The organism is Arthrobacter sp. cf158 (genome assembly GCF_900106835.1).
GTDB lineage: Bacteria > Actinomycetota > Actinomycetes > Actinomycetales > Micrococcaceae > Arthrobacter.
The window spans coordinates 1-114,600 of sequence record NZ_FNNR01000013.1 but is presented as its reverse complement, the minus strand read 5'-3'; the positions used below and the strand labels follow the sequence as shown (position 1 = coordinate 114,600).

The following is a 114,600-nucleotide window of genomic DNA, read 5'->3' as shown; positions in this document are numbered from 1 at the left end:
GCAGTGTCAGGCGTGGAAGTCATGGCTCCTAGTTTAGTGGGAGCGGAGCTTTGTGAAGGGCAGGGGCCGCCGTGGTGGAGCGGACCACCAGGCGGGGGCTGACAATCTGGTCCCCGGTTCCGCCGTCACCGTCAAGCTGCTGCAGCACTGCCTCCATGCACCGGCGGCCGAGCTCTTCGAAGTCCTGCCTGACGGTGGTCAGCGGTGGCATGAAGAATTCCGCTTCGGGTTGATCGTCATATCCCACCACGCTGATCTCGCCCGGCACGCGAAGTCCTGCCTCCTGGACTGCCCGGAGCACGCCGACTGCCATTTGGTCGTTCGCGACGAACACCGCCGTAACGCCGCGGTGTTTGAGGAGTTCCAGGCCTGCCCGGTAGCCCGATGCCGCGTCCCAGGCACCTTGGAGCAGGACGTCAGGTTCAAGGCCGGCGCTGCCCAGCGCTTCCTGCCATCCCTTGATGCGCTCTGCGGCATCAATCCAATGCGTCGGTCCGGAAATATGGGCAATGTGACGATGCCCCAGGGCGATCAGATGCTCCACCGCCAGGCGGGCACCCAGCCTTTGATCCAGGGAGGCACCCTTCAACTGGTTTCCCGCGCCCGCACCGACTGCCACGATCGGCACAGGAACCTCAACGTCGCGGAGCGCAGCAAGGACATCCGGATGCGGAACCAAGATCACGATGCCGTCCACGGACTGGTTCCGGAAATGCGCAATGGCATCATTGACGCTCGCGCTGGTCACCTCACGGAGATTGGCGATGCTGACAAAGTAGCCTGCCTCCCGGCCCGCCTGCTCAACGCCCAAGAGGGTGTTTGCAGGCCCGAACTGCCCGGTCTCGCACGCCAGGACACCGATGGTCCGGGACCGCCGGGTGACCAGGCTGCGGGCGGCGGTATTGCGCCGGTACCCCAGGGATGCAATGGCCTCTTCCACGCGCTCCTTGGTCTTGCCGCTGACGTTCGGATGGTTGTTCAGGACGCGCGAGACGGTTTGATGCGAGACGCCGGCCAACTTGGCCACGTCTCCCATCACCGGTGGTCTGAACGCTGTGTCAGTCCTGGCTGCTGTGTCCGACCCGGCCCCAGGCCTTTCCTGGGACCGGGCCGCTCCCCCGGGTGACATCAGCAACTATTTCGCGTCGACGCCGACGGGCTCAGCCTTGACTGCCGGAGCCGCCTCAGTGGCCGGAGGCGTGGTCTTCCACTTGAAGCGGCGTCCCATGGAAGAACCTCCACCTGCGCCCGTCCGGTTTTTGTTGAAGATGTCGAAGCCAACGGCAAGGAGGAGTACCAGGCCCTTGATGAGCTGCTGATAGTCCGTACCCAGGCCAAGGATGGACATGCCGTTGTTCAGGACGCCCATGATCAGGCCACCGATCATGGCTCCAGCCACGGTGCCAATGCCACCTTGGACCGCCGCGCCTCCGATGAAGGCCGCGGCAATGGAGTCGAGTTCAAAGCCTGTACCACCGGCGGGTTGGGCGGAGTTAAGACGAGCGGTGAACACGAGGCCGGCCAACGCGGCGAGAACGCCCATGTTGACGAAGAGCCGGAAGGTGACCTTCTTGGTCTTGATGCCGGAGAGCTCGGCCGCGTGGAGGTTGCCACCGATTGCGTACGTGTGCCGGCCGAAGATGCTGTTGTTCATCAGTGCCGAATAAACGATCACCAGGACAGCCAGCACAATCAGGACGATCGGAGTTCCGCGGTAGCTGGCCAGCAGGAAGGTGATGATGAGCATCAGGACAGCGATGAACCCGTTCTTGACGGCAAACCATGCCATCGGTTCGTTCTCCAGGTTGAACTTGCGGCGGACCCGGCGTTCCTTCAGGGCCTGGAAGAGGATGGCCGCCGTACCGCCGACGCCCAGGATGACCGTCAGCCACTCAAGGACGGAGGTGCCACCGGAAATATCCGGCAGGAAGCCGCCACCCAGGGCGCGCAGTTCGTTCGGGAACGGGGTGATCTGCTGATTCTTGAGGGTGATGAGGGTCAGCCCGCGGAAGATCAACATGCCTGCAAGGGTGACGATGAAGGCCGGGATGCCTACATAGGCGATCCAGTAGCCTTGCCACGCTCCCACCAACGCGCCAACCAGGAGGCAGGCGGGGATGGCGAGCCACCACGCCCAGCCCCAGTGCACAATCATCACGCCGGCCACCGCGCCGATGAAGCCCGCAATGGAGCCCACGGATAGGTCAATGTGTCCGGCGATGATCACCATCACCATGCCGATGGCCAGGATCAGGATGTAGCTGTTTTGGACCACCAGGTTGGTGACGTTCTGCGGCTCCAGCAGGATGCCGTCTGTCAGGACCTGGAAGAGGATGACGATCAGGATCAGGGCAACAAAGATGCCAACCTGCCGGAGGCGGCTTGTGAGGAAGCCAAGGGATTCTCGTAGGGCGGACATGGTGGTTATTCCTTCTCTTGGGTCATGAAGTGCATGAGGGTTTCCTGGGTGGCTTCGGCGATGGGAACCTCGCCGGTGATGTGGCCTGCTGACAGCGTGTAGATCCTGTCGCAAATGCCCAGGAGTTCCGGGAGCTCAGAGGAGATCACAATGACGGCTTTCCCGGCAGCAGCGAGCTCAGCGATGATCGTATAGATCTCAAACTTGGCACCGACGTCGATTCCGCGGGTGGGTTCGTCCAGGATCAGGACGTCGGGATCTGAGAACATCCATTTACTCAGCACCACCTTTTGCTGGTTTCCGCCCGAGAGCTTGCCCGTAATGGCCGCTACCGACGGTGCCTTGATATTCATGCTCTTGCGGTACTGGTTGGCTACGGTGGTCTCTTTGTTGCCGTCCACCCAGCCGCGTTTGGCCAGCTTGTTCAGAGCTGCCATGGAAATGTTCCGCTTGATGTCTTCGATCAGGTTCAGGCCGTAGTGCTTCCGGTCTTCGGTGGCATAGGCGATTCCGTGCTCGATTGCATCGGAGACAGTGGAAGTGTTGATCTCCTGGCCGTATTTGTAGACCTTGCCTGATACGGCACGGCCATACGTCCGGCCGAAGACACTCATGGCCAGTTCTGTCCGGCCAGCGCCCATCAGCCCGGCCAGGCCCACTACCTCGCCCTTGCGCACGTTGAGGCTGGCATTGTTAACCACCGTCCGTGCATGGTCCTGCGGATGCTGCACGGTCCAGTCCTCGATGCGGAGGACTTCTTCGCCGATGTTGGGTGTGCGGTCCGGGTAGAGGCTTTCAAGGTCGCGTCCCACCATGCCTCGGATGATGCGTTCCTGGGTGATCTGGCCTTGATCAAGCCGCAGGGTTTCAATGGACTTTCCGTCGCGGATGATGGTGACAGCATCGGCCACTTTACGGATCTCGTTGAGCTTGTGGCTGATGATGATGCTGGTGACGCCTTGGCCCTTGAGGTGCAGGATGAGGTCCAGCAAGTGGTCTGAATCTTCATCATTCAGCGCCGCGGTAGGTTCGTCCAGGATCAGGAGTTTCACCTCTTTGGACAGGGCCTTGGCAATCTCCACCAGCTGCTGCTTGCCAACACTGATGTGCTGGATGGGCGTAACAGGGTTTTCGCTGAGTCCCACGCGGGCCAGCAGCTTGGCAGCTTCCAGGTTGGTCTTGCGCCAGTCCACCCAACCTTTATTGGCCAGCTCGTTGCCGAGGTAGATGTTCTCAGCGATGGACAGGTACGGGCTGAGGGCCAGTTCCTGGTGGATGATCACGATGCCACGCTTCTCGCTGTCCGTGATGCTGGAGAATTCGCAGGGTTCGTTCTCGAAGAGAATGTCGCCGTCGAAGGTGTTGTGCGCGTAGACGCCGGAGAGAACCTTCATGAGGGTGGATTTGCCGGCTCCGTTCTCACCGCAAATGGCGTGGACCTCACCACGGTTGACGTCCAGGGTGACGTCCTGAAGGGCTTTAACCCCGGGGAAGGTCTTGGTGATTCCTCGCATTTGAAGAATGGGTACGTTCATCGTCAATTCCCGCTGACTGGTTGGAACTTCGCCGGACCGAGGACTCGGGGGCTATGAGGGGAGGCTGTGGGCCCACCGCACTGCGGTAAAGAACAGTGCGGTGGGGCCACAGGGGGTGCTACTTGACGTCGGATTCCTTGTAGTAACCCGAATCGATGAGTTCCTTCTGGAAGTTGTCCTTGGTGATGATGACGGACTTCAGGAGGAAGGCCGGGACAACCTTGACCTTGTTGTTGTAGGTCTTGGTGTCGTTGGTTTCGGGCTCAGTGCCCTTGAGGACGGCGTCCACCATCTTCACGGCCTGCGCGCCCAGCTGGCGGGTGTCCTTGAAGATGGTGGAGTACTGCTCGCCGGCCACGATCGACTTCACGGAGCCCTTCTCTGCGTCCTGGCCGGTGACAACGGGCAGGCTTCCGGTGGAGTAGCCGCCGGTGCTGGTCAGTGCGGAGATGATGCCGATGGAGAGGCCGTCATACGGGGAAAGTACGCCGTCCAGCTTGGTGCCGGAGCTGTAGGCCGAGGTGAGGATATCTTCCATGCGCTTCTGGGCTACAGGCGCCTGCCAGCGCAGGATGGCTGCCTGCTCAAACTTGGTCTGGCCGCTGGGGACCTTCAGGGTGCCCGCGTCCATGTACGGCTTGAGGGTGTCCATGGCGCCGGTCCAGAAGAAGTTGGCGTTGTTGTCGTCCGGGCTGCCCGCGAACAGCTCAACGTTGAAGGGGCCCTTGCCCTCAACCTTCTTGCCGCTTGCGTCCACCAGGCCCAGGCCGGTCAGCAGCGAGGTGGCCTGCTGGACGCCCACGGTGTAGTTGTCGAACGTGGTGTAGTAGTCCACGTTGGGGGTTCCGTTGATGAGGCGGTCGTAGGCGATGACCTTGACGTTTTGTTCCTTGGCTTTGGCCAGGACATCGGTCAAAGTAGTGCCATCGATAGCGGCGATGATCAGTGCCTTGGCACCCTTCGTCAGCATGTTCTCAATCTGGGAGACCTGCGTGGGGATGTCATCGTTGGCGAATTGAAGGTCTGTCTTGTAGCCAAGGTCCTTCAGGGACTTCTCAACGTTGGCGCCATCGGCGATCCAACGTTCGGAAGTCTGGGTGGGCATGGAAATGCCTACCAGTGAATCGCTGGGGTTCGCAGTGCTGCTGGATTCGGCAGCTCCACCGCGACTGCCGCAGCCTGTTGCTCCGACGGTCAAGGTTAGGACAACCGCTACGGCGCCCAGGAGTTTCTTCAATCTCACGTTGCTCTCCTTCCGCGGCAGCATTGCCGCGAACTCTGATGCAGCCGGAGCATCTGCGCGTCCGGCACGGTAACGCTTTGCGGGCCTGTGGGCTTAGGGGCGGCACATGCCAACGTCAAGGTGGTGCGAATGCCATTGTGAACGCTAACAATACCGCCGGTCAAGTGCCGTGGATCACGAAAGGGTTGCGGCTGGGAAGCGCCGCGAAACCCCTTGACTTGAAACGTTGTTAGCGTTCACAATTTGCGCCATGCCCCTCGACCCCGCGGCACGCTGCCCACGGAGCAAGAAAAACCCGGCACCGCCTTGTGGGCGATGCCGGGTTCCAGTGGTTCCTCCCTGATGGCGGGGAGGAACTCTTTCCCCGTGGGAAACGGAGAATCAGAGGCGGGTGTCGAACGAATCGCAGAACACGTTCTGGTTGAACGTCCCCTGGAATTCGGACTTGCCCTGGATCTTCTCAACGGTGGCGTGAATGGCCTCGCGCGATCCCGCGTGGGCGTGGATGGCCGTCTTGATCATGGGCACGTCGATCAGGTGGTTGGGCTGGTTCAGGGAAACGAACACGGTGGGAACTTCCGTGGCGTACCAAGGTATTTCAGCGGCCATCGGTGAGGACCATTTGATCCGGATGGCCGCTTCCTGGGCGAATCCCTTCACATTGGCGAACACCAAGGCAGCGTCGTAGCGCTCCGCGTAATCACCGGTAGCTTCCTCCGAAAGGACGCGCATGAAGTTCATGCCGGCCTCCCCCGCGGCTTCGCGTTGCTCGGCGGTTTTGAACACATCCACCACAAAGCCGGCGGCCTCGAGCTCTTCCCGCACAGTGTCCAGGTAGGCCAGCGGATCGGCACGGGTGAAGTCGGCTCCGCCGGAGATGCCGTAGAGACGGATCCGCGGATGCGTTTGAGGTGAGATGGGCAAGTTGCCAGCAGTGTCCTTCACCAGGGTGACGGTCTTGTCAGCCACCTCGGCGGCGATTGCACGGTGGGCTTCGCTGCCGATGACCGCCAAGGCCTCGGCCGCCGGAACCAACGACTCCCGGGAGGCGAGGTGCAGCCCCAGGCTTGCCTTCAGCCCCAGGATCCGGCGCAGGGCATCATGAAGCCGGGTTTCGGTGATGACGCCGGACTTGTAGCCGTCCAGCATGTACTGGAAGTCCTCCCCGGGGTTTCGGAAGAACAGGAACATGTCACAGCCGGCTGCGATGGTGGCAGGCACCAGATCGCGGCGCTTCATGGCCTGTGTCAGGCCCAACATCAAAGAAGCATCCGTAAGAACCAACCCGTTGAAGCCAAGCTCACCGCGCAACAGGTCCTGCAGCAGCTCCGGAGCCAGCGTCGCCGGGAGCACCTCGAAATCCGCCAGACCGGGACGGAAATGCCGGGACACCTCCGGCGCACCGATGTGCCCCACCATGATCGACTGCACTCCGTGCCCGATCATTTCCCGGTACACGTGCCCGTAGCTCTTGTTCCACTCGTCATACCCCAGCGTGTTGTAGGACGTGACCACATGCTGGTCGCGTTCATCAATGCCGTCTCCGGGGAAGTGCTTCATGGCGCAGACAGTGGGTGATTCGCTGATGCCGTCGAAGTACTCCTTGGCCCGTTCCACCACGATCTCCGGCGTGTTGCCGAAGGACCGCGTGGAGATGACCGTGTTCCGCCAGTTGTAGTGGATGTCCACGATCGGAGCGAAGGCCCAGTTACAGCCAAGGGCTGCGGTTTCGACGCCGGCCACCTGGCCCATCTGCCGGGCGATGTTCTTGTCGGGATGCGAGCCCGCCTGCAGGTGCGTGGACACGAACGTGCCGTCATCGCAGCTGCCGGCGCCGCCCATTTCCGGGTTGGAGGCTATGAGCAGCGGAATCCGGGTCTTGGACTGCGCGTACCGGATGTGCTCCTGAACCGCCGCGGACGGACCGGGCCGGTAGCGCATGCCACCCACGTGGAAGTTCTCCAGCACACCATCGAGGTACTCCGGCGAGTAGTCGTTGTTGTGGTTGATGAACAGCTGACCGATCTTCTCTTCGAGCGTCATGGAGCTGATGGTGGACTCAACCCATTCCACAGCAGCATCGTCCAGGGTGAACGGAGCCGCCTTCAGGTCCACCAGGAACGGCCCGGTGGCAGCCGCGGAAAGGCCCGTCAGCTCGTCATGTGCCTCGTCCACAATGTCCTCCACGGAGTGGGCAATGTCCACAACCACCCCGGCTTCGTCGGCCTGCAATGGTTCCAGTGTTGCCAGTTGCGAGTCCAGCAACGATGCCGGCATGAAGTGTCCCGGCCGCGCGTTCATGCGCTCGTTCAGCAGTTCCCGCGTACCGTGCAGGTGCACGAACACCACCGAGGAATTCCCGCTGCGGATCATGTCCCGGTAGCTGCGCTTGAGCGCGCTGCACGCGATGACAAGAGCAGTGTTCGACGCCGTGAATCGCCTGCCGATTTCGGCCAGCCACGGTGCGCGGTCGTCGTCGTTCAGCGGAGTACCCGAGGCCATCTTGTCGATGTTCGCCTGGGGGTGCAGCGAATCGCCGTCGAGAAATTCAGCGCCGAGACGCTCGGCGAGGGCGGCACCTATGGTGCTTTTGCCGCAGCCGGCCACCCCCATGACCACGATGTGGTGGCCGCTTGCAAGGGACAGAGGTTTACCAATCATGAACAGTGCCGTCCACGAGGCGGTTGTACGGCAGGTACGCCTGCTGATACGGGAACGCCGCAGCGGCTTCCTCGTTGAATTCGACGCCAATGCCGGGGTTGTCGCCGGGGTGCAGGTAGCCGTCCTTGAAGGTCATGGACTGCTGGAAGACCTCGTTGGTCTTGTCCGAGTGCTGCATGTACTCCTGGATGCCGTAGTTGTGGATCGCAAGACCCACGTGGAGCTGGGCGGCGAAGCCCACCGGGGAGATGTCCGTGGGACCGTGGAAGCCGGACTTGATCTGGTACTGGGCGGCGAAATCCATGACCTTTTTCAGCGGCGAAATGCCCCCGAAGTGGGTGGATGCAGCACGGACGTAGTCGATCAACTGCTCCTTGATGAGGGTCTGGAAGTCGAACACCGTGTTGAAGATTTCGCCGATGGCCAGCGGGGTGGTGGTGTGCTGGCGGACCAGGCGCAGGCCCTCCTGGTTCTCGGCCGGGGTGCAGTCCTCCAGCCAGAAGAGGTCGTACGGCTCCAGGGCCTTGCCGAGCTTGGCGGCCTGGATGGGCGTCATGCGGTGGTGGCCGTCGTGCAGCAGCGGGATTTCCGGGCCGAATTCGTTCCGCACGGCCTCAAACACGGTGGGCAGGTGGCGCAGGTAGGCGCGGGTGTCCCAGTCCTCTTCCTGCGGGAACGCGCCACGGCCGGCGGGTTCGTAGTCATAACGCTCGCCGGAGGCCTGTGCCTGCGCGGCCACACCGTACACGGCTTTGATGCCGGGGATGGCGGTCTGGATGCGGATGGACTTGTAGCCCAGTTCCAGGTGCTCACGGACGGAGTCGAACAAGGACGGAATGTCCGCACCCGAGGCGTGGCCGTAAGCCCGCAAACCGTTGCGCGAGGCACCGCCCAGCAGTTGGTACACCGGCATCCCGGCGATCTTGCCCTTGATGTCCCACAACGCCATGTCGACGGCGGCAATCGCGGCCATGGTCACGGGGCCGCGGCGCCAGTAGGAGCTGCGGTAAAGGAACTGCCACGTGTCCTCAATCCGGTGCGGATCCTTGCCGATGAGCAACTGGGCGACGTGTTCCTTCAGGTACGCAGCCACGGCGAGTTCACGGCCGTTGAGCGTCGCGTCACCAATACCCGTCACACCATCCTCCGTGGTGATGCGCAGGGTGACGAAGTTACGGGACGGGCTGGTCACGAAGACTTCAGCGGCAATGATTTTCACAGCTTTTCCTTTCGGGATTCTGCTGGTTGGGGCATGTGCACTCGCTTCGATGCGATGGGCACCACAAGTGGATAGATTTGATTTTAGGTTGGATTGCCATGCTTGGCAACCGGTTGCCGCAGTGTGGATACGCCGGTCGGGTTCTGTGTGCCGGAGTCCCCCGCAGAGCGGCGGGCCTTGATCTCGCCCACAATCTGCGCGTGCAAGACATCCGTGAGCTTGTACTTGGCCATCACCCCGATGGCCAGGATGGTCATGATGGCCGGCAGCGCTCCGGCGGCAAATTGAATGCCCTGCAAAGCATCGGCACTCTGGGCGACGCCGGACTTGTACCCGCCGACGGCCAGGCAATAAGCGGCCAGTGCGCCACCAACGGCCTGGCCGGTCTTCCGGGTGAAGGAGAACAACGCGTACGTGATTCCTTCGGTCCGCACGCCCGTCTTCCATTCGCCATACTCCACCGTGTCAGCCTCCAGGGCCCACACCACGATGTTCACGGCCATGACGCCCATCAGGCTGACAACAAGACCGGAGAATCCAACCCAGACCATGGAGGAAGGCGCCAGGAAAACGATGATTCCGCCCACCATGGACAGGGCTCCCGCCACGATATAGACGTTCTTTTTACCCAGCTTGCGGACCAACCGCGGCATCAGGGGCGCCAAGGCCAACGTCATGACCAGCTGGACGATTGCCAGCACGGGATAGAGATCCAAGCGGCCCAATACGTCGCGCAGGTAGTACAGCTGCACGGAGGACAATGCCATGTAGCCGGTCAGGAAGAGGAAGCTGCTCAAGCACAGCATGAGCAAAGGGCGGTTGGTTTTCAGCGTATCCATGCTCTGCTTGAAGGAAACATTGGGCACCGATCGGTGAACGCGCTCCTTCGCGGTCAGCACCGTAAAGAAGTACAGCGCCGCGCCGATCACCACAAAGGCCAAAGTGATGGTGGTGAAGGTGGACTGGAGGTCCGCACCCGGCTTGATCAGGGGAGCCACGAAGATCCCCAAGGCAGAACCAACCAGCAACGCTCCCACCATGCGGGCCGAGCCAAGCTTGGCACGGTCCCCCGGATCCTGGGTCATCGCTCCAGCCAGGGAACCATAGGGAATGTTGACCAAAGAGTAGGCCAAACCCAAGGCCGCGTAGGTCACGTAGGCGTAGAGCAGAGTCCCGGTTTCGCCCAGTTGCGGCACGGAGAACGTGGCCACGCTGAGGAGCAACAACGGGATGGAGCCGAACATGATGAAGGGCCGGAACTTGCCGAAGCGCTTGCTGTACGTGCGGTCCACCAGGCGTCCGGCAAAAACGTCGGCAAAGGCATCGAAGATCCTGACCACCAAGAGCAAGGTGCCGGCCGCGGCGGCTGAGATTCCTGCGACATCCGTGTAGTAGACCAACAGGAACATGGTGGCTGTTGTGAAGGCCAAATTGTTGGCGGCGTCGCCGGCACCATAGCCGGCGATGCTGAGTTTGCTGAGCTTTTTCAATGCGGGCTCCTTTACCCTTCGCGTCATTGCGGTCCGGTCCGGCTCGACAGTGTGTGGATCACTGGAATCCGGTACCGGCTGTGCAGCTGTTGTAATTCTAGTCACTTTGGCAAACGTTTGGCAATCGGTTGCCGAAAGATTTCCTTGAAAGTTTGTCCAAGTGTTTCCACGTTGTGAGGCCCGGTTTGCGCCCTAAAATCACGCCAGGGCACGCACACCGGGCCCCACAACGCAGGGGAACCCCGCCTTAAACGCCGGCGGCCCAGGTTGCCTGCCAATCCGGGCAGCCTGGGCCAGCAAACGGGGCGCTGAATCAGGAAGGAGCCCTACGCGGCAGTACCTGAGTTCGCCGGAACCGCGGGAACAAAGTCCGAGCTGAGCTCATGGACAAGCTCCACCGCTGCCGGCTCTCCGGCAAGTTCCGAGTCAAGCAACGCCATAAGCGCAGCAGTTCGCTCCAGCCCGGAAAGTTGGTTTGCCTCGCCCACGGCCCTGGACTGAGGATCCTGCAGGCCGGGATTCGATGCCACGAAGGCGGACCACGCCGCAATCATCCGCGCTGCCCCGTGGCCTTGCCGCCCTTCCGCACGCTCAGCCCGGAGGACAGGTATGGCCCGCATCCTCAGTTTGGTGCTGGCGTCCATGGCGATCTGGGCCAAGTGGTGTGCGATCCGTGAGTTGCCAAAACGCTCCAGCAACGCAGCCCGGTATTCGGGAATCTCCAGTTCCTTGCCCGGGAGGTGGCGGGACGCTTCATCCCAGAACTCCTCCACAGCACCCCGGCACACGGGATCCGAGAGCGCCTCCGCAACAGTTGCGTGCCCCCGCAACTGGCCGGCATAGGCCAGAATCGAGTGCGCGCCGTTCAGGAGCCACAGCTTGCGGTTCTCGTAGGGCTCGATGTGGTCCACAAAGACCGCACCTGCGTCCTCCCAGCGCGGACGGCCTGCGGGGAAATCGCCACTGAGGACCCAATTGCGGAAAGGCTCGGTGACCACCGGCGCAAGATCCCGGTATCCGCACGAGGCCGCAACGGCGTCGAGGTCAGCGTCCGTAGTGCGGGGCGTAATCCGGTCCACGGAGGTACTGACGAAACTGACGTTCGCCTCAATCCAGGCTGCAAGCCCAGCGTCGTATGCGCCGGCGATACCCAGCACGGCGTTGCGGGCGACGTTCCCGTTGTCCGAAAGATTGTCACAGGAGACGACGGCGAGTGGACCGCCGTCGGCGTCCCTGCGTGCGGCGAGTCCAAGGACCAAGCGGCCCAACGGCGTCGTGGGCGTCCCGCCGGAAGCCAGCAGCGGTACGTCGTCTGCGCCGAATCCGTAGGCCGCTTCGGTGATGGTCAGGGTAACCACAACGGTTTGGGGCGCCGCTACCAGTTCAACCAAACGCTGCACATCGGCGCCGTCCGCGGCTTCCACAATGCTGCCCACAACTTCAAAGGAGTCGCCCGCATCCGAGCGCTCCACCACAGTGAACAGACCGTCCTGCGCGGCGAGAACCACGGCGGCGTCCGGGCGACGACCGGTGAACGAGGCGATGCCCCACTCCCCCGCGTCGCCGGCGTGCTGCGTGTACCAGGCCTGATGAGAACGGTGGAAGGCGCCCAGGCCAAGGTGCACCATGCGGATGGGCGCTTTGGCCGCGGGCGCAACCGAACGGCCCAGACGCGGAAGATTCCCGGCGGTCACAGCTTGAACACCCTGCGGGGCGAGGAATCGACGACGTCGAGGATCAGCTCGTGCGCGCGGTCTTCCGTGACCCGGTGCTCGGCAACAAGACGCGCGAGGAAGGACGCTTCGATCCTTCGCGAGGCGTCGTGCCGTGCGGGGATGGAGCAGAACGCGCGGGTGTCGTCAATGAAGCCGGAGGACCGCGAGAAACCGGCGGTTTCCGTGACTGCGGAGCGGAAGCGCAGCATGGCATCCGGCGCATCGAGGAACCACCAGGGTGCGCCGATGTACACGGACGGGTAGAAGCCTGCAAGCGGCGCCAGTTCGCGGGAGAAGACTGTCTCGTCCAGCGTGAAAAGCACCAGGTGGAAGTCCTTGGCCGTACCGAAATCCTGCAGCAGCGGGCGGATGGCCTCCGTGTAGTTCACCGCGAAGGGAATGTCGTGACCAGTGTCGGCACCAAAGGACTCGAACGTGGGGCCGTGGTGGTTGCGGTAGGAGCCTGGATGGATGGTCATGACCAATCCGTCGGCCACTGACATGCGCGCCATCTGGTACATCATGTGGGCCTCGAACGCGTCGCGGTCGGCAGCTGTGGCTCTGCCTGCCCGGGCCTTTTCGAACAGCGCTGCGGCCTCCGCGCTATCCAGTTTGAGCGTGGCAGGAGTGCGAACGCCATGGTCCGCCGATACCGCACCATGCTCCACAAAATAACGACGGCGGTTCTCAAGCGCCGTAATATAGCCCGCGTAGCCTGTGGCACCGTCAGCAGCCGTCTCCACCAAGCGGTCAACATTGTTGCTCCACTGCGGATGCGCCACGTTCAGGTAGGCGTCGGGACGGAATGTTGGAAGGACACGGCCGTTGAAGCTCGGGTCTTCGGTCAGGGCCTTGTGGCTGGCCAGGTTGTCCAGAGGATCGTCCGTGGTGGCCAGAACTTCGATATTGAAGTCCTTGAAGAGCTGCCGGGGACGGAAGTCCGGCTCCACCAACTTTGCGGCGATCGCGTCATAGCTGGCATCGGAAGCCATCTCGCTGAGGTCAGCGCCAAGTTTGAAGACGTCATCAAACTGGGTGCGCAGCCAATACCCGGAGGCTGTGCCCTCGAACAGCGGCCAGGCTTCAACGAATTGCCGCCAGATCTCCCGGGATTCGGGCGCGGAGGCTGCGCCGGCCAGCAACTGGTCCATCGGAACACCATTGGCGTGGATCAGGCGGGTGACGTAGTGGTCCGGACTGACCAGGAGGGCCGCGGGATCGGGGAACGGAGTGTTCTGCTCAATGACGGCTGCGTCAACGTGACCGTGCGGAGAAATGATGGGCAGGTCCTGGACGCGCTCCAGCAAGGACCGCGCGATGCTGCGCGTCCCGGGATCTGCGGGCAGGAGCCTGTCAGGGTGTGCGGCAATGGACTGTGACATAGGTCAATCTTGCGGCCCACTTGCCACCCTTGTCAACCGGTTGCCAAAAATTGCCAACTAGTTGCTGCCAGTACTTCCTGGAGCTCCAGGCTAGGCCAGAAGCCTGCCACTGGAGCCGCGCACCACGAGTTCGGTTTCCACGCTCACGGCTTCATCCGGAGCATCGTGGCCCTGCAGCACGTCCAACAGGATGGTCACGGCGCGGGTTCCGCACTCCCCCAAGGGTGAACGCACGGTGGTCAGGGCTGGAGTGGTGAAGTCTGCCCCGAAGATGTCGTCGAAACCAACAATGCTGATCTGGTCCGGAACGCGCATCCCGCCGGCCTGCAATTCCTGCATCAAGCCGATGGCCAGGAGGTCGTTGTAGGTGATGACGGCCGTCGCCCCGCTGTCCAGGACATCGCGCGCTACCTGCCTGCCGCCGTCGACCGTTGGCTTGGACGATTCCAGCCGGACGGCGCCCAACTTGGACCACTCACAAGCAGCTTTGACACCTTCCCAACGGCGGCCTGTCATCCACGACTGCGCAGGTCCGGCGACATACGCGAGATTGGTGTGGCCGTTGGCAGCCAAGCTGCGGACAGCCTCACTGATGCCCTTGTTGACGTCGGGCACAACGCACGGCACGCCATCGATTTGCCGGTTGATGACCACCACTGGCTTGTCTGCTGAAAGAGCGCGGATATGGTCGTCATCCATACGGGGACTGGCCAGAATGAGGCCATCAACAGTGCTCAGCAGGCGTCGCGCGGCCGTGACCTCAGTCTCCGGTGACTCGGCGGATTCAGCCAGGACCAGAGTGTAGTCACGGGCTGAGCCCGTGGTTTCCGCGCCGCGGATGATGTCGAAGAAGGTGGGGTTGGTGATGTCCGCGACGATCAATCCGATGGTTTGCGTGCGTCCGGTGGGGAGCGCGCGGGCGAACGGGTTCACCTGGTAGTTCAGTTGCTCCGCCGCGTCCTCGATAATTTTCTGCGTCTTGGCGCTGACCCTGCCCGGCTTGCTCAGGGCGCGTGAAACCGTGGATGGGTTCACGCCGGCGAGCTTGGCGATGTCGTAGATGGTGGCAGAGGACTTCTCCCCCCGGCCACGCTTGCTGGGGGCGGTTGCTGCTCCGGGGCTCGTCACGTCAGTCACCGCTCCATCGTAGACCTCATGGCAACAAAACAAGCCGGTTGCCAAAGAATGGTGACAACCGGCCTGTTCCGAAAGGGCTAAGAGCGCTCGGGGAACTTCCCTTCCCCTGCGATGCGTTTGTTCAACTCCTGCAGGAATTCGTCTTCATCAAAGTCCAGGGAGACTTCCTTGCCCGTCCAGCTGGAGAGGTGGATCGCGTTGGCCAGGCGGACGCCGTTGATTCCGTCGGAGCCGGGGGCAAGCAGCGGCGTCCCATCCAGGATGTTGGCGGCAAAGTTTTCCAGGACACCCGCGTGCTGACCTCCCCAGACGGACTCGAACTCGATGACCTCGGTGGAGTAGAACTCGTCCCGGTTCAGCTGGCCCATGAAAAGCTTGCGGACATCGTCCATGTCCATGGAATCGCTGAGCTCACGCTCGGGTTTAACCAGGCGGGTGACGGTTGCAACCTTGCTGTCCTCCACCACGATCTTGCCTTGGTCGCCCAGGATTTCGAACCTGTCGGTTCCCACGATGTCGTGGGTGGCCGTCACGAAAACGCCAGTGGCGCCGTCGCCATAATCCACCACTGCCGTGACCTCATCCTCGACGGCGATATCGCGGCGGAAGCCGTAGGCCACCTTCGAATACACGGACTCGGGTGCGCCACAGATCCACTGCCACAGGTCCAACTGGTGCGGTGCCTGGTTCACCAGGACGCCGCCGCCTTCACCGCCCCACGTGGCGCGCCATTCGCTGGAATTGTAGTAACCCTGCGGACGCCACCAGTTGGTGATGATCCAGTTGGTGCGTCGGATGCTGCCAATGTCCCCGTTGTCTACGATTTCCTTGAGCTTCTTGTACAGGGGGTTGTTGCGCTGGTTGAACATGATGCCGAAGGAGAGCTCAGGCTTGGAGGCCGCAAACTCATTGAGTTCCTTGACCTGCTTGGTGTAAACGCCGGCCGGCTTCTCCACCAGCGCGTGGATGTTCCGTTTGAGGGATTCGATGCCCATTTCCGGGTGCAGGAAGTGCGGAACGCAAGTAACGATCGCGTCCACGGAGCCGCTCTCCAGCATGGCGATGTAATTGTCATGGAACGGGACACCGGGGTACAGGGAGCTGGCGAGCTCCTTCTTGGTGGGATCGACGTCGCAGATAGCTCCGATCTCCATGTTCGGGACCAGCCCGTCCTTGATGAACTTGGCATAGGCGCCGCCCTGCTGGCCCAGGCCGATGATGCCGAGGCGTACTTTGTTGCTCATGAATGTGATCTCCTGTCGAAAACTCTAGAAAAGGTCGCCGTGGCCCATGGCCATCAGGTTGTCGTATGAGGTCTGCAGCGCATCCCAAACAGTTCGGCCGTAGAGCTCGTCCTGTTCCACCAGCAGGTACTGGGCTCCGGCGGCCACAGCTGCGGGCACGATTGATGGGAAGTCCAGGTTTCCCTCGCCCACCTCGGCGAACTGGACAACATTCTTGAACTCGGCCATGAACCCCGGGAAGTCGCCCTTCTCCAGGAGCCCGAAGGATGCTTCCGGCATCTGTCCGATCCTGTAGTCCTTCAGATGCACCATGGCGGTCCTGCCCGCGTATTTTTCCAAGATGCGCACAGGATCCAGTCCGCCGCGCTGTACCCAGTGCACGTCTATTTCCATGCCCATTGCCGGGGAGTTGTCCGCGATGATGTCCAGCATGTACTTGCCATCGAACTTGGCGAACTCGATGTGGTGGTTGTGATAGTAAAGTCCAATGCCGTGCTCCTGGAGCCGCTCGGCGTAGCCGTTGGCCTGCTTGGCAAACTCCACCACGGCGTCCAGCGACTTCATGGCCGGGAACGGCAGCATACCGATGCGCAGCAGAGAAGCATCGAGGCGCTTGGCATCATCAACAATCTTGTCGAAATTGTCCGCGAGTGATTCCACGGGCATTCCCTTGCGGCCTTCCACATTGACGGAGAGAGCCGCAATATCCATGCCCAACTCGGAGCGGGAGCGATCCAGCTCGTCAACGTTTTCCGGTGTCATGGGGATCTGGGAAATCTCCACCGCGTTGTACCCGATTGCGTTGACTTTCCGCAGGGTTTCAAACGCTCCAACTTCGGCGAAGCTGTCCTTCAACATCATCGCCTGTACGCCTATTGTGGCCACTTTTTCCTCCGAAAGTTCCGGCCACAATTAAGGGGCCGCATGGGTTCTGCTGGGTGCCGCCGGCCGTCAGGCAACGGCACCCGCTTGTTCAATCTGGTTGCGTTGGTTGGCCAACAGCCGGTGCCTGTCCGCCCGGCGTTGTTCCTGCCGGTCAGGATCGGGCACGGGTGAGGCGAGAAGAAGCCGCTGCGTGTAGGGGTGCTCGGGATCGCGGGTGACGATCTCCGCAGGGCCCTGCTCCACGATTTCGCCGTGATACATGACGGCGACGCGGTGGCTGATGTGCCGCACGACGTCGAGGTCGTGGGACACGAAAAGGTAGGAAACACCGGTGTCCTTCTGGATCTGCAGGAACAGGTCCAGCACGCGCGCCTGGGTGGAAAGGTCCAGGGCGCTGACGGGTTCGTCGCACACGATCAGCTTGGGGGACAACGCCAGGGCCCGGGCAATGGCCACGCGCTGGCGTTGTCCGCCGCTGAACTCGCGGGGCAGGCGGTGGATCGCGTCCGAGGGAAGTCCAACCTGGTCCAGCAACTCCTGGACCCGCTTCTTGGCTGCAGTGGGTTCCATGCCCTGGACACCCAGCGGTTCTGCAAGGATGTCGCCGATTTCAAGGGCCGGATTCAGTGAAGTGTAGGGGTCCTGGAAGACCACTTGCAGGTCCCGGCTCAGTGTCCGCCGCTCCTTGCGGGAAGCGTTGCTGATGTCGTTGCCCTCGAAGATGACCTTCCCTGCGGTGACCGGGGCGAGTCCCAACACGGCGCGGCCCAGGGTGGTTTTGCCCGAGCCGGACTCCCCCACCAGCCCCAGGGTTTCTCCTTGGCCAATAGTGATGTTGATATCAGTCAGCGCTCGGAACGGCTTGGCCCGGAACCGCTTGCTCGGGTACTCCACCACCAGGTTCTCCACCGCCAGGAGCGGGGACTTCTGCGATGAGTCAAGAGAGACGCTCATGCCACCGGCTCTTTCTGTGCTGCTGATCCAGGCCTCGATACAAGCATGGTCATAGGAGTCTTTCCTTCAAGCATGGACCCCAGCAGGGTCTGCGTGTACTGCTCTTTCGGGTTCCGGAGAATATCCCGGACGGTGCCTTCTTCCACGAGCCTGCCGTTCTGCATGACGGCCACGCGGTCGCACAGGTCGGCAACGACGCCGAAGTTGTGGGTCACCAGGATGACGCCGATGTTCAGGCGCTGCTGGAGCTCGCGCAGCAGGTCCAGCACATCCGCTTGGACGGTGACATCCAGGGCGGTGGTAGGTTCGTCAGCGATCACCAGGTCAGGTTCGCAGCTGATGGCGCCCGCGATCAGCACGCGCTGTGCCATGCCACCGGAAACCTCGTGCGGGTAAGCCTCGAACGTGCGTTCCGGGTTGACGATTCCGACGTCGGTGAGCAGCTTGAGTGCCCGCTTCCGGGCTTCTGCCTTGGAAATTCCAAGGACACGCACCATGGGGGTCACCAGTTGGTATCCGATGGTGAAGGCCGGGTCCAGGTTGCTCATGGGTTCCTGCGGAATGTAGGAGATCCGTTTGCCGCGCAGCTTGGACAACCGCTCCTGGCTGACGCGGTCATCACCGGGGGCAACGGTGTAGTTGCCGTCGAACTGGATGGAACCGCCCACGATCCTGGCGTTGTCCGGCAGCAGGCCAAGAATGGAGAATGCGGTCTGGGACTTGCCCGAACCCGATTCGCCCACGATCCCCAGGATCTCGCCGCGGTCCACATGGAACGAGACGTCGTCCACCACCTTCTTGACGGAACCGTCAGCCTGCGGATATCCAACGCCCAGGTTGGTCACCTTGATGAGGTGGTGCTCGGTTCCAACCTCGACGGCGGCCACGGACTTCCGTGACTGACCCGCCTTGGCGGGGTCCGCCGTCGTGCTTTCCGCCGGAACGGTCTTCTTTTTACGGTGCTTGATCTTCTCGCCGTCTTCCAAGGCATCGCGGATGGCGTTGCCCAGCAGGACCAGGCCGCCGATGGTGAGCGCCATGGCCAATGCCGGCCACAGCAGCAACGTTGGCGTCATGTAGACGTTCTTGAAACCTTCGGAGAGCATGACGCCCCATGTTGCCTTGGTGGGATCGCCCAGGCCCAGGAACTCAAGCCCCGACTGGATGGCGATGGCAACTCCCGCGATGGCCGCGGTCTGGATGATGATGGGTGCGCGGACCACGGAGAAGATGTGGCGGGCGATGATGCTCAGGTCAGACAGGCCTGAGACGCGCGCTGCGTCGACGTAGAGCTCGTTGCGGACCGACTGGACGGCGGTCCGGGTCAGGCGGAAGTAGGACGGGCTGATCAGGACGCCGAAAGCAATCATCGAGATCCAGACTGAGGGCCCAAAAGCCGCGCGGATGGTGAGGAGCACGATCAGGCCGGGCAGGCTCATGAGGATGCTGACCACCCAGTTGGAGACGGCCTCGAACTTCCCGGCGTAGTATCCCGCAATCAGGCCCGCGGGAAGGCCGATTGCGATGGCAACCCCTGCACAGAGCAGGGCGGACAACAGTGTGAGCTGCGCACCGAAGAGCAGGCGGCTCCAGGTGTCGCGGCCTGCGCTGTCGGTGCCAAGGATGTTCACGGAATCTGCCGGTGCCAGGGTCTTGGTGATGTTCGCGAAGTTTTCCTCGAACGGCGCCAGGACAGGGGCGAAGATGGCCAGCAGGGCGATGGATCCCAGGATCACCAAGGAGGCGATACCCAACGGGTTCCTGAGGAGTCGACGCATCACGGTGGAACGGACCACGGTGCCGCTTTGGCCTGTAGGGACGGGGGCGGCGACAGCCGCTGTATCTATGGAGTCACTCATGAGACACGCACTTTCGGGTTGAGCCAACCATTGAGGATGTCCACCAGGAGGTTCACCACGATGACCACCACCACGGTGTACATGACCACTCCCATCACCACGGGAAGGTCGGACTGGCCGGTGGCGGTAACCGCGAGGGGTCCCATTCCCGGCAGGGCGAAGATCTGCTCGATGATCACCACGCCGCCCAGCATGCCGATCAACTGCAGGCTCAACACCGTCAAGCCTGCGGGAGCGGCGCTGCGCAACACGTGCTTGAAGAGGATTTCGCGCTCCCCAATGCCGCGGCTGCGCAGCGTCCGGACGTAGTCACGCTCCAGCTGCTTGATCACTGCGCTGCGGATCTGCTGGGCCCCGCCGGTCACGCCGTTGATGAGCAGTGCGATCACGGGGAGGGTCATGGAGTAGACCCAGGCCTCCGGCCCCACCTCGGGAGAGATGGTGCTGGTGGCCGGGAAGAGGCCCAGCTGGATGGCCAGGATGGTTACCAGGAACACGCCGATCACATACCCGGGGATGGAGTCCCCAACGATCGCGCCAATCTGGACCACCCTGTCCACCCAGCCGCGCTTGACGGCCGCGGCGACACCGATCAGTGCTGCGCAGATGGCGATCAGGATCATTGCGGTGAACACCATGGTCATGGTGACGGGGATACGGGTGGCCAGGGAGTTGGCCACCGGCTCCGAGGTGAACCAGGAAGCACCGAGGTTTCCGCTGACGGCATCGCCCAGCCAGGCGAAGTAACGGGTCACCAAGGGCTGGTCCAGGCCCAGCTCCTGTTCCTTCAACGCAACCTGCTCAGGAGTGGCCTGGTCTCCCAGGATGTTCCGGGCAATGCTGCCGCTGGAGGTGTACAGCAGGGTGAAGGTGAGCGCTGAGACGACGAACAGCACCACCAACCCGCTGCCCAGCCTTTTCGCAATGAACTTGATCATAGGTTCCTACTTGGCGGGCGAGTAGTTGTAGATGGACGGAACGGCCTGCTGTGCCTGCGGGGTGACGTTCACTTTGTCGTTGTGGTAATACATCTGGTTCACGCGGAACAACGGGGCGAACCATGCCTGTTCCACCACATATTTGTTGACTTCCTGGGCCAGGGTGCCAGCGTCCTGGCCACCGGCGCGTACGGCCGCAATCTTGGCTTCGAGCTCAGGAGTGGTGTTTTTGAACGGGTTGTACAGCGCCTTGGTTGAAACGATCTGATCGATCGCAACCGTGGGCTCACCTTGGAAGAGATTGAAGAACAGTGCGTGATACTTCTGCGCCGCAACATCGGCGGTGAAGGTGTTGGTGATCGCTGCGCCGGGCTTCAGCGTGATTCCGACGTCGGCCAGTTGCTGCTGGAGCACCGAAATGAGTGTTTCGGCTCCCGGAAGGGTGGGAACGTCAATGGTCACTTTGCCTTCGAAACCGGATTCCTTCAGGAGCTGCTTGGCCTTGGTGGGATCGTAGCTGTAGTAGTTCTCCAGCTCTTCGGTCCATGCACCGCTGTCCTTGCCGAAAGGCTGCGAAGTGGGGGTGCCTTGGCCGAGCATGACCTGTTCCAGGATGGTCTTGCGGTCGAAGGCGTAGTTGATGGCCTGGCGGACCTTGACGTTGGCCAACGCCGGGTTCTTGGCACCGTCGCGGTCCAGCAGGAGTAAACCGGACCAGTCAACCTGGTTGGTTTCAAGCTTCATCTTGGCGCCTTCGGCCTGCTTGCCATTCTTGGGATCAAGGAGCGTGGCGTCGATCTGCCCGGAAACCAAGGCGTTGGTGCGCGCTGTGGGGTCGATGAGAATCTTGAGGGTCAGCTTCTTGTACTTCTGGAGGTCCTTGTTCCAGTAGCCTTCGCGGGCGGTGAAAACCGTCTGCGAATCCTTCACTGAGGCAGCCTTATCCATGACGTACGGCCCCGAACCCACGGGTACAGTCTTGATTCCGTCTGTGCCCAAAGCTGCCGGGCTACCCATCAGGCCGGCCGCCTGGCTCAGGAAGTACTCCAGGGCAGGCTCAGCGGCGCTGAGGTTGATGTCGATAGTGTCCTCATCCACCACTGCAATGTCCGATACCGAGCTCAGCTGGGCCATCTGCGGACCGTTCGCCTTCTTGAAGTGGTCCAGGTTGGCCTTGGCCGCCGTGGCGTCGAACTTGGCGCCATCGCTGAACGTGACGTCGGTCCGGAGGTCCACCGTGAGCTTGGTGTTGGTCTCGTTGTACTTCCACGCGGTGGCCAGCATGGGGCTGAGCTTGCCATCCGGCTCCCGCAGGATCAGGGAATCATAGGCCGCCTGGTAGGGCTGGAGCGCGTGGCCGACGTGGGCTTGGGCGGGATCCCAGGACGTGATGTCCCGGAGGGTGCCCAGCGTCAGGGCCGTGACGGCTGTTCCGCCGCCGGCGTTGGAGCCTGCTCCGGCGCCGCCACCACATGCGGTGAGCGCCAGGGAGGCGCTAAGTACGATGGCGGCTGCTGCCGCCTTGGGACCTAACTTCATTGTCGGCTCCTACTGAGTCTTTTGCCTGATGCGAGTCAGAACGAAGGGGTGTGGCCTGGACCACATATTTCCGGGTGTGGGATTTACAGTACGGACTTTGGAGACGCTTGGCAACCGATTGTCAAAAGTTTCTCATGTTGTTGCCAAGTTGCCGCGTAGAGCGGGCAGATCCTGCGGACTGAACACGAAAATGGCCGGAAACACCCCCTGGTTTCCGGCCCCGTCGTCAAGCGGTTGCACAACGCGTTCAGCCCACGCGGCCCACCATGTCCGGGTAGCTCTGCGCGTAGATATCCTTGACGATGGCCAGCGACTTCCCCGCCTCGGCAGGGTTGATCCAGAACGGTCCAGGCTCGCCCAGGCTTGCATGGAAGTCCGCGATGAGCAGCTCATGGGAAACACCCCAGTAGGATCTGCCGCCAGATTCCGCCACCCGTTCCGGAACCACTTCCACAGAGCCATCGGCATAGGTGATGGTGAGGTCCCCCCGGAGGCTCAGCGTCGCCTTTTCCGTGACGATGTCCAGAGTGACGGGAGCGTTCACCGCGTTGGCCAAGGTGGCATAGAAAACGCTCCGCGCACCGCCTACATGCTCGGCCACGAACTCCGCGGTGTCCTCCACCTCAATCACGCCAGCCAGGGAACGCGTCGACGCCCGGCCCTCCACCTTGGCAACATCGCCCACCAACCACTGCAGCAGGTCCACGGTGTGGATGGCCTGGTTCATCATCAGGCCCCCGCCACCTTCAGCCCAGGTGCCGCGCCACGGCCGGCTCCGATAGTAGTCGCCGTCCCGGTGCCACATGACCGTGGCCGACGCGCCAATCACCTGGCCCAGCCCGCCGTCGTCGAGCATTTTCCGCATGGCCTGCGACGTCGCGTTGTAGCGGTTCTGGAAGCAGACGGCGATCTTGGCCGGGCTCCGCTCAGCCACCTCAATGAGCCGCTTACCCTCGGCCAGGGTGTGCGCCAGGGGCTTCTCCACAATGACGTTGACACCGCGTTCAAGGCAATCGGCGGCCACGGAGGCGTGGAGGTGGTGCGGCGTACAGACGTGCACGACGTCGGGACTCACCTCCCTGAGCATGTCCAGGTAATCCGCGTACCCCGGGACGCAGTGGGCGGCTGCTGCCGCCCCCAACCGGCCTGGGTCGGTATCGCAAACCGCCACCAGCTCGACGTCGCCCAACGTGGCGATCGCCGAAAAATGGACGGTGGAGATGTCACCGCAACCGATGATTGCCGCTCTAGTCATTCCTGCTCCTTCGAAGGATGATGCCGTCTGGTGATAGTGCTGTTCCGGTGATACTGCTGCCGTCCGGGATGCGGTTCAAGCCAGCACAGTTCAAGCCAGCACAGTTCAGGCCAGGGTGACGCCACTCTTGTGGGCCAGGCCGGCGAACGCGCGGGCAGCGATGCCGAAAGCTACCGGCCCTGAGTAGCCGCCCAGCTCGTGGGCGCTGGCCAGGTGCGGCTCGAGCGAGGCGAAGCCCGCGTATCCATCAGCCGCGAGGGCAGCGATGGTTGCTTCCAGTTCTCCATCGCCTTCGCCGGAAGGGACCACCTCACCCGTGGTGGCGATGGCATCCTTGACCTGCAGGTATTCGAGGTAGGGGCGAAGAATGGCGTATCCCTCGGTGTAGGGCTTGACGCCTACCTGGACAAAGTTGGCGTTGTCCCAGGCGACCCGAAGTGCCGGCGAGTTGACCGTCTCCATGATGTCCAGAACGCGCTCCGGGGTGTCGCCGTAGATGCCCTTCTCGTTTTCATGCAACAGGACAATGCCGTTTGCTGCGGCTTCTCCAGCCAGCGCAGCCATGCGTTCCATGACCGCCCCGCGGACTTCTTCCTGGCCCTGCCCTTCAGCCCTGTAGAAGGAGAAGATGCGGACATACTTGGTGTCCAGCGCCTTGGCAACCGACATGATCCGGCGAAGCCGGGCCACCTCGCGCTCTACCGGCAGACTGACATCCACCTTTCCGATGGGGCTGGCAACGGCGGAAACCTTGAGGCCTTTCTCCTCCAGGATGGACTTGAGCCGTTCCACTGCATCCGGCTCCAATTCGGAAACATTGGTGCCCCAGGCGCTGCGGACTTCAATGTGGCTGGCACCGAGGGCCAGCAGTACGGCAGCCTGCACGGCGGGATCCGGATCTACTTCGTCGCCGAATCCGGACAGGTTCCACACAGCATGGGGTTGAGTCACAAAATCTCCTAGGTAGTCCTGGTACGGCACCGACCGGGGCCCGGTGACGCAGTTCACAGGCACGTCTTGTTCCCCATGAGTTTAGCCAGCTTGGCACGTAATTGACAACCGATTGCCATAGTCCGCCAACGTGTGGCACTCTTGATCAACGGTGTGGCAGTGGTCACAGCCGGATGATCTGACGTTCAGAGAGGAACGCCCATGGCGACGCAGCCTGTGGCTGCAGGCAGGCCTGCAACCATCCATGACATTGCCGCCCTATGCGGCGTCGCGGCTTCCACAGTGTCCAGGGCCCTTGCCAATCCGGACCGCGTCAATATCCGCACCCGCGAGCGGATCCAGGCCGCCGCCGTCGAACTCAATTACACCCCCAACTCCCAGGCGAAGGCCCTGAGTTCGGGCCGGACCGGAGCCGTGGGCGTGCTGGTGCCGGATATCACCAACCCGTTCTACTTCGACCTCATCCGGGGTACGCAACTCCAGCTGAAAGCGGCCGGCTATACGCAGCTGCTGGTGGACACCGAAGAATCAGATGAAGTGGAAGCGAGCACTCTGGAGCAATTGCGCAAGAGTGCCGACGGCGTGATCGTCGCTGCGTCGCGACTCAACGACGACGCCCTCGCCGCTGCTGCCGCACGGATGCCCATGGTTACCGTCAACCGCGACGTCGACGGCGTCCCGGCAGTCATCATCGACACCCCCTCGGCAATGCCGCAAGCACTGGACCACCTCATTTCCCTGGGTCACACGTCCGTTGCCTATGTTTCCGGCCCTGCCGTTTCGCAGTCCAGCGCGAGACGCTGGGGCGCCTTGTCTGCGGCTGCCGAAAGCCGGGGCGTCGAGGTTTGCAGCCTGGGTCCGTTTGCGCCGAAAACCCAATCCGGCGCCGCAGCCGCTGATGCCGCAGTCCACAGTGGCGTCACCGCATGCATCGTGTTCAACGACCTCATCGCGATCGGCATGTTGCAGAGGCTCCGGGAACGGGGTCTGCGCGTGCCGGAGGACATGAGCATTGTGGGCTGCGACGACATCTTCGGCGCCGACTTCTGCAACCCACCCTTGACCACCATGAGCTCCCCCATCGAACAGGCTGGTCGCGTGGCCGTCTCCATGCTTCTGGCCCAGCTGAACCCATTGGCCGGCGGCGGAAACCGCAGCCGGTCCGTCATGCCCACCCACCTCACCGTCCGCGGCTCAACGGGACCCGCGTCCCCCAACTAACGGCGCAACATGGTTGAGGCTTTGCGACCGTGCTGACTAGTGTGGAACACATGCGCGAACTCCAGGCCAAGATCATTGAGGAAATGGGCGTACAGCCCCGGATCAACCCTGCAGAGGAGGTCCGCAAACGCGTTTCATTCCTGAAGGATTACCTGAAGGCGACGCACACCAAGGGATTCGTTCTTGGCATCTCCGGCGGCATAGATTCCTCGCTGGCCGGCCGCCTCGCCCAGTTGGCCGTTGAGGAATTGGAAGCCGAGGGCGTGGACGCGAACTTTGTTGCCGTGCGCCTCCCCTACGGCATCCAGCACGACGAAGACGATGCCCAGGCAGCCCTCGACTTCATCAAGGCCAAGACCGAGTGGACCTACAACATTTCCCAAGCCGTGGACGGCTTCGAGGACGAGTTTGAGAAGACCACCGGCGCCCCGATCTCCGACTTCCACAAGGGCAATACCAAAGCACGCGCACGCATGATCGCCCAGTACGCACTGGCCGGCGAACACAACTACCTGGTGATCGGCACGGACCACGGCGCCGAGTCCGTGACGGGCTTCTTCACGAAGTTCGGCGACGGCGGCGCGGACATCCTGCCGCTGTTCGGCCTGAACAAGCGCCAGAACCGGGCACTTCTTGGCGAACTTGGGGCCCCTTCACGGGTCTGGGAAAAGGTTCCCACCGCCGACCTCCTGGATGACAAGCCGGGCCGCACCGACGAAGACGAGCTCGGCATCACCTACGACCAGATCGACGATTACCTCGAGGGCCGCGACGTTGCCGACGACGTTGCAGAGCTCCTGGAACAGAAGTACCTGCGCACACGGCACAAGCGCACCGTTCCGGTCACCATCTTTGATACCTGGTGGAAATAGCCTGAGCTAGCGTAAAGAACCTCGACGGCGGGTGCGGACTTTTGATAAGTCCGCACCCGCCGTCGTGCTTTAACCCTCTCTCACCTAACGCCCGTTCCCCACCAACCCTCTCTCACCTAACGCCCGGTTCCCACCAACCCTCTCTCACCTCCTGCGCTGAGGTGAGAGAGCGTTCGGGAAAAGCGGCCTAAAGGTGAGAGAGTGTCGGTCTTGACGTTGCGATAGTTACCGATATAACGTTAACTATCGCCGATACTCCTTCGGCGTAACACCAGCCGAAAGGACGATGCTGTTATGAAAGGCATCAACGAACACGACAACAATTTCCCGGAACACGGCCACGAGCACCCCGAGCACGGACACGGCCGGGGACGCTTCAACCGAGGCAAGGGTCGCCGCGGCCCCGGCGGCCACGGCGGAGGCGGATTTGGCCCTGGCGGCTTCGGCCCAGGCTTTGGTCCCGGCGGCTTTGGCCCAGGCTTCGGTCCGCGCGGCTTTGGCCCCGGCGGCTCACGCCGAGCCAACCGCGGCGACGTCCGCGCAGCGATTCTCTCGCTGTTGGCCGAGGCGCCATCCAATGGCTATGGCCTGATCAAGACCATCGCAGAGAAGACCTCCGGCGCATGGCGCCCCAGCCCTGGCTCGGTGTACCCAACACTGCAGCAATTGGTCGACGAAGAGCTGATCGTCGCCGTCGGCGAAGGCCGCCGGACCGAGTTCACGCTCACTGATGATGGCAAGGCCTACATCGCCGAGCATGAAGAAGAACTGGCCAACGCCTGGAACACCGAGGCTGATGGCACTGGAGCCGCATTCCACCAAAGCGTGGGCAAGCTCATGGGCGTCATCCACCAGTTCCGCTCAGCAGCCACTGACGAACAACGTCAGGCTGCCATTGAGAAGCTCGACGAAACCCGCCGGGCGCTCTACCTCATCCTGGCTGACTAGTGGTCACCGAAGTCCCCTTGACCTTGACGTAGCGTCAACCTCTACAGTCGAAGAACAGGGCAAGGACGGAGGACGGATGGACTGGTCAATCCAGGAAATCGCCAAGATCGCAGGCACCACCAGCCGCACGCTGCGTCACTATGACGACGTCGGGCTGCTGAAACCAAGCCGGACCCGTCATAACGGCTACCGCTACTATGACGGTCCGGCGCTGGTGCAGCTCCAGCGCATCCTGCTGTTACGGGAACTTGGGCTTGGCTTGCCGGCCATCGCCGAGGTGCTCAACCGTGAGACGGACACCGTCAAAGCGTTGAGCAGCCATCTGGAATGGCTGGCCCGGGAGCAGGACAGACTGGCCCGGCAGATCGCCTCCGTTCGGCAAACCATCGACACGATGAAAGGGGATGGGAAGTACATGGCACAGGACATGTTTGACGGCTTCGACCACACTCAGTACAAGGACGAGGTGGAGGAGCGCTGGGGTAAAGACGCCTACGCCGCCAGTGATTCCTGGTGGCGCGGCATGAGCGCCGAAGAGAAACAGCAATGGAAGGACCGTTCCCAAAAATTGGGCGCGGACTGGATTACCGCCGCCGCATCCGGGGTTTCGCCCGACAGTGCCGAGGCGCAGGATCTGGCGCAACGTCACGTCGCATGGCTCCGCGGCATCCCGGGAACCCCGACGGCGGCACCTGGCGGAGACGTCAAGGGTTACGTCACGGGACTCGGCGAAATGTACGTTGCTGATCCGAGGTTCGCGGCCAACTACGGCGGCGAATCAGGGGCTACGTTCGTCCGCGATGCCCTGCGGGTTTACGCGGAGAAGCACCTGTAGCAGCCCAGGATGCGCCGATCAGGGTTAGGCAATAGTCTGGCCGGATGGGTACAAGCACCGTGAAATCCGGCGAACAGGTTGACAGGCAGAAACGTATTCTCGACGCGGCCCTGGAACTGCTGTCCCGCCACGGCATTTCAGGTATCAACATGCGGGCTGTGGCGCGTGAAGCCGGCGTCGCGCTGGGGCTTGTGAACTACTACTTCGAAGACAAATCGAGCCTGATCCGCGCGGTGCTTCACCAGATTGAAGAACACGACCTCCTGCTGGTGGAGCTGAGGGCCACGTCAACCCCGGACGAACAACTCCGGGAGTCCCTGCGGCGCGTTGCGGATCCGGGACTCCTGACCACACCATATCTATCGCTCCGCCTGCATTTGTGGGCCCTCGCCCAGGCGGACGAGGAATTTGCACAGATCAACGCCGCAGCCTTTGATCGATATCTCCAGGGGCTTGCGGCCTTGATCGGCAACGCCGTTCCCGGGCTGTCACCTGAGGAATGCCGGGATCGGGCCGCCGACGTTGTGGTGGTGCAGAACGGCATGTGGCTCACCACACTTCTGGGAATCGACAATGCGGCCATCCAGCGCGGCATCGCCCGCACGGAAGAGATCGCCTTCGCCCCTCGCTGAGCACTACACGTGGGTAGTTCACCCCATAGCGCCAAGGGCTGGATGTGGCCGAATATCAAATGACCACTCATCAGACTCGGGGGATATTCATGAAGCTCACCACCAAACTGTTCGGCGGCCTCGCCGCGTGCGCGATGGCACTCTCCGGGGCCGCACCGGCGAGCGCCGCCACGGCCTACCCCACCCCGACGCCGACGCCCGCCGACTGTTTCGGTGGCTTGCTGAGCATGGAACCGAACGGGAATCTCGGTGCCGTCTTCCTCAGCGGCGGCAAGCTCCGCTGGGAGAACAGCAGCTGGTCTTCGCCTGTACCGTTCGATGCGACGTACCTGACGCAGACCGGCGGATTAGGGGACGAGACCTTCGGCAAGTTCTCCTACTTCGGCACTTCCTCGGACGGCAAAGCGAAGTTCTACAACCAGCGGCAGGACCTCCAGGCGGACGGCACCTGGAAGCACTCCATCGACGGACCGATCACCACCATTGGTAACGGGTGGTTCCAGAAGTCCATCACCACTGCTTACAGCGGCACAGCGGACGTCCGGGGCCAGCAGTTCATCTTCCGGCTCACCAACGGCGGCGAACTCTACCGCTACACCTTGGACACCAACGCCCGGACCATCACCGGCACGGTCAAGGTGTTCGGCGGAGGCGCCTCCATTACAGCCATCGGCTCGGCGCCTTCAATCGCCATCAACGGCAAGCCTGTCGCCGTGTTGATGGCCACACTCACCACCGGCGAACTGCGCCAGTACATCATCCCGGATGCCACACCCACCCAGTGGAGCTCCAAGACCATCCGACCGGCTGCGGGGAATGGTTGGCAGAACTTCACGGCCATCACCGCCAGGAACTGCGATAGCAAAGGGCAGATAGTGCTGGGCTACATCAAGCAGCGCTTGGTCGCCGCCTACTACGACCCCACCGGATTGACCGCCAATGACAAGGACCTCGGCGGCGGAGCTTCCTCCATGCCCGCGATGCCTGAAGGCACCCGGGTGTTCGGCTAACGCCCCTCACTGACGGGATTAGAAAGCCGACGACGGCGGCAGCACCCGCCGTCGTCGGCATTCAGCCGTGGGGCGATCGGCAGCATGCCTGGCAAGATCGACTCTCCCAGAGTGACCTTGAAGTTGGCCAGCAGGCGTTCGATGCCGCGGAGCTGTCCTTAGGGGGATCCCCTTGCGGATATTCGAGCGCTTTTATCCAGGAGTGCCTGCCGAATGCTCAGGTGGCAAGGCACGGGGATGCAGGCGGTTGACTGTCCTGGAAGAAGCGGTTAGCGGTAGGGTTTCCGCAACCGAGTGCGGCAGCCACCGGATGAGGAACTAAGACACATTGGGGACGACATGTTATTGATGCAATCCGGATCCGAAAATGCCAATCCGATCATTCCGCCGGTGTGGGAAGCCACAACCCTGCTGGCGGGCCTGGCAATTGCGATACTCTTCATCGCTGCGCTAATCAGCATCATACGGAACAAACATCAGACCCCGGTCGGCACCGCGCGGTGGATCCTAGTCGTGTTGGCAGTCCCTGTTCTCGGCCCGCTTGTCTGGTTCCTTGCCGGAAACAGGTCATCCCGAACCTCACCCACCGCATCCTGACCAAGCGCCTCTCCGAATAGTCATCGGCGGTGCCCGGTAAAAGATCCCTTACCGGACGTTCCTCACCGAACTCGGTGCATGAGGTCTAACCCATGCATGAGTGAGCCATTCGGTCAGGCTTTTGCATGATTCGTCATAGCCGGGATCGTCACGGTTTTGGGGTTTTCTCCAACGTCTGAAAAAATACGCTTGACCCCGAGATTTCCGGGCGTCGGGCTGCCCTGTTCAGGGCTTGTTATTGGGGAAGCCTTGGCACGAAAGCTGTTCTGCGAAATATCGCCTTTGACCTACCGTCTCTCGGTTCAGCGCATGATCATCACGCGCAAGGCCAAGGACTTCTTCTCTTCCACCGCCTTTGCCAGGCAACGCCCTCACGAGGTGTTGCCGGAGGTGGTTTATCGCCACAATTCACTGATCAGACGGAAGCTGGGCAATGTCGACCTGCACCTGCAGGAAAACAAAGCCGTCAGCCTTGGGATCGCGGCACCTCTGGTCAACTCCGTGGTCATCCGGCCGGGAGAGACTTTTTCATTCTGGAAACTGGTGGGCAGCTGCACGGAAGCCAAGGGCTACCGTGAGGGACTGGTCATCAACCACGGCCGGGCGGACTCGGGCATCGGCGGAGGGCTGTGCCAGTTCACCAACCTGCTGCATTGGATGGTCCTACATAGCGAACTGACAGTGGTCGAACACCACCACCACGGGGATCTGGACTTGTTCCCGGACTTCAACCGACAGATCCCGTTCGGGTCGGGGACCTCGATCATTTACAACTACCTGGACTACAGGGTGCGCAACGATACGGACCAGGCCTACCAATTCCTTGTCACCACCACCGAAGAGCACTTGTGTGGTGAACTGCGCGCCGAACGCGTTCCCACAGTGAAGTTTCACATCCGCGAAGAAGACGCCTACTTCCACGAAGCAGACGGCAACGTCTACCGCCACAACAAGGTGGTTCGCCATACTCGCGACAAGCGGACGGGACTCGTAACGTCCAAAGCGCAAATCATCGAGAACAACGCCCTCGTTGTCTACGACCGGTCCCTGATCAACGCCCCCATCCTCCCAGAGCGTCCGAGTCCGGAAACGGACGAACTCCTCACAGCGGCAACCGTCTAAAGACAAACGCCAATGCCTCACCCCGATTGAAGGATGGTGGGCATGACAGATGAGCTGTGGGCGTGAACTGAATTGTTGGGCAGGCCGTTGGTTGCGGCCACCGCGTCCATTCTTGTCATCACAGCCCTGGGAGGCTGCGCCACCGGCGCAGCAGCCCCTGCCGGGAATCCCGGCACGGCCGCTACAAGCTCCACGCCCCCACCTCAGGCTGAGTCAACCGCCGGAACTGCCGGCGCCGGAAAGCTCGACCCCGCCACTGAATCTCTCACGTGGGAGAACGGCAACAGAATCCTGGGTGATGAAAATGGTGGACACACCCCTGACATTGCCAGCTCTTTAACAGATCCCAGCGCCGGATGGCAGGCCGACTACAGCCGCATGGCGACGGACGGGATGATGACCTTCAGCTCGGATACCACGCAATGCAAGGTCCGAACCATCCAGGTGCGCAACCAACCCTCCGAGTTGGTGGCCGGTGACGACCACGCATCAACGTTGAAGGTCCTCGCCATCCTCATCCCCGGCAAGCCGGACCTCGCCGCCAACGTCAAGGAGACAACCCTGGGCTACGGCATGGCCGGTAATCGCGGAGTGGACATGTTGTCTCTCACCTACACATCGGGCGACTCCTACGGGTACACCGCGGTGAGAACCTTCAGCAAGCCGGCAGTCACAGTCAAGGTGGAGGCGCTCTGCCCTAATGTCGAGACACTCAAAACCACCATCGCGGAGATGCGCGACAACATCAGTATTAACGCACACTAAGGTTATTTGAACATCTGTTCATAATTTTCCTTGAACGGATGTTCAAGATGCACTAGCCTGCTTCGTATGACCCAAGCCACATTTTCCGATTCTGCCTCCACGCTTTTCATCAACGGCTCGTGGGAGCCGGCTGCGTCCGGTGCTGTAAGAAAAATCCACAACCCGGCCGACGGCGAGCCTGTCGCCACGGTGTCCGAAGCCGGCCGCGAGGACGCCGAGCGAGCCATTTCCGCAGCCCGCGCAGCCTTCGATTCCGGCGTTTGGGCAAACGTCCCCGCTCCCGAGCGCGGCGCCTTCCTGCTCAAGGTCGCGGCGGAACTGCGCGAACGCCGGGAAAAGTTCGCCCGCGCCGAATCCCTGGACACCGGCAAAAGAATCATCGAAAGCCGCATCGACATCGATGACATCGCCGCCTGCTTCGAATACTTCGGAAGGCTCGCCGGACAGTCGGCGGGCCGCGTAGTGGACGCCGGGGACCCCGCCGTCGTGAGCAAAATCGTCTACGAGCCCGTGGGCGTCTGCGGCTTGATCACGCCGTGGAACTACCCGCTGCTGCAGGCTGCGTGGAAGATCGCGCCGGCGCTTGCCGCCGGTTGCACCTTCGTCCTCAAGCCGGCCGAACTGACCCCGTCCACCGCAATCCTCACCACGCAGTTGCTGAAGGACCTGGGTCTGCCGGACGGCGTCGCCAACCTGGTCACCGGTCCCGGAGTCAAAGCGGGCGCACCACTTTCGGAGCACCCCGACGTGGACCTGGTTTCCTTCACTGGGGGCTTGGAAACCGGCAAGCGCATTGCCGCAGCCGCAGCCGGCACCGTGAAAAAGGTGGCGCTGGAGCTGGGCGGCAAGAACCCCAATGTCGTGTTCGCTGACGCTGACTTTGACGCCGCCGTCGACAATGCGCTGAACGGCGCCTTTGTGCACTCAGGTCAGGTCTGCTCAGCCGGTGCGCGGCTGGTGGTGGAGGAATCCATCGCCGAACGCTTTGTGGACGAGTTGGTCCGGAAGGCAAAGAACATCCGCATCGGCGGCCCGTTCGACGAGGACGCCGAAACCGGCCCGCTCATCTCCGCCGAACACCGCAACAAGGTGGACGCTTACGTTCAGCGTGGCGTGGCCGAAGGCGCGCGGCTGCGGTGTGGCGGCGCGGCCCCTGAAGGTGAAAAGTTCGACGCCGGCTTCTACTACCAGCCCACCGTCCTGGACCGCGTGACCCGGGGAATGTCGGTAGTGATCGACGAAGCCTTTGGCCCGGTAGTAACAGTGGAAACGTTCCGCACGGAGGACGAAGCCGTAGCCACTGCCAACGACACCATCTACGGACTCGCGGGCGCGGTCTGGACGCAGGATGCCGGCAAGGCCCAGCGGGTTGCGGGCCGTTTGCGCCACGGCACGGTATGGATCAACGACTACCACCCCTATCTTCCGCAGGCCGAGTGGGGCGGCTTTGGCCAGTCCGGCGTCGGCCGCGAGCTCGGCCCCACCGGCCTCGGGGAATACCAGGAAGCCAAGCACATCTACCAGAACACCAGCCCCCAGGTGACAGGCTGGTTCGCAGACCACGGCAAGGAGAACTAGATGCACGTCGACAATATTGAGAACCTCAGCGAACGCGGGTTCGATTACGTCGTCATTGGCGGCGGGTCTGCCGGCGCTGCCGTCGCCGCCAGGCTAAGCGAGGACCCTGACGTCACGGTGGCGCTGGTGGAAGCCGGCCCGGATGACCGCAACCTGCCCGAAATCCTGCAGTTGGACCGCTGGATGGAACTGCTGGAATCCGGCTACGACTGGGACTACCCGGTGGAACCGCAGGAAAACGGGAACTCGTTCATGCGCCACGCCCGTGCCAAAGTCATGGGTGGCTGCTCCAGCCACAACTCCTGTATCGCGTTCTGGGCTCCCCGCGAAGACCTGGACGAGTGGGAGTCAAAGTACGGCGCCACCGGCTGGAACGCTGCCGCCGCCTGGCCCTTGTATCAGCGGCTGGAAAGCAACGAGGACGCCGGAGCGGACGCTCCGCATCACGGCCATGATGGTCCGGTGCACCTGATGAACGTACCCCCGAACGATCCCGCCGGGGTTGCACTCCTTGATGCCTGTGAGCAGACCGGGATCCCCCGGGCAAAGTTCAATGACGGCACCACCGTGATCAACGGCGCCAACTTTTTCCAGATCAACCGCCGCTCGGACGGGACGCGTTCGTCCAGTTCGGTCTCCTATATCCACCCCATCATCGACCGTGAAAACTTCACGCTGCTGACCGGCCTGCGGGCCCGCCAACTGGTGTTCGACGCGGACAAGCGCTGCACCGGCGTCGACGTTGTTGACTCGGCTTTCGGCCGGACGCACAGGTTGAACGCGCATCGTGAGGTCATCCTGTCCACGGGCGCCATCGATTCCCCCAAGCTGCTCATGCTCTCCGGCATCGGCCCGGCGGCGCACCTTGAGCAGCACGGCATCGACGTTCTGGTGGACTCCCCCGGCGTCGGAGAGCACCTGCAGGACCACCCGGAAGGCGTGGTGCAGTTCGAAGCCAAGCAGCCCATGGTGCAGACGTCCACCCAGTGGTGGGAAATCGGCATCTTCACTCCCACCGAGGAGAGCCTGGACCGCCCGGATCTGATGATGCACTACGGCTCTGTGCCCTTCGACATGAACACCCTGCGCTACGGGTACCCCACCACGGAGAACGGCTTTAGCCTGACTCCGAACGTCACGCACGCGCGCTCCCGCGGGACTGTTCGACTGCGTAGCCGGGACTTCCGCGACAAGCCCATGGTGGACCCCCGCTATTTCACCGATCCGGAGGGGCACGACATGCGCGTCATGGTGGCCGGTATCCGCAAGGCCCGGGAAATCGCTGCGCAGCCGGCCATGGCCGAATGGACCGGGCGGGAACTCTCCCCCGGCATCGAGGCACAAAGCGACGAGGAGCTGCAGGACTACATCCGTAAAACACACAACACCGTCTACCACCCCGTCGGCACAGTCCGGATGGGACCCGTGGAGGACCCCATGTCACCCCTGGATCCTGAGCTAAGGGTCAAGGGCGTTACCGGGCTGCGCGTGGCCGATGCCTCCGTCATGCCGGAACACGTCACGGTGAACCCCAACATCACCGTCATGATGATCGGCGAGCGCTGTGCCGATCTCATCAAGGCCAACCTGGCTGCCGGCCGGACGGACGATACAACGACGGCGGAGGCCGACTTCAGCCTGTCTCTCGCCTGATCAGGAAACTTACTTTAGACCAACGCAACACCAATGGGGGAACAGCCCGAGGCACACCGTGGTGCCCGGACTTTGATATCCACTGCGTCCAAAGGCGGCCGCAGGTTATCACCAACCGTGCATGTCTGAATGAGGAGTTCGAATGTCAGAACCCAGCAAATTAGGACCCTGCAAGAGCGATGCAAGCGGAATGGACGAGTTTGGCTATGCCCAAACCCTTGACCGCAGCATCGGTAAGTTCGCCAGCTTCGCCGCCGGCGTCAGCTACATCTCCATCCTCACCGGCGTTTTTCAACTGTTTTACTTCGGATTTTCGACGGCGGGACCGGCCTATGCGTGGTCGTGGCCCATCGTCTTCGTCGGCCAACTTATGGTCGCTCTGTGCTTTGCAGAACTCGCCGGCCGCTACCCGGTGGCCGGCTCGGTCTATAACTGGGCCAAGAGGCTTTCAACCGGAACGTGGGCCTGGCTGGCCGGCTGGTTGTTGCTGCTCTCTTCCATCATGGCCCTGGGTTCCGTTGCCTTGGCTCTCCAAATCACCCTGCCGCAGATCTGGAGTGGTTTCCAGCTGGTGGGCGATGGAACCGGCCCTTACGACTTTGCGGTCAACGGGGTCATCCTGGCCAGCATCATGATCGGCATTTCCACCCTCATTAACGCGTTCGGCGTGAAACTCATGACCATGATCAATAGCGTTGGCGTGTTCGTGGAACTGGTTGCTGCTGTCCTGCTCATTGCTGCGCTCATTTGGCATTCCGTGCGCGGACCCGAAGTCCTCCTGGATACCGCTGGCTTCGGCGAAGAGCATCCGCTGGGCTTCTTTGGAGTGTTCCTCATTGCCGCCATGGCTTCCGGTTACGTCATGTACGGATTCGATACCGCCAGTTCCTTGGGTGAAGAAACCAAGGACCCCAAGAAAACGGCTCCCAGGGCAATCCTGCGCGCTGTCACGGCATCCTTCCTTCTGGGAGGGCTGCTCCTGCTGGGCGGAATCCTGGCCGCACCCGACCTTTCCGATCCCAAGCTCGGAGCCGCTGATGGCGGGCTGCAGTACATTGTGCTGTCGGTGTTGGGTGGCCCGTTCGGCAAAGCGTTCCTGGCCTGCATCGTCGTGGCCGTTGTGGTCTGTACTCTGGCCGTCCACGCAGCAGCCATCCGGATGATGTTCGCCATGGCCAGGGACAACAACCTTCCCTTCAGCCGTCAGCTCAGCAAAGTGCACCCCACCCGCAAAACCCCCACGGTTGCTGCGATCGTCATCGGTGTTGTGGCTGTGATTCCGTTGATCGTCAACATCTCCCAGCCGGCCATCTTCACCATCCTCTCCAGCATCAGCATCGTCCTGATCTACCTGTCCTACCTGCTGGTGACCGTGCCCATGCTGCGGCGCCGGTTCCTGAAGAAGTGGCCCCTGAAGGACGATGGATCAGAACCCGGATTCAGCCTCGGCAAGTGGGGGCTGCCCGTCAACATCGTGGCAGTGCTCTGGGGCGGAGCCATGACATTGAACCTTGTGTGGCCTCGACCGGAGATTTACAACTCAGTACCGCCCTTCGAGTGGTACCTGCAATGGGGCGGCGTCATGTTCGTTGCGGCAGTAGTCGTTGGCGGAACGCTCCTCTACCGTCTCCGCATCAGGCACCGCACAGGAGTCCTGGCCGAGCACGCGGCCCTTGCACCGTCACCGGACCCTGCCCAAGAAGACCCCGCCCTAACAGTCAAGGCCTAAACAAACGCGGATTTCCGTGTCACCGCACGGGCCACGATCATGGAGTTGATCTCGTAGCTGCCCTCGTAGGTGTAGAGGATCTCAGCATCCCCAAAGAGCTTGCCCATCTCGTAGTCCGTGGTGATTCCGTTCCCGCCCAACAAGGAACGGCCCATCGCCACGGACGAACGGGCGAGCCGGGTGGTGGTGGCTTTGCACATGGCAGCCTGGACCATTTCGAGTTTCCCGGCCTGCTGGATGCGGGCAAGCTCCACCATCATGGACAGTGAAGCGTTGGCATTGCCCAGAATATCCGCGAGCTGCTGCTGGACGAGCTGGAAGCGTGCCAGTTCCTTGCCAAACTGCTTGCGTTCCAAGGCGTAGGCCCGGGCAATATCGAAGGCCGCCAACTGAATCCCCGCGGCCTGCCACCCCACCCAGGCCCGGGAATCGCGCAGCAGGTCATTGGCACGGGAAAACTCCGTGGCACCGGGCAGCAGGTTCTCAAGGGGAATGCGGACCTCGTCCAAGACGATGTCCGCATTCTGCATGATGCGGAGGCCGATCTTGTTGGCAATTTTTGTCGCCGAGTACCCGGGGCGGTCCGTCTCCACAATGAAGCCCTTGATCTGACCGTCTGACTCATCGCGGGCCCATACCAGGGCGAAATCGGCAATCGTGCCGGCCCCGATCCACCGCTTGGCACCGTTGATGACCCATTCGCCGCCGTCGCGTCGCGCCGTCGTCGAGAGTCCTCCGGCGATGTCGGAACCGTGGTCCGGTTCGGTGAGCGCAAAGGCTCCCAGCTGGGTAAAAGCCTCCAACCCGGGCAGCCATGTGCGCTTCTGCTCCGGGGAGCCGAGCTCATCAATCATGCCCACGATGAGCTCGTTATGGATGCCCACCAAGGCAGAAAGCGATACGTCTGCCCGGGCGATCTCCGTGTACATCAGGCCCTTGAAGAGCTTGGTGGACCCGTCAGTCTGAAGGCCGCCAAGCCCGAATTTGGCCATGTCTGCCAGCAGCCCGAACGGGAATTCCTCCCGGTTCCAATACTCGATGCTGGCGGCCCGGATGCGTGTCTGCAGGAATTCCCGGATCTCCAGGTACCGGGCACGCTCTCCGTCGGGCAGCAGGTCAATGACGTGCATCAGGTCCGCCTCCGGATAAGGAGGGAGGACGCGTTCTGGTGCCGAACCGTTGGTAACGGTGCCGGCAGCTTTTTCGTCGAGCATTAGACCCCTTCGTCATGTCCCGCGCGGGCTCTTCCAAACCCTTGGATGTCCTAGTATATTGCAAGGTGATGTGGATCACTAGGCGGGATGTTGCGGCGATGACGCCCGGCAACCCAACGAAAGGCGGACTATGACAGTCACAGAAGACTTCCGTGCGGCCCGCGACCGGCTGCTGGAACTGCGCGAAGACTACAAACTGGCGCACGCCGAATTCGAGTGGCCTCGCTTTGAGCACTTCAACTTCGCCTTGGACTGGTTCGACCAGATCGCGGCGGATGAGGACAGGGGCGCCAAGCCCGCGCTGGTGATCGTGGAACAGGACGGCAGCTCAACCCGCCGCAGCTACAGGGACTTGTCGGAGCGTTCGTCGCAGGTGGCCAATTGGCTCCGCAACCAGGGCGTCAAACGCGGCGACCATATGATCATCATGCTCGGCAACCAAGTGGAGCTGTGGGAGCTCATGTTGGCCGGCATCAAACTCGGCATTGTCATGATCCCCACCACCACGCTGATGGGCGCCCGCGATCTTCAGGACAGAGTGGAGCGGGGCGGGGCAGGCTGGGTGGCCGTAGGAAGTGCCAACATCGGCAAGTTCGCGGCGGTGGAGGGCGACTACACGCTGGTTGAGGTAGGCGCGGAACGCACCGACGCGGAGGCAAAACAGTACGCAGATTCTTACGACGCCGGCGCAGACTTCACGCCGGACGCCGCCACCACAGCGGACGAAACTCTTCTGCTGTACTTCACGTCCGGCACCACCTCGCGAGCCAAGCTGGTGGAGCACACCCATACCTCGTACCCGGTGGGCCACTTGTCCACCATGTATTGGATCGGACTGGAACCCGGCGATGTCCACCTCAACGTCGCCTCCCCGGGCTGGGCCAAGCATGCGTGGTCCAACGTTTTCACTCCCTGGATCGCCGAGGCCTGCGTCTTCATCTACAACTACGAACGCTTCGACGCCTCCGCGCTGATGGACCAGATGGGCCGCGAAGGCGTCACGAGTTTCTGTGCTCCCCCAACGGTATGGAGGATGCTCATCCAGGCTGATCTCACGCAGCTCAGCAGCCCACCCCGCAAGGTGGTCTCGGCCGGTGAACCCCTGAACGCGGAGGTGATCGGCCAGGTGGAGAAAGCCTGGGGCGTCACCATCCGCGATGGTTTCGGCCAGACCGAATCTACGGTCCAGATCGCCAACACACCTACCCAGGCAGTGAAGATCGGCTCCATGGGACGGCCGCTGCCCGGGTACGACGTCGTTCTGGTGGATCCCGTCACCGGGCAGGAAGCCGACGACGGCGAACTCTGCCTGCGCTTGGACCCCCGGCCCGTGGGGCTCATGAAGAGCTACTTCGGCGACGAAGCCAAGACGGCCGAGGCTTTCCGCGATGGCTACTATCACACCGGCGACATGGCGAGCCGGGACTCCGACGGTGTCATCACCTATGTTGGCCGGGACGACGACGTCTTCAAATCCTCCGACTACCGGTTGTCTCCCTTCGAGCTTGAAAGCGTGCTGATCGAACACCCCGCAGTGGCGGAGGCCGCCGTCGTTCCTTCGCCTGATGCCGTGAAGCTGTCGGTACCCAAGGCGTTCGTGGTGTTGGCTGCGGGCTATGAAGCCGGACCGGCGGTGGCCGAGGACATCCTTCGCTACTGCCGGGAGCACCTCGCGCCGTTCAAGCGCATCCGCCGGCTCGAATTTGGCGAACTCCCCAAGACGATTTCCGGCAAGATCCGGCGCGTCGAACTGCGCGGGACAGAAGTCGCCCGGCATGGCGACGGTCCGTTGCCAGCAGGATTAGGCGTCGAATACACCGAGGAAGAGTTCCCGAATCTGAAAGACTAGCCAACCAAGGCAACAGGCCAACCACGGAACCAAAGGAGGCTCATGGGCACCCCACTCCCCCGAGACCCCATTGCCGACGCCCAGCGCAACTGGGAACGGCATGGCTGGGGTGATGTCGCCGCGCCCATGGCTGCCATCACCGCGATCATGCGCACCCAGCAGATCCTGTTGGCGCGCATCGAAACCGTCCTCAAACCTTTCGGGCTGACTTTCGCACGCTACGAACTGCTGGCATTGCTGAGTTTCGCCCGCAGCGGCGCACTTCCCATGAACAAAGCCAGCGCGCTCCTGCAGGTGCATCCAACATCGGTGACCAACGCCGTCGACCGTCTTGAAAAGGCCGCGTTGGTGGTCCGTTCACCGCACCCGACGGATGGCCGCACCACCCTGATCGAGCTCACCGCCGATGGCCGCACCTTGGCCAAGAAGGCGACGGCGGCGCTCAACGCCGAGGTATTCGGCAAGTCCGGTTTCGGAGACGACGACGTCGATCACCTCATCCGCGTACTGGGAACCTTCCGCAGGGATGCCGGAGACTTCACGGAGGAATAAGCTCCCTACGTTCTGGAGGGGCTGTGTCCTGGCAGGGGTGGGGCTTTGGATTGGTAGGTGTGCCCTGTGGGAGTGCTGATTTCCAGGGTGTGCACGTCGCGCGTGCCGCCGTGCAGGGCCCGGGTGGTCCAGCCGGGGTGTTCTTTGGTGTGGTTGCAGGCTTCGCACAGTCCTGCGCCGTTGGTGAGGTTCGTTTTTCCGCCGGACTGCCAGGAAACCACGTGGTCGATATGCCGGATGGCGCGTCGCAATACGGCGTGCGGCAAGTGTCGTCACGGGTCTCAATGAAACGCCGCAGCCGGCCGCTAAAAAGCCGGGCCTTGGAGTCCGTGCCGAGGAGTTCTCCCGTGCCCGGCGCTGTGTAGAGCCGGCGAAGCCAGACGGTGAGCTCCGGATCCGGGTTCATTGGCCCTGAGCCCCTGGAGTGCCCCAACCCCAGGAGTTCCCTTCCCCATTCGGCTGGGACGATTCCGTAACCCGTTCCACCAAAGTGTCGGCCATGATCTGGCCACGCGTCGGGACAACACCACCAGAACCGGAAGCATCACCTGAACCGGCGTCACCGCTGGAGCGGGCCGAGTCAGCGGCAATAGCGTGGTCAGGTACGTCATGGTGTCTGGCGCCGGTCGCAGGCTCACGGTCCGTTCCGCGGCAGCACGGCTGGCACGACCCGCCACCGAGCGTGGATCACGACGATACGCAGCAGCCTTCACCGCAGCAACAATCGCCCTATCGCCCTTCCCCTCAAACGTCCCGGCATCGGGTGCGAGTTCCTCGTCCACCGCAGCACGGTCCTCAACGGACAAGCACGCGGTCTCCTTCACCAGCAGCGTGGCGCGCCACTCATTCAAAAGCCCTGACTGCAACGCAGCCAACGTCCGCGGCATCTCCATCACAAGAGCCTTCGCCAAGCCCAGCAATCTGGACCCACGGTTCGGGGACTCCCGACGGGCCAACGCCACCTGAGCACCCACCCCCTGGCCGCGCTCGGACGCAGGAACACCGGCTTCGGCCTGCTCAGCGCGCTGGGCAAGATCGAAAGCCACAGCAACCCGCGCCTGCAACGCAGTGATAGCCGATTTCATCTCCTCCAACACCCGCAGCTGCTCGATCAACTCACCACTGACGGTGCTGGACGGAGCAGCGAGCAGAACGTTTGCAGGGGAGACCGGAACAAGGACACGAGACATCCCTGCCGCCACTCGATTTTCCCCAATCTGCTCCATGAACCAACCATGTCAGCAGGCACCGACAATATAAGGTCAGTGCTCCTTAAGGTCAGTGCTCCTTGAGGTCAGTGGTCAAGTGAGCCCTACGCCACCTCGGTTGTGACGCGGCGGCGTGAGACCAGCACAGGACTGTGGGCGTGGTGAAGGACGGCGTGCGCGGTGGAGCCAATGGTGCCCTTGATGACTCCGTGCCCTTTGGTCCCCACCACCGTGATGCGCGCACCCTGGGAGGCTCTGACCACGGCCTTGGAAAAGGAAGCATCGAACAGCAGCTCCCCGGCAACTGTTACCCCGGGCGCTTTGTGGCGCGCTTGGCTCAGAACTGAATCAAGGAGGGCTTCGGCATCCGGATAGGCTTCCACGGGCTCACGCAACAAGCGGTACCCCGCTGGTTCGTGCAGCACGTGGACGATCATGAGGTCCGCACCCGTTGCCGCAGCAAAGCGGCACGCATCGTCAAGGGCTGCCGGTGATCCCGAGTCATCAACGGCCAGCAGCACCGGCCCCTCCGGATGGTCATCTGAGCGGATCACTGCAACAGGGCATTCTGCGGTGGCGGCCATCTCCAGGCTCACAGAGCCAACCAGCAGGCCCATGAACCCTCCCAGGCCCCGGCTTCCCAGCACCAGCATCTCCGCTCCAAGGGACACCCGGGCAAGGTGGTCGCGGGGCGTCCCATGCAGCAACGTGGTGCGGACTTCCAGATCGGGGACGGTCTCCTGGGCGAGCGCCAAACCTTCCTCCAGTACTTTCTGGGCGGCACGTTCCAAGCCGCTATCGGCAACACCAGGCACAGGACCCCTGTTGTTGGACAGCAGGACCCACAGGGAACAGTGGACTACGTGGAGCGAACACTCCCTGACCACGGCATATTTGGCAGCCCATTGGACGGCGCGCTTTGCTTCCTCTGATCCGTCAAAGCCAACCACGATGGTGCGCTGGTTCGTCATGGCCAGAGCCTACGCCGGCGCCCGGGGCGGCACCAGAGCGTCATCCCCGGGCTTCCTGCGCAACACACTGCTAGGCTCCGAAGCTGATACCTCAGGAGGAAATACCGTGGGCTTTGCCGAAGAACTCAGGAATAACTGCGCCCAGGATTGGGATGCCGCCGTCAACCATCCGTTCGTGGACCAACTCCTGGACGGCTCCCTGGGCGATGACCACCTGCGCGGCTACCTCGTGCAGGACTACCAATTCTGCGATGCTTTCACAGCCCTCCTGGGCCAGGCCGTTGCCTCCGCACCGACGCTGCCTTCCCGCTTGGTGTTCGCCAGGGTACTCGGGGCTTTCGCGTCTGATGAGAATACATACTTCCAGGATTGCTTCGAGGAACTGGGGGTGCCGGAAGCAGACAGGACAGCGCCCGCTCTCGGCGCAGCCACGAGCGATTTCGACGCCCTCATGCGGTCTGCCCTCGCCACCCGTTCCTACCCGGAGGTGCTGGCAGTTCTCCTGGTTGCCGAGTGGCTGTACGGCGACTGGGCTGCCCGTGCCGGCGATCCTGCCGCATGGCCGGCCCAGGCGAAGCATGCCGAGTGGATCCGTCTCCACAACAACCCCGAGTACAACGGGTGGGTGGCATGGCTGCGCGACGAGTTTGACGCCGTCGAGCCTTCCTCGCCGCAGCAGCGGCAACGGGTGGCTGTTACGTTCGCCGACGCCGTGCGGCTGGAACGCGCCTTCTTCGACGCTGCGCTTGTCCCGGCCGCGGCCGTTTAGCGCTATGACCTATTGGGTAGCCGAGGTGATGGCGAAGATCAGCGCCGAGCCGAGGGACAGGATGCCGATTCCGTAGCCAACCGCCAAGGCTGCGATGGCAAAACCGCGTCCGCGTTCGCCGCGCTGCTGTATCTGGTTCAAGGCAACGTGTCCTGCACCGACCACGAAAACCGCGATGACAGCCATGCCGGCAAAGAAGAGGCCAACCACCGCCAGAACCGCCATCGCGGCGGCCACGATGGCTTGACGGTTGACCGGCTGCAAAGACGTATCAGTTTGCCCGGTGTGAACGATCTCCGTTGACATGTTCTCTCCCCATTCGTCAGTGCCCCGAGTCTATCTACGCAGCACTCAAAACCCCGGCTGCCCCGCCTGTGGCGTCCTTCCTGCGAATTACCGGTGTTTGAACTCGGGTTGGCGCTTCTCGCTGAACGCGGCCATGCCTTCCTTCTGGTCCTCGGTGGCGAAGAGCGAGTGGAACACCCGCCGCTCGAACAGCACTCCCTGCGCCAGGCCCATCTCGAAGGCGGCGTTGACGGCTTCCTTGGCCACCATGGCTGTGGGTTTGGACTTGGAGGCGATGACTTCGGCGGCCTTGACAGCCTCCTCGATCACCTCGGCCGCAGGAACCACGCGGGACACCAGTCCCGAGCGCTCGGCTTCCTCAGCATCCATGAAACGGCCCGTCAGCACCATGTCCATCGCCTTGGCCTTGCCCACGGCGCGCGTGAGCCGTTGGGAACCGCCCATACCGGGGATCACTCCCAGGTTGATCTCGGGCTGGCCAAACTTGGCGTTGTCCCCCGCGATGATGAAGTCCGCCATCATGGCCAGCTCGCAGCCACCGCCCAGAGCGAACCCGGACACGGCAGCAACAACAGGGATGCGCAGGCGCGTGAGGTCCTCCCAGCGCCGGAACCAATCCGCGGCGTACATCTCCATATAGCTGTTGGATGACATTTCCTTGATGTCAGCGCCGGCAGCAAACGCCTTGGCCGATCCCGTGATCACTACCGCTCCAACGTCCGGGTCAGTGTCCATCGCAGAAACAGCGTCCACGAGTTCATTCATGAGTGCAGTGTTGAGCGCATTCAAGGCAGCGGGCCGGTTCAATGTCACCAGGCCAACGCGGCCCCGACGTTCAACCACAATGTTCTGGTACTGCTCCGTCATGCTCTCCCTCTCGTCAAAAACCCTCATGTACACAGCTCAAACTCTCACACAGACTTATCGCGGATCTCCGTGATGATCCCCGAGAAGTCCCTTCCGGCCCCATCCCCGGCGGCAAAGGCGTCGTAGATACGTGAAGCCAGGGGACCCATTTCCGCAGCAACCCCCGTGCTTTCCAGCGCGTTCAGGGCCAGACGCAGATCCTTGGCCATCAACGCACCAGCAAAGCCCGGCTGATAGTCGCGGTTAGCGGGGCTGGTGGGCACCGGTCCCGGTACCGGACAGTTGGTGGTCAGCGCCCAGCACTGGCCGGAGGCATTGGAGGCGACATCGAACAGGGCCTGGTGCGTGAGGCCCAGTTTCTCGCCGAGCACAAAGGCTTCGGCAACGGCAATCATGGACACACCCAGGATCATGTTGTTGCAGACCTTCGCGGCTTGCCCTGCACCGTGGTCACCGCAGTGGACAATCCTTTTGCCCATGAGCTCCAGAACAGGCTTCACCGTCTCGAAGTCCTCCGGCAAAGCACCCACCATGAAGGTCAAGGTGCCCGCTTCAGCTCCCACCACGCCACCGGACACAGGAGCGTCCACGGATCGGTGACCCGCCGCCACAGCCAGAGCTGCAGCCTCACGGGCCTCGTCCACGTTGATGGTGGAACAGTCCAGGAACAGCGTGTCCGGATTGGCAATGGACAGCAGGCCCGGCCCATCCACACCCCGGTAAGCGTCCAGAACATGCTTGCCGCTGGGCAGCATGGTCAACACCACGGCCGCCTCCGCTGCCGCCTCGTGAGCAGTGGAAGCCATGGGAATACCGTGGGCCAGCGCTGCCTCAACAGCCGCTGGAACGGGGTCATATCCAATAACGTCGTGGCCGGCCTTGATCAGGTTGGCCGCCATCGGCCCACCCATATGGCCCAGGCCAAGGAAAGCGATGAGGCCGGTTGCCGCTGCGTTCTCTGTCATGATCGTCTCCTTTAGTTCGACTGGACTGGAGTGGCTGAAAGTCCCAGCTCGCGTTCGCCGAGCGGCGCAAAGTAGCCCTCGACGTCGGACTCCCGGACTTCGGCGAGGCTCGGCGGCTTCCATTGCGGGTTGCGGTCCTTGTCCACCACTTGCGCGCGGATGCCCTCACGGAAATCGGGGCCGGCCAGGCATCGCAGGCCCACGCGGTACTCCTGGTCCAGCGCCTCCTCCAAGGAGAGACCGCGGACGCGTCGCAGCGATTCCAACGTGACCTTGACCGACGTCGGTGATTTGGCCTCGATGGTGTCAGCAGCAGCTGCTGCCTCGTCGCCCAAGGTGCGAAGGCTCCGGACGATCTCCTCCGCGTCCTCCCGCGCATACGCGGCATCGATCCACTCGAGTTGCGCCGCCAGGGCCGAGTCCGGCGCGGTGTGGACGAAGCGTTCGACGGCGGCCTCCGCCGTCGAACTTTCCAGCGCTTCCGCCAGCGCGGGGAGGCTTGCGGACGGAACGAAGTGGTCCGCGAGCCCCAGGAACAGGGCGTCCGCGCCGGATAAGTGCGCCCCGGTCAGGGCTGCGTGCGTGCCTGCCTCCCCCGGTGAGCGTGAAAGAAGGAGCGTGCCACCGACGTCGGGCACGAAGCCGATGGTGGTTTCCGGCATGCCGGTCCGCGTCCGCTCAGTCACTATGCGGACGGAACCGTGCGCCGAAACGCCCACGCCACCACCCAGGACCAGTCCGTCCATGAATGCGACGTAGGGCTTGGGATAGTGCGAGATCAGCGCGTTGAGCCGGTATTCGTCAGCCCAGAACTCGGCTGTCTCAGTGCCACCGTGAAGCATGTCTTTGTAGATGGCCACGATGTCGCCACCGGCACACAGCCCACGGTCGCCCGCACCGCGCACCAACACGGTGGCAACGGCGTCGTCGTCGGCCCAAGCCGTCAGCTGCCGGAGCATGGCTTTCACCATCCCCGCGTTCAGCGCGTTGACTGCTTTCGGCCGGTTGAGCGTCACGATTCCGAGGTGGCCTCGACGCTCAAAGAGAACTTCGTCTTCTGTCTCAGGAGCCCCCATCAGCTGCCTGCCGGCATGATGAAGCTGGCGCCCTGGCGAATACCGGAGGGCCACCGCGACGTCACGGTCTTGGTCTTGGTGTAGAAGCGGAAGGCGTCGGCGCCGTGCTGGTTGAGGTCGCCAAAGCCGGAGGCCTTCCAGCCGCCGAAGGTGTAGTACGCGATCGGCACGGGAATGGGCACGTTGATGCCCACCATGCCCACTTCGACGCGGCTGGCGAAGTCGCGTGCGGAGTCGCCGTCGCGGGTGAAAATTGCGACGCCGTTGCCGAACTCGTGCTCGCTGCAGAGCCTGAGCGCTTCGTCATAGTCAGCCGCGCGCAGCACGCTGAGGACCGGCCCGAAGATCTCTTCCTTATAGATCTTCATGTCCTTGGTGACGTTGTCGAAGAGCGTGGGGCCAACCCAGAAGCCGCCGTCGTACCCGTCCACGGTGAGGCCACGGCCATCCGTGACCAGGGTTGCGCCCTCGTCCACGCCGGACTGGATGTAACCCTCGATCCTCTCCTTGGCAGAAGCGGCCACCACGGGGCCGAAGTCCGAGTCCTTGTCCAGGCTGTGGCCTACTTTGAGGTCCTTGACGCGTTCGGTCAGTTTGGCCACCAGGGCGTCAGCAGTTTCCTGTCCCACCGGCACGGCAACGGAAATCGCCATGCAGCGTTCGCCGGCGGAACCGTACCCGGCACCCATCAGGGCGTCGGCTGCCATGTCCAGATCGGCGTCGGGCATGATCACCATGTGGTTCTTCGCGCCGCCGAAGCACTGCGCGCGCTTGCCGTGCGCCGCGGCCGTTGCGTAGATGTACTGGGCGATGGGCGTGGAGCCCACAAAGCCGATGGCCTTCACCCGCGGATCTTCGAGCAGCGCATCCACGGCTTCCTTGTCCCCGTTGATCACGTTGAACACGCCGTTGGGCACGCCGGCTTCGCTGTACAGCTCCGCCAGGCGCAGCGGAACGGAAGGATCCCGCTCCGAGGGCTTCAGGATGAACGCGTTACCTGCCGCGAGGGCCGGTCCGGACTTCCACAGCGGGATCATGGCCGGGAAGTTGAACGGCGTGATTCCTGCGACGACGCCCAGTGGCTGGCGCAGCGAGTGGACATCGATGCCCTGGCCGGCGTTGTCCGAGAACTCGCCCTTGAGCAGGTGCGGTGCCCCTGCGGAGAACTCGACAACCTCGATGCCGCGCTGGATGTCGCCTTTGGCGTCGGCGAAGGTCTTGCCATGCTCGGAGGACAGGAGCGTGGCGAGTTCATCCATGTTCTCGTTGACCAGATCCACGAACTTCAGGAGGATGCGTCCCCGGCGCTGCGGGTTCATGGCCGCCCATTCGAGCTGGCCCTTTTCTGCATTTGCGACGGCGTTGCGGACCTCGTCCGCGCTGGCCAGCGGAAGCCGGGCCTGCACTTCGCCCGTGCAGGGATCGTAGACATCGCTGAACCGGCCGGAGGTGCCGTCGATCCTCTGGCCGTCTACGTAGTGGGAAAGCTCGCGCACCATGGTGGAATGCTCCTTTGCATCGTGAATGACTGCCGTGCCGCCGGGTGCTGGGACCGCTGCGGGGACACGTGACCAACTGTGATCCAGGTCATCTCTGAACCCGAATATACTCGGACTTCCTACTAATTTCCAGAGGCTGTTTCCGCGGACGTGGCCGGAGCTAGTGGACTTCCTTCATTCCCTTGTACGCCTCCAGCGCCTCGGCCCGGGTGGTCTTGAGGTCCACAATCTCTTCCGGGTAGTCGGGAGTCCCAAACTCAGGTATCCAGTGGGCAATGTACTTCCCCTGGGGATCAAACTTCACCCGCTGGGCCTCCGGGTTGAAGATCCGGAAGAACGGCGAAGCATCCGCCCCGGAGCCTGCCACCCACTGCCAGTTGGCCGGGTTGGACGCAGGATCGGCATCAACCAGGGTGTCCCAGAACCACTGTTCACCCAGCTGCCAATGGATCCCGAGGTTCTTCACCAGGAAGCTGGCGGCAACCATGCGGACGCGGTTGTGCATCCACCCCGTGTGCCAGAGCTGCCGCTGCCCGGCGTCAACCATCGGGAAGCCGGTGCGCCCCTTCTGCCAGGCGCGGAACTCCTCAGGGGCGCTCTCGTGGCCAGGGTGCCGGCCATTACTGCCGTCACTGCCTGGCCAAGCCCACGGGAAGCGGTCAAATTCCGCGCGCAGGTTAGCGGTGGCCAAATGCGGGTTGTGGAAGTACTGGTGCCAGCAGAACTCACGCCATCCCAGCTCGGAGGCGTAAATGCTGGCGCTTTCGGAGCGTTTGGACCCCAGGGCGTGCCACACCTCGAACGGGCTCAGCTCACCCCAGCGCAGATAAGGCGACAGGCAACTGCTGCCATCGGTATCAGGACGGTTGCGGCCCTCGCTGTACTGGGAGAGCCCGTTGTTCACGAACCCGGTGAGGCGCTGATGTCCGGCCGCTGACCCCGGCGTCCACATCTCCGCCAATCCCCCGGACCAGTCAGGCTTGCTCGGCAGGAGCTTCCAGGAATCCAGGCGGTCATAGGCCGGCAACTCACCCGTGTAACCATGGCCTGTTGCGGGCACAGCCAAAGGCTCGCGGAAGTCCTGCGCGGATACCGTCCGCCAGAACGGTGTGAAGACCTTGTACTGGCCGCCCGTTTTGGTGGTAACTTCCCACGGCTCATGGAGGAGCGACGCCTGAAAGCTGGCCACGTGCATTCCGGCCCCGCCCGCCCACGCCTTGATTCCGGCGTCGACCGTTCGCTCGGCCGAACCGTACCGTCGGTTCCAGTACAGCGCGCCGGCACCTAACGCCGTCGCAGTCTTCTGGACGATGTCCGAGGCGGGACCGCGGCGAAGCAACAACGCGATGCCGAGCTTTTTCAGATCATCACGGAGCGCCGTCAGCGAATGATGGAGCCACCACTTGGCGGCGCCGCCGTGCGGACGGATGCCCGGTGACTCTTCGTCGAGGACGTAGAGGGCCACCGCCGCACCGTCGTCCACCGCGGCACGCAGGGCCGGATTGTCAGCGACCCGCAGGTCATCACGGAACCACACGATGGACGGTTTCACTTATTTCCTCTCGACGGCCAGCAGGAAATGGGAACAGCCCATGCCCCATAAGAAATCCTAGGGGCATGGGCTGCACGAATGCTGTCCGTGGGGTCAGGCGATGGACGGAACAGCTTCCTGGCGTATCTCCACCACGGGGATGTCCGTAGCAGTCTCGGTCCAGATGGGAACGCTGTTCATGACGTAGTCCCTGGCGGCCGGTCCCACCATGCCCATGCCGGGATAGATACGCCGGCCCTTGTCTTTGATGGGCTTGAGGCCTTCAACGGCGAGTGCCGTCTTGAAAGCGGAGTCGGGGATAGGGATTTTGCGGCCGAGAACGCACCAACTGATGTACAGGCCGTAGAAGGTGTCAAAATCCAGGCCCTTTTCAGTGTCGTCCTCGAACACCACGCACTCGCGTAGAAAGCTGCTGATTTGGGTGTCGGTCATTACGGGGCCTCCGGCGTCGGAAGAGAAAAGCGGGCCGCCGGGCTGCATCAGCGAATGTCCTATCTCCTCACTATAGACCCCTGCCGGGCTGACCGTACCCGGAAGTAGGTTAACTTTGGGTTGCTGAACCGTGATGCCGCCCGTGCCAAGGCGGGCAGACGGACTCCGCGCGGAACCGCCCCGAGGCTCTGGTGACATCCCACAGTTGGGCGTAGCTTCAGATAAAGCCACACACCCCGGAACCCCGAGCGGGACGAACAGTTCCGGCGTGATGATTGGAGGCACCAAGTGGCTGGATGGAACGCAGACACCGCCGCGGGACCACTCGGCTCCGGCACTGTAACCCTCGTGGAAGGCTCCACGTTCTGCATTTCTGCGGCCAATGGGGACATCAGGCCGGACCTTCCGCAAGGGGTATTCCACCTGGATACCCGCATCCTGTCCCGTTGGGAATTGACCGTCAACGGCCAGCCGGTGGAACCGCTGGCGGCAGAGACCCGGGAACCGTACCGGGCCTTGTTCGCAGGCCGCGTGCCGGGCTCCAGCGGTTATGCCGACAGCCCGCTTCTGGTGGAGCGGCTCCGCGAGGTCGGAGCCGGCATCCTTGAGGACATCACCATCCGGAATTACTCCAAACAGCCGGTCGAGTGCAGTATCACGCTGGCCGCGGAGGCTGACTTTGCCGATCTTTTTGAAGTGAAGGACGCCCGGATCACCAGGGAGTGGATGGAAACGCGTCGCTTGGAAGGTGACTCGTTGGAAATCCGCGGCCAGTGGGAAGGGCTGAAGAAGGGCGTGGTGATCCGGGCAGAAGGAGCCGGCGCAGGAGCCAAGGCCCTGGGATTCAGGACGAGTATTCCTGCTTTCGGGCAGTGGAGTACGCGTATCAGCGTGATGCCCTCCCTCGGCGGGACGACTGCTCCTTTCACGCATCCCGGGCGGGGAGAAATGTCACCCAGCGACAGGCGGAGGCAGGAGTGGGTGGCCAAGATCCCGGTTCTGCAAATCGCCAATCGGGCCATTGAAAAGACACTGCGCCGGAGCTATGAGGACTTGGGCGCACTCCGCATCCAGGACCCGGACCACCCGGAGCGCGTGGTTGTGGCCGCCGGAGCGCCGTGGTTCATGACCCTGTTCGGCCGCGACTCCTTGTGGGCCTCAGAGATGGCGCTTCCCGTTGATCCCTCCTTGGCGTTGGGCACGCTGCGCACCCTGGCCGAACGCCAGGGCAGCGTGGTGAACACAGCTACGGAGGAAGAACCCGGAAAAATCCTGCACGAGGTGAGGCTCGATGTCGGCTCCGGCCAGGCTTTGGGCGGCAAGTCCGCCTACTACGGCAGTGTGGATGCCACGCCGTTGTTTGTTGTGGTCCTCGGCTCGGTGAGTCGCTGGGGTTTCGGCAAGGACACCATTGCAGCGCTCCTGCCCAATGCCGACCGCGCGCTTGCCTGGATCCGCGACTACGGAGACCGTGACGGAGACGGCTTCGTGGAATACGGCCGCCCCAACCAGCACGGGCTCATCAACCAAGGGTGGAAAGACTCGTGGGACGGCATCAATTTTGCCGATGGCACCCTCGCGCAACCGCCGTTGGCGCTGTGCGAAGTCCAGGCCTACGTGCATGGCGCCTACGTGGCACGGGCGTGGATGGCTTACGACGACGGCGACCTCGCCTTGGCGTCCGAGCTCCGGGAGCGCGCGGATCGCCTCAAGCAAAAGTTCAACGAAGAGTTTTGGCTCCCGGACAAGGGCTACTACGCCATCGCTTTGGACCGCGACAAACGGCCCGTGGATGCCTGCGCGTCCAATATGGGCCACTGCCTATGGTTCGGCCTGATTGATGAAGATAAAGCCCCGTCCGTGGTGGAGCACCTCATGTCTCCGGAAATGTTCAGCGGCTGGGGAGTCAGGACGCTGGCCAGCACCATGGGCGCCTACAACCCGGCCAGCTACCACAACGGATCGGTGTGGCCACATGACAACGCCCTGATCATGTCAGGGCTCCTGCGCTATGGATTTGTTGAAGAAGCCCAGCGCATTGGCACGGCGCTGCTCGAGGCGGCCGAGCACTCCGGCGGACGGCTCCCCGAACTCTTCTGCGGCTTCGACCGCGAACAGTTCAGGGAGCCCGTTCCCTACCCCACTGCCTGCTCCCCGCAAGCGTGGGCTGCCACTACTCCCATCCACGTGGTCACCAGCCTGATGCGCTACGACACACACATCTCCCTGGGCGGAATCTGGCTGGACCCGGTGCTCCCGGCATCCTTCGGTGCCCTGCACATCAGCAACGCCCCCATGGGCGACGCCCGGATCACCATCGACGCGTCCGGAGGGGAATCCAGTGTCCGTGGCATACCCGAAGGCCTCACTGTCCATCGCGGGCAACGGCCATGGATGTCCGAGCTTGTAGAACGCGCGCACCACCAAACGCCCGAGGACTACGGCCGTTATTGGACGACGGCTGTTAGTTCCTAAGCGTCGATCACCATGTCGGTCTTCGCCGTAGAGCAGCAGGGAAGGAACTTGCCTGCATCGATTTCACGGGCCCGGATGCCGCCCTGATGGTTCATGTCCACCTCCCCTGCAAGTTTGACCACCTTGCAGGAACCGCACATGCCTTCCTTGCAGTTGGCGCCGATCCGGACGCCCGCACGCTGCGCTGGCCCGAGGATATGTTCGTCGGGGTCGATGCGCACATTGATGCCGGTACGCAGGAAGGACAGGGTGAGGCTTCCCGTTCCCACTGTTTCGAAGCTTGACGCGTCAGGTGTGGCAGCTTCCTGTTCCACGTCCGCACCTGCACCGGACGCTTCGGGATCCGACACGTCCGGCTCGGCGGATTCCAGCTCCAGACCGGTCGCCTTCAGGGTTCCCTCGGCGTCGTAACCGGGCTCGTAGAGCCCGAACGCCGCGGGCTGGCTTTCGTAGTAGTCCTCGGCTGACTCCGCTATTTCCTCGGCGATCTCCTCCGCGATGTCCGCTGCATGCGCAAGCTCCGCCTGATATTCAAGGATCGTCTGGCGGTCGCCCGTAAAGAACTCCATGTGGATGGAGGTGTCATCGACGCCCACCTTCCCCAAGAGCTCGGTGGCGGTATTCAGATAGCCTTCGGGGCCACAGGCATAGACCTGCCGGCCGTTGGCATCAGGGGCCACTTCCTCCAACATGGCCGCCGTCAGCCTCCCACTGAGACCTTCCCAGTCCTCAGGTTTGCCGCGGTCACCCAGGGAATAGAACACCTTGATCCGCGAGTCCACGGAAGCTATGTAGGCGAGCTCTTTGTTAAAGGCAAAGCCCGCGTCCGCCGCTCCGTGGTACAGCACCACCACATCGGCCTGTCCGGGCAGGGAGTGGATGGTCCGCACCATTGACATGATGGGGGTGATCCCTGCACCGGCGGCCAGCAGGAGGTACCGTGCCCGGCGGTCGGCATCGGGCAGGTGGAATGCCCCCACCGGCCCGAGCATCTCCAAAACGGTGCCGGGCTTGATGTTCTCATGCACCCACGGTGACACCAGGCCCGTCGGATCGCGCTTAACAGTGATGTCGAAGGTCCACGGTTTGGTGGGTGCGCTGGACAGCGAATAACTGCGGTCGGCCGGATCCTGGTCCTCGCCGTTCACAGGGAAGGCAACATTCACGTACTGGCCGGCACGGAACGCCAGCGGCGCGCCATCGGAGCGACGGAACACGAAGGTCATCATGCCGCCCACTTCGGGAACGATCTCCACACATTCGGCCATGAACTCCTGCGGATGCCACGGACCCAAGGCACGGGCTGCACTGGCTGGCCCTTCGGTGCTGCCCATCACCCTGTTCCACGGCATTTCAAGGCCGCGGATGCGATGTGGTTCCTGGACTACCGTCTCAATGAGGAGTTCCGTCATGCCAAGTGCTCCTGCACCCGCTGCACGTACCAGTTGATGAACGCCTCCACCTGGTATTCACTCTTCATGTAGGGGCCGGGCTCGTAAGCGGGGCTGCCGGCGCCCTTCTGGCACAGCTCCACAAACGCCTTGTCCTGCAGGTTGGTCTGCTCCCAGGTGTAGGTGAGTTTGGCGAGATCGTAATCCACGCCTTCCACGGCGTCGTCAGCAACCAACCACGTGGTGCGTACCAATGTCTGGTGTTCGTTGATGGGGAAGACGCCAAACGTGATGACGTGGTCGCTCTGGAAATGGAACCAGCTGTTGGGCTGCAGGTGCATCGAGCAGCGGCCCAAGCGGAAGTCGCGCAGATCGCCCAGCAACTTCTTGGAAAGCCTGCGACCATCGGCCGAGAACGACTCGCCCTCGCCGTCGAGCGATTCACGTGAGATGCGAATCCCCGCAATGCGGGTATCAAGCTCTTCCACCACCTCATAGGGAAGGCCGTAGCGGCGGCAGCGCTCCTCCAGCGAGGCCTGTGCTTCCTTGTTGCGGTCCCACACTTCTTCCAGGTGCGCCGGAATCAGGCCCTCCGTCAGTCCCCAGGTGGGGAAAAGAGAACAGGCAAGCTCAGGGTGGCCGTCGCAGTGGTAGCACTCACGGTTGTTCTCCATGACGAGCTTCCAGTTGCCCTCCTCCACGATGTTCTGCTGGTACGCGATCTTCGTCTTCGCCAGATCGTGGGGCGCGAGGTACGGCTCGAAGATCTTGGCGGTTTCGTCGAAATCCGCCGGCGGTTCGTCAGCAATGCAGACAAAGATGAGTCCAGCCACTTCACGGCTGTGCGCCCGCTTGAGGCCGAAGCAGCCCTTGTCGAACTTTGTCTCTCCCGGTGCCGAGGCGTGGATCAGGTTGCCTTCCGGGGAGTAGGTCCAGGAGTGGTAGCCGCACACCAGGTTTCCGGTTGACCCCGTGGATTCGGTCAGGACCCGGGCGCCGCGGTGGCGGCAGACGTTGTGCAGGACGTTCACGCCGCCGTCGTCGTTGCGCAGCACGATCAGGGAGTAAGGACCGTAATCGACGGTGATGTAGTCCCCCGGCTCCGGCAGCTCGGCGATGCTGCCGGCAAAGATCCAGTGCTGGCCAAAGATGGCCTGCATGTCGACGCTGAAGATTGTGGCGTCGGTGTAAAAGGGCGCATCGAGGGAGTATCCCTTGCGCCGGAACTCGAACAAGCTGCTGATTTCTTCCAGCTGCTCTGCAGGCAAGGATGAAGCGAGTTTTCCGCGTGAGTTGAGGGGCAAGACCGGAACAGACATGTATTTCCTCCCAGGAGGCGTGGGTGTAAGTGTGTGGTTCATTGGGGAGCGCGGTGCATCATCGCAACCGGCGTTATCGAAGTCTTCGTAGTACGAGATTAGGGATCAATGCCCTGCAACAAAAGCGCAATATTTTGGAGATAACCGTGCACATTCGGTGCATGATGGGTGCATGATCGATCCAAGGCTCATTACGCTTCGGGTATTTGCCCGCTGCGGCACCGTCGGAGCAACCGCCGAGCTAACGGGCTACTCCCCTTCCGCCGTCTCCGCTCAGCTGCGCGAACTCCAGCGCATGCTGGGAATGCAGCTGCTGACCAAGGACGGGCGGGGCGTCCGGCTCACCGCCACCGGGAGGTTTCTGGTGTCCGGCTCAGACGCACTGATTGCCGAATGGGAGCGACTGCGCGCGGCTGCCATGGAGGCCGGCGACCAGGTGCAATCGCGTTTTGGTCTCGGCGGATTCTCGACGGCGGCCGCCCAGTTGCTCGCGCCGCTTGCCGCCGCCCTGCGGTCAACCCGACCCCTGCTGGAGGTGCAGGTACTGGAGGCCAACCCGGCCCGCTGCTTTGACCTGCTGGTTGCCGAGCGCATCGACCTTGCGGTGATTGTTGCCATGCAGTCCGATACCTACGTTGAGGACGATCCCCGCTTTGAACAGATGGTTCTGCTGGACGATCCCCTGGATGTGATCATTCCCGGTGACCATCCGCTGGCATCCCGGGAATCGGTGACACTCGAAGAGCTCGCTGGAGAACCATGGATCACGGAGGCGGCCGGCTCCACTTACCACTCGCTCTTCACTGCGGCATTCACGGCGGTGGGTGTGACCCCGCGCATTGCGCACGAGGCCGTGGAATGGGAGACCCAAATCGCCTTTGTGGGCGCTGGGCTTGGCGTGGGCCTGCTGCCGCGACTGGCGCCCCTGCATAGTGCCGAAAACGTGGTTCGGCTCCGCATTACGGGCAAAGGGAGGCCTTCGCGCCGCATTGTTGCTGCGGTGCGGAGGGGCAGCATCGCTTCACCGTTGGTCCAGGAGTCGCTTGGCATCCTTCAGAGCAGCGCCCAGAGGATCCTTACGGCCCGGCCCGAGGACGAGCGCTGAGCAGGCGTCGCTCACGCCCAGATCTGGTAGCCCGTGGACCTGTCAAAAAGCCTTCGCGTGAAGGGGCCTGAGGCCGCAATCCACAACACGGAGTTATCGTCGGCGGCCTGCTCCACCACTCCGGTGGTGACGTGTGCGCCCAAGTGCCACACTTCTACCGTGCGCCCGATCAGCTGGGCCCAATCGTTCCGCAGGCCACGGCCGTTAACGGTTTTGACGAGAGCGAGATCCGTCATTGGCTGATGCCCACCATGGCTTCGCCGAGGCCGCGGGAGACCTTGGCGATCACATCGGGATCGTCATAGTAAGCAGTAGCGTTCACGACGGCGGCCGCGCGCTGGGCGGGGTTGCCGGACTTGAAGATACCGGAGCCAACGAACACGCCGTCGGCGCCGAGCTGCATCATCATCGCAGCATCAGCCGGGGTAGCAATACCGCCGGCGGTGAACAGGACCACGGGGAGCTTGCCCGTGGCGGCAACTTCCTTGACCAGCTCGTACGGGGCCTGCAGTTCCTTGGCCGCAACATACAGCTCGTCCTCGGGCAGGGCAGACAGCTTGGCGATCTCGGCACGGATCTGGCGCATGTGACCGGTGGCGTTGGAAACATCACCGGTGCCGGCCTCGCCCTTGGAACGGATCATCGCCGCGCCCTCGTTGATGCGGCGCAGCGCCTCACCAAGGTTGGTGGCACCACACACGAACGGAACGGTGAAGTTCCACTTGTCGATGTGGTTGATGTAGTCGGCCGGGGTCAGGACCTCGGACTCGTCGATGTAGTCAACACCGAGGGACTGCAGAACCTGGGCCTCGACGAAGTGGCCGATGCGGGCCTTGGCCATCACCGGGATGGACACGGCGGCAATGATCGCATCGATCATGTCGGGATCTGACATGCGGGACACGCCACCCTGGGCGCGGATATCAGCCGGGACACGCTCGAGCGCCATGACGGCGACGGCACCGGCGTCCTCAGCGATGCGGGCCTGCTCGACGTTAACGACGTCCATGATGACGCCGCCCTTGAGCATCTCCGCCATGCCCCGCTTAACGCGGCTGCTGCCCGTCAGTGGGATGTGTTCAAAAAGGAGGGGTCTTTTAGGCACGTGATACTCCAAGGGCTGAAGGCTGTGATGGCATCCCAACCTCCCGGATGCAGAGGCGTCCGCGGAAGGAGCCATGCCTGATATCCGGGTGATATATTAGATGGAATCATCAGTATGCAGCCGCCGAAGCATCCAGTCAACGGCGCAGTGCACTACGCCGCGAACAGTGCCTGCCGGACAGCGTGCTCAAAGCCACTGACATGTGTGCGCGCAAGATCGGCAGCCTTTTCTTCGTCTCCGTCAATGACGGCCCGCAGCAAGTCGAGGTGCTCGCGCACGTGGTGCTCAAGATCGGGCAGCCGGTCCAGGACCATGCACCAGATGCGTGTCGCCAGGTTGTCGTAGCGGATCAGGACGTCTTCGAGGTGCGGGTTCGCCGCCGCTGCATAGATGCCCTGATGAACACTGGCGTCGAGCCGCAAGGTTTCAACCACAGAGGCCGCGCTGACATCAAAGTCCTCCACCGCGCGCATCACTTCCCGCAGGTGTTCCTTGGTAGAGGCGGAAGCAACCCGCGCCGCGCGTGCGGCAGCCAGGGGTTCCAGCTGGGCGCGAATCTCTGAAATAAACGCCAGATCCGTAACTTCAACCCGCGTGGCAAACGTCCCGCGCCGCGGGTAGGTGATCACCAGGCGGTCCAGCTCAAGCCTCTTCAGGGCTTCCCGCACCGGGGTTCGCCCGATCTCCAGCTCCTTGGCCAGCTGATCGTCATTGAGAAGATCGCCGGGCTTGATCTCCAGCATCAGCAGCCGGTCGCGAAGGCGCTCATAGGCAATGTCAGCCAGGGATTTCTTCGCGGCATCGCCGATGGTTGCCAGAGTTCCAAAAGCCACAGTGCCAGCCCCTTCTTCACATCCAAAAAATCTATTGACCTGCCTCAGCCACCAGTATACGCTGAATTCAATCCTAATATATCAGTTCAGGACCCAGGAATATATCTAAAGGAGGCGACATGACCCTCATGGCGACAGACTCACCGGTAAGCACACTGCCCAAGCCGGAAACGCTCAATGACGAGCAAGCACAGAAGTTCGTACTCACATTGTCGTGCGTCGAACGGGCCGGAATTGTTCAGGCAGTCACCACCTTCCTGTTCGAGCGCGGTTTCAACATCGAAGAACACCAGCAGTTCGACGACGGCCTCCGCCAGACGCTGCACCTGCGGACCGCTTTCTCCGGGCCGCTGTCCTACTCACCGGAGCGGCTCGAAGAGGAGTTCAGCGCAATCGCAGACCGCTTCGAGATGAAATTCAGCTTTCACGACCAAACCAAGAAGCGGGTCCTGGTGATGGTGTCCAAGTTCGGGCACTGCCTCAACGACCTCATCTTCCGCTGGCGGGGCGGCAGCCTGGGCGGCGACCTCGTGGTGGTTGCCTCCAATCACGAAACACACCGCGCCATGGCGGAAGCCGCCGGCCTCCCCTTCGTCTACATTCCTGTCACCCCTGACACCAAGGCAGAGGCTGAGCAGCGTTTGTTGGATCTGGTGGAGGAATACAACGTGGACCTCGTAGTGCTCGCTCGCTACATGCAGGTGCTCTCGGACGACCTCTGCCGTTCCCTTGAAGGACGCGCCATCAACATCCACCACTCCTTCCTCCCGGGGTTCAAGGGCGCCCGCCCCTACCACCAGGCCTATGACCGCGGTGTGAAGCTGGTTGGCGCAACCGCCCATTACGTCACCGCGGACCTGGACGAGGGCCCGATCATTGAGCAGGAAGTCATCCGCGTGGATCACAGCTACGGCCCCACCACCCTCTCAACCGTGGGCCAGGATGCCGAAGCCCTGGCGTTGTCCCGCGCTGTCAGGTGGCACTGCGAGCACCGTGTGCTGCTGGACCAGACCAGCACAGTGGTTTTCCGCTAAAAGCAGCACCAGAACACCAGCAGACTCACCCCCTAACTTCAGCAGGAGAATTCCCCATGGCATCCACGCCTCGCATTGTCATCATCGGAGCTGGGATTGTTGGCACTAACCTCGCCGACGAACTGGTCACCCGCGGTTGGAACAACATCACCGTCCTGGACCAAGGACCCCTGAACATGCCCGGTGGCTCAACGTCCCACGCGCCGGGCCTGGTTTTCCAAACCAACCCTTCCAAGTCCATGGCGCTCTTCGCCAAGTACACCGTGGAAAAGCTGCTGTCCCTGACAGAGGACGGCCAGAGCTGCTTCAACCAGGTGGGCGGACTGGAAGTTGCCACCACGGAAACCCGACTGGCTGACTTGAAGCGCAAGCTCGGCTACGCGCAGGCCTGGGGCATCGACGGCAAGATCCTCTCCCGCGAGGAATGCAAGGAGCTCTACCCCCTGATCAATGAGGAAGACATCCTGGGTGGCCTGCACGTCCCCACCGATGGCCTGGCGCTTGCAGCCCGTGCCGTCCAGCTGTTGATCAAGCGGACCGAAGCCGCCGGAGTGAAGTACATCGGCAACACCGAAGTGACCGGAATTGAGCAGTCAAACCGCCGCGTGACCGGCGTCGAAACCGCCGACGGCGTGATCCCCGCGGACATCGTGGTTTCCTGCGCCGGATTCTGGGGTGCAAAGGTAGGCGAGTTGATCGGAATGTCCGTTCCGCTGCTCCCGCTGGCCCACCAGTACGTCAAGACCACTCCCGTGCCGGCACAGAAAGGCAAGAACGAGCTTCCCAACGGCGCCCAGCTGCCCATCCTGCGCCACCAGGACCAGGACCTCTACTACCGCGAACATGGCGAGCGCTACGGCATTGGTTCCTACGCGCACCGCCCCATGCCCGTGGACCTTGATGAGCTGGGGAGCTACGAGCCCAGCAGCATCACCGAACACAATATGCCCTCGCGCCTGGACTTCACGTTGGAAGATTTCCTTCCCGCATGGGAAGCGACCAAGCAGATCCTGCCGGCACTCCGCGAAAGCGAAATCGAGGATGGCTTCAACGGCATCTTCTCCTTCACCCCGGACGGCGGCTCGCTGGTGGGCGAATCCAAGGAAGTGGACGGCTTCTTCGTGGCCGAGGCCGTGTGGGTCACCCACTCCGCCGGCATTGCCCGCGCCGTTGCCGAGCTGCTGACCACCGGCAAGTCACAGATCGATCTTGGCGACTGCGACATCCACCGCTTCGAAGAGGTCCAGCTGACCCCCGAATATGTCAGCGAAACCTCCCAGCAGAACTTCGTGGAAATCTACGATGTGATGCACCCGCTCCAGCCCAAGCTCTCTCCCCGCAACCTCCGCGTCAGCCCCTTCCACGCACGTCACAAGCAGTTGGGCGGCTACTTTCTGGAAGGCGCCGGCTGGGAACGCCCGTACTGGTTTGAAGCCAACGCTGAACTCCTCAAGGAAATGCCGGACGACTGGCAGCCGCCGGCCCGTGATGCCTGGTCCGGAATGTTCAGCTCCCCCATCGCGGCAGCCGAGGCGTGGAAGACCCGCACAGCTGTTGCGATGTACGACATGACTCCGCTGAAGCGCCTGGAGGTTTCCGGCCCGGGGGCACTGAAGTTGCTGCAGGAACTGACCACCGGTGATATGTCCAAGAAGCCCGGCGCTGTGACCTACACGCTCCTCCTGGACGAGGCCGGTGGCATCCGAAGCGACATCACCGTGGCCCGCCTCAGCGAAGACACCTTCCAGCTCGGAGCCAACGGCAACATTGATACTGCCTACTTTGAACGTGCCGCCCGGCAGCAAACCGCCAATGGCGACGCCGGCGACTGGGTGCAGGTCCGTGACACCACCGGCGGCACCTGCTGCATCGGTTTGTGGGGTCCCCTGGCCCGCGACCTCATCAGCACGGTCAGCAGCGATGACTTCAGCAATGACGGCCTGAAGTACTTCCGTTCCAAGAAGGTCACCATCGGCGGCGTTACCGTCACGGCCATGCGCCTGTCCTACGTGGGCGAACTCGGCTGGGAGCTCTACACCAGCGCTGACAACGGGCAGCGACTCTGGGACGCCCTGTGGAAGGCCGGCCAGCCGTTCGGCGTCATCGCCGCAGGCCGCGCTGCGTTCAGCTCGCTGCGTCTGGAGAAGGGCTACCGTTCCTGGGGCACGGACATGACCACCGAGCACGATCCGTACGAAGCCGGCGTCGGGTTTGCCGTGAAGATGACCAAGGAGAACTTCGTCGGTAAGGCCGCTTTGGAAGGCCGCACCGAAGAAGGCTCCGCGCGTCGCCTGCGCTGCTTGACGGTGGACGACGGCAGGAGCCTCGTGCTGGGCAAGGAACCGGTGTTCTACAAGGACCAGGCGGTTGGTTATGTCACCAGCGCCGCCTACGGCTACTCGGTCCGCAAACCGATCGCCTACGCTTACCTGCCCTCCGCAGTATCACTGGGCGACTCCGTGGAAATCGAGTACTTCGGACGCCGCATCCAGGCGACCGTCACCGAAGATCCGCTGTACGACCCCACCATGAGCCGACTCCGGGGCTAACCCATGATCAGTTCAGAAACCATCAGTGATTACCTCTCCAGGCTTGCTTCACGTCAGCCCACCCCCGGCGGTGGCGCGGCAGCGGCACTGCATGCCGCCCAAGGTGCTGCCTTGGTCGGCATGGTGGCCAGGTACACCACCGGCGCAAAATACGAGGAGCACGCCGCCCTGGTCACCCGGATCACCAGCGCCGCCGACCACTTGATCGTCGAGGCACTGCGTCTCGCGGATGCCGACGAACACGCCTTCCAGTCCGTCATCGATTCCTACAAGCTCCCCTCGGAAACCGACGAACTCAAAGCCGCAAAAACAGCAGCCATCCAGGAAGCCCTGGTCCAGGCGGCCCATACTCCAGCGCAGCTGATCAAGGTTGCCGGTGAGGTGGTGGACCTTGCCACCGAACTTTTTGATGTGGCCAACCCCAACGTCATCAGCGACGTCGCAGCTGCCGCCGACGCCGCGCGGGCAGCAGCAACCACGGCGCGGGTCAACATCGACATCAACGTGGTCGCCATTAAACACGGCGAAGCCCGTACCCGTCTGGCGGAACAGACGGACGGCCTTGAGCACAAGGTGGTCCTGGCGGCTGATTCCCTGGTGAAACTCGTCCGCGAAAGGATCCTCGCATGACCGCTGCAGTGCGCGTGAACACCGAAGTCCTTTCCGGCAAGCCGCTCGCTGCCATCATCCAGCAGCGCGCCCACGAGGAAACGGCTCTCTTGGATGATGAGGGCGTCCGGCCGGTCCTGGCTGTTGTTGTGGCAACGGACGATGAATCCACTCACTGGTATGTCCGGTCCATTGAGCGTGCCGCCGGGCGCGCAGGCATCGGCTGCAGGATCATCGATCTTGGCCACGACGCCACCGAACAAGTGCTGGCCAATGTCCTGGAAGACCTCAGTGCGGAGCCATCCGTCCACGGCATCATCCTCCAGACTCCCCTGCCCGCCGCCGTTGCCGCTGACAGGTTGGTGGGCCTCATCGCTCCGGAAAAGGACATCGACGGCGCAAATCCCCTCAGCCTGGGCCGCTTGGCTGTGGGGCAGCCCGCCTTCGCCCCCGCCACTGCGCAGGCTGTGGTGGAACTGTTGGACCACTTCCAGGTCCCGGTCGCAGGACGCAACGTGGCCGTCGTCGGGCGTTCCGCTGTGGTGGGCAAGCCGCTGTCCCTGCTGCTCCTCGCGAGGGATGCCACTGTTACTGTCTGCCATTCCAAATCCGGACGGCTGGAACGCTACACCCGGCCGGCCGACGTCGTGGTTGTCGCAGCCGGGCGGACCGGGCTGCTGAAAGGCAGCCACGTCTCACCGGAGGCGGTAGTGATCGACGTCGGAACGAACGTGCTGCCCGACGGCACCTTGGTGGGGGACGTTGACGACGCCAGCGTCACGGGCGTTGCGGCCGGGTTGAGTCCTGTCCCGGGAGGCGTAGGATCAGTCACCACTGCGCTCCTGCTGCTGCACACCGTGGAAGCCGCCCGGCAGCAATCCCGAACCACGCTGATCACAGCTTCCACGTCCCGGATCTGAAGGGGTTCCCATGCATTCCAAAGCTCCACGCGAGAACATTGACGAGTCAAAGCTGACCGTCACCAAACCCAAAACCAAGGCCGTAGGCATCCCCGCTGTTGCCAACGCCCTGAAAATTTCGCTGGAACAGATGGGACCGCTGCGAAGCGTCCAAACCCTTTTGGCCGTGAATCAGCTGGACGGGTTCGACTGCATGGGATGCGCCTGGCCCGAGCATGAAAAGCGCAACGCGGCAGAGTTCTGCGAGAACGGCGCCAAGGCAGTGGCCGAGGAGGCTACCCGCCGCCGCGTCACGCCGGAATTCTTCGCCCAGCATTCCATTGACGAGCTCAAAACCCGCGATGACTTCTGGCTCGGCCAGCAAGGCCGGCTCACCCACCCGATGTTCCTGGACGAAGGCGCTTCCCACTACAGGGCTATTGACTGGGACGAGGCCTATGACCTTATGGCCGAGGAACTGCGGGGCCTGGAAAACCCCGATCAAGCAGTTTTCTACACTTCCGGCCGGACCTCCAATGAAGCAGCGTTCGTCTACCAGCTGTTGGTTCGCGGCCTGGGTACCAACAACCTCCCGGACTGTTCCAACATGTGCCACGAGTCCTCCGGCTCAGCCCTGGTGGAAAGCATCGGCATCGGCAAAGGGTCCGTTAGCCTGACCGACCTGGAAACGGCATCGCTGATTTTCGTGGCCGGCCAGAACCCCGGCACCAACCACCCGCGCATGCTCAGCGCCTTGGAAAAGGCGAAGAAGAACGGCGCGATCATCGTGTCCGTCAATCCTCTTCCTGAAGCCGGGCTCCTGCACTTTGAAAACCCACAGCATGTGGCGGGCATGATCCAGGGGACCCAACTGACGGACGACTTCCTGCAGATCCGTGCCGGCGGGGACCAGGCTCTCTTCCAAGGCCTGGGCAAGTACCTTCTTGAGGCCGAAGCTGATGGCCGGAACACGCCAGGCCTGAAAACTGTCTTGGACCATGACTTCATCAACAACCACACGGTAGGTATTGATGACTACCTGCGCTACCTGGAGAAGGTGGAGTGGGATGACATCGTGGAGGCAACCGGCCTGACCCTGGAGCAGCTCCACTCGACGGGTGAGCGTCTGCTCGCCTCCAGTGCCACCATCGTGTGCTGGGCCATGGGACTGACCCAGCACAAGCATTCCGTACCCACCCTCCGCGATGTGGTCAATGTTCTGCTGCTACAAGGCAACATCGGCAAGCCCGGCGCCGGCGTCTGCCCTGTGCGCGGTCACTCCAATGTCCAGGGCGACCGCACCATGGGCATCTTCGAAAAGATGCCGGAGACGTTCCATGACCGGTTGGACCAGGAATTCGAGTTCCGCTCTCCCCGTGAGCACGGCTTTGACACCGTGGCGGCCATCCGCGCCATGCGGGACGGGAAAGTCCGTTTCTTCATGGGCATGGGCGGCAACTTCGTCCGGGCCGCTCCTGACTCCGACGTGACCGAACTGGCCCTGGCCAACACCCGGTTGAGCGTCCAGATCTCCACCAAACTGAACCACTCTCACCTGTCCACGGGTCGCCGGGCGCTGATCCTGCCCACCCTCGGACGCACCGAGAAGGACACCCAGCGCACAGGCGATCAGCGGGTCACCGTGGAAGACTCCATGAGCGCCGTCCACGCATCACGGGGACGCCTCAAACCCGCAAGCGAACACCTCCACTCCGAAGTGGCGATCGTCTGCAACCTTGCACACCGCCTGTTCACCGATGGCCACAGCCGCCTGCCCAACACGCCCCAGGCTGCCTGGCTGGCCATGAGGGACGACTACACCCTGATCCGGAAGCATATTGAGGCCGTCTTCGATGGTTTTGAGGACTTTGAAGCACGCATCCAGCATCCGGGCGGCTTTGTGCTGCCCCACCCGCCGCGCGACGCCAGGAAGTTCCACACCGCCTCCGGGAAAGCACACTTCACGGGCAACGAACTGGAATTCATCAAGATCCCGCCGGGCCGCTTGGTCCTGCAAACCCTGCGCTCACATGACCAGTACAACACCACCATCTACGGCAAAGACGACCGCTACCGCGGCATCCATGGTGGCCGGCGCGTGGTGCTCATCAACGCTGACGACATCACCGAGCTGGGATTTTCCGACGGCGACATGGTCCACCTGATTTCCGAGTTCCACGGCGTTGATCGCAAGGCTGAGGACTTCCGCATCGTCTCGTACTCGACGCCCAAGGGGTGCGCCGCCGCGTACTACCCGGAAACCAACGTCCTGGTGCCGTTGGACTCCGTGGCCGATACCAGTGGAACGCCTACCTCGAAGTCGGTGATCATCCGGCTGGAGAAAGCCTAGGCCAAACAACAGAATTCCATTTGTCCCGTTTTTCCACCCGTCAGTTATTTACCCGTCAGTTTTTTACCCGTCCAGTGGGCCGTAATTGGTGCTTCGGTGCCTGAAACCTGGGGAGGTATTTCCTCATCGAAGCACCGCTTTCGGATCATTGGGCAGCATTTTCAGTAACAGCCAAAGAATAGGGAGTGACCATGTCAGGAAACAGAGCAGTCGCCTACAAGGAACCCGGTGTCGTTGAGATCATCGACACTGACTACCCAACGTTTGAGCTCAAAGACGGACCGGGCGTCAACCCTGCCAATGTCGGACGGAAGGTGCCGCATGGCGCGATCCTCCGCACAGTGACCACCAACATCTGCGGTTCGGACCAGCACATGGTCCGCGGCCGCACCACAGCTCCGAAGGACCTGGTCCTCGGCCACGAAATCACTGGCGAAGTGGTGGAGGTGGGACCCGACGTCGAGTTCATCAAGGTAGGTGACATTGTCTCGGTCCCCTTCAACATCTCCTGTGGCCGCTGCCGGAACTGTAAAGAGCAGAAGACGGGCATTTGCCTCAACGTCAACCCTGACCGCCCCGGCAGCGCCTACGGTTACGTTGACATGGGAGGCTGGGTGGGCGGCCAGGCCGAGTTCGTGCTGGTCCCCTATGCCGACTGGAACCTGCTGCGCTTCCCGGACCGCGATCAGGCACTGGAAAAGATCATGGACTTGACCATGCTCTCGGACATTTTCCCCACCGGTTTCCACGGCGCCGTCACTGCCGGCGTGGGCGTGGGCTCCACGGTTTACGTCGCAGGTGCCGGGCCCGTGGGTCTCGCTGCCGCCGTGGGCGCACAGCTGCTTGGCGCCGCCGTCGTGATTGTGGGCGACATGAACGAGGACCGGCTGGCGCAGGCGCGTTCCTTCGGCTGCGAAACCGTCAACGTGTCCAACGGTGATCCCAAGGAGCAGATCGCACAGATCCTGGGGGTTCCGGAAGTGGATTGCGGCGTGGACGCTGTTGGCTTCGAAGCCCGCGGTCATGGCAAGGATGCCTCCCACGAAGCACCTGCCACCGTGCTGAACTCCCTCATGGACATCACTGCCGCCGGCGGGTCCCTGGGCATCCCGGGTCTCTACGTCACCGGCGATCCGGGTGGAATCGACGAGGCAGCCAAGCACGGCTCCCTCTCGCTGTCCCTCGGCACCGGTTGGGCCAAGTCCCTGTCCTTCACCACGGGGCAGTGCCCTGTGATGAAGTACAACCGTCAGCTAATGATGGCCATACTCCACGACAAGGTACAGATCGCCAAGGCCGTCAACGCCAAGGCCATCCCCCTCGAGGACGCTCCGCGCGGCTACGCCGAATTCGACGCCGGCGCCGCAACAAAGTTCGTACTGAACCCCAACGGCTACGTGAAGGCCTAGTTCATTACACATAACTGATACCGGGGACTGCGCGGCAAGAATTACGGGAAGGCCGTGCAGTTCCCGGTATCTGCATCACACCTCACTTCAGGAAGCGGGCATCAATGCTTGCACAAGCAACGTGCACCGAGGCTCTCACCTGGGCCGATGCGCGGCAATTGGCTTACCGCTGTGCCACGCCGCTCCCGTCCTTGTCGGTTAGCCTCCGCGACGCGATCGGGCGCACCTTGACCGGCCCGGTCACCGCCCATCAGGACCTGCCGCATTACGCATCCTCAGCCATGGACGGCTGGGCTGTTAACGGTACTGGCAACAGCACCGGACCCTGGATCCTGGCGGCATCCGGCATGCCGCTCGCTGCGGGTCAAGCGAGCGTGATCGCCACCGGAGGGCTCGTCCCACGTGGCGCCACGGCAGTCCTGCGCAAGGAAAGTGGGTTCGTCTCCGGGGACGGGTATCTTTCGCTTGGGCCCGATTCAAGGCCCGGCGAGTTGTCCCCTGGCCGGCATATCCGCCCCGCCGGAGAGGAAGCATCCGCCGGCGAACTGCTGGTTCCCGCCGGAACGGTCCTCAATCCTGCCCATATTGCGCTCGCCGCCGTGGCGGGGCACGACCACCTGCTGGTACAGCGCAAGCCACGTGTCGGCGTCGTACTGACCGGATCGGAAGTGGTGACCTCCGGCGAGCCTGCGGCGGGAAAGGTCCGCGACGCGTTCGGGCCGCAATTGGACGCCGTCATTTCGCAATTGGGCGGCGAACCCGCCGGCCAGCTCCGGATTGGCGATTCATACACTGAGTGGCTGTCCGCGCTCACACATGTCGATCACGGCCAACGCCCCGACGTCACCATCACCACTGGTGGGACAGGTAAATCCGGGACCGACCACTTCCGCGACGCCGTTGCCGCACTCGGCGGCCGGCTCCTGGTGGACGGGATCGCCATGCGTCCGGGCCACCCCGCTGTCCTGGCCGAACTCCCGGACGGACACTTCATCATCGGACTGCCGGGAAATCCACTGGCCGCCATGATGGCCCTCATGACCCTGGGCGAACCACTGCTGACGGCATTGGGAAACCGGCCGCTCCGGAAAGCCGGCATGATGACCTGCGGGGCGGACATTGATCCGGACCCAGGCCGCACACGGCTTGTGCCCTGCGTGGTCATCCACCACCTGGCCCTCCCTGCCACCCGCACGGGTCCGGGGATGATGCGGGGTCTTGCCGGGGCAGACGGGTACATGGCTGTTCCCCCGGAAGGTGTAGCAGCCGGCGCGTCTGTGGCTGTGCTGCCGCTGCCGTGGACAGCAGGAGGAGCCGCCATCAGCGCCTGAATCAGGTGGTTTCCCATGGTGTGAAAGGGTCCGTGCAAAACTCCGTCTAGGATGTGGAAAGACGAAGGTGCAGGCCGGGCAGGGCTACCAGCCCGGGGCCGCCTGCCTGGACAACGGACACGAGGCACCATGGCCGCACGCAACAACCCCGACATCGACAAGGACGCAGACGCCCAAGGCGGAGGCGTCCAGTCAGTGGACCGTGCCCTCCAGATCCTGGAAATCCTGGCCCGGGAAGGCGATGCCGGCGTGAGCGACATCGCCGAGGAGATGGGCGTCCACAAATCCACCGTGTCCCGGTTGGTGGGATCCTTGGTCAACCGTGAACTGGTCCGGCAGAACAGTGAACGGGGCAAGTACCAGCTGGGCTTTGGGATCCTCCGCTTGGCCTCATCCATCCCCGGCAGGTTGAGCGTTGTCCATGAGGCACGGGAAGTCCTGGAGGCGCTGGCCGCCGAGTACAAGGAAACAGTGAACCTTGCCGTGCTGCGGTCCAACTATGCAGTCAACGTGGACCAGGCCATGGGACCTTCAACACTGGCCACTTACGACTGGGTGGGTAGCCTGACGCCGCTGCATGCAACCTCCAGCGGCAAGGTTCTTCTTGCAGCACTGACCGCTGACGAAAGAAGCCAGGTCTTCAAGGCAGTGGGCCTGCCCGCGCGAACGCCACGGACCGTGACCAACCGCGGAGAATTGGAAAAGCAGTTGTTGGACGTTGCCCGCAACGGGTACGCCACAGTCCACGAAGAGTTTGAAATCGGGCTCACCGCCGTTGCCGTGCCCATCTTCAACCACGAGGGAAGCGTCATTGCCGCCGTGAGTATTTCCGGCCCCGCGTTCCGCTTTGCGCCCGAGGACCAGCCAAAACTCATCGACGGCCTCCGCGAGGCCGGCCTGACCATCAGTGCGAGGATGGGCTACAGGCGCCGGTAGCGTCACCGCGCGTCAGCCATACCTCATCACTTGCCGGGCGACACTCGCCAGTGTGACCTCGCTGCCTCTAGGCAGCCAAATTGATGCGCCATTCGCAACGTACGCCATGATACGCAACATTTCTCTTCCAGCCAATTGATATATCAATCTGCTGTTAAAGAGCGCAAATCCCTTGACTTTGGGTGTGACGGAGAGCACTCTGTTGCATAGCGCGGATGTTGTTGATTCCTGCGGAACACGCCTTGAGAGCATGGACCGTCGATCCAACCGCCCCCGTCCAACGAACCAGAAGAGGTACATCATCGCTATCGCCTGCCCGTTCCGTGACCGCGTACTCGGGGAGGCACCACGGCCCGCCATGACCATCGGATCGGAGGAAGACCCAACCTTCCCACCCAATCCATTCACCAAAGCCTCGTAGAAATGCAGGCTCATGACACGCCGAGCAAAGGACCCGCTCATGGCTATAAACAGTGAAACAAAACCGCTGACACCTGAGGAGTTACCTGCCAACGATCACGTGGCAGATTCCCCGGCTGCAGCCAGCCCCGCCCGCAGGGAAACGTCTGAAGAAGTCATCAGCGTCTCCCCCGACGAAGTCAATCTGGCAGCCCTCAACGCTGAGGATGGAGGCGCCGAGACCCTTCCCGATTCTGAAGAATATGCAGAGATCATGGAAGAGTTGCGCCACGCCAAGACCGAGCAGGCCGTTTCGGCCCGCCGGAACCGCAAACTTACCCTGGACAAAGTTACCTTCGGGATCACAGGCGCCATCGCCGTCGCCTTTGTGGTCTGGGGCTTCGTCGGAAGGGACAGCCTTTCTGAAACGTCCAAGGGCGCCCTGAACTGGGTCATGGAATACACAGGCTGGCTGTTCATGGTCCTCGCCTCATTGTTCGTGGTCTTTGTTCTGTGGCTTGCCCTTGGCAAGTTCGGCAACATCCCGCTGGGCAAGGACGGCGAGAAGCCCGAGTTCCGCACCGTCTCCTGGGTGGCCATGATGTTCGCCGCGGGCATGGGCATCGGGCTCATGTTCTACGGCGTCGCCGAACCGCTGTATCACTACATCTCGCCTCCCCCGGGCACGGTGGACGGCCGCACCCCCGCTGCCATCCAGACGGCCATGGCCACCTCCATCTTCCACTGGACCCTTCACCCCTGGGCCATGTACGCAGTGGTGGGCATTGCCATGGCGTATGGCACCTACCGCCTGGGCCGCAAGCAGCTGGTTTCCGCGGCCTTCACCTCGCTCTTTGGCATCCGCATGGTGGAAGGGCCGCTGGGTAAGTTCATCAATATCCTGGCCATCTTCGCCACGCTCTTCGGAACTGCCGCCTCGTTGGGCCTCGGCGCCCTCCAGATCGGCAGCGGCATGACGTCCAACGGCTGGCTGGGTGAGATCGGCACCCCCGTGCTGGTGGTCATCGTAGCGATCCTGACCTTCTGCTTCGTGGCATCAGCTGTTTCCGGCATCAGCCGCGGCATCCAGTGGCTGTCCAACATCAACATGGTGTTGGCCGTTGTCCTGGCCCTCATTGTGTTCGTAGCCGGGCCCACCCTGTTCATCCTCAATCTGATCCCCTCGGCTGTGGGTGACTACGCCCGTGACTTGGCTGAAATGTCCTCACGGACCGAAGCCGTGGGAGATGACTCACTGCGCAGCTGGATGACCAGCTGGACCATCTTCTACTGGGCCTGGTGGATCTCCTGGACGCCCTTCGTAGGAATGTTCATCGCCCGTATCAGCCGTGGCCGCACCATCCGCCAGTTCGTCACCGGCGTCCTGCTGGTGCCCAGCGTGGTCAGTGTCATCTGGTTCGGCATCTTCGGCGGAGCCGCCTTCCACGTTCAGCAAGAAGCAGACAAGGCCGGAACTCCAGGACTCGTGACCATGGTGGACGGTGCACCCTCCATCAACTTCGATGGCGCCCTCTTCGACCTGATCAAGAACCTGGGCATGCCTGGCTGGGCTACAGCGGCCGTCATTGTGCTTGCCATGGTCCTGGTGGCGATCTTCTTCGTCACCGGTGCCGACGCAGCCTCCATCGTGATGGGATCCCTCAGCTCCAACGGTGCCGAGCACCCGCGTCGAGGTGTGGTCATTTTCTGGGGAAGCCTCACCGGCGCAGTAGCAGCTGTCATGCTGCTTGCCGGCGGCGATAAACCTTCGGAAGCCTTGTCCGGCCTGCAACGAGTGACAATCGTGGCTGCCCTGCCCTTTGTGATCGTCATGCTGTTGCTCTGTTTCGCCTTGGTCAAGGACCTTCGCCGCGATCCCCTGCAATTGCATAAACGACTGGCCACCTCAGTGGTGGAACGGGCCATTCGCACAGGCGTCGAGCAACACGGCGGCGTTCAGTTCGATCTGGTCACCAAGCACGACTGCGCTGAGAAATGCCAGGACTCGGACTGTCCTGGCGGTACACACACCGGGACCATTCCGTTGGTGGGAAACCCCCAGCCGGAGTCCCGGGACAAGTAACCCGGCTGTCGGCCGATTCCCCCACACAGAAAGTTTCACCATGCCCAACTTCTCTGACCAGGACACGCTCCGTGTCACCACCCAAGCCACCGAGGACGCCACGCTCACCTTGGAAGCATCCAAGCCCGTGACTCTCCGGATCGAAGTGGACCGTTGCCCCTGCGGCTCTGACCACCGGACTGGTTCCTACGTCGACAGCGACTTCAGCCGCTAACGGGAGCACCCACAACACAACAAAGCAGGCGCCGGATTCCGGTGCCTGCTTTGTTATTGCTGCTTTGTTGTTGGTACCGCTGAAGGCTAAGGCCTATTTGGGCATCAGCACCGAGTCGATCAGGTAAACCGTGGCGTTGGCGGTCTTGACGCCACCGCAGATCACGTTGGAAGCTCCGTCAACCGTGAGGGCATCCTTGGTGCCACCAACGGTCACTTCGCCACCCTGAACAGTCTTGTGGGTGCCGACGATCTGGTCCGGGGTCAGCTGGCCGGGGACTACGTGGTAGGTGAGAATCTTGCTCAGCAGGGCATCGTCCGTCTTGAGCGTCTCGATTGTTGCGGGGTCGATCTTGGCGAAGGCATCGTCAACCGGTGCGAACACCGTGAATTCGCTGCCGTTCAGGGTGGAAACAAGGTCAACCTTGGGGTTGAGCTTTCCCGAAACAGCGGCGGTCAGGGTCTTGAGCAGCGGGTTGTTCGATGCTGCTACGGCTACCGGATCCAGGGCCATGCCGGCTACCGAACCGGCACCGTCCGGAACCTGTGCGGCGTAACCGGCGCAGCCGGGGCCCACGAGGTTGGCGGCCGGATCCATGGCGGCGCTGCTCATGGCGGAGGAGGACGGCGACGGTGCCGCAGACGACGGTGCCGCGGAGGAGGGTGCGGCAGACGAAGATGAGGGTGTGCTTGAGCCACCACAAGCCGTGAGTCCGAGAAGGGCGGCTGCAGTGAGGCCAACGAAGGCGAGGGCGGGGCGCTTTGTGGACAACATGTCATTCTCCTTGTTTTTGGAACCAGGGCGTTGGATCCATTGGGTGGTGGGACACGGTCTGCAAGTGCGGCTTTTGCTTCACCAGCGGTTTGTGTCTCACCAGCTATTCGGAGGATGGGACGGGGTGGATGGGTGCGGATTGAAAAAGTTTTTTTAAACCTTCGACGCCGGCACTCACCAGACGCTCATAGGCGCGGTCAAAGTGATGTTCGTCAACCAGGAACGCGTAATGCTGCATCTGGATGGGTAGCCGATCCGTGCGGGGCCGAAGCCCGACCCGGTCATCACGTCCGCAGGTCTGGCGGACTGGTGGAGGCCGATGGCAGGATGGGCGGATGGCTATCGAGGTTCGCCCCGCGACGGTGTTCGATGATGTGAAAACCATGGTGGGCCCCAAGAACCCGGACTCGAATGTGTGCTGGTGCCTGAGTTACCGGATTCCGTCCAAGTTGAACCAGGAACTCCAGAAGCAGGAACGCGGAAAGTTCGTGAAGAAGCTGGTGGCAGAGGACCCTCCGCCAGGTGTTGTGGCCTACGACGGCGATGAAGTGGTGGGCTGGGCGGCGGTCCACCCGCGCGCGGACACCACTTTTGCGAAGAATCGTAAGATCCCGCACGTGGATGAAGTCAATGTTTGGTCCGTGTGGTGCATTCGGGTGCGACCGGGGCATCGGGGCAAGGGCATTTCCCATGAACTGCTGCGGGGGGCCATCGACTTCGCCAAGAGCAATGGAGCACCGGCCATTGAGGGTTACCCGGTGGACAACAAGGGCGGCAAAGTGGACCTGACCATGGCCTACGTCGGGACGCGAAGGCTCTTTGAGAAGGCCGGTTTCAAGAAAGTGGCCCAAACGACGTCCGTCCTCAACGGCTTCCCAAGGGTGCTGATGCGTCTGGACCTCAGCTAGCTCCCTGCAGCCTCGCCGTCATCCGGTGCGCTTCCTCCAGCAACAGCCTGCCCAGGAATTCCTGACGGTCCGGGCGGAATCTGGGTTCAATTCCTGTCAGGGAGAGAGCCCACGCGGGCCGTCCCTGCTGGTCGAAGACGGCGGCGCCCATCCCCCAGCTTCCCTCAAGGATCAGCCCGGGATTGACGGAGTAACCAGTGAGCCGGGTCTGCTCCAGATTTCCCCGCACCACCTCTGCAGGATGTCCCACGGCGAACTCTCCGGCATGCGCAGGCCAGTCCCCCAACAGGAATTCCTGTTCTTCGGGAGGCAGGAAAGCCATGATGGCTGTTCCTGCCGAAGCCACGCCCAGCGGGAAGCGCACACCCTCGTGCAGCACGAAGGACCGCACCGGGAATGAGCCTTCTTCGCGCAGGACACACACGGTTTCATTTCCCCGCCGGATCGAGAAGAACGCGCTCTCCCCTGTCTCGGCGGCCAGCCGCCGCAGGGACGGGCGGGCAATGTCTTCCATGGGAAAGCGGGCCGCCGCCACCGATCCCAGCAGGAAAATCTCCGGGCCCAGCACCCATTTGCCGGAGCCCGAGTCATGTTCCAGCAGTCCTTCAGCAGCCAACGATGTCAGCAGTCGGTGCACGGTGGGCCTGGTCAGTCCGGATTCACGCACCAACCCCGCCAGAGACGTCCCTTCGGGCTTCCGACCCACCAGCCGCAACAGCAGGGCAACACGGCCCACCACCTGGGCTCCCTGTACCGCCACCATGCCTCCCTGGAAATTTCATCCACAATATGGACAGCATTCAGCCTATCGTCCACACAGTGAGTCGCCAAGAGGTACGGGCATTGACCACTCCCCGCCAGAATCCTAGGCTCCAACACAGAGTTAAAAAGTCCACAAAGTGGATACACGGCAAACTCAAAGAGGAGTCCAGAATGTCCATCATCCACGCGAGCGCAACCCAAGCGCTCCACGGCCTCATGGCAGACGGCTTGACCATCGCCGTCGGGGGCTTTGGCCTCAGCGGCATCCCCGCAGATCTGATCGACGCAGTCCGGGATTCGGGCGCCAAGGACCTCACCATCGTCTCGAACAACATGGGCGTGGACGGCAAGGGCCTGGGCGTGCTGATCGAGGCAGGCCAGGTCCGGAAGGTCATCGCGTCCTACGTTGGCGAGAACAAGCTCTTCGCCGAGCAGTACCTGGCCGGTCTGCTGGAGGTGGAGTTCACTCCGCAGGGCACGCTGGCCGAACGCCTCCGCGCAGGCGGCGCCGGCATCCCTGCCTTCTACACGCGGACGGGTGTGGGCACTTTGGTTGCCGAAGGCAAGCCGCTGGAAGAGTTCGACGGCGTGACGTACGTCCGCGAGCGCGCCATCACCGCCGACGTCGCCCTGGTCCATGCCCACACCGCCGATACCGACGGCAACCTGATCTACCGCTACACCGCACGGAACTTCAACCCCGTGGTGGCTACTGCAGGCGCAGTGACCATCGCCGAGGCCGAGGTCATTGTGCAGCCGGGCGAGCTGGACCCCAACCACATCGTCACCCCGGGCGTGTACGTGCAGCGGCTGGTGCAGGCGACCGCCCGGGTCAAGGACATTGAACAGCGCACCGTCCGGCAGCGCACTGAAGCACTCACGGTCTGAAGCAAAGGAGCACATCACCATGGCATGGACACGTGACACCATGGCCGCCATCGCGGCCGAAGAACTCAACGACGGCGACTACGTCAACCTCGGCATCGGCATCCCCACGCTGGTGGCCAACAACCTGCCCGACGGCGTGCGGGTGGTCCTCCAGAGCGAGAACGGCCTGCTCGGAATGGGGCCCTTCCCTTATGAGGGCGAAGAAGACGCGGACCTTATCAACGCGGGCAAGCAGACCGTTACCATCACTCCCGGCGGGAGCATTTTCGACTCCGCTACCTCGTTCGGCATGATCCGCGGCGGGCACGTGAAGGTGGCCATCCTGGGTGCCATGCAGGTGTCCGGCTCCGGGGACCTGGCCAACTGGACCATCCCCGGCAAGATGGTCAAAGGCATGGGCGGGGCCATGGATTTGGTGGCCGGGACACCGCGGGTGGTGGTCCTCACCGAGCACAACGCCAAGGATGGTTCGGCCAAGATCGTCACCGAATGCACGCTCCCGCTCACGGGGCTCAAGTGCGTTGACCGGATCATCACTGACCTGGCCGTTTTCGACATCGTTCCGGAAACGGAAGACCACGACGACGGCACCCGCCTGGTGCTGACCCGTCTCGCCCCGGACGTCACGCTGGAAGAGATCCGCGAAAAGACGGAGGCGGAGTTCACGGTCGCGCTCGACGCCCGCTCACCGGAAGCCGATGTACACACCCTCGAAGGAGCACACGCATGAGCCTGAAAGACCAGTTCGGCAAAGACATCCTGCTCACTGGATGGGGCCACAGCAAGTTCGGCAAACTGACCGATGACACACTGGAGTCCTTGATCGTCCAGGTTGCCGGGGAGGCCATCAGCAACTCCGGGCTGGACCCCAAGGACATCGACGAGATCTACCTGGGCCAGTTCAACTCCGGCATGCAGCCTCTGGGCTTCACGTCGTCCTTGGCCCTCCAGCTCTCGGCAGATTTGGCCAACGTTCCTGCCACCCGCACGGAGAACGCCTGCGCCTCGGGTTCAGCCGCGTTTCAACAGGGAGTCAAAGCAGTGCTCGCCGGCACGGCCCGGAACGTCTTGGTGATCGGCGCTGAGAAGATGACCGACGCCGGTGCTGACGTTGTGGGGGCAGCCCTGCTCGGCGCTTCCTACGAGATGGCCGGCAAGGCGTCTTCCACCGGATTCACGGGCCTGTTCGCAGAGGTGGCAAAGCATTACGGCAAGCGTTACGGCGCCCACATCGCCGGGCCAGGCTTCGAGGCCGGCCTGGGTGACGTCCTCGGTTCCATCGCCGCCAAGAACCACCGCAACGGCATGGACAATCCGTACGCCCAGATGCACCGGGACTTCGGTGTTGAGTTCTGCCGGACCATTTCGGACAAGAACCCCATGGTGGCCGAACCCCTGCGCCGCACAGACTGTTCGCCGGTCTCGGACGGTGCGGCCGCCGTCGTGCTCTCAACCTCGGCTACCGGGGGCGCAACAGCACCAGTGCGTCTCGCCGGCTTTGGCCACGCCAACGATTTCTTCCCGGCAGAGAAGCGCGATCCCACCGAGTTCGCCGCCACCAGAGCGTCCTGGGAGCGCGCCTTCGCCATGGCGGGCGTCGGCATTGAAAGCTTGGACTTCGCCGAGGTGCACGACTGCTTCACCATCGCAGAACTCATCATGTATGAGGCCATGGGCCTGACACCCCGCGGCGAAGGCTCGCGCGCCATCCAGGAAGGGTGGGTCTTCAAGGATGGCAAGCTGCCCATCAATGTCTCCGGCGGCCTGAAGGCGAAGGGCCATCCGGTGGGCGCCACGGGTGTGTCGCAGCACGTCATCGCCGCGATGCAGCTCAGCGGCACGGCCGGGGACATGCAGTTGCCCCATGCCCGCCGCGGCGCCGTCCAAAACATGGGCGGCGTGGGCATCGCCAACTACGTGAGCGTGCTGGAAGCGCTGTAGCTAACGGGACCGGATCAGGGCCGCGATCTCCGTAAACCCGAGCCGCTCTGCGTTCTGCAGGGCGGTTCGGCCTTGGGGGTCGCGGATATCCGGGTTGGCTCCCGCTGCGAGAAGCTGCCGGACCACGTCCTGCTGATTCGGCCCGCCATTGTTGAGCAGGATGGCTTCCTGCATGGCGGTCCAGCCCAGGTTGTTCACATGGTCCACGGGCACACCCGCGGAAATCAGGATCCGCACGGTGTCTGTGTGCCCGTGTTCGCTCGCCGGGATCAGGGCCGTGCCGCCGTACCGGTTGATGCTGCGTACGTCCGCCCCGGCGTCCAGGGTCAATTGAAGAACCTCGTTGAAGCCCTCAGCCCCCGCGTACAGGAAAGCGGAGTCCTGGATATCGTCCTTGGCGTTGACGTTGCCGCCGGCCACGATCAGTTCGCGCACCTTCGCAACATCGTTGGCTTTGGCGGCGAGGATCAGGAGTCGGTCGGTTTCCATCTGGGCCTCCGGTGAGAGTTTGGGCGGCGCTGAGACTTGGGACGGCGCTGAGATTTGGGGCGGCACAGCGGACGACGACGGGACGGGACTTACGCTCGACGGCGCAGCCGGGCTGGAAAGTGGGGAAGCCGCCGTCGTGCCGTTCTGCCTTGGAGCCGCGGCCGGCGCGCAGCCGGCCACGAACCCGGCGACCAGAATCGCCGCTCCCAAGGCCAAGCCGCGCGCGTTCCGCATGTTCACAGGCTACTTCGCAGCCGCAGCCAAGGCATCCGCGCCGGCGGTGGCGCAGGCCTCGTCCAGGGCACCGTCTGGAGCGCCGCCGACGCCGATGCCCGCCACCGATACACCGTTGACCTTCAGCGGGACACCGCCAGCCAGGAAGAGGGTGCCGGGGAGGTCGGCGATGGACGGGCCGTTGCCGTTGATGCGCTTGGCGAGCTCGCTGGTGGGGGCGCCGAATGCAGCTGCCGTATAGGCCTTCTGCTTGGCGGCCTCGATGGTGTGCTCGGCGGCGTTGTCACCACGGAGGAGGGCCTGGACAGTGCCGAAACGATCCACCAGGGCAACGGTGACAAACGGCAGCTTGTCAGCCTGGCACTTTGCGAGCGCAGCGTTGACGGCCTTGCTGGAAGCACCCACGGTGATGCGGTTCTGTGCCACCACGTTTTCCGGGGCGGGCTGGACGTCTGCGGGAGCCTTGGCGGGGGCGGCAACCGGTGCTGCAGGTGCCACGGCGTTGGCCACGGCCGTGATTCCGCCGGTGAGCAACAGTGCTCCGGTAGCGGCGGCGGCAATCATTTTGTTGGACTTCTTCACGGAGTTCTCCTCGTAGTAAGCATCGGGTACATCTCCATGCTTCCGAAAAGCCGCCCATGGCCACATCGGCCTGAAGCAGACCACGGCCTCATCCCTTCCGCCGGCTGTATCAGCCAAAAGGTGGAGAGACCAGCAACCGTGCGGCATCTAGCATGGAGAGATGCCCCTTGCCCTTCCACGGACTGCGCCCAGCGGCCGGATCGATGGCCGGATCGACGCCGTGGTGCACCTTGGTTTCGCCGTGCTCATGGTGGCATCGGCCGTCCGGTACGTCATGCGCCACTCCCCCGCAGACAACCTGTGGACGGTGGCCCTGGCAGCCGCAGTGTGTGCGCTGTACGCCGTCACCGCTGTCTTGGCGCATCGACGCGCAGCCCAACGGCGTCCCCTGTGGATCCCCTGGATGGCCGCCCTGGTGGTTGCGTGGGCCGCACTGGTGATCGTCGCCCCGAGCTTCGCGTGGTGTTCCTTCGCCATTTTCTTCCTGACGCGCACAGCCTTCCGCGGATGGGCCGGCTACGTTGCCGGGGGCGCGACGGCGGCCGCAACCGCCGTCGGGCTCTTCCGCATGAGTGACTGGACGGACGTGGCCATGCTGCTCGGACCGCTTGCGGCGGGCGCCCTGCTTACCCTCATCTACGACAAAATCGAGCGCGACCAGGAGCGGCTCGCCGCCAGCGAACGGGCGGCCGGGATCGCCACGGAACGCGAGCGCGTTTCCCGTGAAATCCACGACACCGTCACGCAAGGCCTCGCCAGCAGCCTGCTCCTCCTGGAAGCCGCCCAGCGATCCTGGCCCGCCAAGGCCGCGCAGGACGATGTTCGGCATGCCACCCACCTCTTGCGTCGAAACCTGGCCGACACCCGCAGCCTGGTGCATGAGCTCTCGGCACCAGGGCTCGAGTCCGGACCCCTTCCTGAAGCCTTGGAACACGCAGCACGCCAGCACGTGGACAGCATCCGTGTCCAGGTCACTGGCGAGGCACGCCAACTCCCGCCCGAGGTCCGGCACACCCTGCTCCGCGTCACCCAGAGCGCCGCGGCCAACATCAACCTCCACGCCCACGCAGACCATGCCAGCGTGACCTTGGGGTACCTTCCGGACGCCGTCACCTTGGACGTGTTCGACGACGGCCGCGGCTTTGATCCCGGAGCGGTACCTCCGCCGTCGGAGGCCGGGGGTTACGGGCTGCGGGCCATGCGGCAGCGCGTGGAGCAGTTAGGCGGAGAATTGTCGGTAGAGAGCTCACCCGGCGAGGGCACCATCATCGCGGCCCAGCTCCCGCTGCCCGTGGATCCATCCAAGGAGGGCCTGTGACCACCATTTCCGTGCTGCTCGTCGATGACCACACTGTGGTGCGGAGCGGACTCAAGGCGCTGCTGGGCACCCAAGCCGATATCGCCGTCGTCGGTGAAGCCGCATCCGGCGAGGAAGCGCTGGAGGCGGCCCAAGAGCATCAGCCAGCGGTCATCCTGATGGACTTGGCGATGGGCGCGGGGATGGATGGCATCGAGGCGATCCAGAAGCTGCGCCAGCGCACCCCCCAGCAAGCAATCATCGTGTTCACCACGTATGACTCCGATGCGGACATCGTCCGCGCCGTGGACGCCGGTGCGATGGGCTATTTGCTCAAGGACGCCGCCCCAGGGGAGATCTTCGCGGCCGTCCGCGGGGCAGTGCAGGGGAAGAGCGTGATGAGCGCACCGGTGGCCTCGCGGTTGTTCCAACAATTGCGGAACCCGGAGGAGATCCTCACCCCGCGCGAAGCCGAGTTGCTCAGCCTGCTGACGCAAGGCCTCAGCAACCGTGACCTCGGGAAACGCCTGTTCATTTCGGAGGCAACCGTCAAAACCCACCTCGCCCACATCTACGCCAAGCTCGGGGTGGAAACACGTGCGGCGGCCATTGCAACAGCCATCCGGCGCGAGGGGATGCGGTAAGGACGGGTGGTTGGTTACGCTGACCCTATGTCGGACGCAGCGGATCGCAAAATGTTCAAAACCCCCGGAACTGCTTTGCTGGTCCGGGGAGTCCTCGCCATCGTTTTTGGCCTGTTAATCGTTGCTTTGCCAAGCGCCACGGTATTCGTGGTGGTGGTCATGTTCGGAGTTTTCGCGATCATTGACGGCATCACCAGCGTGGCCCACTACTTCTATGATCCGGCGGGCCGTTCCCGTTGGACTGTGGCGGGCGGTTTTATCTCCATCGCCGCCGGCATCCTCGCCATTGCCTGGCCCGGGATCACGGCCGCAGCAATCGGCGTCCTCATCGGTTTGTGGGCTTTGGTGCTGGGTCTCTCTCAGATCATCCTGTCCCTCGCTGCCCGGGAGTTTGTCCGGGGCTGGGGCATCTGGTTCCTGACGGGCCTCCTCACCACCGTGTTCGGCATTATTGTCCTGGTCAATCCTGGCCTGGGATTCCTGGGCCTGGTGGGAATGCTGGCGGCCTTTGCCATCGTGACGGGCTTGTTGCTGATCGCCTCGGGCATCGGCCTGCGCAAACTTGCCCATTCGCAGCCCCTTTACGGTCACTGATCTTTGGACTCCGCCCGGCAGTAATCCTCCGTTGGGGGGATGCGCTCAGCGCCAAGTTCGGTAAGTTAGTGGCTGTGAAGATAGCTACCTGGAATGTGAACTCCCTCCGTGCCCGTGCCGACCGCGTTGAAGCGTGGCTTGAGCGCAGCGACTGCGATGTCCTGGCCATCCAGGAGACCAAGTGCAAGGACGAGAACTTCCCGTGGGAGCTCTTTGAGCGCATGGGCTACGAGGTTGCGCACTTCGGTGTGAACCAGTGGAACGGTGTTGCCATTGCCTCCCGCGTTGGTTTGGACGACGTGGAGCGTACCTTCCTGGACCAGCCGGCGTTCGGCAAGGCCGGCAAGGACCCTGCCCAGGAAGCCCGCGCCATTGCCGCCACCTGCGGCGGCATCCGGATCTGGAGCCTCTATGTTCCCAACGGCCGTTCCCTGGACGACGAACACATGCCGTACAAGATCAAGTGGCTGGACGTCCTTCAGGGCCACGCCGCCGAATGGGTAAAGTCGGATCCCAAGGCCCAGATCGCCCTCATGGGTGACTGGAACATCGCCCCGTTCGACGACGACGTCTGGGACATCGAGCTCTTCCGCACCAATAACTACACGCACGTCAGCGAACCCGAACGCGCGGCCTTCCATGCGTTCGAGGCTGCCGGTTTCACCGACGTCGTCCGTCCCTACACACCTGGCCCCGGCGTCTACACCTACTGGGACTACACGCAGCTGCGCTTCCCCAAGAAAGAAGGCATGCGCATCGACTTCTGCCTGGCATCCCCGGAGCTGGCCGCACGGGTCACGGGTGCCTCGATTGACCGCGAGGAGCGCAAGGGCAAGGGCGCCTCGGACCATGCTCCCGTCATTGTGGAGCTCGCAGACTAAGTAAACGCTCACCGACGAAAGGGGCCGGCTGGACATGACTGGAAACCTGTACCGGGGCCAGGCGGGACTGCCGTTCTCTTCGTCGCTGCGCATATACGAGCCCCTTGAAGCCTTTCCGCCTGAGCAGCAGCGCCAGCTCGTGGCGGAGAGCGGCAGGATTGGTTCCCGGGCCGCCGTCGAAAATGCGGAGCTGCAAGCGTCGCTGGGTCGCATCACCCGCTCAGGCGGCGACCCCTTCCCCACCGGCCGCACTGACCTGGTGCGCATGACGCGGGTTCCTCCCGGACGGCACGCTGCGCCCGGCAACGCCGCCAGCGGAGCCGCCGGCGGCAAAGAAGCGGACGACGCCGGGCGGCTGCTTTACTGCCCCAGCCAACTGGTGATTCGGGCCGGTTTGGCAGCCAACGCGCTCATGGATGGCGTGCACAGTCCCCTGGCCGACCTCCTCATCCCCGTTTCGCAACGGGATAAGCATCAGGTCCGGATTGACCGCATCAATGCCGGGGAAGGCGCCAAGCGTGTGCATACCCGTGCCTCCACATGGGGAATCCCGTTCAGTTGGTTCTCGCTCTTCGCCGAGTCGGACCGCAAGGACGTTGTGGAATCCGAGGGTCGCATTCTGACCGTGCGGGTGTGGACGCCTTTAACAGAGGCACTGGACCGGGCGCGCTTCGCGGTGGCCCATTTGGCGCTGGCAGCACCAGACCTGGACATGCTCGACGACCTGACGCAGCTTACGGAGTGGCTGGAATTGTTCCATGTCCAGTCCATGGTGGAGCTGGACTACGGGGCTGTGGCTGACAAGGTCTACCCGGACGAGTCCCCCATGGATGTGCGCCTTGGCATCGAGTGCCTGGCCGAGGGCGACATGACCGGCGCGGCAGCGGCGTACCGACGCCTTGCCTCGCGCTGGATCCCCATCCGGCAACTGGCCCGCGCTTCCTAGACTGGGGTGCGGTTCCTAGACTGCATTGTTCCGGCACCCGCATCGGTGCGCGCTAGCTGAGGGCACGGTGTCGGGCACGGCTGAGCGCTAACAATTAATCGGCGCGACGGCGGCTTACCGCCGGGATGGCGGCGCCGTTGTCTCGCGAACTATCAGCTTGTGGGGTGCAACCTGTGAGCGGACAGCCCCGGAGATCCCATCCAGCTCGTCCAGCAGCATCTTGGTGCCCAGCTCGGCCTGGTCATCAGGCCGTTGACCCACAGTCGTCAGACCCAGCGATGCGGAGAAGTCATGATCATCGATACCGATCACTGACAGGTCCTCCGGCACCCTGACGCCGTTGCGTCCGGCCTCGAAAATCACGCCCATGGCCATCTCGTCAGACGAGCAGAAAATCGCAGTGGGTTTGCGGCCGGGCTGGCTCCAGAGCCGGTTGAACGCCTGCTGACCGCTGGGAACAGTGAAATCGCCCCACTGGTCCCATTCCGGGCGGACTTCCAGGCCGGCGTCGGTCATTACCTCCTGGAAAGCCCGGATCCGCACGCGGGGAACGTCGAAGTTAAGGTCCGTTTCGTCGTCGCCGTGGAGCAACGCAATATCCGTGTGCCCCAAGTCCAATAGGTGCCGCACCGCCGTGGACGCGGCGTCGTAGTCGTTGATGCCAATGTAGGCGCAATCCTCAACGTGGCCGCCCACCACCACCAGCGGAATGTCGATCTTGTGGAGATGCTCGAGTTCCTCCTCGGTCAAGGACATGCAGAGCACCAGCAGGGCATCGATCTGCTTGTAGACCATGGTGGAACTGAAGAGCCGCTCACGGTTGCTGCCGTGGCCGCCGAGGTTGAACAGCGAAAGGTTGTACTTCCTGGAATGCAGTTCCCGGTCCGCGCCCTCAATAGCCTTGGAGAAGAACCACCGGCTGACGAACGGCGCCAGGACGCCGATGGTCCGCGTGCGGCCCGTCGCCAGGCCGGAAGCCGACGACGACGCTACATACCCCAGGGAGCTGGCTACCTCGAGGATCTTCTCGCGGGTTGCCGGGGAAACCCTGGGCAATCCCCTGACTGCTCGGGAGACGGTCGCCGTCGAGACGCCCGCCGCTGCGGCAACATCTTCAATGCTGACGCCAGCGTGGCCGCCGCGTTGGGACCGTTCGTTTGTTCTTGCCACTCAAGCCCCCTCAATAATGCATGCCGAAGCCGAGGGCTCGTTCCCGGACGGCACGTCCCAGCCTAATCCGCGTGTGTCCCCTTCGCCGACTTCGCGCAGGTTATTGCGTCACCCAACTCCCCTGTGGTTCAACTGAGGCGCCGTGAAGTCCTCCTGGGCAGCTTTTTACGCAGACGCAGCATTCCCCAGAGCGCCAGGACAATGGCCAGAAGACCCAAAGCCCATCCGACGGCCGGTTGGCCCGTGACTTCCATGACGATGGTTGTCACCAACAGGACCAGCGCCCAGAAACCCAGGAAACCGATGATGATGTCGAAGTCCTCGGCGGACCGGACACGCTTGGTGTCCGGATCCGCTTTCCTGGTGGAGGCGTCCCGTCTTCCGCCAGCCGAACCACTCACTTGACAGCACCCGCCGTCAGGCCGGCAACGATCTTCCGTTGGAACACAAGAACCAGGATCACCAAGGGAATGGTGACCACCGTACCTGCAGCCATGACAGCTGTGTAGGGTTCCTGGTGCGGTTGGGCACCGGCGAAGTACGCGATGGCCACCGTGACGGTCTTCGTCGCGTCGTTGGACAGCTGGCTTGCGATCAAGAACTCGTTCCATGATGCGATGAACGCGAGAATTGCTGTGGTGAAGGTGGCGGGAGCTGCCAGGGGCAGGATGACCTTGCGGAATGCCTGCCCTTGCGTGCAGCCGTCGATGCGAGCCGCTTCTTCAAGTTCCCACGGCATTTCGCGGAAGAACGAGGTCAACGTATACACAGTCAGCGGAAGCACGAAGGAGATATTCGGGATGATCAGGGCCTGATAAGTACCGAACCAGCCGATGTTGGTAAACAACTGGAACAGCGGGGTTACCAAGGCAACGCCGGGGAACATGGAAGCTCCCAGGATGAAGCCCAGGACAACGAACTTGAACCGGAAGTTCAGCCTGGCCAGTGCGTAGGCGGCGAACACGCCCACTACCAACGCGACAACAGTAGTCACCGCGCCCACGATCAGGCTGTTCAACAGGTTCTTGCCGAAGTGGTTGCCCAGGCTCTCATCGAACACGGTGGTGAAATTATCCCAGGTCACGTGGGTGAAGAACGGGGTGGTGTCGAAGGTGTACCCGACTTCCCTGAAGGCCGTGACAACCATCCAGTAGAACGGGGCCAAGCACCAGACCAGGATGATGACTGCGCTGATGTAGGTGCGGAATGATCCCCAGTTGAACGGGCGTTTCGGACGCTCCGTCCGTTCGGTTGAAGTCCTCGAAGCTGTGGCTGTGCTCATCTCACTTGGCCTTTCCGGACGTTGTGGCGGCATCGACTGCATTTGCCCCGAGGAACCGGACAAAGATGAAGGCCACCAGGAAGATCACTATGAACGTAATAGTGGATAGCGCCGCAGCGGTATTGAATCCTTGCCGGATCTGCTGCACCACCAAAATGGAGAGCGTGGTGGTGCCGTTGGCACCCTGGGTCATGATGGCCGGGAGGTCGTACATGCGCAGGGCGTCCAGCACGCGGAACAGGATAGCCACCATAAGGGCCGGCTTTACCAAAGGCAGCGTGATCAGACGGAATCGCTGCCACGTGGAAGCGCCGTCCACCTTTGCTGCCTCATAGACTTCGTCCGGAATCAGCTGCAGGCCTGCAAGGATCAGCAAGGCCATGAAAGGAGTGGTCTTCCAGACATCGGCAATGATGATGGCCCACTTGGCGGGCCATTCAGAACCCGTCCAGAGAATCTGCGTGCCAAAGAGTTTGTTGGCAATGCCTTCGAAAGCGAAGATGAAGAACCAGAGCTTGGCGGTGACAGCCGTCGGGATGGCCCATGGCACCAGGACGGCCGCGCGGATCAGGCTACGTCCGCGGAAAGCGCGCGCCATGATGATCGCCATCCAGAAGCCCAGGACAGTCTCAAATGCCACCGTGACCACGGTGAAGAAGAACGTTGTACCCATGGAGTCCCAGAACTGGGCTCCCAAGGTACCGGGAGGACAGGCCACCGTGCCGCCGCCCGGCGCCGTGCACTGCTGCAAAAGCCAGTGGATGTAGTTATCAAAGCCGGCCGGTCCGCCTTCGGAGAAAAAGCCCGTGGCCGGATCCAGGCCGGAGTCCTTTTGGAAGGACATGACGATCGCGTTGATCACCGGGTAGATGATCACGATCGCCAACAGGATCAGTGACGGCGCCAGAAGCGTGTACGCCCACCGCCCTTGGGTGACTTGCTTCCGGTCGGCACTTTCGCGACCGGGCAGCCTGTGCCCGGCAGCCGCCGTCGTGGTCTGCGGTTTTTCAAGTTCTGTTGACATGTCAAGACTCCTGTCAGGGAGAAGGCCGTCGCCGACAGTCCGGCCGCCCGTCAGCTACGGGCGACCGGACCACGGCACGGATGGTTACTTTGCTCCGGCCGACTCAATTGCCTTCTGCATGTCGGAGATTGCCGTATCTACGGTCTTCTCTCCCTTGAGGGCTGCATAGGCGTTGTCCTGGACAGCCTTGGTCACTGCCGGGTAGAACGGCGTCACGGGACGCGGAACCGCGTTCTCGATGGACGTCTTCAGGACCGGCAGGTACGGCAGCTTGGCTACGAGTTCCTGATCGTCATACAGCTTGGTCAGCACCGGAGCCAGCGAACCTTGGGTTGCGTAGAACCGCTGGGTCTCTTCACTGGCGATGTACTTGATGAAGTCCGTCACCGTGGCCTTGTTCTTGGAGTAGACGCTCATGGCGATGTTGTGACCGCCCAGCGAGGAGGCGCCGGGGCCGTCCTTGCCCGGAAGCGGGGCCATCTTGAACGTGTCCTTCACTGTGGAGGAGCCGTCAGTCTTGGCCAGGTTGTAGACGTAGGGCCAGTTGCGGTGGAACAGCAGTTTGCCGGCTTCAAACGCCTGGCGGCCTTGTTCCTCCTGGAAGGTGATGGCCTCCGTGGGGATGTTGCCGTCCTTGTAAGCGTTGACCAGGTTGGTCAGGCCGGCCTTCGCCTCATCGGAATTCACGGCCGCCTTGCCGGAGTCGTCAACAATCTTGCCGCCGGCTGAGTTGATGGCCTCCGCAGCGTTAACAGTCAGGCCCTCGTACTTCTGGAACTGGCCTGCGTAGCAGCCGATGTTGTTCTGCTTGGCGATCTCGCACATGCCCATCATCTCGTCCCAGGTCTTGGGCGGGTTGGGCACGAGGTCACCACGGTAGTAGAGGATGCCGCCGTCAGAGCTCTGCGGTGCGGCGTACAGCGTGTTGTTGTACGTGGCGCTCTTCACGGTGGACTCAAGCATGCCATCCGTGGAAATTGCGGTCTTGTCCTTGAGGGGCTGGAGCCATCCCTTGGCTGCGAACTCCGCAACCCAAATGAGGTCCACGCTCATGACGTCGTAGTTGGTGTTCTTGGCCTGGAAGTTCTGAACAAGGTCATCGTGCTGCTGGTCAGCTTGGTCCGACTGCTCCTTGAACGTCACCTTCTCATCCGGGTGCGCGGCGTTCCACTTCTCGATGAGCGGCCTGACAACGTTGCTGTTGTCCTTGCCTTGGACATAGGTGATCGGCCCGCGGCCGTCAAGGTTGTTGGCTGCGTCGCCGGAGGCACCGCCGGAGCTGGTGCTTCCACCTCCCCCGCCGCCACCACAGGCAGTCAGGGACATAGCCAGGACTCCGGCAATGGCCGCCGGAAGCAGGAATTTTTTGGATTTCATGCTGGGAACTCCTCGGTGAGTGGACCAGGTTTTTCCGCGGTGCGGTTATGTGGTGAGCCTCACATTAGTCACGGGGAGGGCAGAAATGCAAGCGCTTACACGCACCGTGACCACAACGATACCAAGTAGCCTGTCTGTTTTCATGAAGGGTCGTCCGCTCGACTGCACGGGCGACATTTTGCCCCGGCCATTCAGTGCGGATCAGCGCTTCCCGATTTGTTTACCCAGTGTTGCCTATGGAAAAGTAGGAAGCGTGGATGAACTTGAAGCACTACAGACCATCGGCCGCCTGATCAAAGAGGAACGCTTGGCCCAAGGTCTGAGCCAGGTGCAGTTGGCCAAGCAGGCAGGGACCGCCATCAAGACAGTCCGGACGCTGGAATCAGGGACGCGGCGCACGCAGGAAATCAACCAGCGCAAACTTGAGCACGCCCTGGGCTGGCGGTCCGGTTCGGTCTCTGAAGTCCTTAAGGGCAAGTCCACCTTCGCGCCGGACATGATCACCCCCGATGACATGCGCTCCAGCGACGAAGCGCGGCAAGGGCCGCCCCGTGTCACCGTTCCCGCTGCGCCCATTGCCCGGGCATCGCACCTCTCCGACGAAGAACTCCTCGCCGAGCTCACGTACCGGATGATGCACCGCAACCGGGGCTAGGCCGCGCTGGGAGTCAGCCCTTGCGTCGCACCATCTCGTTGATCCAGCTTGGCGCGAAAGGCGACGTGCAGTTGGGCGGCGTGGGGTAATCCTTAAGGACTTCCAACCGCTCGCCAATGTCCAGTGCCCTGGCCCGATGCTCCGGGAATTCGATCCCAATCTGCGCCAGGCAATGGTTCATGGCCCATTGGAGGCGTTCCGGAGCGTCTTTCATGCTGGCTTCGATGATGTCCAGCAGCTGATCCAGGTGCAAACCTTCAGGCTTCTTGACCACACGCTCAGACGTCAGGGCCCAGCCTGCGCTTGCCACCACCGGATCAGGATCAGTGAACCACGCCACCCGGAGTTCCTCCGAGTGGGGACTCTTCTTCACTACATAGTTCACCAGCCAGTCATGCACTTTGGGAGTTCGTGCTTCCCGCAGCATGGTGTCCAATTCGTCGCGTTCAAACTCCTTGGGACGGCAGATCAGGAGTGACAGCAACTTGGCGGCGGTGTCACCCGTGTCCCAGAGCTCGCGTGAAAGATCCTGCTGGATCTTCAGCCTCTTGGCGACAGCACGGACTTTGCTGAGATTCACTCCATGGTCGTCACCGTGCTTTTCGTTCACTTCGCGTGCCCGGGGTTCCTCCAAGGTGGCCAGTTCCGCCATGATGTCGGCCACCGTTGTTTCGAGCACCGTTGTTCCAGCCACTGGGGTCTCCTGTCCATCGCCTGTTCTGAAGTCAGGCTACCCGCTCAGGGCAACAGAACGGCAGCCCGCTGCTGCGAACTGCCGCCCCTCTGTCTGCTCTTTCAGTGGTGCGTGAAAACTACTTCTCACCCTTGAACAGACCGGCGATCTTCGATCCCAAGCCCTTGACGTTTTCGGCCACGTCGCCGGCAATTTCCTTTGACTTTTCCGCAACGTCACCGGCCAATTCCTTGGCATTCTCTCCAACATCGCCGGAGAAGAATTCCTTGACGTTCTCAGCGGCGTCACCGGCAAACTCTTTGACATTCTCTGCAGCATCGCCCGCAAATTCCTTGACGTTTTCCACTGCGTCGCCAGCAAATTCCTTGACGTTCTCCAAGGCTTCGCCAGCGGCATCTTTGGCATTTTCCGCCGCGCCGTTGACCGCTTCGGCTCCCGTGGTCTCTTCGCTCATGGTGCTCTCCTTTGTGACGGTTGGATCTGTGACAGTTCGTGCCAAAGGAAGTTATCCCCCTTTGGATTCAACTTATGGTCTTGGGTTCGGATTCTGCAATATCACCGGACACGTTCCGCCTTAGTGAAGCGGGACCGTGCCCCGGAAACCATGTGCACCAGCACTGGCGTCTTCTGACCAATCACTAAATCCATGGCTTCAACAAGCTGTGACACCTCGGCCGCAAGAAGGTGTGGAGCTACACCCTGCCTCGGCTGAATGCGTATACGCAGGCCCGGCCTTCCTTTGACTTCATACGTTGCCACGGAGGCGCCGGCGAGGTCGGTGCGCTCGGCCAGGGCTGCCCGGAGCGCCTGTTCTGCGACGCCACCGCCGATGCGCACCTCGCCATCAATGTCACTGTCGTCATCGCTGGCCACCAGGAGGTTGGCGCGGCCCTTGCCCTGCTGCGACAGCCACGCGATCATCGCGATGATGATGGCCACCAGGATCAATCCGGCCACAATCCACAGCCAACTCTCTTCGCGGCCGGGGAAACGGGTTTGTCGGAAGGCATTTTCCGCCCCCGCCCAGACGGCTGCGGACCAGCCATGCCACCACGCCGCCACTGCAGGCACAGTGGCCAACAGCACCAGCAGGAGACCAACAGCCAGAAGCTTCACACCAATAATGAACAGCAGCACACGGTTGACGGCACGCGGTGTTCCGTTCATGCCCCGATCACCCCTGACGACGCCAGATTGACCCGAACAGCAGGCATCGGAACCGGGGACATTTCCTCCAGTTCAGCCTGAACCGCAGCCAGCACGGCTTCTTCGCTGACGCGGCTGCCGGACGTGGGCCGCACGTTGACCACCACAAGTTGCCGCGAAACAACCACCATCACCTGTTCCTGAGTAACGTTCGCGGCAGTTCGCGCACGACGCGCCAGTGCGGAGGCAAGTACCTCGTCATCAACCACGACGGCGGTTCGTGCGTCCCGGAGCAGGTGGCGGGCACGCCTGCCCGGAAGCACGGCGTGGAGGAGGAAAAACAGTCCCACCATGGCAATGACCGCGCCGCTCGCGCCCAGCAGCAGAGGAGAAATCCCCTCCGGCAGGGCAATGATGCGCGGAGCGGCGGTGGTGGGATCGATGAGCCAGGGTGGCTGTCCAATAGCCCGCACGCCCGCCTCCAGCAGAGCGTAAACGCATAGAACAATCACCAGGACGGCGGCGATCACGGCAGCACCGGCCCGGGACGAATGCGTCTCACGGCGGAGAATGCGGCTCATTCCAGGGTCTTCACCGGCCACCGGGCTGTCGCCTGAGGTGGTGTCCGGAACATCCATTTGTTGCGTTTCCTGATCTTGTGTCACTGAACGCGGCCTCCCTCCGTGACGTGCGCTCCGCTGATCCTGATGTCCACCCGGCTGAGTTGCGATCCGCTGAGCCGGGTGACCGTCTCCAGCACGGTGGCCTTGGCAGCTACTGCGCGATCCCAGATCGATCCACCGAAGCCCTGGACCCGTTGCGGATCGCGGAGGACTTCCGTCAAAGCCGGGATGCTGATGGGTGCCACGATCGACAAAGCCAGCAGGCCGTCGTCGTCCGCCCAATCAGCGCGGATGTCGCTGGCCGCAACGCCGAGAGCTTCGGCGGCAGCCGCGCGGGCCAACGATGTCAAAGCCTGGGTACTGATCCGGTTGTGGCCGGCCAGGCTGGTGGTGGATTCCACAGCCTCAGCCACGCTCATGACGAAGAGCGCCGGCCCGTAATGGCGTCCAGGACGCTGCGGAGGTCCAGTTTTCCATCAGCCGCCCGGCCCAGCAGCGCACCTATGCCCATGAACAGCAGCGAAATAAGGAAACCCCACAGCCCGAACGAGAAGGACATGAACGCCACAAAGGCGCCAATCGCGATTCCCACCACGGTCATGCTCACTGGAGAGCCTCCCTTTCTACGAGGACAGACTTGCTGCCCACCGGTTTGGCGGGCGGGGCAACATAGACGTCGTTGATCTCGATGTTGACTTCGATAACCTGCAGCCCTACGAGCTCTTCAACCGCCCGGTAAACAGCCGCGCGGACCTGGTTGGCAACGTGATGCAAGGGATGTCCGTAGAGGGCAACCAGGTTGATGTCCACAGCCACTTGGGTTTCGCCGACTTCGGCGCGGACACCTGCCGCGTGGTCCGAGCTGCCGACGGCGTCGCGAATCGCGCCCAGCGCACGGGACGGACCCGACCCCAAGGAATAGACACCCGGCACGGTGCGCGCAGCGATCCCCGCTACTTTGGCCACGGCCGCCTCGGAGATGATGGTGCGTCCAGTACCCAGGATCTCGTCCCCAGGCACGGGATCAAGCTGCACGTTCTGGTCTTCCATGGAGCACTCCCCTTCTCTTGAGTACCACCCTAGCGTCTAGCTCCGACGCTTTGGGAGAAGCGTCCGGCCAGAGGGGAGTGCGCGCGGCGGCTACTTGCAGTTCTTATCCATCCAGTCCTGGATGGGCTTCATGAGCTCCTCGAACTTTCCATCGCCGTACTTACTGAAGTCCGAGCCCGCGGACTCCGTAAACGCCCGCAGCTTCTCGAACGCAGGCTTCAATTCGTCAGGTACTTTGCCCTGCATTTGGGACAATTCCTGCTTGGCTTTTTCGATGTCATCAGGATTGCCGCCCACCAGTCCCGCCAACGGGAGGATAGTGAGGCTCAGCATGGTGGCGCTCACGGACAAGCAGGCTTCCGACATCGACGTGAATTCGCCGTAGACTCCCCCGGTTCCCGTGGTTGCCTCCGGGCTTGCTGCACTGGGAGTAGTTGAGCTTGTCCCCACTTCCGCCGCGGGCGCCTCCGCCGACGCACTGGGCGTGGACTGGGCGACGGGCGTCGGAAGGGAACAGGCGCTCAGCGTGAGGGCAGCGACCAGAAGGGCCAGGGGCAGGAGCCGCCCGGGCGTGCGAGTTCGTGTTTTCGTGATCATGGTTCCCCCGATGGATGCGTACGATGACGAGCCGGCGAGGCAAGAATACGCCCAGCCCCGTGCCCTGAACAGAGGTGGGTTATCCACAAGGCCCAATTCCTGACTGGGTTGCCCTCCTTTGCCCCACCTAGACTGGCCGACACACCGCCACAACAGCTGCTGGGGAGCCTGTCATGCCAAGCGCCACTTTTGCCCTCTACCCACGTGCCCGCGCCCGTACTGCAGCGGCTTTCGCCGGCGCAGCCTTGCTGCTGGCAGGTTGCCAGGGCGGCTCCGCTCCAGGCGGATCACCCTCCGCCACGAACTCGACGACGACGTCACCCACCTCAAGCGTTTCGGTCCCTGCTGCTGCTCCCAGCCCCAGCGCGTCGCCCGCATACAAACCCGCGGACGCGACCGGGAAAGCCCAGAACGTGCCCGTTCCCGTGATGCCCGAGCTGGCGAAGGAGAACTCGAAGGCGGGGCTGGAGGAATTTATTGGGTATTGGTACGCGCAGCTCTCTTACGTTGGCGAGACAGGCGACATGTCAGCTTGGACCGCCATGATCGCCCAGGAATGCCAACTCTGCCTCAGCCTGAAGGAGTCCGGCGAGGATGGTTACGTTAACGGGCGGTGGCTCTCTGGTGGCAGGATTTCTGTCCCCACCATGGACGTGCAATGGACACGCGAGGCTGTTCAGTCGGCGAAAGTACAGGTAGTCCAAGAGCAAATCGACTATTTCAACGCCGACGGCAGCGTCGGGCGTCCGAAATCAGAGGCTTCGAATGACGCCTTCGCGTTTTTCGCCAAGTACGTTGACGGTGCATGGATCGTGGTGGACCTTGGCATCGTTGCTTAGAATCCGCAGACTTTCCTTGATGACCATTGGCGTCGTGAGTTGGTTGTTCGCCTCCTTAGCTGCGACGTCGCCCTCCGTGGCGGCCGATGAAGCGTGGGCTGCTAACAATGCCGGAGATCAAGGAATCGAGATCGGTGCGCGATTCCGCATCGACGCTATAAGTGGCCAGCTAACCTCTAGCGTCGGCGGATCAACAGATTCGCCCACCGTCGTTGACCCGAATCAGTACAAGGCAGACACGCACTGCCGCGCGGACGGACCCGATACCAAGGACCCTGGCTGTGACGCCCTCCAGTGTCCCCCGAACACAGCCGGCGGTGAAGAAGGTACCCCGGTGATCTGGAAAGAGGCACCCAAAGCGATCACCAACCCCGGCTGGACCGATTGGATCCCCGTCAGCGGACCTACCTGCCTCTACGACCCCGAACCCGGGAACGTCCTGGCCGACATCGCCGCCCGGATCCTCAACGACTTCCGCCAACTACCCGTCAACCCCGGCACGTTGGAAGCCCAACCCTTCCCCCACACCCTCAAAGGCGGACCCACCAACTTCTACACCACCGCCACCGAACAAGCCTTCAACCTCACCATCCTCGGCCAAACCGTCCACCTCACCGCAACACCCACCAGCCACAGCTACGCTTTCGGCGACGGCGCTACCCTTGGCCCCACACCAATAACCGGGTACCCCCTCCCCGAAGCCGAATGGCTCACCAACGCGACCCGCACCAGCCACAGCTACACAGAAACCGGCAACTACCAAGCCGCCGTCACCACAAGCTTCACCGGCACTTACTCGGTCAACAACGGCCCACCACTACCCATCAACGGCACCCTGGACATCACCACACCCGCCAAAACCATCCACGTCTGGAAAACAGAAAAAGCACTCGTCGCCGACACCTGCGAACAAAACCCCAACTCCTGGGGCTGCCCGGGAGCCGAGACCAGATAGACAGAAGGCGCCACGTACCGCCACCACCCACTTCGATCACCACATCCCATCGACACACCCAAACAGGCGGCGCGTCGAGACCACCCACGACGCAAAGTAGGTGGCAACGGCCCATCCACCACGTGCGCAAGACCGCAGGAGAACCGGAAAAGACAGAAGCGGTAGGGACCTGTACCGTCGACACACCAAAAGAGGCGGCGCGTCCAGGGGATTCGTGAACGCAAAATAGCTCGTGAGCGCGGCACCGACGGGAATCCGCCAGACAACCGCGGCGGCCAACAACCCGCCAAAGAGCTCGGGTTGGAGAAGAGCCAGGAAGCACGGGTTAAAGAAGAAAAGCACCAGTTCCGAAGAACTGATGCTTCCCAGTGGTGGCTCCGACCGGCGTCGATCCGGTGACCTTTCGATTTTCAGTCGAACGCTCTACCAACTGAGCTACAGAGCCTAGGTGACATGTCACCTTGAGAACCGAATTTCTTCGGCGCTCAGAGCGACCCTGACGGGACTTGAACCCGCGACCTCCGCCGTGACAGGGCGGCGCGCTAACCAACTGCGCTACAGGGCCTTGCGTTTGCAGTATCTCTACCGCGTTTTTTTCAAGGCTTCTAGCTTACCAGACTTTTTTCATCCGATTTACCACTTCCTTGCGTACCCCCAACGGGATTCGAACCCGTGCCGCCGCCGTGAAAGGGCGGTGTCCTAGGCCGCTAGACGATGGGGGCCTGAACTCAATTCGGATTTTGCAAGGAAAAGCGACGCTTTACGCGTTCTTTCCGTGTCTCGCTCGTCCGAACTGGACTCTAAAACTTTAGAGCATAGATGGCGATATTCCCAAATCGAGGTCTATGAGCCCTTCCACACCCCGCCCAACGCGCACCGAGGGGCGACATCCCACCCCGGCATCCCACTCCAAAAAGGGTCCGGAAACGGCGGCCCGCTCAACATTGGCAGGATCTTGCCCTGACGCGTCCGAAAACCGCCAGCCGCGCCTGCACCGCCACGGCTAGATTGTGTCTATGACAACCACCACCCCGGCCGAACCCGGCCAGCCTTCCCCGGACCTGCCTCCGCGCATCACCCCCGCGCCGGCGGCAGCCATCAGCAAACTCGGCATCGCCGCCGTCATTGTCACCGTCGTGCTTTGGGCTTCGGCGTTTGTGGGCATCCGCGCGGTGGGACCCAGTTTCTCCCCCGGCTCCTTGACGCTCGGGCGGCTGGCGGTGGCCGCCGTCGTGCTTGGCATCGTAGTGCTGCCGACCCTGAAGGTCTGGCCGAAGGGCCGGGAATGGCTACCGATCGTGGCCTACGGGGTGATGTGGTTCGGCGGTTACAACGTTGCGTTGAACGCCGCGGAGCACATGCTCGACGCGGGTACCAGCGCCATGCTGATCAACGTCTCGCCCATCTTGATCGCGATTCTGGCCGGAATCTTCCTCAAGGAGGGCTTCCCTAAGTGGCTGCTGATTGGCAGTGCGGTGGCGTTCTGCGGCGTAGCGATGATCGCCCTGGGTTCCGGGCAGCGCTCGACGGCGGATGTCGCCGGGGTGCTGCTGTGCTTGCTTGCCGCTGTGCTCGCCTCAGTGAGCGCGATCCTGCAGAAACCCGTGCTGCGGAAGTTCACGGCCGGGCAGGCGACGTGGTTCGGCATCATGGTTGGCGCGGTCTGCTGCCTGCCGTGGACAGGCCAGCTGGTCTCCGAAGTCCAGGCAGCACCGCTCCCCGCAACGCTGGGCTTGGTCTATCTGGGCATCTTCCCCACCGCCATCGCCTTCACCACATGGGCATACGCACTGTCCCTGATTTCGGCTGGCAAGCTGGCCGCCACGACGTACCTGGTGCCCGGCACCACCATCCTGATTTCCTGGGCTGTCCTCCAGGAGGTCCCCACCATTTGGGGACTGATCGGTGGCGTGGTGTGCCTGATCGGTGTCGGCTTGACCCGGCGCCGCAGCCGCTAGCGGGCCATTCCCGCCAGGAGTTCGCGGTGCGTGGGCGGGTTGGCGCCCGGGCGGCCAACAGTGATGGAAGCGGCCATGGAGGCAATGGTGCCGATCCGTTCCAATACTGTGGGCGCCAGGCCATCGCTGCCACGGAGCAGCAGCCCCATGATCAGCGCCGACATGTAGGAATCACCTGCGCCGATGGTGTCCGCAACGGTCGACGGGACGGCGGGAACCCTGAGCTGTATGTGGCGAGTGGCCATCAAGGAGCCCATGGCACCCTGGGTCATTACGGCCAGAGTGGTACCAAGCGACAAAAGGTGGCTTGAGATATCCTCCAGCGCCTTGCCCGGGTACAGCCAGTGGGCGTCCGAGGCACTCATCCTGACGACGTCGGTGAGTGGCACTATCTCTTCGAACAGCGAGAGCGCCTCGTGGTGGCTGCCCAGCAGATCGGTGCGGATATTGGGATCGTAGGTGACCATGCACCCACCCTGCGCCTGTTCCAACAGGCTCCTGACAACCCCGGCCCCTGGCTCCAGGAACGTGGCGATGGATCCCGTATGCAGGATCCGCGGCGCATAGGGCAGGACCAGCGGGGCCAGCGCCCACTCGATGTCAAAGGTGTAGTCGGCCGAACCGTCGGCAGCGATCCTGGCTGTCGCCGTCGCCGTCTTTCCCATCGACTTCGATCCCGGCAGCAGCACTACACCCGCGCTGTGAAGGTGCGCTGCGATGGCGTCGCCCCGCTGGTCCTTTCCGATGGCCGTCAACAGGCCGGCTTTGACGTCCAGGCGGCCAAGGCCGTAGGCAACATTGGCGGGCGATCCGCCCGGATATTCGGCCTGGCCGGCGGGCGACTGCACAATGTCGATCAGCGCCTCACCCACCACGACGACGTCGAGCGGCTCAGGCATCAGGGAAGGGGAGGAAGTCATGCGGTTCCTGTGTCTGTCGAAAAGGGATTGTGTTCAGTATCCCTCATCACACACAGAGCCAATACTGCCGCCGCAGACTAAAGTCGAGTCATGCCCGCGAATCTTCCTCCCGGCCTCCCCATCGTTCCCGACGGCGACCTTCCTTCGTCCCCGCTCCGGGAACGGAATGCGGTGCACAGCCCCGTTGAGCAGGCTCCGGGTGACCCCGTTGAAACGGCCGGCTTTGCGGGCCCTTTCGAGATGTCCCCCGAGGACTTTGAGGAAGCGGTCAGTGACGCCCTGCAGCTGATCCCGCCCAAGGCCGCCGGCGCCATGGACAACGTGGCGATCTTCATCGAGGACGACTACACGCCGCAACCCGGCGAGGACCCGGGCACAGTGCTTTTGGGACTTTACGAGGGCGTTCCCCTGACGGAGCGCGATTCGTGGTGGGACGCCGGATCCCTGCCGGACCGGATCACCATCTTCCGCCAGCCCATCCTGAACATCTGCAGTACCCGCCAGGAAGTGATCGATGAGGTGGCCATCACCGTGGTCCATGAGATAGCTCACCATTTTGGGATAGACGACGACCGCCTGCACGAGCTCGGCTGGGGCTAGCCTTGTAACCATGGGGCACGACCACAACCACTCCCACGGAGTTACAGCAACCGGCAAGCATCGGAAGAGGCTCATTGCCGTCCTGGCCATCACTTTAGGGGTGGTTGGCATCCAGGTGATCGGCGCCGTCGTGTCCGGATCGCTGGCCCTGCTGGCTGATGCCGGCCACATGCTCTCCGACGCCGCAGGCGTGTTCATTGCCCTCATGGCGGCGTGGATTGCCACCCGCCCCGCGAGTGACCAGCGGACCTATGGATACCAGCGGGCCGAAGTCCTGGCTGCCTTGGCCAACGCCCTGATCCTCATTGTCATCGCCGTGGTGATCATGATCGAAGCCATCCGCCGCTTCGGAGAAACCACCGAAATCCATACGGACGTCATGCTGTGGGCCGCCATCCTGGGTGCCGTGGCAAACCTGGTCTCACTCCTGATCCTGCAGGGGGCGCAGAAGGAAAGCCTCAATGTCCGGGGCGCCTACCTTGAGGTCCTCGGCGACCTCCTGGGTTCCATCGCGGTCATCGTCGCGGCAATCGTCATCATGACCACAGGCTTCAGCGCCGCAGACCCCATCGCCTCGGTACTGATTGCGCTGATGATCATTCCCAGGGCCTGGCATCTGCTCCGCGATGTGGTGGATGTTCTGCTGGAAGCTACTCCCAAGGGCGTGGACGTGAACATGATCCGTGAGCACATCATCGCCGTGGACGGGGTGGTGGAGGCCCACGACATCCACATTTGGACCATAACCTCCGGCGTCCCCGTGTTCTCAGCGCACGTTGTGGTGGAAGACGAAGTCCTCAACGCCAGCGGCGCGGACAGCATCCTGGATCAGTTGGGGTCCTGCCTGGGCCGGCATTTCGATACCGAACACTGCACTTTCCAGTTGGAGCCTGTGAGCCACTCCGAGCACGAATCACACCAGCACGCCTAGGATTCCCCGCCTCCGCCCTCGGTGCTGACGGTCCCGGCGGCGCCGTCAACCGTGATGTGTTGGCCGGTACTGATGCGCGTTGTGGCATCGGGGACGCCGACAACAGCGGGGATACCGTACTCACGGGCCACCACGGCCCCGTGCGAGTTGGGTCCGCCCATCTCCATGACCAGCCCACCAGCTGTGAGGAACAGCGGCGTCCAGCCAGGATCCGTTGACGGTGCCACAAGGATTTCGCCTGGTTCCAGGTGCGCACCAACCGGGTCCAGAATGACCCGGGCCGGCGCCGTTACCTGACCGGCCGACGCCGGGCTGCCGGACAGAGTGCCAGGGCGCAGATTTTCGCCGGACGCAGCTGCAGTGGACGCAGCTGCAGTGGCCTCGGGTTCAGTCCCGTCAGACAACAACACCCGGGGGATGTGCCTGCGCCGGAGTTCCTGCTGGTACGCTGCACGGCGTTCCGCCACCAGGTGGTGGAGATCATCGCCGGCCAATGCCACCTCCACGTCATCCAGGTCCAGGAAGAAGATGTCCTCCGGACGTTCGATCCGCTGGGATGCGGCCAGTTGGTTTCCGACCAGGAGCAGTTGCTCCCTGACGGACGCCAACCCCAGGACAAGGTTGTACTTGGGCAACTCGCGCAGGCCCGCAAACCTCCTTGTCCGGTCCAAAGCCATTTTCACGATGGCCGCGTGCAGTGGGCTCTTGGCCCGGGCACGCGCTATGAAACGCGCCACCTGATCGTCGGCTTCCCGGACTGCCTTCCCGAACTGCTGATCCGGAGCGTCTGCGCCGTCCCCAAGCCTCAAATAGTTGGCAACGACTCCCAGGATGTGGGTGGGATCATCCGACCAGCGAGGCATGCCCAGATCAATTTCAGCCACGGCACGATGCCCGAAGGTGCGCAAAAACGACGCCAACCCGGATTGCGCGACGGGTGGAAGCGTTCCGTCCCGATACCGGTCCGCCAGCTCTGCCGCCGTTTTACCGCCCATGGAGGCTGCGGCGTCGGGGTGTTTTCTGATCTCCGAGACAAGCCGCCAGAGGGCCAGGTCCATCTCCGTGGTGACGTTGTTGGGAAGCCCGCGGATGACGGTCTGGAGCTCTTCGTACGGAGCCTGCGCGCCCAGCAACCGCCTCACGAGCGCCACCATCCCGAAACCCAGCGCAGGAAGGGGAAGCACCTGCGGCACGGTGGCAAACACATCCTGGCCCAGGATTCTCTGCACGTGAGCCAAACGCTGGTGGGCTGTGGCTTCCGATGGAACGGTGAACAGGGTGCGCAGCTCAGCATTGAGGCGCTCCACCTTCTGCATGGCCGCAGCGGGCCGGAACAGTCCTCGGAGAAGGGTTTCAGGAACGCGATACTTGGCCGCGACCGGAGCGACGTGGCGAATCAGCTTCAAGGGGGTCTTGTTTGTCACCGAAAAGCGTGGGTCGTCAAAGAGTCCACGCATCACTGTTGCTGAGCGCGCCTCCATGACGTCGAACACCCGTGGCACGATGGCCAGGCCCACCCGGCTCCGCAGGACGGCCGTGAAGTCAAAGAAGATCCGCTGGCCTGCCTCGTAGTACGGCGGAGGTCCGGACCGTGGATCCGGAACATCGAATGCCGCCGTTCTTGCCACACAGGAGGCAAGGAGACGGATACCGGCCAAGCCCATGGGAGTCAAAGGTCGAGTGAGGCCCTGGGCAAGGCTGAAGTTCAGGAAGGCGTGCTGGCCGGGGCCAGGAGGGGTTCGAGTCGGCTGCGGGTAGAGGGTGGTGATGGGCCGCGCTTGGGTGAGCCACAGCTTTCCCGCGTCATCGATGGCCCACTCGGTGTCCTGCGGCGCACCGTAATGCTTCTCCACACTGCGTCCCAACTCAGCCAGTGCGCGTACTTGTTGGTCGCTGAGGCACTGTTGGGGAACTCCGCCGCCGCCGGGCTGGGAACCAGGGACGCGTTCCGTGCCACCGCCCGGTACGGAGCGGATCTCCACTTGCCTGTCCCCCACTGTCCGCTGCACGATGGTGCCGCTGGGAACCTCCACAACATATTGGTCCGGATTCACGGCCCCGGAGACCACGGCCTCCCCCAAGCCGGGGCTGGCGTCAATCACCGTCTGGTGCCGTTTTCCCGTCACCGGGTTGGCGGTGAACATGACGCCGGCGGTAGCGGAATCCACCATTTCCTGCACGACGACGGCCAGGGCCACTGACGCATGGTCGATCCCATTGATGGTCCGGTAGCTCACCGCACGATCCGTCCACAGCGATGCCCAGCAACGGCTCACGGCGTCCAAAACGGCGTCGATGCCAACCACATTCAGGAAGGTGTCCTGTTGCCCGGCAAAACTGGCGAAGGGCAGGTCCTCCGCGGTGGCCGACGACCTGACGGCGACGGGAACGTTCTCCCCCAGCTCACCATAGGCAACGCGGATGGCCTGCGAGATGTCATCCGGCACGCCGACGTCCAGCACCAAGGAACGGGCGTGTTCGGCAAGCCCGATCAGCTCGTCCAGATCAGCCGCCCCGACATTCTGCAGGGCCGCGAACACGCTCTCCATGCCGATCGCGGAGAGAGCGTGCACGTACGCGGCCGTGGTGAGGCAGAAGCCAGGCGGCACCGGCAACCCGGCGCCGGCGAGCTCACCCAGATTGGCAGCCTTGCCGCCCACCTCCGGGAGCATCGGTCCGCGGATGTCAGCGATGTCCAGGATGAGCACGGCGCAGGCCCCGGCTTAGGCTGCGCCGAGCATCGGGCCGAATTTGGAACGGTCTGCCAACCGCGGGTCCTCACGGTCCGGAACAACCAGCACGGGTCCCTTGGCGTGGTGGAGCACGCCGTCGGAGGTGGAGCCGAGAAGCATTCCTGCGAAACCGCCACGGCCACGCGTGCCCAGGACCACCAGCTCAACGCCCCGGCTTGCTTCCACCAGCACGTCCACCGGCGAGCCGTCCCGGAGGTCCGTCTCAATGGCCAGCTGGGGGAAGTGGCTCTTGAGCCAGGCTACGCCTGCGTCCAGCTGGACCCTGATATCCGCAAAGAGAGCGTCGCGGTCCAAAGGGGCCGGCACCCACGCAAGGGATCCGCTGTATTGCGGTACCGCGCAGATGACGCGGAGCTTTGCGCCCATGCGTTGGGCTTGCTCGGCAGCTTCGAGCACGGCGATCCGGGCTTGCTCGGAACCATCCACGCCTACTGCCACCACGTTCTCCACTGTGCGCGGACCAGCTTTGGCATGCTCGGCCTTGATGTGTTTGTCCTCAGTGTTCTCCCCGAGCCGGTCCGCGCAGTACAGCGGGACCGTGACGGTGGGGCACTTGGCGTGGGCGGGCAAGGCGCTGCTGACCGAGCCCAGAAGACGTCCAACGAAGCCGCCGCGACCCCGGCTGCCGAACACCAGAAGGGCTGCGTCCTCCGAGAGGTCCAGCAGGACACCCGCGGCGTCGCCGTTCTCCACCGAAGCATCGACGTCGATGGCATAACCGGAGATCTTGTCCATGGCCTGCTTGACGATGGCGTCAGCGCCCTCGCGGATGACCGAATCGTCCACCGTTGCATAGCCGCCGTCCAGCCCGGAAGCGGCAAAAATGGGCACTGAGTATGCCGTAACGATGTGTAAGGGTAGCTGCCGGCGTTCGGCTTCCCGCGCTGCCCACACCAACGCACATTGACCGTGCTCTGAACCGTCCACTCCCACGACAATGCCGCCGGGTGCAACAGCCTGGTCCTCGCCTTGCTGTGGCTCTTCACTGTGCCTGCCGTGCTGGTCCATGGGGCCCGCCTCTCCACCTACTGCTTGATGTTCCGGCTATTCTGCCAGAGGTTTTCCGCATCGGATTCCCTCATGGCTCCCTTGTCAATGGCCGGGGCCGGGGAAACCTGGAATCTCCCCTTCCAATGCCAACTATTCTCGGTCGGCAATGACGAATCAAGGCGACTCCGGGCTATGTGTGTAACGGTCCGGGCTCGGTTCCAAGGCACCCTTTTTGCGCTGCGGATGAACACGACAAACACGCGGATGCGGGAGGCTATCCATGGCCGAAAAAGTTCGGTAGTGTTCGAGTCACCGAATGGCCGGCAAACGTGTTTCACCACACACTCCGGCCATTTATTTGCGGCCGCTTGGGGAACTCGGACGCGATCCCACGCGCTGCCGAAGGGCACACACGTCAAGGAGGAACCAAGCAGTGTCACTCACGCCTGATTCCGCCACGGAACGCACCACTACCGTGGTCATCGGAGCCGGTCTGTCCGGTTTGGCAGTTGCCAGTGAGCTCAGCCGCTATGGCGTGGGCTCCATCGTCGTGGACGGCTTTGGCGCCTTGTCTGCCACAGGCCCCTCAGTCCACACTGGAATGCTCCAACGCTGCGATGCAGCCGATCCCGCAGCCATGCAGGAACGCAACGAGATCCTCCGTCATCTGCGGAACTACGCCGCGAGCCATCACCTGGACGTCCGCAGCACCACCCGCGCCGTCCGCCTGGACTTCCTGGGCTCGGATCCCTCACAGCAGCTTGGCTACGGACAGGTTGCCAGCATGACCACGAGCGGGCTCAGGACCGGGCTCCACGTCTCCGGACCGCTCGAATCCATTCCACGCCAGTGGGCCGTCCACACCGCCAACGGAGTCTTGCTGGCCGACCACATCGTGGTGACACGCTGCGCACAGAGCCAGTTGCGGAGGATGCTGGCCGAACTGGGAATTGCCATCGGACAGAACCTTGCCGCCGCGATGCGGGCAGTCGGGATGCACCTGGTGGGCGTTGGCGAACTCATCACGCCCACGCCCAAGGAGGTCCTGCGGCAAGCCAAGGCAGTGGGCCAGGCGATCTCCGCCAAGGTAGCCCTGCCGGCAGGACCGGGCGTCGCTACCGCGTAGGCGCCCTGACTTTACGCACAGATTCACTTTTCCGCACAGAACTTAACGCCAAAGGCCGGTGCCTCCGAAGATCAAGTCTTCGGAGGCACCGGCCTTTGAACTGAAGCGTGAGGCTTATGCGCCAGCGCGTACGTACGTGATGGGGCCCGTTGCGGTCAACCAGCTGATCGGGTGGATGCCCGTCTGGTTGCCGTTGATGCCACCACTGATGGCCTGGCCGTTGCCGATGAAGATGGCGACGTGGCCGGACTGGACGATCATGTCACCGGGCTGGGGGTCGCTGACCACTTTGCCGTAGTTCATGAACTGCATGGGGGCGAGGTCACCAACGGGGATGCCTGCGGAGCCGAGGGCCTTTTCCACCATGGCGGTGCAGTCCTGCATGATGCCGATCTGGGCGTAGGCCGAGGCAACCATGGCAGCGTTGACGCCACCGACGGCGGGCGCAGCGGCTGCGGGAGCAGCAGCAACCGGAGCAGCAGCAGCCGCAGCCTTGGCAGGAGCCGCAGCAGCGGCAGTGGTGACTGCTGCCTTCTTGGCGACAGGAGCCTCAACAACCGGAGCCGGCTTCTCGATGACCGGAGCTGCTACCGAAGCAACAGCAGGGCGCTCGAAGTTGATGGTAGCCGTGGATGCGGCGGTAACAACCTGGGTGGGGGCTTCGGAAGTGGTCTCTGCGACCGTGGCGGGGCTTGAGTCCCGCTGAACCGGAGCTTCGGCTGCGTGGGCAGCAATGGAACCAGTCAGGACAAGGCCCGAGGCTGCTGCGATGACAGCTGCCTGGCGGCCAGCGCCGGAAGCGTTGCTGGCCACTGCCTTGGAGATGGAGATGAACGGATTAGGACGTACGCTGTCCGCCTTACGACGGCCGCGAAGAATGCGTGAAGACATGAAAGAGCCTCTCCCGATGCCTGCGAGGTTAGCTGTCGGATTCGGATGGGAGTCACCCGGCCACTATCTCCCGCTGTTCGGCGGAAGCTTCGTGACTTCACCCCAAGGCACGCTCGAAAGCGACCTAAAATGGGTTCCCCGTCTCTGCCGTAAGGTTTGTCTGCGAACGGATTCCGGACTGCGGCAGAGCTAGGCAATCAGGCCGGAAGTGCCCGCTACGTGGAACAGGCACAGGTACCACCGTACGCGATGATCACCCGGAAGTCACATTTAAGTAACGAGAACTCCCGTTTTGGCGTGTCGCGGTGATCGTTTCGAGATCTTCGCAGGTACGTAGAAAACCCTGCTATTCCGCGGGAGTTTCGCCCTCAGAGTCGTTGGAAGCGGCAAGTTTCTTCCGCGCGGTAACGGCAAGGTAAATAACAAGGCCAATGGCAACGACTGCCAGGCCCACGATGCTCCATGGGAAGGGCTGCGAAGCATCTGCAGCAGGCTCACTGGTGCCAGTCCCCGGAGCCGCTGTGCCGGCGGACGGTACCGCGGCTGACGAAGCCGAAGCCGACGGTGAGGCAGCCGCGGAACCACTGGCCGTCGTCGTACTTCCAGCGGCGGCCGTGAACGTGAAGGTGCCCTCAATGGGGTGCGAATCTGAGCTGACCACACGCCAAACCACCGTGTATTCGCCGGCAGGCGCGCCTTCGCGCAGCTTCTGAACCGCCTGGTTGTCGATGATTTCAACGGGGCCGTCGGCCCAGTTCTCGCCGCCAGCCGTCACGGTGACGCCGGATCCGATGGCCAGGGGCCGGTTGTTGAAGGTGATGGAGACCGACGCCGGGACCACAGCCACGCTGGCACCGTTGGCTGGCGCTGTGGACTCGGCGACGTCATGGGCGGACGCCGGAGCCGCTGAAAACAGCAGGGCGGACGCGAAGGCAAGAGCAGCGACGACGGCGGCCAGAAGCGGGCGGATGGTGCGCATGGGGCGGTTTCTCCTAGTGTTGGCTTAGTTACAGACTAGGCGAATCGTCCGGGCCGCCCATATCCGACGGCTTAGGATTTGAGAGCACACTCCCCTCGATCCCCGGAGTCCTTCATGCTTAAACAAGGTTCTGCAGTCGACCGCTACTTCAAGATCTCCGAACGTGGATCCACGTACTCACGGGAAATCCGTGGCGGCTTCGCGACATTCTTCGCCATGAGCTACATCGTGGTGCTGAACCCGCTGATCCTCTCCGGACCCGATTCGAGCGGAGCGTCCCTCGGCTTCACGGCCGTCGCGGCAACCACCGCCTTCGTGGCGGGCATCCTGACCATCCTCATGGGTGCGTGGGCTAAACACCCCTTCGCGGTGGCAACGGGCCTGGGCGTCAACGCCTTCGTAGCCGTCACCGTAGCCTCGCATCCCGGGCTGACCTGGCCGGACATGATGGGCCTCGTGGTGCTCTCCGGCGTCACCATGCTCATCCTGGTGCTCACCGGTTTCCGCACCGCCGTCTTCAAGGCCGTCCCCGAAGCCCTCAAGACGGCGATTGTGGTGGGCATTGGCCTCTTCATCGCACTGATTGGCTTGGTCAACGCAGGATTCGTCCGCCGCATCCCTGATGCCGCCGGCACCACAGTTCCCCTGGGACTGGGCGTGGATGGCAAGCTCATGGGCTGGCCCACGCTGGTTTTCGCGGTCGGCCTGATCCTGACGATCGCCCTGGTGGTCCGCAAGGTCCGTGGCGCCATCCTGATCGGCATCGTGGTCTCCACCGCACTGGCCGCTATCCTCGAGTTCACCCTCCACATCGGCCCCAGCTTTGACGGCAAGAACGTCAACCCCCGCGGCTGGTCGCTGGTGGCACCCACCCTCTCGGAATGGGGCGCTCCGGACCTGTCCCTGATCGGCAAGGCGAACCCGTTCGGCGCGTTTGAGCACCTCGGTTTCATCGCAGCCGCCTTGCTGGCCTTCGTCATCCTCCTCAGCATCTTCTTCGACGCCATGGGCACCATGGTGGGCCTGGCCAACGAGGCCGGAACGGTGGATAAAGACGGCAACATCCCCAACGTGGACCGTGTTCTGCAGGTGGACGCCCTCGGCGCAATCGTGGGTGGCGGCGCGTCCGTTTCGTCCAACCAGATCTTCGTGGAGTCCGGCGCGGGCATCGGCGAAGGTGCCCGAACGGGCCTTGCCTCGATCGTTACCGGCGTGCTGTTCCTGGTGGCCATGTTCTTCACGCCACTGATCAACCTCGTCCCGTTCGAAGCCGTTGCCCCCGCCCTGGTGGTGGTGGGCTTCATGATGGTCTCCCAGGTGGGCAAGATCGACTGGCAGGACTGGGGCGTGGGCATCCCTGCGTTCCTGACCATCGCCCTGATGCCGTTCACCTACTCCATCGCCAACGGCCTCGGCGCAGGTTTCATCTCCTTCGTCCTGATCCGCACCTTCCAGGGCCGCGCCCGCGAGGTCCACCCGCTCATGTGGGCAGTGGCTGGCGCGTTCCTGCTGTTCTTCGGCATCGGAACGGTGGAAGAGCTGCTGGGCGTCAAGTAACTCACCTGGCGGGGTATGTCCGGGGTTTCAGACACTCTCCTGGCGGGATCGCTGGTTTTCGTGTGCCTGTTCGGGTGTGCTTGAAGCATGGAAACCAGCGTCCCCACAGTAGATGTCAGCCCCACCCCGTGGACCGGCCGCTTTGACGGCGACGGCGCCGGGCACCGCCGCTGGTGGCAGGCCATCACCCCGCACACGTCCGCAGCGGCGGCAGCGGCCTCGCGTCCCGCCGTCGTGCTGGGTTTCTGCAGCGACGCCGGCGTCCTCCGCAACAAGGGTCGCGTAGGCGCGGCCAAAGCTCCGGCCGCAATCCGATCGGCGCTGGGTCCGCTGGCGTTCCACCTTGACCGTGACGTGTTCGACGCCGGTGATGTGGTGGTGGAGGACGACTCACTTGAGGCGGGCCAAGAGCGAGCCGGCCGCGCCATTTCGGGACTGCTCGACGCCGGAAACCTCACCGTGGTGCTGGGCGGCGGCCACGAGACTGCGTTTGCCAGCTACCTTGGCGTCGCCGGTTCTGAAACCCTTCGTGGCAAGCGGCTGGGTGTGCTGAACCTGGACGCCCACTTTGACCTCCGTGACGAGCCAACGCCGAGCTCGGGTACGCCGTTCCTTCAGATGGCCCGCGCGGAAGCTGCCGCCGGGCGCGAACTGCAGTACGCCGTCGTCGGCATTTCGGAGCCGAACAACACGCGGGCGCTCTTCGACACCGCCAACCGGCTGGGCGTGAAGTACCTCCTTGATGAGCAGTGCTCGCCCGAGGCCGCAGAGGTATTCGTTGCCGACTTCCTGGCGGGCATGGATGTGCTGTATCTGACGATCGATCTTGACGTGATGCCGGCCTCGGTGGCTCCCGGGGTGAGCGCGCCCGCCGCCTATGGCGTGCCCTTGCCGGTGATCAGCGCGATCTGCCGCCAAGTGGCTGCTAGCGGGAAGCTCCTCCACGTGGACGTAGCCGAGCTGAACCCGGAGTTCGACATTGACTCGCGGACCGCCAAGGTTGCGGCACGCTTGGTGAATACGCTCCTCGCCTAGATTTCCCGAGCCTCTTTTCCAGTCCCCCACTTCCACTTAGCCTGTGGGGAGGGAAGGACGGCGATGAGCGCAACTCCTGTGCAGGACAAGTGGGCCTGGGTGGCCGGGCCGGTGGCTGTGATTCTGGGACTGGCAGCGCACATGGTGGCTGGCGGCAGCACTCCGGCCGTCCCTGTCCTTTTAGCCTTCGCCGCCTTCGGCGCATTGGCGGCCCAGGTGATCGCCCGCTGGATCCACGGGCCTCTGCTCCTGCTGCTGGTGTCCGGGGTGGCGCAGCAGTTGCTGCACCTCGGCTTGGCCGCATTCGGGGGCTACTTTCCGGGCAATGGCTTGCTGGACCACTTGCACGGGGACCAGGCCCTGGGAGAGTTGCCCGCCGGGACGTCATCCAGCGGCGGCGACATACACCTCCTGCTGTACACCCACATGGCTGCCGCCATCCTGACGCTGCTGCTTGCTGCGGGAGTTTCAAAGGTGTCGGCACCGGGCCGTGAAGAGTCGCGTCGACGGGCAAAGCAAAGTCTCTGAATACGCAACGTTGTTGGGCTGGATACGGCAGCAAGGCAGGAATGTTTTCAGTCAATGGCATGCGGCCTCGGCCCGGGGAGCCGTCCTTTGTACTGTTTGGCTCACCCCGCTGTTGCCAACGAAGGACACTGCCATGAACACCCTCCCGCTGAAGAAACTCTCAGATATCAGGATCCGGGACCCGTTCATCCTTGAGCCCACCAGCGGCAGCTATGTGTTGTTCGGTACCACCGACCACAATGTGTGGGGTGGCCCGGCAACTGGATTCGACTGCTACACCAGTGACGATCTGGAGAGCTGGAACGGCCCGATTGCCGCGTTCCGGCCGCCGGAGGGCTTCTGGTCCACCTCGCAGTTCTGGGCGCCCGAAGTCCACGCGTACCAAGGGCGTTTCTACCTGTTTGCGACCTTCCTTTCGGACCGCACCCACGTCCGCGGTGTCGCGATCCTCGCGGCCGAAGCGCCCACCGGACCATTCCGACCATGGAGCGACGGCCCCATCACGCCTGCAGGAATCCCGTGCCTGGACGGCACCTTCTTCGTGGACGACGACTCGACGCCGTGGCTGGTCTACAGTCGCGGCGCGGAGGGCACGGCAGCGGGTAAACCACCGCTGGCAGACGGAGAAATGTACGCGATGCGGCTCTCCGACGACCTGAAAAGCGCCGTGGGAGAGCCGCAGCTCCTTTTCCGCGCCTCCTCTGCCCCGTGGAGCAGGCCGCTCCGGTTCCCCGAAGGTGTTGCCCCACCAGCTGAACTAAGGCTCGCCAAGGATCCCCTCTTCACGGACGGGCCATTCCTGCGCCGGAGGTCCACAGGCGGCCTTGACATGCTGTGGTCCAGCTTCGGTGACGAAGGCTACGCCATGGGGATAGCACGCTCCGCGTCCGGCACCATCCTTGGACCGTGGACCCAGGAAAGCGAGCCGCTCTGGGCGCGCAACGGTGGCCATGGCATGATCCTCAATGCGTCCAACGGCAACGATTTCCTCGTGTTTCACTCCCCCAACGACACCCCCAACGAGCGCACCACCCTGCTTCGCATTGAGTCGCATTAGGGCTTCGTCCAGGTCATGGACAGCAACCTGCGGCAACGCTTCGTAGCCCTGCGAAAGAGGGGGCAATGAACGTTGAACCTGTCCGTGCCGGGCCCCTACTGTCGTTAAAGCGTGGTGTACCCGAGAGGCCAGGGAGCTGCCTGCAAAGCAGCGCACGCGGGTTCGAATCCCGCCACCACGTCCAAGGAACCCGGTATTGAGCTGCGTCTATTGAGCGGCGTCGAAGCCTGCCAGCAAGCGCCGTGATGCAGTGGCCATATGCGAGCGCATGCTCTGCGCGACGGCGGATGCGTCCCGGGCCACGAGGGCCTGGTAAATAGCGGTGTGTTCACGCAAGGCGGCTTCTGCGTGGCCTTCATCGGTCAACGCACGGTCCACCCAAATCCGCAACAGCGAGCGGATGCTCTGGAGAAGTTCCTCCAGCACCATGTTGCCTGAAGCAGCCGCGATCTCACGGTGGAAGGCTGCATCGGCTTCCACGAAGGCTGCGAGGTCGTCGAGGTTCTTCTCCATGACATCCAAGTCGGCCCTCATTCGCTCCAGGGCCTCGTCCGTGACCCTGAGCGCGGCCAACTCCACAGCCTGAACTTCCAGCCCGCTGCGCAGTTCAACCAGTTCGCGGGTCCGCGGCTCCCCCAGCATGAGTCCCCAGCTGAGTGTTCGAGGCAAGAGTTCGGAGACGCCGTCGCGCAGGTATGTTCCCGAACCCGGCCGAACAATAACGATGCCCAGGATTTCCAAGGCGGCCAGAGCCTCGCGGATGGCTGAGCGCCCAACACCGAGAGAAGCCGCCAGCTGCCGCTCTGCCGGAAGACGGGTGCCGGGGGCAATGTCGCCGCTGGTGAAGTAGGCAAGGAGACGCTCGGCTACTTCGGACACAACAGAGCCTTGCTCCATGGGAACAAGCGCTGCCGTCATGTGGGCCGCTGCTGCGGCTGAGTTCGCTGACACCCTCACAGCGTAGCAACCGGATGACCAATCTCAGCTGCCTCCAGTTGCAGGGGCAAAACTTAAACTAGTCAACCGGTTGACCAATTTAGAATCCAGTCCTATGGTTTAAATCACAAGCTTCGCCATCGCCGGATCCCCGCCGGCAATGCCACGAACCAGCCCGGCGCATCCAGTGCAGGATCCGCAGGGACACCAACATCTAGGAGTCAATGTGGACACCACACAATCGGTGGTCGAAAAATCCGCAATTAAGAAGGTGGCAATCCGGCTGGTGCCGTTCGTCGCCCTGATGTTCTTCATCAACTATCTGGACCGCACCGCCATCTCGTTCGCCGGTCCCAACGGCATGAACAACGATCTCGCCCTGTCCGCAGCGCAGTTCGGCTTCGCCTCCGGCGTCTTTTTCATCGGCTACATCCTGCTCGAAATCCCCAGCAACCTGGCGCTCCACAAGTTCGGCGCCCGCCGCTGGCTGGCCCGCATCATGGTCAGCTGGGGCATCGTGTCCTTGCTCTTCACCTGGGTGGGCAACGTTGAGCAGCTCTACATCCTCCGCTTCATCCTGGGTGTGGCAGAGGCCGGCTTCTTCCCCGGCGCCATCCTCTTCCTGAGCCTGTGGGTGCCGTCCAAGCACCGCAGCAAGATCCTGGCCCTCTTCTACTTGGCACAGCCCCTCACCACGGTGATCGGTGCTCCCCTCGCCGGCGCTTTGATCCAGCAGCACGGCGTATTCTTCGGGCTTGAAGGCTGGCGGTTCATGTTCTTCGGCGTCGCCATCCCCGCGATCATCGTGGGCATCGTCGCCTGGTTCTACCTGGCGGACAGCCCCTCCAAGGCCAAGTGGCTCACCACCGAGGAAAAGACCTGGCTGACCGGCGCCCTGGAGAAGGAAAAGAAGGAAACAGCCGCCAGCAACAAGCACGTCAGCGTTCGCACTGTCTTCGGCAACGGCCGCGTCTGGATGCTCTCCATGATCTACTTCGGCTTCATCTACGGCCTCTACGCACTGGGTTTCTTCCTGCCGACCATCATCGCGGGCTTTGAAGGCCTCTACGGCACCAAGTTCGATGTGTTCCAGAAGGGCCTCATCACGGCCATTCCGTACCTTCCGGCAGCATTTGCCCTGTACTTCTGGTCCAAGGACGCCACCAAGCGCGGCGTGAAGACCTGGCACATCGCCCTCCCGGCCCTCATCGGCGGCATCAGCATCCCGCTGGCACTGTTCGCCGGATCTCCCGCAGCAACCATCGCTGTCATCACCATCACGGCCATGTCCATCTTCGCGGCCCTGCCGAACTTCTGGACCGTCCCTACCCAGTTCCTCACCGGCGCAGCCGCAGCAGCAGGCATCGCACTGATCAACACGGTGGGCAACCTGGCCGGCTTCAGCGCCGGCTACATCACCGGTTGGCTCAAGGACCTGACGGGCGGCTACACGGTCCCCATGTTCGTGGTGGGCGGCTTCATGTTGCTCTCCTCGATCCTCATGGTGACTCTCAGCAAGCAGGGCAAGTCATCTGCTGGTACGCCTGCCGAGGCGTTGGACCCCCAAGGGGCCGGGCAGCACGCGGAGCCGTAACACCACAAGCAGGTTGTGCCCTTCCAGCAGGGAGGGCACAACCACCACTTCACACTTTTCAGTACAGCCCAGGAGATACCCCATGACCCGCCTCTACAACGAGCCCTCAGCCTTCGCTGATGAAATGATCGAAGGCTTCGTCGCATCGCACGGCCGGTGGGTCCGGCGCGTCTCCGGCGGTGTTGCCCGCAGCACGCGTTCGACGCCGGACTCGGTCGCCTTGGTGATCGGTGGCGGCTCCGGCCACTACCCCGCCTTCGCCGGTCTGGTGGGCCAGGGCCTGGCGCACGGCGCAGCGATGGGCAATCTGTTCGCTTCACCCTCGGCACAGCAGGTCTATAACGTGGCCAAAGCTGCGGACAACGGCGGCGGTGTGCTCCTGGGTTACGGTAACTACGCCGGCGACGTCCTGCACTTCACCCAGGCACAGGACAAGCTCCGCGCCGAGGGCATCGACTGCCGCAGCATCGCCGTCACGGACGACATCTCCTCCGCTCCCTTGGCCGAGAAGCACAAGCGCCGCGGCATCGCCGGGGACCTGACCGTCTTCAAAGTTGCCGCTGCTGCCGCCGAGGCCGGCTACCCCATGGATACCGTGGTGGAGATCGCCGAACGCGCCAACGAGCGTACGCGTTCCTTCGGAGTGGCGTTCACCGGCTGCACCCTGCCGGGCGCGGACCACCCACTCTTCTCCGTTCCCGAGGGGCGCATGGCCGTGGGCATGGGCATCCATGGCGAACCCGGCATTGGCGAAACTGACATTCCGACCGCGGATGAACTCGCCGAGCTGCTGGTCAAGGACCTCCTCGCCGAGGTCCCGGACGGCCTGTCCGCCCACGGCGCACGGGTGGTCCCGATCCTCAACGGTCTGGGCAGCGTCAAGTACGAGGAACTGTTTGTGGTCTACCGCCGCGTGGCCCAACTCCTGGCCGAAGCCGGCATCGAGGCCGTTGACCCACAAGTCGGCGAGCTCGTGACCAGCTTCGACATGGCCGGCACCTCCCTGACGCTGTTCTGGCTGGACTCCGAGCTCGAAGAATTCTGGCTTGCCCCCGCGGACGCCCCGGCTTTCCGACGCGGCGCGGTAAGCGCCCAAGCGCTCGACGCCGGGCAACTCACCATGGGCGCCGAACAGCAATCCGTGATCCCGGACGCCAGCGAAGAATCCAAAACCGCAGCGCCCACCATCCTCGCGGCCCTCGACGCCGCCAAAGCCGTGGTGGATGCCAACGTGGAAGAACTGGGCCGGATCGACGCGATCGCCGGCGACGGTGACCACGGGATCGGCATGGAACGCGGAATCCACGCCGCCGTCGCTGCTGCGGCAGACGCCGTCGAACGCGGTGCCGGAGCTGGGACCGTCCTTAATCTTGCTGCCGATGCCTGGGCGGACAAAGCAGGTGGCACTTCGGGTGCGCTGTGGGGCATGGCCCTTCGCGCCGTCGGCCAATCCATGGGTGACAGTGAACGCCCGAACGCGGCAGCCGTTGCCGCAGGGGTGGCCGAGGCGAAGCGTTCCATCATGGACTTCGGCAAGGCCAAGGTAGGCGACAAAACCCTGGTGGACGTGCTGGCCCCGTTCAGCGAAGCCCTCACCGCCGCTGTTCAGGGCGGAGCAAGCCTCAGGGAGGCGTGGGGTGCCGCCACCACCATCGCCGAACAGTCCGCCGAGGCAACCGCCAATCTGCTGCCCCTCATGGGCCG

At 62.9% G+C, this 114,600-nt stretch carries 105 protein-coding genes, 4 tRNA genes, 1 pseudogene and 1 riboswitch (1 of these 111 only partly in view); of the genes and pseudogenes, 50 read left to right on the top strand and 60 right to left on the bottom strand.

The features are described 5' to 3' along the window. The 19 genes from pyrE to BLW08_RS21435 form a co-directional block, all read right to left on the bottom strand. Positions 1 to 23, bottom strand: partial view of an orotate phosphoribosyltransferase gene (pyrE, locus tag BLW08_RS21525; protein ID WP_090826087.1) — the 5' portion only. The gene continues 550 nt to the left of window position 1, outside the view; the window shows 23 of its 573 coding nt (coding positions 1-23); it begins with the start codon at positions 21 to 23; its stop codon lies off the left edge, out of view. Between the two features lie 5 nt (positions 24 to 28). After that, complete coding sequence (locus BLW08_RS21520; protein ID WP_091328009.1) at positions 29 to 1,036, bottom strand: LacI family DNA-binding transcriptional regulator; 1,008 nt, start codon at positions 1,034 to 1,036, stop codon at positions 29 to 31. A gap of 99 nt (positions 1,037 to 1,135) precedes the next feature. Further along, positions 1,136 to 2,419, bottom strand: coding sequence for a multiple monosaccharide ABC transporter permease (mmsB, locus tag BLW08_RS21515; protein ID WP_090826093.1), 1,284 nt, complete (start codon positions 2,417 to 2,419; stop codon positions 1,136 to 1,138). A 5-nt stretch (positions 2,420 to 2,424) separates the two neighbouring features. Continuing rightward, on the bottom strand, positions 2,425 to 3,954 hold the full coding sequence (gene mmsA / locus BLW08_RS21510; protein WP_091328007.1) for a multiple monosaccharide ABC transporter ATP-binding protein: 1,530 nt from the start codon (positions 3,952 to 3,954) through the stop codon (positions 2,425 to 2,427). Between the two features lie 118 nt (positions 3,955 to 4,072). Next, the gene (gene chvE, locus BLW08_RS21505; protein ID WP_368086906.1) at positions 4,073 to 5,197 is read right to left on the bottom strand and encodes a multiple monosaccharide ABC transporter substrate-binding protein; all 1,125 of its coding nucleotides are present in this window, start codon (positions 5,195 to 5,197) and stop codon (positions 4,073 to 4,075) included. Positions 5,198 to 5,578: 381 nt separating this feature from the next. Further along, the gene (locus BLW08_RS21500; RefSeq protein WP_091328004.1) at positions 5,579 to 7,858 is read right to left on the bottom strand and encodes a gluconokinase, GntK/IdnK-type; all 2,280 of its coding nucleotides are present in this window, start codon (positions 7,856 to 7,858) and stop codon (positions 5,579 to 5,581) included. Next, the gene (gene manD, locus BLW08_RS21495) at positions 7,848 to 9,077 is read right to left on the bottom strand and encodes a D-mannonate dehydratase ManD (protein ID WP_091328003.1); all 1,230 of its coding nucleotides are present in this window, start codon (positions 9,075 to 9,077) and stop codon (positions 7,848 to 7,850) included. Before manD ends, BLW08_RS21500 begins: the two co-directional genes overlap by 11 nt. Positions 9,078 to 9,160: 83 nt before the next feature. Next, positions 9,161 to 10,567, bottom strand: coding sequence for a glucuronide transporter (gene uidB, locus BLW08_RS21490; RefSeq protein WP_091328000.1), 1,407 nt, complete (start codon positions 10,565 to 10,567; stop codon positions 9,161 to 9,163). A 326-nt stretch (positions 10,568 to 10,893) separates the two neighbouring features. Beyond that, on the bottom strand, positions 10,894 to 12,195 hold the full coding sequence (locus tag BLW08_RS21485) for a mannitol dehydrogenase family protein (RefSeq protein ID WP_091328033.1): 1,302 nt from the start codon (positions 12,193 to 12,195) through the stop codon (positions 10,894 to 10,896). A 62-nt stretch (positions 12,196 to 12,257) separates the two neighbouring features. Next, positions 12,258 to 13,664, bottom strand: coding sequence for a glucuronate isomerase (gene uxaC, locus BLW08_RS21480; protein WP_091327998.1), 1,407 nt, complete (start codon positions 13,662 to 13,664; stop codon positions 12,258 to 12,260). Between the two features lie 90 nt (positions 13,665 to 13,754). Beyond that, the gene (locus tag BLW08_RS21475) at positions 13,755 to 14,801 is read right to left on the bottom strand and encodes a LacI family DNA-binding transcriptional regulator (RefSeq protein WP_091327996.1); all 1,047 of its coding nucleotides are present in this window, start codon (positions 14,799 to 14,801) and stop codon (positions 13,755 to 13,757) included. 77 nt (positions 14,802 to 14,878) lie between these two features. Next, on the bottom strand, positions 14,879 to 16,045 hold the full coding sequence (locus tag BLW08_RS21470) for a Gfo/Idh/MocA family protein (protein ID WP_091327994.1): 1,167 nt from the start codon (positions 16,043 to 16,045) through the stop codon (positions 14,879 to 14,881). A gap of 24 nt (positions 16,046 to 16,069) precedes the next feature. Beyond that, on the bottom strand, positions 16,070 to 16,930 hold the full coding sequence (locus tag BLW08_RS21465) for a sugar phosphate isomerase/epimerase family protein (protein WP_254780007.1): 861 nt from the start codon (positions 16,928 to 16,930) through the stop codon (positions 16,070 to 16,072). 66 nt (positions 16,931 to 16,996) lie between these two features. Continuing rightward, positions 16,997 to 17,884 (bottom strand): ATP-binding cassette domain-containing protein, encoded by an 888-nt coding sequence (locus tag BLW08_RS21460; protein WP_091327989.1) that lies wholly within the window; start codon positions 17,882 to 17,884, stop codon positions 16,997 to 16,999. Next, positions 17,881 to 19,743 (bottom strand): dipeptide/oligopeptide/nickel ABC transporter permease/ATP-binding protein, encoded by a 1,863-nt coding sequence (locus tag BLW08_RS21455; protein WP_091327987.1) that lies wholly within the window; start codon positions 19,741 to 19,743, stop codon positions 17,881 to 17,883. Before BLW08_RS21455 ends, BLW08_RS21460 begins: the two co-directional genes overlap by 4 nt. Next, a complete protein-coding gene (locus BLW08_RS21450) occupies positions 19,740 to 20,681 on the bottom strand; it encodes an ABC transporter permease (protein WP_091327984.1) in 942 nt (313 codons plus the stop codon). The genes BLW08_RS21455 and BLW08_RS21450 overlap by 4 nt, the downstream gene beginning before the upstream one ends. A 6-nt stretch (positions 20,682 to 20,687) precedes the next feature. Then, positions 20,688 to 22,220 carry an ABC transporter substrate-binding protein gene (locus BLW08_RS21445; protein ID WP_091327981.1) on the bottom strand — a complete coding sequence of 511 codons (1,533 nt, stop codon included), beginning with the start codon at positions 22,218 to 22,220 and terminating at the stop codon, positions 20,688 to 20,690. Positions 22,221 to 22,467: 247 nt separating this feature from the next. After that, positions 22,468 to 23,475, bottom strand: coding sequence for a Gfo/Idh/MocA family protein (locus BLW08_RS21440; protein WP_091327979.1), 1,008 nt, complete (start codon positions 23,473 to 23,475; stop codon positions 22,468 to 22,470). A 105-nt stretch (positions 23,476 to 23,580) separates the two neighbouring features. Further along, entirely contained in the window at positions 23,581 to 24,426 is an 846-nt protein-coding gene (locus BLW08_RS21435; RefSeq protein WP_091327976.1) for a sugar phosphate isomerase/epimerase family protein, read from the bottom strand. 201 nt (positions 24,427 to 24,627) lie between these two features. On the opposite strand from BLW08_RS21435, the gene BLW08_RS21430 reads away from it, so the two are divergent. The 12 genes from BLW08_RS21430 to BLW08_RS21375 all read left to right on the top strand — a co-directional run bounded on the left by BLW08_RS21430 (position 24,628) and on the right by BLW08_RS21375 (position 37,388). Beyond that, a complete protein-coding gene (locus tag BLW08_RS21430; protein ID WP_091327973.1) occupies positions 24,628 to 25,647 on the top strand; it encodes a LacI family DNA-binding transcriptional regulator in 1,020 nt (339 codons plus the stop codon). Positions 25,648 to 25,697: 50 nt separating this feature from the next. After that, on the top strand, positions 25,698 to 26,519 hold the full coding sequence (gene nadE / locus BLW08_RS21425) for an ammonia-dependent NAD(+) synthetase (protein WP_090826143.1): 822 nt from the start codon (positions 25,698 to 25,700) through the stop codon (positions 26,517 to 26,519). 294 nt (positions 26,520 to 26,813) lie between these two features. After that, on the top strand, positions 26,814 to 27,467 hold the full coding sequence (locus tag BLW08_RS21420) for a PadR family transcriptional regulator (RefSeq protein WP_091327968.1): 654 nt from the start codon (positions 26,814 to 26,816) through the stop codon (positions 27,465 to 27,467). Positions 27,468 to 27,543: 76 nt separating this feature from the next. After that, complete coding sequence (locus BLW08_RS21415) at positions 27,544 to 28,302, top strand: MerR family transcriptional regulator (protein ID WP_091327965.1); 759 nt, start codon at positions 27,544 to 27,546, stop codon at positions 28,300 to 28,302. A gap of 44 nt (positions 28,303 to 28,346) precedes the next feature. Next, positions 28,347 to 28,934, top strand: coding sequence for a TetR/AcrR family transcriptional regulator (locus BLW08_RS21410; protein ID WP_091327962.1), 588 nt, complete (start codon positions 28,347 to 28,349; stop codon positions 28,932 to 28,934). Between the two features lie 89 nt (positions 28,935 to 29,023). After that, entirely contained in the window at positions 29,024 to 29,944 is a 921-nt protein-coding gene (locus BLW08_RS21405; protein ID WP_091327959.1) for a hypothetical protein, read from the top strand. A 339-nt stretch (positions 29,945 to 30,283) separates the two neighbouring features. Next, positions 30,284 to 30,541 carry a PLD nuclease N-terminal domain-containing protein gene (locus BLW08_RS24375; protein ID WP_091327956.1) on the top strand — a complete coding sequence of 86 codons (258 nt, stop codon included), beginning with the start codon at positions 30,284 to 30,286 and terminating at the stop codon, positions 30,539 to 30,541. Between the two features lie 309 nt (positions 30,542 to 30,850). After that, the gene (locus BLW08_RS21395; RefSeq protein WP_254780006.1) at positions 30,851 to 31,663 is read left to right on the top strand and encodes a VanW family protein; all 813 of its coding nucleotides are present in this window, start codon (positions 30,851 to 30,853) and stop codon (positions 31,661 to 31,663) included. 75 nt (positions 31,664 to 31,738) lie between these two features. Next, entirely contained in the window at positions 31,739 to 32,428 is a 690-nt protein-coding gene (locus tag BLW08_RS21390; RefSeq protein ID WP_254780005.1) for a hypothetical protein, read from the top strand. A 66-nt stretch (positions 32,429 to 32,494) separates the two neighbouring features. Next, a complete protein-coding gene (locus tag BLW08_RS21385) occupies positions 32,495 to 34,006 on the top strand; it encodes an aldehyde dehydrogenase family protein (protein ID WP_091327951.1) in 1,512 nt (503 codons plus the stop codon). Beyond that, the gene (locus BLW08_RS21380; protein WP_091327949.1) at positions 34,007 to 35,659 is read left to right on the top strand and encodes a GMC family oxidoreductase; all 1,653 of its coding nucleotides are present in this window, start codon (positions 34,007 to 34,009) and stop codon (positions 35,657 to 35,659) included. 142 nt (positions 35,660 to 35,801) lie between these two features. After that, positions 35,802 to 37,388: an APC family permease gene (locus BLW08_RS21375; protein ID WP_091327946.1), complete on the top strand. Its 1,587-nt coding sequence runs from the start codon at positions 35,802 to 35,804 to the stop codon at positions 37,386 to 37,388. Here the strand turns inward: BLW08_RS21375 and BLW08_RS21370 are convergent. Beyond that, a complete protein-coding gene (locus BLW08_RS21370) occupies positions 37,385 to 38,602 on the bottom strand; it encodes an acyl-CoA dehydrogenase family protein (RefSeq protein WP_091327944.1) in 1,218 nt (405 codons plus the stop codon). The two genes, BLW08_RS21375 and BLW08_RS21370, sit on opposite strands and share 4 nt — an antisense overlap. A gap of 130 nt (positions 38,603 to 38,732) precedes the next feature. Here BLW08_RS21370 and BLW08_RS21365 point away from each other — a divergent pair, with 130 nt between their 5' ends. Together BLW08_RS21365 and BLW08_RS21360 are read left to right on the top strand one after the other, a co-directional pair. Continuing rightward, on the top strand, positions 38,733 to 40,451 hold the full coding sequence (locus BLW08_RS21365) for an AMP-binding protein (RefSeq protein WP_091327941.1): 1,719 nt from the start codon (positions 38,733 to 38,735) through the stop codon (positions 40,449 to 40,451). A 42-nt stretch (positions 40,452 to 40,493) separates the two neighbouring features. Next, a complete protein-coding gene (locus BLW08_RS21360; protein WP_090826181.1) occupies positions 40,494 to 41,003 on the top strand; it encodes a MarR family winged helix-turn-helix transcriptional regulator in 510 nt (169 codons plus the stop codon). Between the two features lie 5 nt (positions 41,004 to 41,008). Here the strand turns inward: BLW08_RS21360 and BLW08_RS21355 are convergent. Both BLW08_RS21355 and BLW08_RS21350 read right to left on the bottom strand, forming a co-directional pair. Next, a pseudogene (locus BLW08_RS21355) lies at positions 41,009 to 42,193 on the bottom strand (DUF222 domain-containing protein). 122 nt (positions 42,194 to 42,315) lie between these two features. Next, positions 42,316 to 43,182, bottom strand: coding sequence for a universal stress protein (locus BLW08_RS21350; protein ID WP_091327938.1), 867 nt, complete (start codon positions 43,180 to 43,182; stop codon positions 42,316 to 42,318). Between BLW08_RS21350 and BLW08_RS21345 the strand changes: the two genes are divergently transcribed. Continuing rightward, positions 43,181 to 43,951, top strand: a complete 771-nt coding sequence (locus tag BLW08_RS21345) for a TenA family protein (RefSeq protein WP_254780004.1) — start codon at positions 43,181 to 43,183, stop codon at positions 43,949 to 43,951. The genes BLW08_RS21350 and BLW08_RS21345 overlap by 2 nt on opposite strands. Positions 43,952 to 43,960: 9 nt before the next feature. Here the strand turns inward: BLW08_RS21345 and BLW08_RS21340 are convergent, their stop codons facing one another. From BLW08_RS21340 to BLW08_RS21310, 7 genes are all read right to left on the bottom strand, one after another. After that, positions 43,961 to 44,257, bottom strand: a complete 297-nt coding sequence (locus tag BLW08_RS21340; protein ID WP_091327933.1) for a DUF4190 domain-containing protein — start codon at positions 44,255 to 44,257, stop codon at positions 43,961 to 43,963. 87 nt (positions 44,258 to 44,344) lie between these two features. Then, the gene (locus tag BLW08_RS21335; RefSeq protein ID WP_091327930.1) at positions 44,345 to 45,124 is read right to left on the bottom strand and encodes an enoyl-CoA hydratase; all 780 of its coding nucleotides are present in this window, start codon (positions 45,122 to 45,124) and stop codon (positions 44,345 to 44,347) included. 44 nt (positions 45,125 to 45,168) lie between these two features. Further along, entirely contained in the window at positions 45,169 to 46,089 is a 921-nt protein-coding gene (gene mmsB, locus BLW08_RS21330; RefSeq protein WP_091327927.1) for a 3-hydroxyisobutyrate dehydrogenase, read from the bottom strand. Between the two features lie 11 nt (positions 46,090 to 46,100). Continuing rightward, positions 46,101 to 47,165 (bottom strand): enoyl-CoA hydratase/isomerase family protein, encoded by a 1,065-nt coding sequence (locus BLW08_RS21325; protein ID WP_091327924.1) that lies wholly within the window; start codon positions 47,163 to 47,165, stop codon positions 46,101 to 46,103. Further along, positions 47,165 to 48,664, bottom strand: a complete 1,500-nt coding sequence (locus BLW08_RS21320; protein ID WP_090826233.1) for a CoA-acylating methylmalonate-semialdehyde dehydrogenase — start codon at positions 48,662 to 48,664, stop codon at positions 47,165 to 47,167. The genes BLW08_RS21325 and BLW08_RS21320 overlap by 1 nt, the downstream gene beginning before the upstream one ends. A gap of 160 nt (positions 48,665 to 48,824) precedes the next feature. Next, positions 48,825 to 50,216, bottom strand: a complete 1,392-nt coding sequence (locus BLW08_RS21315; protein ID WP_091327921.1) for a cryptochrome/photolyase family protein — start codon at positions 50,214 to 50,216, stop codon at positions 48,825 to 48,827. 93 nt (positions 50,217 to 50,309) lie between these two features. Then, positions 50,310 to 50,648 (bottom strand): hypothetical protein, encoded by a 339-nt coding sequence (locus tag BLW08_RS21310; RefSeq protein WP_091328032.1) that lies wholly within the window; start codon positions 50,646 to 50,648, stop codon positions 50,310 to 50,312. A 288-nt stretch (positions 50,649 to 50,936) separates the two neighbouring features. Between BLW08_RS21310 and BLW08_RS21305 the strand changes: the two genes are divergently transcribed. Beyond that, positions 50,937 to 53,123 carry an amylo-alpha-1,6-glucosidase gene (locus BLW08_RS21305; protein WP_091327919.1) on the top strand — a complete coding sequence of 729 codons (2,187 nt, stop codon included), beginning with the start codon at positions 50,937 to 50,939 and terminating at the stop codon, positions 53,121 to 53,123. Here the strand turns inward: BLW08_RS21305 and BLW08_RS21300 are convergent. Then, positions 53,120 to 54,535, bottom strand: a complete 1,416-nt coding sequence (locus tag BLW08_RS21300) for a ferredoxin reductase (protein WP_090826206.1) — start codon at positions 54,533 to 54,535, stop codon at positions 53,120 to 53,122. The genes BLW08_RS21305 and BLW08_RS21300 overlap by 4 nt on opposite strands. Next, positions 54,532 to 55,833: an aromatic ring-hydroxylating oxygenase subunit alpha gene (locus tag BLW08_RS21295; RefSeq protein ID WP_090826209.1), complete on the bottom strand. Its 1,302-nt coding sequence runs from the start codon at positions 55,831 to 55,833 to the stop codon at positions 54,532 to 54,534. The genes BLW08_RS21300 and BLW08_RS21295 overlap by 4 nt, the downstream gene beginning before the upstream one ends. Before the next feature lie 172 nt (positions 55,834 to 56,005). Between BLW08_RS21295 and BLW08_RS21290 the strand changes: the two genes are divergently transcribed. Further along, positions 56,006 to 56,938 carry a LysR family transcriptional regulator gene (locus BLW08_RS21290; protein WP_090826212.1) on the top strand — a complete coding sequence of 311 codons (933 nt, stop codon included), beginning with the start codon at positions 56,006 to 56,008 and terminating at the stop codon, positions 56,936 to 56,938. Positions 56,939 to 56,949: 11 nt separating this feature from the next. Here BLW08_RS21290 and BLW08_RS21285 read toward each other — a convergent pair whose 3' ends face one another. From BLW08_RS21285 to BLW08_RS21275, 3 genes are all read right to left on the bottom strand, one after another. Continuing rightward, the gene (locus BLW08_RS21285) at positions 56,950 to 57,174 is read right to left on the bottom strand and encodes a hypothetical protein (RefSeq protein ID WP_091327914.1); all 225 of its coding nucleotides are present in this window, start codon (positions 57,172 to 57,174) and stop codon (positions 56,950 to 56,952) included. After that, complete coding sequence (pdxS, locus tag BLW08_RS21280) at positions 57,171 to 58,043, bottom strand: pyridoxal 5'-phosphate synthase lyase subunit PdxS (RefSeq protein WP_091327913.1); 873 nt, start codon at positions 58,041 to 58,043, stop codon at positions 57,171 to 57,173. Before pdxS ends, BLW08_RS21285 begins: the two co-directional genes overlap by 4 nt. A gap of 152 nt (positions 58,044 to 58,195) precedes the next feature. Next, complete coding sequence (locus tag BLW08_RS21275) at positions 58,196 to 58,876, bottom strand: GntR family transcriptional regulator (protein WP_090823526.1); 681 nt, start codon at positions 58,874 to 58,876, stop codon at positions 58,196 to 58,198. Between the two features lie 119 nt (positions 58,877 to 58,995). Here BLW08_RS21275 and purU point away from each other — a divergent pair, with 119 nt between their 5' ends. The 10 genes from purU to BLW08_RS23985 all read left to right on the top strand — a co-directional run bounded on the left by purU (position 58,996) and on the right by BLW08_RS23985 (position 72,689). Beyond that, positions 58,996 to 59,910: a formyltetrahydrofolate deformylase gene (purU, locus tag BLW08_RS21270; RefSeq protein ID WP_091327910.1), complete on the top strand. Its 915-nt coding sequence runs from the start codon at positions 58,996 to 58,998 to the stop codon at positions 59,908 to 59,910. Positions 59,911 to 59,966: 56 nt separating this feature from the next. Then, a complete protein-coding gene (locus tag BLW08_RS21265; protein WP_090823530.1) occupies positions 59,967 to 62,459 on the top strand; it encodes a GcvT family protein in 2,493 nt (830 codons plus the stop codon). A gap of 3 nt (positions 62,460 to 62,462) precedes the next feature. After that, positions 62,463 to 63,089, top strand: a complete 627-nt coding sequence (locus BLW08_RS21260; protein ID WP_091327909.1) for a cyclodeaminase/cyclohydrolase family protein — start codon at positions 62,463 to 62,465, stop codon at positions 63,087 to 63,089. Between the two features lie 14 nt (positions 63,090 to 63,103). Further along, positions 63,104 to 63,988, top strand: coding sequence for a bifunctional 5,10-methylenetetrahydrofolate dehydrogenase/5,10-methenyltetrahydrofolate cyclohydrolase (locus BLW08_RS21255; RefSeq protein ID WP_091328030.1), 885 nt, complete (start codon positions 63,104 to 63,106; stop codon positions 63,986 to 63,988). Between the two features lie 10 nt (positions 63,989 to 63,998). After that, a complete protein-coding gene (locus BLW08_RS21250; RefSeq protein ID WP_091327906.1) occupies positions 63,999 to 66,317 on the top strand; it encodes an FdhF/YdeP family oxidoreductase in 2,319 nt (772 codons plus the stop codon). A 191-nt stretch (positions 66,318 to 66,508) separates the two neighbouring features. Then, positions 66,509 to 67,726 carry a formaldehyde dehydrogenase, glutathione-independent gene (gene fdhA, locus BLW08_RS21245; RefSeq protein WP_090824051.1) on the top strand — a complete coding sequence of 406 codons (1,218 nt, stop codon included), beginning with the start codon at positions 66,509 to 66,511 and terminating at the stop codon, positions 67,724 to 67,726. Between the two features lie 104 nt (positions 67,727 to 67,830). Further along, the gene (locus BLW08_RS21240) at positions 67,831 to 69,057 is read left to right on the top strand and encodes a molybdopterin molybdotransferase MoeA (RefSeq protein WP_091327905.1); all 1,227 of its coding nucleotides are present in this window, start codon (positions 67,831 to 67,833) and stop codon (positions 69,055 to 69,057) included. A 129-nt stretch (positions 69,058 to 69,186) separates the two neighbouring features. After that, the gene (locus BLW08_RS21235) at positions 69,187 to 69,993 is read left to right on the top strand and encodes an IclR family transcriptional regulator (protein ID WP_091327902.1); all 807 of its coding nucleotides are present in this window, start codon (positions 69,187 to 69,189) and stop codon (positions 69,991 to 69,993) included. Between the two features lie 460 nt (positions 69,994 to 70,453). Then, on the top strand, positions 70,454 to 72,475 hold the full coding sequence (locus BLW08_RS21225; RefSeq protein WP_254780003.1) for a BCCT family transporter: 2,022 nt from the start codon (positions 70,454 to 70,456) through the stop codon (positions 72,473 to 72,475). A gap of 40 nt (positions 72,476 to 72,515) precedes the next feature. After that, complete coding sequence (locus BLW08_RS23985) at positions 72,516 to 72,689, top strand: hypothetical protein (protein WP_175538792.1); 174 nt, start codon at positions 72,516 to 72,518, stop codon at positions 72,687 to 72,689. A gap of 93 nt (positions 72,690 to 72,782) precedes the next feature. Here BLW08_RS23985 and BLW08_RS21220 read toward each other — a convergent pair whose 3' ends face one another. Next, positions 72,783 to 73,463, bottom strand: a complete 681-nt coding sequence (locus BLW08_RS21220; protein ID WP_090823545.1) for a fasciclin domain-containing protein — start codon at positions 73,461 to 73,463, stop codon at positions 72,783 to 72,785. A 335-nt stretch (positions 73,464 to 73,798) separates the two neighbouring features. Between BLW08_RS21220 and BLW08_RS21210 the strand changes: the two genes are divergently transcribed. Then, on the top strand, positions 73,799 to 74,371 hold the full coding sequence (locus tag BLW08_RS21210; RefSeq protein WP_091327898.1) for a GNAT family N-acetyltransferase: 573 nt from the start codon (positions 73,799 to 73,801) through the stop codon (positions 74,369 to 74,371). On the opposite strand, the gene BLW08_RS21205 is transcribed toward BLW08_RS21210, so the two are convergent. Next, positions 74,364 to 75,134, bottom strand: a complete 771-nt coding sequence (locus BLW08_RS21205) for an IclR family transcriptional regulator (RefSeq protein WP_090823549.1) — start codon at positions 75,132 to 75,134, stop codon at positions 74,364 to 74,366. The genes BLW08_RS21210 and BLW08_RS21205 overlap by 8 nt on opposite strands. 170 nt (positions 75,135 to 75,304) lie before the next feature. On the opposite strand from BLW08_RS21205, the gene BLW08_RS21200 reads away from it, so the two are divergent. The 3 genes from BLW08_RS21200 to BLW08_RS21190 are packed head-to-tail and all read left to right on the top strand — an operon-like array spanning position 75,305 to position 77,962. After that, complete coding sequence (locus BLW08_RS21200) at positions 75,305 to 76,021, top strand: CoA transferase subunit A (RefSeq protein ID WP_091327895.1); 717 nt, start codon at positions 75,305 to 75,307, stop codon at positions 76,019 to 76,021. Positions 76,022 to 76,040: 19 nt separating this feature from the next. Continuing rightward, positions 76,041 to 76,751 (top strand): CoA transferase subunit B, encoded by a 711-nt coding sequence (locus BLW08_RS21195; protein WP_091327893.1) that lies wholly within the window; start codon positions 76,041 to 76,043, stop codon positions 76,749 to 76,751. Then, the gene (locus BLW08_RS21190; protein WP_091327890.1) at positions 76,748 to 77,962 is read left to right on the top strand and encodes an acetyl-CoA acetyltransferase; all 1,215 of its coding nucleotides are present in this window, start codon (positions 76,748 to 76,750) and stop codon (positions 77,960 to 77,962) included. The genes BLW08_RS21195 and BLW08_RS21190 overlap by 4 nt, the downstream gene beginning before the upstream one ends. On the opposite strand, the gene BLW08_RS21185 is transcribed toward BLW08_RS21190, so the two are convergent. Then, positions 77,963 to 78,685: an ankyrin repeat domain-containing protein gene (locus tag BLW08_RS21185; protein ID WP_091327888.1), complete on the bottom strand. Its 723-nt coding sequence runs from the start codon at positions 78,683 to 78,685 to the stop codon at positions 77,963 to 77,965. It lies immediately after the preceding gene. 9 nt (positions 78,686 to 78,694) lie between these two features. Beyond that, positions 78,695 to 79,267 carry a GlcG/HbpS family heme-binding protein gene (locus tag BLW08_RS21180; protein ID WP_175538791.1) on the bottom strand — a complete coding sequence of 191 codons (573 nt, stop codon included), beginning with the start codon at positions 79,265 to 79,267 and terminating at the stop codon, positions 78,695 to 78,697. A gap of 160 nt (positions 79,268 to 79,427) precedes the next feature. On the opposite strand from BLW08_RS21180, the gene BLW08_RS21175 reads away from it, so the two are divergent. The 5 genes from BLW08_RS21175 to BLW08_RS21155 all read left to right on the top strand — a co-directional run bounded on the left by BLW08_RS21175 (position 79,428) and on the right by BLW08_RS21155 (position 83,629). Continuing rightward, on the top strand, positions 79,428 to 80,585 hold the full coding sequence (locus BLW08_RS21175; protein ID WP_091327886.1) for a sensor histidine kinase: 1,158 nt from the start codon (positions 79,428 to 79,430) through the stop codon (positions 80,583 to 80,585). Further along, positions 80,582 to 81,208 (top strand): response regulator, encoded by a 627-nt coding sequence (locus BLW08_RS21170; RefSeq protein WP_091327884.1) that lies wholly within the window; start codon positions 80,582 to 80,584, stop codon positions 81,206 to 81,208. Before BLW08_RS21175 ends, BLW08_RS21170 begins: the two co-directional genes overlap by 4 nt. A 27-nt stretch (positions 81,209 to 81,235) precedes the next feature. Beyond that, a complete protein-coding gene (locus tag BLW08_RS21165) occupies positions 81,236 to 81,802 on the top strand; it encodes an HdeD family acid-resistance protein (RefSeq protein WP_090823560.1) in 567 nt (188 codons plus the stop codon). Between the two features lie 74 nt (positions 81,803 to 81,876). Next, a complete protein-coding gene (locus tag BLW08_RS21160) occupies positions 81,877 to 82,683 on the top strand; it encodes an exodeoxyribonuclease III (RefSeq protein WP_090824055.1) in 807 nt (268 codons plus the stop codon). Positions 82,684 to 82,717: 34 nt separating this feature from the next. Next, entirely contained in the window at positions 82,718 to 83,629 is a 912-nt protein-coding gene (locus BLW08_RS21155; protein ID WP_091327882.1) for a DUF8083 family protein, read from the top strand. Positions 83,630 to 83,743: 114 nt separating this feature from the next. Here BLW08_RS21155 and BLW08_RS21150 read toward each other — a convergent pair whose 3' ends face one another. The 5 genes from BLW08_RS21150 to BLW08_RS21130 form a co-directional block, all read right to left on the bottom strand. Beyond that, the gene (locus tag BLW08_RS21150; RefSeq protein ID WP_090823563.1) at positions 83,744 to 84,799 is read right to left on the bottom strand and encodes a LacI family DNA-binding transcriptional regulator; all 1,056 of its coding nucleotides are present in this window, start codon (positions 84,797 to 84,799) and stop codon (positions 83,744 to 83,746) included. Positions 84,800 to 84,927: 128 nt separating this feature from the next. Beyond that, a complete protein-coding gene (locus BLW08_RS21145; RefSeq protein WP_090823565.1) occupies positions 84,928 to 85,200 on the bottom strand; it encodes a hypothetical protein in 273 nt (90 codons plus the stop codon). After that, positions 85,197 to 86,081: a carbohydrate ABC transporter permease gene (locus BLW08_RS21140; RefSeq protein WP_090823568.1), complete on the bottom strand. Its 885-nt coding sequence runs from the start codon at positions 86,079 to 86,081 to the stop codon at positions 85,197 to 85,199. Before BLW08_RS21140 ends, BLW08_RS21145 begins: the two co-directional genes overlap by 4 nt. A 1-nt stretch (position 86,082) precedes the next feature. Continuing rightward, complete coding sequence (locus tag BLW08_RS21135) at positions 86,083 to 87,105, bottom strand: carbohydrate ABC transporter permease (protein ID WP_090823570.1); 1,023 nt, start codon at positions 87,103 to 87,105, stop codon at positions 86,083 to 86,085. An 84-nt stretch (positions 87,106 to 87,189) separates the two neighbouring features. Further along, complete coding sequence (locus BLW08_RS21130; RefSeq protein WP_090823573.1) at positions 87,190 to 88,482, bottom strand: ABC transporter substrate-binding protein; 1,293 nt, start codon at positions 88,480 to 88,482, stop codon at positions 87,190 to 87,192. Between the two features lie 253 nt (positions 88,483 to 88,735). Between BLW08_RS21130 and BLW08_RS21125 the strand changes: the two genes are divergently transcribed. Continuing rightward, positions 88,736 to 89,137 carry a helix-turn-helix domain-containing protein gene (locus tag BLW08_RS21125; RefSeq protein WP_090823575.1) on the top strand — a complete coding sequence of 134 codons (402 nt, stop codon included), beginning with the start codon at positions 88,736 to 88,738 and terminating at the stop codon, positions 89,135 to 89,137. Positions 89,138 to 89,150: 13 nt separating this feature from the next. Here the strand turns inward: BLW08_RS21125 and BLW08_RS21120 are convergent, their stop codons facing one another. The 8 genes from BLW08_RS21120 to BLW08_RS21085 form a co-directional block, all read right to left on the bottom strand. Then, positions 89,151 to 89,789 (bottom strand): DNA alkylation repair protein, encoded by a 639-nt coding sequence (locus BLW08_RS21120; RefSeq protein ID WP_254780008.1) that lies wholly within the window; start codon positions 89,787 to 89,789, stop codon positions 89,151 to 89,153. Positions 89,790 to 89,949: 160 nt separating this feature from the next. Continuing rightward, positions 89,950 to 90,285 carry a hypothetical protein gene (locus BLW08_RS21115; protein WP_090823579.1) on the bottom strand — a complete coding sequence of 112 codons (336 nt, stop codon included), beginning with the start codon at positions 90,283 to 90,285 and terminating at the stop codon, positions 89,950 to 89,952. 101 nt (positions 90,286 to 90,386) lie between these two features. After that, on the bottom strand, positions 90,387 to 90,998 hold the full coding sequence (locus BLW08_RS21110; protein ID WP_090823581.1) for a hypothetical protein: 612 nt from the start codon (positions 90,996 to 90,998) through the stop codon (positions 90,387 to 90,389). Next, a complete protein-coding gene (locus BLW08_RS21105; protein WP_091327875.1) occupies positions 90,995 to 91,642 on the bottom strand; it encodes a DUF6286 domain-containing protein in 648 nt (215 codons plus the stop codon). The genes BLW08_RS21110 and BLW08_RS21105 overlap by 4 nt, the downstream gene beginning before the upstream one ends. Next, a complete protein-coding gene (locus BLW08_RS21100) occupies positions 91,639 to 92,019 on the bottom strand; it encodes a hypothetical protein (RefSeq protein WP_090823585.1) in 381 nt (126 codons plus the stop codon). The genes BLW08_RS21105 and BLW08_RS21100 overlap by 4 nt, the downstream gene beginning before the upstream one ends. After that, entirely contained in the window at positions 92,016 to 92,207 is a 192-nt protein-coding gene (locus tag BLW08_RS21095; RefSeq protein ID WP_026542624.1) for a DUF2273 domain-containing protein, read from the bottom strand. Before BLW08_RS21095 ends, BLW08_RS21100 begins: the two co-directional genes overlap by 4 nt. Further along, positions 92,204 to 92,650 (bottom strand): Asp23/Gls24 family envelope stress response protein, encoded by a 447-nt coding sequence (locus BLW08_RS21090; protein ID WP_090823587.1) that lies wholly within the window; start codon positions 92,648 to 92,650, stop codon positions 92,204 to 92,206. Before BLW08_RS21090 ends, BLW08_RS21095 begins: the two co-directional genes overlap by 4 nt. 90 nt (positions 92,651 to 92,740) lie before the next feature. Continuing rightward, positions 92,741 to 93,247 carry a hypothetical protein gene (locus BLW08_RS21085; RefSeq protein ID WP_091328027.1) on the bottom strand — a complete coding sequence of 169 codons (507 nt, stop codon included), beginning with the start codon at positions 93,245 to 93,247 and terminating at the stop codon, positions 92,741 to 92,743. A 173-nt stretch (positions 93,248 to 93,420) separates the two neighbouring features. Between BLW08_RS21085 and BLW08_RS24210 the strand changes: the two genes are divergently transcribed. Then, on the top strand, positions 93,421 to 94,086 hold the full coding sequence (locus BLW08_RS24210; RefSeq protein WP_254780002.1) for a DUF6318 family protein: 666 nt from the start codon (positions 93,421 to 93,423) through the stop codon (positions 94,084 to 94,086). A gap of 19 nt (positions 94,087 to 94,105) precedes the next feature. Beyond that, positions 94,106 to 95,041, top strand: a complete 936-nt coding sequence (locus tag BLW08_RS21075) for a hypothetical protein (RefSeq protein ID WP_254780001.1) — start codon at positions 94,106 to 94,108, stop codon at positions 95,039 to 95,041. Between the two features lie 369 nt (positions 95,042 to 95,410). Here BLW08_RS21075 and BLW08_RS21070 read toward each other — a convergent pair. The 3 genes from BLW08_RS21070 to BLW08_RS21060 all read right to left on the bottom strand — a co-directional run bounded on the left by BLW08_RS21070 (position 95,411) and on the right by BLW08_RS21060 (position 95,763). Next, a tRNA-Phe gene (locus tag BLW08_RS21070) sits at positions 95,411 to 95,486 on the bottom strand. Positions 95,487 to 95,532: 46 nt separating this feature from the next. Then, positions 95,533 to 95,606: transfer RNA gene (locus BLW08_RS21065), tRNA-Asp, on the bottom strand. An 84-nt stretch (positions 95,607 to 95,690) separates the two neighbouring features. Continuing rightward, positions 95,691 to 95,763: transfer RNA gene (locus BLW08_RS21060), tRNA-Glu, on the bottom strand. 294 nt (positions 95,764 to 96,057) lie between these two features. Here BLW08_RS21060 and BLW08_RS21055 point away from each other — a divergent pair. Beyond that, on the top strand, positions 96,058 to 96,999 hold the full coding sequence (locus BLW08_RS21055) for a DMT family transporter (protein WP_090823594.1): 942 nt from the start codon (positions 96,058 to 96,060) through the stop codon (positions 96,997 to 96,999). Here the strand turns inward: BLW08_RS21055 and BLW08_RS21050 are convergent. Further along, complete coding sequence (locus BLW08_RS21050; RefSeq protein ID WP_090823596.1) at positions 96,996 to 97,919, bottom strand: carbohydrate kinase family protein; 924 nt, start codon at positions 97,917 to 97,919, stop codon at positions 96,996 to 96,998. The two genes, BLW08_RS21055 and BLW08_RS21050, sit on opposite strands and share 4 nt — an antisense overlap. 90 nt (positions 97,920 to 98,009) lie before the next feature. On the opposite strand from BLW08_RS21050, the gene BLW08_RS21045 reads away from it, so the two are divergent. Continuing rightward, a complete protein-coding gene (locus BLW08_RS21045; RefSeq protein WP_090823598.1) occupies positions 98,010 to 98,519 on the top strand; it encodes a metallopeptidase family protein in 510 nt (169 codons plus the stop codon). Positions 98,520 to 98,529: 10 nt separating this feature from the next. Continuing rightward, positions 98,530 to 99,450 carry a cation diffusion facilitator family transporter gene (locus tag BLW08_RS21040; RefSeq protein ID WP_090823600.1) on the top strand — a complete coding sequence of 307 codons (921 nt, stop codon included), beginning with the start codon at positions 98,530 to 98,532 and terminating at the stop codon, positions 99,448 to 99,450. Here BLW08_RS21040 and BLW08_RS21035 read toward each other — a convergent pair. Together BLW08_RS21035 and BLW08_RS21030 are read right to left on the bottom strand one after the other, a co-directional pair. Beyond that, positions 99,447 to 102,122, bottom strand: a complete 2,676-nt coding sequence (locus BLW08_RS21035) for a PEP/pyruvate-binding domain-containing protein (protein ID WP_091328021.1) — start codon at positions 102,120 to 102,122, stop codon at positions 99,447 to 99,449. The two genes, BLW08_RS21040 and BLW08_RS21035, sit on opposite strands and share 4 nt — an antisense overlap. Before the next feature lie 51 nt (positions 102,123 to 102,173). After that, a complete protein-coding gene (locus BLW08_RS21030) occupies positions 102,174 to 103,211 on the bottom strand; it encodes a universal stress protein (RefSeq protein WP_090823602.1) in 1,038 nt (345 codons plus the stop codon). A gap of 415 nt (positions 103,212 to 103,626) precedes the next feature. Here BLW08_RS21030 and BLW08_RS21025 point away from each other — a divergent pair, with 415 nt between their 5' ends. After that, positions 103,627 to 104,319 carry a Rossmann-fold NAD(P)-binding domain-containing protein gene (locus BLW08_RS21025; protein WP_090823605.1) on the top strand — a complete coding sequence of 231 codons (693 nt, stop codon included), beginning with the start codon at positions 103,627 to 103,629 and terminating at the stop codon, positions 104,317 to 104,319. 114 nt (positions 104,320 to 104,433) lie between these two features. Here BLW08_RS21025 and BLW08_RS21020 read toward each other — a convergent pair whose 3' ends face one another. Beyond that, on the bottom strand, positions 104,434 to 105,210 hold the full coding sequence (locus BLW08_RS21020; protein WP_091327869.1) for an NlpC/P60 family protein: 777 nt from the start codon (positions 105,208 to 105,210) through the stop codon (positions 104,434 to 104,436). Between the two features lie 3 nt (positions 105,211 to 105,213). Further along, positions 105,214 to 105,406: riboswitch (cyclic di-AMP (ydaO/yuaA leader) on the bottom strand. 150 nt (positions 105,407 to 105,556) lie between these two features. Continuing rightward, positions 105,557 to 106,189 carry a copper resistance CopC family protein gene (locus BLW08_RS21015; RefSeq protein ID WP_091327866.1) on the bottom strand — a complete coding sequence of 211 codons (633 nt, stop codon included), beginning with the start codon at positions 106,187 to 106,189 and terminating at the stop codon, positions 105,557 to 105,559. Positions 106,190 to 106,303: 114 nt separating this feature from the next. On the opposite strand from BLW08_RS21015, the gene BLW08_RS21010 reads away from it, so the two are divergent. The 5 genes from BLW08_RS21010 (at position 106,304) to BLW08_RS20990 (ending at position 110,550) form a co-directional block, all read left to right on the top strand. Then, the gene (locus tag BLW08_RS21010; RefSeq protein WP_090823610.1) at positions 106,304 to 107,746 is read left to right on the top strand and encodes an NCS2 family permease; all 1,443 of its coding nucleotides are present in this window, start codon (positions 106,304 to 106,306) and stop codon (positions 107,744 to 107,746) included. Between the two features lie 87 nt (positions 107,747 to 107,833). Continuing rightward, positions 107,834 to 108,781, top strand: a complete 948-nt coding sequence (hutG, locus tag BLW08_RS21005; RefSeq protein WP_091327864.1) for a formimidoylglutamase — start codon at positions 107,834 to 107,836, stop codon at positions 108,779 to 108,781. Positions 108,782 to 108,844: 63 nt separating this feature from the next. After that, entirely contained in the window at positions 108,845 to 109,309 is a 465-nt protein-coding gene (locus BLW08_RS21000; RefSeq protein ID WP_091327861.1) for a hypothetical protein, read from the top strand. Between the two features lie 133 nt (positions 109,310 to 109,442). Next, positions 109,443 to 110,366 carry a glycoside hydrolase family 43 protein gene (locus BLW08_RS20995; RefSeq protein ID WP_254780000.1) on the top strand — a complete coding sequence of 308 codons (924 nt, stop codon included), beginning with the start codon at positions 109,443 to 109,445 and terminating at the stop codon, positions 110,364 to 110,366. Positions 110,367 to 110,476: 110 nt separating this feature from the next. Further along, a tRNA-Cys gene (locus BLW08_RS20990) sits at positions 110,477 to 110,550 on the top strand. A 23-nt stretch (positions 110,551 to 110,573) separates the two neighbouring features. On the opposite strand, the gene BLW08_RS20985 is transcribed toward BLW08_RS20990, so the two are convergent. Then, positions 110,574 to 111,317: a FadR/GntR family transcriptional regulator gene (locus BLW08_RS20985; protein WP_090823616.1), complete on the bottom strand. Its 744-nt coding sequence runs from the start codon at positions 111,315 to 111,317 to the stop codon at positions 110,574 to 110,576. A gap of 211 nt (positions 111,318 to 111,528) precedes the next feature. Here BLW08_RS20985 and BLW08_RS20980 point away from each other — a divergent pair, with 211 nt between their 5' ends. Both BLW08_RS20980 and BLW08_RS20975 read left to right on the top strand, forming a co-directional pair. Next, entirely contained in the window at positions 111,529 to 112,896 is a 1,368-nt protein-coding gene (locus tag BLW08_RS20980) for an MFS transporter (protein ID WP_091327858.1), read from the top strand. 82 nt (positions 112,897 to 112,978) lie between these two features. Further along, on the top strand, positions 112,979 to 114,600 hold a 1,622-nt coding region (locus tag BLW08_RS20975), incomplete at its 3' end, for a dihydroxyacetone kinase family protein (protein ID WP_091327856.1).

Coding starts and splice junctions, on each gene's coding strand:
- BLW08_RS21335 (WP_091327930.1), bottom strand. CDS start 45,124: ATGACGGAGCAGTACCAGAACATTGTGGTTGAACGTCGGGGCCGCGTT.
- BLW08_RS21290 (WP_090826212.1), top strand. CDS start 56,006: ATGATCGATCCAAGGCTCATTACGCTTCGGGTATTTGCCCGCTGCGGC.
- BLW08_RS24375 (WP_091327956.1), top strand. CDS start 30,284: ATGTTATTGATGCAATCCGGATCCGAAAATGCCAATCCGATCATTCCG.
- mmsB (WP_091327927.1), bottom strand. CDS start 46,089: ATGACAGAGAACGCAGCGGCAACCGGCCTCATCGCTTTCCTTGGCCTG.
- BLW08_RS21520 (WP_091328009.1), bottom strand. CDS start 1,036: ATGGGAGACGTGGCCAAGTTGGCCGGCGTCTCGCATCAAACCGTCTCG.
- BLW08_RS21235 (WP_091327902.1), top strand. CDS start 69,187: ATGGCCGCACGCAACAACCCCGACATCGACAAGGACGCAGACGCCCAA.
- BLW08_RS21325 (WP_091327924.1), bottom strand. CDS start 47,165: ATGGGGGCTCCTGAGACAGAAGACGAAGTTCTCTTTGAGCGTCGAGGC.
- BLW08_RS21115 (WP_090823579.1), bottom strand. CDS start 90,285: ATGAGCGAAGAGACCACGGGAGCCGAAGCGGTCAACGGCGCGGCGGAA.
- BLW08_RS21445 (WP_091327981.1), bottom strand. CDS start 22,220: ATGAAGTTAGGTCCCAAGGCGGCAGCAGCCGCCATCGTACTTAGCGCC.
- BLW08_RS21030 (WP_090823602.1), bottom strand. CDS start 103,211: ATGGACCAGCACGGCAGGCACAGTGAAGAGCCACAGCAAGGCGAGGAC.
- BLW08_RS21075 (WP_254780001.1), top strand. CDS start 94,106: ATGACCATTGGCGTCGTGAGTTGGTTGTTCGCCTCCTTAGCTGCGACG.
- BLW08_RS21385 (WP_091327951.1), top strand. CDS start 32,495: ATGACCCAAGCCACATTTTCCGATTCTGCCTCCACGCTTTTCATCAAC.
- nadE (WP_090826143.1), top strand. CDS start 25,698: ATGCGCGAACTCCAGGCCAAGATCATTGAGGAAATGGGCGTACAGCCC.
- BLW08_RS21365 (WP_091327941.1), top strand. CDS start 38,733: ATGACAGTCACAGAAGACTTCCGTGCGGCCCGCGACCGGCTGCTGGAA.
- BLW08_RS21040 (WP_090823600.1), top strand. CDS start 98,530: ATGGGGCACGACCACAACCACTCCCACGGAGTTACAGCAACCGGCAAG.
- BLW08_RS21120 (WP_254780008.1), bottom strand. CDS start 89,789: ATGGCGGAACTGGCCACCTTGGAGGAACCCCGGGCACGCGAAGTGAAC.
- BLW08_RS21110 (WP_090823581.1), bottom strand. CDS start 90,998: ATGAACGGAACACCGCGTGCCGTCAACCGTGTGCTGCTGTTCATTATT.
- BLW08_RS21195 (WP_091327893.1), top strand. CDS start 76,041: ATGGCATGGACACGTGACACCATGGCCGCCATCGCGGCCGAAGAACTC.
- BLW08_RS21045 (WP_090823598.1), top strand. CDS start 98,010: ATGCCCGCGAATCTTCCTCCCGGCCTCCCCATCGTTCCCGACGGCGAC.
- BLW08_RS20995 (WP_254780000.1), top strand. CDS start 109,443: ATGAACACCCTCCCGCTGAAGAAACTCTCAGATATCAGGATCCGGGAC.
- BLW08_RS21345 (WP_254780004.1), top strand. CDS start 43,181: ATGGCCAGAGCCTACGCCGGCGCCCGGGGCGGCACCAGAGCGTCATCC.
- BLW08_RS21200 (WP_091327895.1), top strand. CDS start 75,305: ATGTCCATCATCCACGCGAGCGCAACCCAAGCGCTCCACGGCCTCATG.
- BLW08_RS21020 (WP_091327869.1), bottom strand. CDS start 105,210: ATGTCTTCACGCATTCTTCGCGGCCGTCGTAAGGCGGACAGCGTACGT.
- mmsB (WP_090826093.1), bottom strand. CDS start 2,419: ATGTCCGCCCTACGAGAATCCCTTGGCTTCCTCACAAGCCGCCTCCGG.
- BLW08_RS21420 (WP_091327968.1), top strand. CDS start 26,814: ATGAAAGGCATCAACGAACACGACAACAATTTCCCGGAACACGGCCAC.
- fdhA (WP_090824051.1), top strand. CDS start 66,509: ATGTCAGGAAACAGAGCAGTCGCCTACAAGGAACCCGGTGTCGTTGAG.
- BLW08_RS21310 (WP_091328032.1), bottom strand. CDS start 50,648: ATGACCGACACCCAAATCAGCAGCTTTCTACGCGAGTGCGTGGTGTTC.
- BLW08_RS21485 (WP_091328033.1), bottom strand. CDS start 12,195: ATGGTGCACCTTGGCCTGGGCGCCTTCCACCGTTCTCATCAGGCCTGG.
- BLW08_RS21395 (WP_254780006.1), top strand. CDS start 30,851: ATGATCATCACGCGCAAGGCCAAGGACTTCTTCTCTTCCACCGCCTTT.
- BLW08_RS21295 (WP_090826209.1), bottom strand. CDS start 55,833: ATGTCTGTTCCGGTCTTGCCCCTCAACTCACGCGGAAAACTCGCTTCA.
- uxaC (WP_091327998.1), bottom strand. CDS start 13,664: ATGTCACAGTCCATTGCCGCACACCCTGACAGGCTCCTGCCCGCAGAT.
- BLW08_RS21415 (WP_091327965.1), top strand. CDS start 27,544: ATGGACTGGTCAATCCAGGAAATCGCCAAGATCGCAGGCACCACCAGC.
- BLW08_RS21360 (WP_090826181.1), top strand. CDS start 40,494: ATGGGCACCCCACTCCCCCGAGACCCCATTGCCGACGCCCAGCGCAAC.
- BLW08_RS21340 (WP_091327933.1), bottom strand. CDS start 44,257: ATGTCAACGGAGATCGTTCACACCGGGCAAACTGATACGTCTTTGCAG.
- BLW08_RS21450 (WP_091327984.1), bottom strand. CDS start 20,681: ATGATCAAGTTCATTGCGAAAAGGCTGGGCAGCGGGTTGGTGGTGCTG.
- BLW08_RS21055 (WP_090823594.1), top strand. CDS start 96,058: ATGACAACCACCACCCCGGCCGAACCCGGCCAGCCTTCCCCGGACCTG.
- BLW08_RS21460 (WP_091327989.1), bottom strand. CDS start 17,884: ATGAGCGTCTCTCTTGACTCATCGCAGAAGTCCCCGCTCCTGGCGGTG.
- BLW08_RS21265 (WP_090823530.1), top strand. CDS start 59,967: ATGGCATCCACGCCTCGCATTGTCATCATCGGAGCTGGGATTGTTGGC.
- purU (WP_091327910.1), top strand. CDS start 58,996: ATGACCCTCATGGCGACAGACTCACCGGTAAGCACACTGCCCAAGCCG.
- BLW08_RS21100 (WP_090823585.1), bottom strand. CDS start 92,019: ATGAGCGTGGCTGAGGCTGTGGAATCCACCACCAGCCTGGCCGGCCAC.
- BLW08_RS21300 (WP_090826206.1), bottom strand. CDS start 54,535: ATGACGGAACTCCTCATTGAGACGGTAGTCCAGGAACCACATCGCATC.
- BLW08_RS21440 (WP_091327979.1), bottom strand. CDS start 23,475: ATGACTAGAGCGGCAATCATCGGTTGCGGTGACATCTCCACCGTCCAT.
- mmsA (WP_091328007.1), bottom strand. CDS start 3,954: ATGAACGTACCCATTCTTCAAATGCGAGGAATCACCAAGACCTTCCCC.
- BLW08_RS21225 (WP_254780003.1), top strand. CDS start 70,454: ATGGCTATAAACAGTGAAACAAAACCGCTGACACCTGAGGAGTTACCT.
- BLW08_RS21135 (WP_090823570.1), bottom strand. CDS start 87,105: ATGTCAACAGAACTTGAAAAACCGCAGACCACGACGGCGGCTGCCGGG.
- BLW08_RS21470 (WP_091327994.1), bottom strand. CDS start 16,045: ATGAGCAACAAAGTACGCCTCGGCATCATCGGCCTGGGCCAGCAGGGC.
- BLW08_RS21260 (WP_091327909.1), top strand. CDS start 62,463: ATGATCAGTTCAGAAACCATCAGTGATTACCTCTCCAGGCTTGCTTCA.
- BLW08_RS21350 (WP_091327938.1), bottom strand. CDS start 43,182: ATGACGAACCAGCGCACCATCGTGGTTGGCTTTGACGGATCAGAGGAA.
- BLW08_RS21085 (WP_091328027.1), bottom strand. CDS start 93,247: ATGATCACGAAAACACGAACTCGCACGCCCGGGCGGCTCCTGCCCCTG.
- BLW08_RS21190 (WP_091327890.1), top strand. CDS start 76,748: ATGAGCCTGAAAGACCAGTTCGGCAAAGACATCCTGCTCACTGGATGG.
- BLW08_RS21405 (WP_091327959.1), top strand. CDS start 29,024: ATGAAGCTCACCACCAAACTGTTCGGCGGCCTCGCCGCGTGCGCGATG.
- BLW08_RS21205 (WP_090823549.1), bottom strand. CDS start 75,134: ATGGTGGCGGTACAGGGAGCCCAGGTGGTGGGCCGTGTTGCCCTGCTG.
- BLW08_RS21010 (WP_090823610.1), top strand. CDS start 106,304: ATGCTTAAACAAGGTTCTGCAGTCGACCGCTACTTCAAGATCTCCGAA.
- BLW08_RS21185 (WP_091327888.1), bottom strand. CDS start 78,685: ATGCGGAACGCGCGCGGCTTGGCCTTGGGAGCGGCGATTCTGGTCGCC.
- BLW08_RS21155 (WP_091327882.1), top strand. CDS start 82,718: ATGACTGGAAACCTGTACCGGGGCCAGGCGGGACTGCCGTTCTCTTCG.
- BLW08_RS21165 (WP_090823560.1), top strand. CDS start 81,236: ATGTCGGACGCAGCGGATCGCAAAATGTTCAAAACCCCCGGAACTGCT.
- BLW08_RS21220 (WP_090823545.1), bottom strand. CDS start 73,463: ATGTTGTCCACAAAGCGCCCCGCCCTCGCCTTCGTTGGCCTCACTGCA.
- BLW08_RS24210 (WP_254780002.1), top strand. CDS start 93,421: ATGCCAAGCGCCACTTTTGCCCTCTACCCACGTGCCCGCGCCCGTACT.
- BLW08_RS21015 (WP_091327866.1), bottom strand. CDS start 106,189: ATGCGCACCATCCGCCCGCTTCTGGCCGCCGTCGTCGCTGCTCTTGCC.
- BLW08_RS21430 (WP_091327973.1), top strand. CDS start 24,628: ATGGCGACGCAGCCTGTGGCTGCAGGCAGGCCTGCAACCATCCATGAC.
- BLW08_RS21090 (WP_090823587.1), bottom strand. CDS start 92,650: ATGGAAGACCAGAACGTGCAGCTTGATCCCGTGCCTGGGGACGAGATC.
- BLW08_RS21175 (WP_091327886.1), top strand. CDS start 79,428: ATGCCCCTTGCCCTTCCACGGACTGCGCCCAGCGGCCGGATCGATGGC.
- BLW08_RS21140 (WP_090823568.1), bottom strand. CDS start 86,081: ATGAGCACAGCCACAGCTTCGAGGACTTCAACCGAACGGACGGAGCGT.
- BLW08_RS23985 (WP_175538792.1), top strand. CDS start 72,516: ATGCCCAACTTCTCTGACCAGGACACGCTCCGTGTCACCACCCAAGCC.
- BLW08_RS21410 (WP_091327962.1), top strand. CDS start 28,347: ATGGGTACAAGCACCGTGAAATCCGGCGAACAGGTTGACAGGCAGAAA.
- BLW08_RS21050 (WP_090823596.1), bottom strand. CDS start 97,919: ATGACTTCCTCCCCTTCCCTGATGCCTGAGCCGCTCGACGTCGTCGTG.
- BLW08_RS21250 (WP_091327906.1), top strand. CDS start 63,999: ATGCATTCCAAAGCTCCACGCGAGAACATTGACGAGTCAAAGCTGACC.
- BLW08_RS21130 (WP_090823573.1), bottom strand. CDS start 88,482: ATGAAATCCAAAAAATTCCTGCTTCCGGCGGCCATTGCCGGAGTCCTG.
- BLW08_RS21500 (WP_091328004.1), bottom strand. CDS start 7,858: ATGATTGGTAAACCTCTGTCCCTTGCAAGCGGCCACCACATCGTGGTC.
- BLW08_RS21035 (WP_091328021.1), bottom strand. CDS start 102,122: ATGCTCCCGGAGGTGGGCGGCAAGGCTGCCAATCTGGGTGAGCTCGCC.
- BLW08_RS21000 (WP_091327861.1), top strand. CDS start 108,845: ATGAGCGCAACTCCTGTGCAGGACAAGTGGGCCTGGGTGGCCGGGCCG.
- BLW08_RS21210 (WP_091327898.1), top strand. CDS start 73,799: ATGGCTATCGAGGTTCGCCCCGCGACGGTGTTCGATGATGTGAAAACC.
- BLW08_RS21320 (WP_090826233.1), bottom strand. CDS start 48,664: ATGGTGCGCGAGCTTTCCCACTACGTAGACGGCCAGAGGATCGACGGC.
- BLW08_RS21455 (WP_091327987.1), bottom strand. CDS start 19,743: ATGAGTGACTCCATAGATACAGCGGCTGTCGCCGCCCCCGTCCCTACA.
- BLW08_RS21380 (WP_091327949.1), top strand. CDS start 34,007: ATGCACGTCGACAATATTGAGAACCTCAGCGAACGCGGGTTCGATTAC.
- BLW08_RS21285 (WP_091327914.1), bottom strand. CDS start 57,174: ATGACGGATCTCGCTCTCGTCAAAACCGTTAACGGCCGTGGCCTGCGG.
- hutG (WP_091327864.1), top strand. CDS start 107,834: ATGGAAACCAGCGTCCCCACAGTAGATGTCAGCCCCACCCCGTGGACC.
- BLW08_RS21375 (WP_091327946.1), top strand. CDS start 35,802: ATGTCAGAACCCAGCAAATTAGGACCCTGCAAGAGCGATGCAAGCGGA.
- BLW08_RS21370 (WP_091327944.1), bottom strand. CDS start 38,602: ATGCTCGACGAAAAAGCTGCCGGCACCGTTACCAACGGTTCGGCACCA.
- BLW08_RS21240 (WP_091327905.1), top strand. CDS start 67,831: ATGCTTGCACAAGCAACGTGCACCGAGGCTCTCACCTGGGCCGATGCG.